We start from the raw sequence: 112,358 nt of genomic DNA, 5'->3' as shown, positions 1-112,358 counted from the left end.
GCTCACGGACGGTCAGCCCGTCCTGCTCCCAGAGCACCAGCAGCGTCAGGTACTGGGGATAGGTCAGGCCCAGGTCGTCGAGCAGGGGCCGGTAAGTCGCTGTCACGGCGCGCGATGCGGCGTAAAGGGCGAAACACAGCTGCTGGTCAAGGAGGAGGGGGTTGGTCGGCTTCATGGCCCAAACAATATGTGCACAATTCAATTGTGTACAATTGATTATTCCGATCGAAGCCATAGGCCGGGCCAACCAGAACGGGGCGGGGCGCCCTGCGGCTCAGTCCAGGACGCGCTTGCCGTAAGCGAAGTGATCGCGCCAGTAGGGCCCGTCAATATCGTCCAGCCGCACGGTGCCGCCGCTATTGGGCGCGTGCACGAAGCGACCCTTGCCGACGTAAACGCCGACATGGGTGATCGACGAGCCGGCAGCGAAGAACACCAGATCACCGCTGGCCAGGTCTGCCATGGTGCCTACCCGGCGACCGTCGACCTGCGACATCTCACGCGACGTGCGCGGGAGCTGGAGGCCGGCAGCCTGGCGATAGATGTAATCGACCAGACCGCTGCAATCGAAGCCGCCGTCTGGCGTATTGCCACCCCAGCGATAGGGCGTGCCCACCAGGGCAATGGCCCGGAACAGCACATCGTTGGCCGTGCCGGTGTTGGCGGCCGACGGCCCGCGTGCCGGGAGGCTGGCCAGCGACGAGCGCGAGTCCTTGTAGGTGGGCTGGGATTTGCGAGGCGCGCTGGAGCAGGCGCTCAGCAGGAGAATGACTAGGGCCAGCGCGGCATGACTGATGCGAAGCGCGGGCAGGGCGGAAGTGAACGCGTTTCCCTGGCGCATGAGACAACCCCGGCAGAAGACGGCGCGAGGTTATCAAATCAATCAGTTGGAGTGAAGTCTTAAGGCGTATGGCGAGCTTATTCGCCCGCGATGTTGCCCATGTGCACGGAAACCGTCTGCTCGTTCAGTACTTTGCCGTCCGAGTCCCTTGCCCGGAGCCGATAGGTGCCGGGAAACAGGAAGAGGTCGGTGCGCGCATTGCTGCCGATAAAGGCGTAGCGATCGGCCGCCACCGCGTCGTAGGGCTCTTTCAGATAAAAGGCTTCGACCACACAGGGCAGGGTCGAGGCGCACAAGGACGCGCTGATGGAGAGTGGGAAGCGCCTGCCACCAAGATCCAGCCAGTCCGGACGACTGGTCACCGCATTGATGACACGCGCCGCCGTCGCCTGACCGTCGAGGGTGTACCAGCTGGGTGCTTGCTTGATCGCTTCGATTGCGTGCTGGTCAGGCGGAAGAATGACGGAGATGTCGTGCAGCTTCGGCTCGGACGTCCATGGCGTACCGTCCTTGCGTTGCGTCAGGACCACCGGCCGCGTCGGCGCGAAGCGCGCCACGATCTGGTCATAGGCATAAAGCGACAAACGCGGATTCGCATCGCGAAACTGCGTCTGGTCGATCGAGAGCGGCTCGATGCCGGTGAGTTTCGCCAGCCTGGCTGCCATCGGTACGGCGTCGCCCAGGCGTCCCGTCGCCTTGTCGATATGGGCATAGCCGGCATGCACGAACAGACGTGCTTTCGGATCATTGGCGAACACGCGCTGATAGAGATTCTTCGCTTGCGCCGTCTCGCGGCCGTCGGTGGTATCGCTGTAGCCGTCGTACGGTACGACCTTGAAACCCAGCTTGACGGCCGTGCGCAGGATTTCTCCCATCAGGGGCTCGTGCACGTACTCGCTGCCGCTGTCCCAGCGCGGATAACCTCGCGTCATCAGGTCCGGGTCGCTGTCCGCCAGCGCTTCCACCGCAAAGTAGGTAAAGCCCTGTTCGCGAAGCTTGGGTAGCAGCGCCAGCGTCAGCTCACGCGTGTGGGCGTCGTGGTGCGCTTCATTGATCATGACGATCTGGCGGCCGTTGGCGGCCCTGGCGATCGTCTGCACGGCGTCTTCGGCGCTCCATTCGGACGGCTCGGGAATCGCGCCGAGATAGACCTTGCGGCCATCGATGGGGAACAGCGCAAGTGCTTCGGTATAGAGCCCGAGCTCGTTCTGCGTCGAAGCCAGCAGCTGCAATGCCACCATGCGATCGTCGACGGGAAGCTTGGGCGCCTGTTTGACCAGGAAGCGATAGCGCGCCAGATCATCCGTGTAGGGCTTGAGGTCGCGAAACAACGCTTGCATGGCGTCATCGCGGGCATACGCCGTCGTCGCGAATGCTGCCATCCCGGCCAGTGCGCAACAGATCAGAGCTTTGCTTCGTGCAGTCATGATCGTCCTTCCCCTGATGAAGCCTAGAAAGACACAAGCGCGAGGGAAACGCAAAATGCATTGCAACATGGTCAGTGTCCGGCCTCATCCGGGTGAATTGGCGGCACGGTGAAGTCGCGTCGCGTCCACACATGACCATCGGCACTCCAGGCTGTCAGCCGGTAGTCGCCGGGCCACAGATAAAGCGATGCGGTGATGTCCGGACGCAGGAAGGTGTAGCGATCGGCAGCGATCGCATCCTCACTCTCGTTCGAGAATCGCGCCTCGACGACGCAGGGAAGATGCCGGCCGCACAGATCGCTGGATATCGGCCGGGTGGATCGCTGGCCGCCCAGGTCGAGCCATCGCGGCCGTCGTTGATTGCCTGCCGGCGGGAGGATCACTTCGACGTCATGGCGAAGGGGGTCCGAACTCCACGCTGCGCCCGTGTCGCGGCGCACCAGCACGGAAGGTCGCTGTGGCGAGTAAGCCGATAGCAGATGGGTATACGCATCGTCGCCGGCGAGATCGCCAATGTCGCGCCATCGCGACTGATCGACGGTCAGCGGATCGATGCCGCTGAGTTGTTTGAGCACCACGGCCATCGGCTGAACCTGTCCGCCCAGGTTGCCCGCCGCTTTGTCGATATGCGCGTAACCGCCATGGACGAAGAGGCGGGCCCCGGGATTATCGCGCAGCACGCGGCGGTAGAGATTCCGGGCCTGCTCGGCTTCGCGGGCCGACAGTGACGGAGCCTCTGATTCGTAGGGCACCACGATGAAACCCAGTTGCAGCGCGCGGCGGATGATTTGCCCATACAGCGGTTCGTGGAGGTATTCGCTCCCGGTGCGGTTTACTGGATAGCCGCGCTGGGCGAGATCCGGATCGTCATCGGTCAGTGCTTCGGCGGCGAAGTGGGTGAAGCCTTCGGCACGCAGGCGCGGCAGGAGCTCAAGCGTCAGCTCGCGCGTATGAGCATCGTGATGGGCTTCATTGATGAGGACGAGGCGCCTGCCGTGTGCGAGCCTGGTGACGACGTCGGCGGCATCGGCCAGCTGCCACTGATCGGGTTGTGGCAGGTCGACGTGCGGCGCATTGCGATTGTTGAACGGGAAGTCGCGCAGCGCCTCGTTGTACAACCCCAGTTCGTTATCGAGCGCGGCATACAGTTGCAGGGCCGTGATGCGGTCTGTCGTCGAAAGCTGCGGCAGCAGTCCGACCAGGTACTGGTGGCGCTGCAGATCGTTCCGCATGCCATGCAGATCGCGAAAAAGGCCCAGGTCGTGGGCCGATTCGATCGATGGCGGATTCGCTGCTTCCTGCGCGATAACGACGGGCAAAAACGCGAGCGCAAGGACGGGCATCCACGCCCGAAGGCACGGCGCCAGGGAAGCCGCTGACTCGACTTTGGTCATAAAGCACGCCCTTGGGGAGAGGGAGAGCCTTCTGCACCGTTACAATAACGCCATGGATGCTTCGCGCAGTGATGTTCTGATTCTTGGCGGCGGTGTGATAGGCCTTGCCAGTGCCTATTACCTGCTGAAGTCCGGCGCGACCGTCAGGGTGCTGGAACAGGGTACGCCGGGTAGCGGCAGTTCGCACGGCAATTGCGGGACGATTACGCCCAGTCATGCCGCGCCCCTGGCCATGCCGGGCATGCTGGGGGTGGCGCTGCGGTCGATGTTCCGCGCGGATGCGCCGCTGTACCTGAACCCGCGACCTGATCTCGAGCGCCTGCGCTGGCTGCTGGGGTTCGCGCGTCGCTGCAACTGGCGCGACTTCGAGCATGCCGCCCGGGCCCGTTCAGCCATTCTGGAGCGTTCGCGGGGGTTGCTGGAGACACTCGTGCGAAGCGAAGGGCTGGACTGCGAGTTCGTTCAGCCGGGAGAGCTTTACGTCTACCGCACGGCCCGTCAGCTGGCATCCGACGAACGGCATCACGCCGCGGTGCTCGATCGCCTGGGCGTGGAAGTCCGGCGCATGCGTGGCGATGAGGTCGAGGCGGCCGAGCCGGCGCTCAAGCCGGGCGTGGCCGGCGGACTGTTCCACCCAGGTGATGCACAACTGCGCCCGGATCGCTACGTGACGGAGCTGGCGCGACGCGTGCGCGAAATGGGTGGCGTTATCGAAACGGGTGCGCGCATCGACCAGTTCGGCATGACGGACGGTCGCGTCTCGCATGTGCGCACCACGCGCGGGGTGTTCAAGGGTGAACGGGTGGTCATGGCCCTCGGGGCCTGGTCGCCCTTGCTCGGGAAGATGCTGGACCTGCGAATCCCGATGCAGCCGGGCAAGGGTTACTCATTGACGTATACGCGCCCAACCCTGGTTCCCAAACATGCCCTGGTGTTGCGCGAGGCCGCAGTGTGCGTCACCACCTGGGGAAGCGGCTATCGCCTTGGCAGCACGATGGAGTTTTCCGGTTACGCCGAAGGGCTCAACCGGACGCGCCTGGATGCGCTGCGCCGTGGTGCCGCCACGTCACTGCACGAGCCGGAAGGTCACGAATTGCTGGAAGAGTGGTGGGGCTGGCGTCCGATGAGCGTCGACGAAGTGCCCATCATCGGCCACAGCACGCGCTGGTCGAATCTCACGTTCGCCACGGCGCACGGCATGCTCGGCGTGAGCATGTCGGCGGCGACCGGTGAGCTGGTCGCATCGCTGGTGCTTGGAAAAACACCGTCCATCGATCCGGCGCCGTATGCGCCAGCGCGCTTCCAGCTTTGACGCGCGCTTCAAACCTACGTCGATACCTTGGCGGGCGTCGCTGGAGAATCTGCAATGTCGGAATCGTTTGACCTGATCGTGCTGGGTGCAGGCTCGGGTGGTCTTGCCACGGCCTTTCGCGCCGCGGCACATGGCGCACGCGTGGCGCTGCTGGAACCGGGCGCCCTCGGCGGAACCTGCGTCAATCTGGGGTGCGTCCCCAAGAAGTCGCTGTGGTTTGCCGCGCAGCTGGCGCAGGATCAGAGCCGCGCGCGGGCCTACGGGTTCAGCGGCACGTCGGGCGACTTCGACTGGGAACACTTTCGTTTGCGCCGACTGGCGTATATCGATGGCATCAAACAACGTTATGACGAGCGATTGCAGGAAGCAGGCGTCGTCCTGTTGCGCGAGGCGGGGCGTTTCGTGTCGCGCGACACCATTGCCACCACGAGCGGAGAAGAACTGCGGGCGCGGCAAATCGTCATCGCGACCGGCGCCCGACCGCAAAAGCTCGATATTCCAGGATTCGAACTGGGACTGATCTCCGACGACATGTTCGGGCTGCGCGAACAGCCCAGGCACATCGCCATCGTCGGCGCCGGCTATATCGCGGTGGAGTTCGCAAGTGTGCTGCGTGCCCTGGGCAGCGAAGTGACCATGTTTATCCGTGATCGCCTGCTGCGCCAGTTCGACAACGAAATGGTGGCGGCCATGTGCGAGCACATGGCGCGCTCCGGCATCCACATGGTGTACGGGGCAAAGGCCAAGGGCTTGCGGCGCGATGGCGACGCGTTGACCTTCGAGGATGAAATGCGTGGTGACTGGGGTCCGTTCGATGCCGTGCTCTGGGCGCTCGGGCGCGTCCCGCACAGTGATCGCCTGGACCTCGATGCGGCGGGAGTCATGCTCGACGACAAGGGTTACGTCATCACCGACAGCTGGCAGAACACCAATGTCCCCGGCATTGCCGCGTTGGGCGACGTGACCAGCCGTCGTGCGCTCACGCCTGTCGCCGTCGCTGCCGGCAGGCACCTGGCCGATCGCTGGTTCGGCGGCATGGCCGACGCGAGACTCGATTACGACGACATCGCCAGTGTCGTTTTCTCCGAACCGCCGCTGGCCGTGGTTGGCTTGTCGGAGGCCGACGCGAATACGCGGTTTCCCGGCCAGGTGCGTGTCTACCGCTCGCGCTTCACTCCCATGCAATGGTCGCTGGCGGGCGAGCAGGGGCGGAGCCTGATGAAGATCATCTGCGTCGGCGAGGACGAGCGCGTCGTCGGCATGCATGTGCTTGGGCCAGGCTCGGATGAAATGCTCCAGGGCTTTGCCGTGGCACTAAAGATGGGCATGCGCAAGCGTGACCTGGATGCCACCGTGGCGATCCATCCGAGCTCCGCCGAAGAGCTGGTATTGATGCGTTGAGTCGTACGCCTCGGTGCGGTCGTGCCGGGGCGGTTAAACTGGCGCCATGGACACCTACTTCCTGCACCAGGGCAGCGCGCCGCTGCTGATCAGCCTGCCGCACGACGGCAGTTGGCTTCCTGCCGAGCTCGCCGAACGGATGCATCCGTTCGCGCGACGCTCACCGGACACGGATTGGCACGTCAGTCGCCTGTACGGTTCGCTGGCGGGCAAGCTTGGCGCTAGCCTGATTCGTCCCAAGGCATCGCGTTACGTGATCGACCTCAATCGTCCCGCTGACGGTCACAAGCTCTATCCGGGCCAGCGCGAAACGGGACTCGTTTCCACCATCAGTTTTGCGGGCGAGCCGCTTTATCTCGAAGGCATGGAGCCGGATGAGGCAGAAGTTCAACAGCGCATAAACGACTACTGGAAGCCTTATCACCAGGCGTTGGCGCAGGAAGTTGCGAGGCTCAGGCGCGAGCATGGCCGCGTGGTCGTCTGGGAGGGGCATTCCATCCGAACCAGCGTGCCCATGTTGTTCGAGGGCGAACTGCCGGAACTCAATCTCGGCACGGCCGATGGCGCCAGTTGCGAGCCGTCCCTGGAGCAGCAGTTGCGCGCCGAATTGTCGGGCCAGAAGGACTACTCATTCGTTGTGAATGGCCGCTTCAAGGGGGGGTACATCACCCGCCATTTTGGCCAGCCAGGCGAAGGCGTGCAGGCGGTGCAACTGGAGCTGGCGCAGCACATCTACATGGACGAAGAAAGCTTCGCGTATGACGAAGCAAAGGCGCCGAAACTTCAGGAACAGATCGAGCGACTGCTGCGCATTTGCTTAGTTTGAGCGCAAGTATTTTCGCCGGATGGTCGTGGTCGGCGTTGTCAAGATGAACTCGGCGAAAACTTCATTTCGAGCGAAAAAAAAGCGTGTTTCATGCGGCAAGAAAACGTGCCATGTTGAAGCCGTCGCGCCGCCCGTGTCGCCGGGTTCCGGCCGGGTCCGCGGCGTATTCGATCAGTTCGAGGCTAATCACCATGCGTAAACTCGCCATCGCTTTCCTGCTCGTTGCAGGCGTGGCTCTTACGGGCTCCGCGTTTGCCCAGAATGCCGCCCCGGCTCCGGCCGCCGGCCATTCGTCCAGCCACCATGCCAAGTCGCACCACAAGTCGTCCTCCCACAAGAGTCACAAGAACACCGGGAAAGACGCCATGCCGGCGACCAAGACGCCGTAATCGCGGCCAAGAAAAAGCCCCGGCCACCTACCTGGCCGGGGCTTTTTTGCGTCCATCAAACGGCGATCAGCGAAGTGCCGCGACGCACTTCAGCTCGATGGCGATCGGCGTCGGCAATGCCGTGATGCCGAGGGTGGTGCGGCAGGCATCGACACCGGCGAAATGTTCGGCATACAGCTTGTTGTACGTGGCGAAATCGTGGCTCATGTCGGTGAGATACACCGTGACATCGACGAGGTCTTCCCATCGTGCGCCGCTGGCCTCAAGCACCGCGCGCACGTTGGCAAACACCTGGCGGCATTGCGCGGCGATGTCGTAGCCGGTGACCTTGCCGTCGGCGTCGTACACGTTGCCGGGAATCGAATTGTCAGTCGGTACGCGCGGGCCCACGCCCGACAGGAACAGGAGTTGTCCCACGCGCCGGGCATGCGGATAGGCGCCCACCGGTGTAGGCGCCGACGAGGTTCGAACCACGTCGGTCACAGCCACGGTTCCTTGGTGTCCACCAGACGCTGCAGAGACGCTTCATAGGCCGGTCGCAACTGATCGCGCGCGCTGACATGAAGGCCAAGGTCGTTGACGTGGCCGTCGAACAGGCTGTAGCACCACGCATGCACGGTCAGCTTCTGCCCGCGCTCCCAAGCATCCATCACCATGGTGGTGTGGCAGACGTTGACCACCTGCTCGATGGCGTTGAGTTCGCACAGGCGACTGTTGCGCAAGTTCATCATCTCCACGCCCGAGAGCATGTCGCGATGCTTGGTGGCCACGTCGGCCACATGGCGAAGCCAGTTGTCGACAAGGCCAAGTCGGCGATCATCGAGCACGGCCTGCACGCCGCCGCATCCGTAGTGACCCACGACCAGGATGTGCTCGACCTTGAGGATATCCACGGCGAACTGGATCGCGCTCAGGCAATTGAGATCGGTGTGGGACACCACGTTGGCGACGTTGCGCTGGACGAAGATCTCGCCTGGCGGAAGATCCACGATCTGCGTGGCGGGCACGCGGGAATCCGAGCAGCCGATCCACAGGAACTTCGGCGCCTGTTGCTGGGCGAGTCGTTCGAAGAAGCGGGGGTCGTCGGCGCGGACGCCGGCCGACCAGCGGCGGTTGCTGTCGAGGAGGTCTTGCAGGGGACTGGTCACGGCGTCTGTCTCAGTAGCGAATGCAGATGTTCTTGGGCTCGGTAAAGAAGCGCAGCGCTTCAACGCCGCCTTCACGACCGAGGCCGGATTGCTTGGTGCCGCCAAAGGGCGTACGCAGGTCGCGCAGCAGCCAGCAGTTGATCCAGACGATGCCGAAATCGAGCGCCGCGCCGAAGCGGTGAGCTCGGGAGAGGTCGGACGTCCAGACGGAAGCGGCCAATCCGTAGCCGGTGCCGTTGGCGATGTGCAGCGCTTCGGCTTCATTCTCAAAGGGGATCAGGGTGACCACCGGCCCGAAGATTTCCTGCTGGTTGGTCAGCGCTTCAGAGGGCAGTCCCTCGATCACCGTGGGTTCGACATACCAGCCACCGGACAGGCGGCCGGGCTGGGTGATGGCGTTGCCGCCGCAAAGGATGTTGCCGCCTTCCTCACGTGCCTGCGCGATGCAGCCCATCACCTTGTCAAAATGCGCACGTGAAACCAGCGCGCCCAGGTTCGTCGATGCATCGGACGGGTCGCCCACGCGCAGGGCGCGCACGCGCTCGAGGTAGCGTTCGCGAAATCGGTCGTAGATGTCGCGCTGGACCAGCAGGCGCGATCCGCACAAACAGATCTCGCCCTGGTTGGCGAAGCCCGAGCGCACGATGGTGTCCAGATTCGCATCGCTGAGGTCCGCGTCCGCGAACACCACGGCGGGGTTCTTTCCACCCAGTTCCAGCGAGACTTTCTTGAATTGCGGCGCCGCCGACATGGCGATCTGCGCACCCGTGCGCGTGCTGCCGGTAAAGGAGATGGCTTTGACCTGCGGATGCTCGACGATGGCCTGGCCGACACCTGGCCCGGTGCCATGCACGACATTGAGCACGCCGGCCGGGATGCCCGCCTCAATGCTCAGCTCCGCGAGCCGGGCCGCCGTGCAGGGGGTGATTTCCGAGGGCTTGGCGACCACCGTGTTACCCGCGGCCAACGCCGGCGCAATCTTCCAGGTGAACAGGTACAGCGGAAGGTTCCAGGGACTGATGCAACCGACCACGCCCAGCGGATGCCGCAGTGTGTAGTTGATCGCGCCGGCTTCCATGGCGTGCGATTCGCTGCTCCACGGCACGATGGCCGCGGCAAAATAGCGGAGATTGCTGACGGCGCGCGGAATATCCAGCGAGCGGGCCATGGCTACCGTCTTGCCGGAATCGCGTGACTCCAGGGCCGCCAGATCATCAAGCCCGGTCTCAATCAGGTCAGCCAGCTTATGCAGGAGCCGTGCGCGCTCTTCCGCCGGCGTGGCGGCCCAGCCGGGCGCGGCACGTTGCGCGGCGGCTACCGCGTCGTTGACGTCGTCGGAGGAGGAATCGGGACAGTGGGCAAACACTTCGCCCGTGGCCGGTTCAAATACGTCCAGCCAACGGTCCAGGCGAGGCGCCTGCAGGCGACCGTCGATGAGGTTGGCAAGGCGCAGGCTTGGCATCGGTGAAAGCTTAGCGGGAGTCATGGTGCATTGCACCGGACGGATGAGTATGGCCTGTCCGGCGCGCCGGCAGATCGTTGGCCTGAGCTACCTCAGCTGAGGGCCCGCGTCCTGCCACCGTCCACGGCAATGCTGACGCCATTGACGTAACCGGCCGCCGGCGTGCACAGGAACGTCGCCACCGCAGCGACTTCTTCTGGCTCGGCAAAGCGGCCCGCCGGCACGGAGGCAAGCATGCCGCGTGCGAGTTCGTCGACGCTCTTGCCCGTGGAGGCCGATTGCGTAGCGAGCAAGCCATCAAGGCGCCCGGTGCGGGTGTATCCGGGAAGCACGTTGTTGACGGTAATGCCGTTGGCGGCGACTTCGCCTGACAGGGTTTTTGCCCAGCCGGCCATGGCGGCGCGAACCGTGTTGGATACGCCGAGCCCCGGGATCGGCTCTTTCACCGATGTTGAAATGATGTTGACGATGCGGCCGAACTGCGCTTCGCGCATGCCAGGCAGCGTGGCCTGTACAAGCGCCTGCGCGGCAAGCACGTGCTGGCGGAACGCCGCTTCGAATGCCGCCGCTTCGGCGGTATGCGCCGCGCCACCCGGAGGGCCTCCGGTGTTGTTGATCAGGATATGCACGGGGCTGTGAATGACCACTTCCGCGGCGACGCCAAGCAGGCGGGACGTATCGAGCATGTCCACTGCGTGCCAGGCATGCGCCTGGCCTTCATGCACGCGGGGCAGGTTGTCGGCCACTTCACGAAGCGCTTCGCCGGAACGGGCGAGCAGGGTGACGTTGGCGCCCAGCTTTGCCAGTTCAACTGCCGTGGCGCGTCCAATGCCTTGCGATGCGCCGCCGACCAGGGCGTGACGTCCGGTGAGATCAAGCTGCATGCCTAAGCTCCGTTGGAAGATGACTTCAGTGTGCTTTCCACTGCAGGCCGATCGCGGCGAACCAGCACAGCCACGCCAGCCAGGGACAGTATCGCCATACCCGTCGCCAGCGGGTGATGGCGACGTCTTCCAGCGCAGGAAGGATCGGCGAACGGAGCGCGGCCTGCAGATTCACCCAGATGCGCAGCGGCGACAGCTTGATGCCGTCGCGCTCGGCAATGATTTTCCAGTGGTCGGCATGGCGCGTGCGCATCAGCGAGGCGATGCGCGCCTGGGCGAAAAAGTGCATCACGAAACTGATGACGCCAATGAACAGCAAGATGAGGTAAAGCGTGACCATGATGACTCCGGATGTGCAGCGCGATGCGCCGCGGCATCGTCAGGGCTGATGGGGTGCGTCGGTCGTGGCCGGTGCGCTCGATGACGATGCACCCGTCGGCGTCGTCGCGGGCACATCGCTCTTGGCTTGCGGCGTTTCCACGCCACTCCCCGGCCACAGCGGCACGGCCGGCAGGGCATCGCGCAACGTGTTCAGCACGCCATCGCCTTTCTGCGCCTTGGCACAGATGGCATTGTCCACCGCATCGGCATAGGTCTTGTTCATCAGTCCGATCCAGACCGTGCCATCGGGGCCGTGCGGAATGCGGAAATTGCCCGTCGACGCCATCTTTACCGGGGCTTCGGCGGAGAATGCCGCGGGCGATTGTTCCCAGTAGGTGCTCGATCCTTGCTGCTTGGCCGAGCTGTAAAGCACGACGTAGCGGGCCTCTTTGCTGGTGACCTTGATGCTGCCGAAGGCGCCGGTGGTTTCGCTGGTCCAGCCCATGTGTTCGCACAAGCCGACGTCGTCACTGCTGACCGGTTGGAACGCTTCGTCAAGCAGGGTAACGGTAGGGGCGAACAGATAACTGGCACGCAGCCAGCGCCCGTTCAATTCCGACTTCAGCGCAATGCGATAAGGCAGCTTGGCATCAGCAGGCAGGCGAAACGCCAGCGCGTAACTCTTGTCGCCGTTGATGTTGATGACCATGCTGCCCGGCCCCAGCAGGAACGCACGCGGCCGCCAGGGCAGCTGGTTCTGGAAGGAGAAGTCGGCGAACGTGGTGCAACACGGCGTGGCCTGTTGCAGCGTGGTCTTCGCCTGGTCAAGGGCGGTAGACGCTCCTTCCGGCGCACGAAGATTGGGTGGCACGAGGCTCTTCGCGCTGTGGCAGGCAGCCAGCAGCGCGACGAGGGTGGCGATCAGCAGGGCGAAGACCGATTGGCGCAGCAACATGTCTCTCTTCGTTAGTCGATCAGAACTCAGCGGTGCCCGCAGCGCGCGGGTAGGGGATGGCGTCGCGGATGTTCGACAAACCGCAGACGTAAACCAGCAGTCGTTCGAAGCCCAGGCCGAAGCCGGCGTGCGGCACCGAGCCGTAGCGGCGCAGGTCGCGATACCAGCCGTAGGTTTCGCCGTCGAGTCCGAACTTGGCCATGCGGCGATCCAGGTAGTCCAGGCGTTCCTCGCGCTGCGAACCGCCGATGATCTCGCCGATGCCCGGGGCCAGCACGTCCATGGCGGCGACGGTTTTCTCGTCGTCGTTCAGGCGCATGTAGAACGCCTTGATCTGCTCGGGGTAGTTCATCACGACGACCGGGCGACCGACATGCGTCTCGGCGAGATAGCGCTCGTGCTCGGTCTGCAGGTCCACGCCCCAGGCGACCGGGAACTCGAACTTGTGGCCGGAGTTCTTGAGGATGTCGATGGCGTCGGTGTAGTCGATGCGCTCGAAGGGCTCGCGGATGAAGGCTTCCAGGCGCGTAATGGCGTCGGGCTGCACACGCTCGGCGAAAAACGCCATGTCGTCCGCGCGCTCATCGAGGACGGCCTTGAAGATCGCCTTGAGGAAGGCTTCGGCGCAGTCGGCGTCGGCGGCCAGATCGGCGAAGGCGATTTCCGGCTCAACCATCCAGAACTCGGCCAGGTGGCGGGGCGTGTTGGAGTTTTCGGCGCGGAACGTGGGGCCGAAGGTGTAGACCTTGCTCATCGCCAGCGCGTAGGCCTCGACGTTGAGCTGGCCGGACACGGTCAGGAAGGCTTCGCGACCGAAAAAGTCCTTGCGGAAATCGATCTTGCCCTTGTCGTCGCGCGGCAGGTTCGCCAGGTCCAGCGTGGACAGGCGGAACATGTCACCGGCGCCCTCGGCATCCGATGTCGTGATGATGGGCGTGTTGATCCAGAAGAAGCCCTGCTCGGTGAGATGGCGATGGATGGCCATCATCATCGTGTGGCGCACGCGGGTGACCGCGCCGAACAGGTTGGTGCGCGGGCGCAGGTGCGCCACTTCGCGCAGGAACTCCATGGAGTGCTGCTTGGGCTGGATCGGGTAGGTTTCCGGATCGTCGACGAAGCCGGTGACCTGCACGGCGTCCGCCTGCAACTCAAACGACTGGCCCTTGCCCTGCGAGGGCACCAGAATGCCGCTGACGATGACGCCGGCGCCGGCCGTCAGGTGCTTTACTTCAGACTCGTAGTTGGCCAGCGTGGCCGGCACCACCGCCTGGATCGGATCGAAGCAGGAACCGTCGGTCACATTGACGAAGGAAAGCCCGGCCTTGGAATCGCGGCGGGTACGCACCCAGCCCTGCACCGTTACCTTGCTGCCGGCCTCGACCTGGCCGGAAAGGGCTTTCTTGACGCTGACCACCGTCATGGATTGAAACTCCTGCTGTTGCGCCGCATGTAGACGCGTGAATCTGGGCAAGACGCGGCGACTGACGACGCGTCGGGGCAAACTGGCATCATAATGTGGCCTAGCCCGAACCGCGACGGTTCAGGTAACGATCTGCGAACAATTCCTGTCATGACCATCACCATTACCCCATCCGCCCGCGAACGCATGCACCATTTCCTCGCCCATACGCCGAATGCGGCGGGTGTGCGCTTTGGTGTGAAACGGACCGGCTGCTCAGGCTTTGCCTACGTGGTGGACCTGGCCAGCGACCTTGCCGAGGGCGACCAGTCCCTGGATGTGGATGGTGTCCGCCTGATCGTCGACGCGAAAAGCCTGCCGTTGGTCGACGGGACGGTGATCGACTTTCAGCGCCAGGGCCTGAATGCGGCCTTCGTGTTCCACAACCCCAATGCAACCGGGGAGTGTGGCTGCGGAGAGAGCTTCACGGTTGGGTGAGGTCGGCCGCTGCGCGGCGTGTGAACGGGGTTTTCGGCGCCTTTGGCGCCTGTGAACAGTAAAGGGTCAGAGCGGGCTAGAAGCGGCGACTTATCAGTTACTTGGCGGTGTTGGGTGGGCTGGGCGTCGACGCGGGGCTCTTTCCGTTTTTCCTTTACTGTTAACCGTTTACCCCTCCCACCCCTTTACTCCCCCTCCACATCCCCCCTACAATTCCGCTTCTGTCCATGGCCCAACCGCCCGGACAGGACCTTGCCTCACCGTGCCGACGGGAGGCTGTCCGGCTCCAAAAAGAGCCGCATCCACAAGGAGTTACCACACGATGTCCCTGCGACATTACGAAGTTGTGTTCCTGGTCCACCCTGACCAGAGCGAGCAGGTCCCGGCCATGATCGAGCGCTACAAGTCGCTGATCGAAGCCGATGGCGGCAAGATTCACCGCCTGGAAGACTGGGGCCGTCGTCAGCTGGCTTACCCGATCGTTAACCTGGCCAAGGCTCACTACGTCCTGCTGAACATCGAAGTCAGCCAGAACGCGCTGAACGAGCTGGAGTCGGGCTTCCGCTTCAACGACGCCGTGCTGCGCCACCTGGTGATCAAGCGCGACGAAGCTGACACCGATCAGTCCTTCATCCTGAAGTCCAAGGAAAAGGATGACGCCAAGTCCTCGCGTCGCCGCGATGACGACAGCGAAGGTGATGACCGCCGCGGTAACCGCGACGACAACGATCGCGACAGCGACGACTGATCAGGAGCACACACATGTCCAAGTTCTTCCGCCGCCGCAAGTTCTGCCGCTTCACGGCCGAAAACGTCAAAGAGATCGACTACAAGGATCTCAACACGCTGCGTCAGTACATCACCGAGAACGGCAAGATCGTCCCGAGCCGCATCACCGGTACCAAGGCTCGTTACCAGCGTCAGCTGGCCACGGCCGTCAAGCGCGCCCGCTTCCTGGCGCTGCTGCCGTACACCGACAATCACGACGTCTGATCGACGCCGTGGCGGGAGTGGGGTGCTTCGGCGCACCACTCCCGTGCATCACTTTCGGACACCCGTCCACGGCTGCATCGGGCCACACCGGTGCTAACGAAAAGGAAAGACCATGGAACTGATTCTTCTTGAGAAAGTCCGCAACCTCGGCAACCTGGGCGACAAGGTCAAGGTGAAGCCGGGTTACGGCCGTAACTACCTGCTGCCGCAGGGCAAGGCCGTGCCGGTCAATGCCGCCAACCTCGAAGCTTTCGAGAAGCGCCGCGCCGAGTACCAGGCCAAGGCCGACAAGCAGCTGACCGACGCCCAGTCTCGCCACGGCAAGCTGGAAGGCGTGTCGGTGACGATCTCGGCCCACTCGAGCCCGGAAGGCAAGCTGTATGGCTCGGTCGGTCCGCGTGAGATCGCCGAAGCGCTGCAGGCTGCCGGTCATGACGTGCACAAGGGTGAAGTGATCCTGGGCGAAGGCCCGATCCGCCTCACCGGCGAGTACGACGTCGTGATCTCGCTGCACGCCGACGTGCAGGGTTCGGTCAAGGTGATCGTGGTCGGCGAGAAGTAATTCTCCTGCCGTACCGCGAAAAAGGGCGCCCTTGGGCGCCCTTTTTCGTTGGGGCCACTGATCATTCAGGCGCTTCATCGTCCTGCTGCCAGGTCATCCACGACGGGTGACACCCAAACTTATCCACAGCTTTTCCAGAGACTTGTTGTATCGCGGCGTGAGACCCCGCCGCGTATCCTGTAGGCGATGCCTTAAATCTGGTCAGCTCGCCCGCCTGGTCGCGAGGAGTTCCGATGTCCTTTGTCCCGTCCAAACGCAAATCCGGTAATCGGCCCGATGCCGATGTCGAGTCGCTGCGCGTCCCGCCGCATTCGCTCGACGCCGAGCAGGCTGTCCTCGGTGGCCTGATGCTGCTGCCCGATGCCCTGGACAAAGTCGCGGACAAACTCACCGAGCACGATTTCTATCGCAAGGACCACCGCCTGATCTGGCGCGCCATCACGGAGCTTTCCACCAAGGGGATGCCGTGCGACGCCGTGACCCTCGGTGACTGGTTCGAAGCCAATCAGTTGGCGGACATGGTCGGCGGCGCGGCTTATCTGATCGAGTTGGCCAATGCCACGCCAAGCGCGGCCAATATCGGTGCCTACGCGGACATCGTTCGCGAGAAGTCGGTCCTGCGCCAGCTGATCGACGCGGGTACCGAGATCACCGAAGACGGCTATCGTCCGGAGGGCAAATCCGTCCAGGAAGTGCTCGAGAGCGCGGAGCAGCGCGTCTTCAAGATCGCTGAGTCCGGCGCGCGCGGCAAAAAAGACACCGTGTCGATGCGCGAAGCGGTGAAGGATGCCTTCCGCATTCTCTCCGAGCGCTACGAAAACCGAGGTCAGCTCACCGGCATCTCCACCGGCTTCACGGACCTGGACGAACTGACGTCCGGCCTCCAGCCGTCCGATCTGATCATCGTCGCGGCGCGTCCTTCGATGGGCAAGACGGCGTTCTCGGTGAACATCGCGGAAGCTGCCGCCATGCGCGGCAAGAAGGCGGTGGCCATTTTCTCGATGGAAATGTCGGCCTCTCAGCTGGCGTTCCGTATGATTTCATCCGTGGGTCGCATTCATGCGCAGCACCTGCGCAATGGCGACCTGGCGGAAGAGGACTGGCCGCGCGTCACCAACGCCATTGCCTTGCTGTCGGAAGCCAAGATTTTCATCGATGACACGCCGGGCCTCTCGCCGGTGGAATTGCGTTCGCGCTCGCGCCGCATCCACCGCGAAAACGGTGGCCTGGGCTTGATCGTGATCGATTACCTGCAGCTGATGCAGGTCCCTGGCATGAAGGAAAACCGCGCCACGGAAATCTCCGAGATTTCGCGCTCGCTCAAGGGCCTCGCGAAGGAACTCCAGTGCCCCGTAATCGCTCTGTCGCAGCTCAACCGCTCGCTGGAGCAGCGTGCCGACAAGCGGCCGATGATGTCCGACTTGCGCGAATCAGGCGCCATCGAGCAGGACGCGGACGTGATCATGTTCATCTACCGCGACGACTACTACAACAAAGAGTCGCCCGACAAAGGCCTCGCCGAAATCATCATCGGCAAGCAGCGTAACGGCCCGACCGACACGGTGAAGCTCGCCTTCCTCGGTCACTACACCAAGTTCGAGAACTACGCTCCGGATTCGTTTGTAGGCGCGTTTGAGTAGCCCGGTGCGCCTGTCGGCGCGTCAGCGCGAGACAAAGGCGGTGCCTCGAATTTGCCACGCCTGGCGCATGCTCCGGGCGCGATCTGGGATTAACTTTGACGCGAATCCGGGCAGGGCCGCGGCAGGGCTGCTACGCTTTCGACCTGCAGCTATTGCTCCGGTTCGGCACTGACATCCCTGTCGTTCCGCCTATCTGAAGCACTCGAGCGCCCATGAGCCGCACTACTGTCGCCACCATTCATCTGGGCGCATTGCGCCACAACCTGGATCGCATCAAGCGGATGGCGGCACCGGCCAAGGTCATGGCGGTCGTCAAGGCGGATGCCTATGGGCATGGTCTGGAGCGCGTGGCGCGGGCGCTTGACGGCGCGGCTGACGCCTTTGCGGTTGCCGCGCAGGGTGATGGCCTGCGCTTGCGTGCCGCGGGTCACCGACAACGCATCGTCGTGCTGTCGGGACCGGATCGGGCCAGCGATATTCCGGAAATGCAGCGTCTCCAGCTCGATGCCGCCATACACCATGAATCCCAGCTGCCCTGGCTGGCCGAGGCATCGCCAACGCGCGGTCCCCTGCGCGTGTGGCTGAAAGTGGACAGCGGTATGCATCGGCTGGGCTTTGCCCCTGACCGTGTCGCGGAGATTCACGGGCAGCTCTCGCGTATGCCGGGTATCGATCCGGAAGTGGGTCTGTTGACGCATTTCTCCGAATCGGAAGAGTTCGACGGTTCCGAAACGGCGGCGCAGATCGCGCGATTCAACGAGGCCACAGAGGGCTTGAGCGGGCCGCGTGCATTGTCCAATTCTGCCGGTGTCCTGGGCTGGCCCGACGCCAAAGGTGATTGGGTGCGTACGGGCGGGCTGCTTTATGGACTATCCGTGGTGTCCGGTAAAACCGGGGCAGATTTCGGTTTCCGGCCGGCGATGACCCTCAGCACGCGCCTCATCGCCATCAACCGCGTCGCCCGCGGCGAGCGTATTGGCTACAACGGGACCTGGACCTGTCCGGAAGACATGTGCGTCGGCGTTGCGGCTGTCGGTTATGGCGACGGCTATCCGCGTAGCGCCGCGGCCGGTACTCCCGTGCTCGTCGGTGATCGCAGGGTGCCGATCATTGGTCGGGTTTCCATGGATCTGGTGACGCTTGATCTGCGTAACGCGCCCGACGCCCAGGTGGGTGATCGTGTGCTGCTTTGGGGGCCGGAGCTTCCCGTCGAGCATATTGCCGCACAGGCAGGGACGATTTCGTATGACCTGACGTGCGGCATGACCCGCCGCGTCCTGTTTGTCGAAGATGAGAGCTGAGCGCTGCCGTAAGCTCGCGCCTACCCGGCAAGTTGCCGTGGACCCGATTCCTTCGCGCGCGTCCCTCTCGCCTCCTGCGACAGCGCCCCGCTAAGCTGCGGTCTTTCTTTCCGGATATCACTCATGGCCAAAGCCAAGACTGCCTATGTCTGCACCGAGTGCGGTGCCGAGCACTCCAAGTGGCAGGGGCAGTGCATTGAGTGCGGGGTCTGGAACACATTGAGCGAGATCGTGCTGCAGCCGGCGGTGAAGTCGGTCGGCGCGGCGCGCAACAGCGGCTATGCCGGTGCGGCCGCAGGCGCGCCGAAGGTGACGCCGCTGACTGCTGTGGCGCAGACGGCTGAACTGCGCACGCTCACCGGCATTGGCGAGCTGGATCGTGTGCTTGGCGGTGGTCTTGTCGATGGATCGGTGGTCCTCATTGGCGGCGATCCGGGAATCGGCAAATCGACGCTGCTGTTGCAGATGCTCGGCACGATAGGTGCGCAACTGCCCAGCGTTTACGTGACCGGTGAAGAGTCCCTGGCCCAGGTGGCGGCGCGCGCGCAGCGCCTGGATCTCCCGCTGGCGCCGTTGCATGTGTTGGCCGAAACCTGCATCGAACGCATTCTTGAGCAAGCTGTCTCGACGCGTCCGCGCGTCCTGGTCATCGACTCCATTCAGACGATCTGGACCGAACTGCTGACGGCGGCGCCCGGCTCGGTCAGTCAGGTGCGTGAGGCGGCCGCCAAGCTCACGCGGTTTGCCAAGGAAACCGGCACCTCGGTATTCCTTGTCGGCCACGTGACCAAGGAAGGTGGCATCGCCGGTCCGCGCGTGCTCGAGCACATGGTCGATGCGGTGCTTTATTTTGAGGGCGAATCCGGTAGCCGGTTCCGCGTGCTGCGAGCGTTCAAGAATCGCTTTGGCGCGGTAAACGAGCTTGGCGTATTCGCCATGTCGGAGAAGGGGCTGCGCGAAGTCCCCAATCCTTCGGCGATCTTCCTGTCGGCGCATGCCGGGCCCACGTCAGGCAGCGCGGTGATGGTCACGCGCGAAGGAACGCGTCCGCTGTTGGTGGAGGTGCAGGCGTTGGTCGACCAGTCGTCGCTGGGTAATCCCCGTCGTGTGGCATTGGGCCTGGAGCAGAATCGCCTGGCCATGTTGCTGGCGGTGTTGCATCGCCATGGAGGCGTGGCAGCTTACGATCAGGACGTGTTCGTCAACGTTGTCGGTGGCATTCGTGTGCAGGAAACGGCAGCAGATTTGCCCGTGCTGCTGGCCGTGCTTTCGAGCCTGCGCGACCGGCCCTTGCCCGAGAAGACCATCGCCTTCGGTGAAGTGGGCCTGTCGGGCGAAATCCGCCCGGTGCCCAATGGCGAGGAACGCCTCAAAGAGGCGGCGCACCACGGCTTCCAGCGTGCCATCGTGCCCAGGGCCAATGCGCCGAAGAAGGGGCGGGTGGGCGACATGGAAGTGGTATCGGTGGAACGACTGTCGCAGGCGATCGACGCCTGTCGTTGAGCTGCTGGCGTTGCGCTGGCGTGAATTGGGCGCGTGCAGCCCGGTGCAGCCCTGCATTCGGCATCACGATGGCTGATCGTCATGTCGGCGAAGGTCGCGTTCAGCGCTGCGGATCTTCGTGGCGAGTCTGCTGATTCAAGCCGTCATGCCGACCTGGGCCGGCATCCGGTAGCGTCAGGCCAGGGCTTGAGCGTTGCCAGGCCTCCCTATTCGGGCGGCAGCGCTGCAAACGCCTGCAGTCCCTCTGCGCGCTCTGAGAGCGCAGCAAGCGTCGGAAATTGCTCAGGAGTGACCAGGTCCGGGCGAATCAGCTGCGTGAACCGCCATGCCACGGCCACCGTCACATCGGCCTGGCTCAGCACATCGCCAAGCAGCCATGGTGTCCACCCCTGGGCATCCCGTTCGAGCGCGGTGTAGGCCGCCATCAACTGGGACTCCACCCGGTGCACCCAGTTGGCGTCACGACGGGCTTCATCGCGCTTGCCTTCGTAGATGATCTGAACTGTCTTCTCGGCCGCGACCAGGCCCAGGCCAATCAGGCGCAATGCGCGCAGGCGTTCTGCTGGATCGGCCGGCATCAGGCTGGGGCCATCCCCGACGGTCTCGGCCCAGTCGATAATCATGGACGAATCAACCAGCAAGCCGCCGTCATCGCCGACGAGCGTCGGTGCCTTCACCAGGGGATTGATCGCTTTGAACTCGTCGTAGTTGCGGAACACGGACAGCGAGCGGTGTTCAAAGGGGATGCCACGCAGTCGCAAGGTGATGGCGGCGCGACGGACGAAGGGGGAGTCGAGCATGCCGATCAGTTGCATAACGTGGTTCTCCGTCAGGCAGTGCGATGAAGGATCAATTCAAGAACGGCCTTGGTGCCGAAGAATGCCAGCACCAGCAAGGCCATGCCGACCAGGGTGAGATTGACGGCGCTGCGGCCGCGCCAGCCATACCGCCAGCGGCCAAACAGCAGCGCGCCGAAAATCAGCCAGGCCACGATCGACAGCACGGTCTTGTGGACAAGGTGCTGGCCGAAGAGGTTGCCGATGAACAACGCACCGGTGACCAGGGTCAGGGTCAGCAGCACGAAGCCAGCCGCTATCAGCCGGAACAGCAGGGATTCGGTCAGCGTCAGCGGGGGCAGCGCGCGTAGCCACGGGCCAAACTGGCGGTGGCGAAGCGCGCGTTCCTGGACAGCCAGCAGGATGGCCAGCACCGCGGCAATCGACAGGACGCTGTAGGCGAGCAGGGCGACCGTCACGTGCAGCTTGATCTGCCAGCCCATCGGCAAGGGTGCCGTGGTCGGGGCCGCATAGCTGTCGATGCCCAGCAGCAGCGCCGCAAGCGGAAAGACGATGACACCGAGCGCCGCCACAGGGCGATTCAGGTTCACCAGCAGCGTGATCGCCGATACCACGCACGCGATCAGCGAGAGGGCCGCGAAAAAGTGCAGGTCCAGGGCGCCGCGATGCATGCCCAGCAGGATGCCGGCATGGATGAGCACCGCTGAGCCCGCCAGTGCCAGGGCCGAGCGGGCCAGGGGTTGCCCGCCGCCCAAAAGAGGCCGGGCGAGCCCACCCGCTGCGGCGAGGTAGAGAACGATGGCGAGGAAGGCGAAGAGATGAATGGCCATGACGGGCCAGTGTCGCATGGCCCCGCGACAAGGTGAATGCGGCACGGGCGCACTCCGTTATACTGGTCCACTTTCCCCCGGTCGTCTGTCGCCATGTTCGAGTCGCTCAGCCAACGCCTGTCCGCCACCGTCAACCGCCTGCGCGGTCGTGGCCGCCTGACGGAAGAAAACATCCGCGAGTCGCTGCGCGAAGTGCGCATTGCGCTGCTGGAGGCCGACGTCGCCTTGCCAGTGGTGCAAGCACTCATCGAGCGCGTGAAGGTGCGTGCGGTCGGCCAGGAAGTGCTCAAGAGCCTGAGCCCGGGTCAGGCCCTGGTGAAGGTCGTCAGTGACGAACTTACCGCCGTCATGGGCACGATCAACACCGAACTGAACCTGGCACAGCAGCCGCCGGCGGTGGTGCTGATGGCGGGTCTGCAGGGTGCCGGCAAGACCACCACGGTCGCCAAGCTCGCCCGTTTCCTGACCGAGCGCAAAAAGAAGAAAGTCATGGTGGTGAGCTGCGACGTGTATCGTCCGGCCGCTATCGAACAGCTCCGCACGCTTGCCGAGCAAGTGGGCGTGAAGTTCTTCCCGTCCGAAGCGGGCCAGAATCCGGTCGATATCGCCAAGAACGCCATAGCTGCCGCACGTCGCGAAGTGGTGGACGTGCTGTTGGTCGATACCGCCGGTCGACTGCACGTCGACGAAGCCATGATGGCCGAGATCAAGGCGCTGCACGCCGCGATCACCCCGGTCGAAACCCTGTTCGTGGTCGACTCGATGACCGGCCAGGACGCGGCCAACACCGCCAAGGCCTTCGCCGAGGCCCTGCCGTTGACTGGTGTGGTGCTGACCAAGACGGACGGTGACGCGCGCGGCGGTGCCGCGTTGTCGGTGCGTTACGTGACGGGTCGTCCGATCAAGTTTCTCGGCGCCGGTGAAAAAACCGATGCGCTGGAGCCGTTCCACCCGGATCGCGTTGCGCAGCGCATCCTTGGCATGGGCGACGTGTTGTCGCTGGTCGAGGAAGTCGAGCGCAAGGTCGATCAGGAAAAGGCCCAGAAGCTTGCCGAGAAGGTCATCAAGGGCAAGCGCTTCGACCTCAACGATATGCGCGACCAGCTCGAGCAGATGTCGAACATGGGTGGCCTGGCGGGCCTGATGGACAAGCTGCCTGGCGTCTCCAGCCTGCCTGAGAATGTGAAATCCAAGGTCAATGACGGTGAGATCAAGCGCATGGTCGCGATCATCGGTTCGATGACCAAGAAGGAGCGTCGCCATCCAGACCTCCTCAACGGCTCACGCCGTGCCCGCGTCGCCAAGGGTTCCGGTGTCCAGCCGGCCGACGTCAACCGCCTGCTCAAGCAGTACATGCAGATGGAAAAGATGATGTCGAAACTCGCCAAGGGTGGCTCGAAGGGCCTGTTGCGCCAGATGCGCGGGGCCATGAAGGGCATGGGTGGCATGGGCGGTTTGCCGCCCATGCGGTAAAGCCGCCAGCTTCGCTGGCTGTGAACGGTAAAGTCGCGGGCTGGCGCCCGCCGTGAACGGAAAGGGCGTTGTTTTCCCGCTTTTACCTGTTCGCAGGCGGCGCAGCCGCCGACATCCCCGTTCACGGCAGGCGCAGCCTGCGACTTCACTGAGTTAACAGGGCTTTACACCCGCCCCAACCCTCCTTACAATGCTGCGTTTACCGCGCCCGTGCTCGGGCGTGCTGCCGGGTCCTCCGGCAACTCTGGAGCTTTTACTTATGGTCAAGATTCGTCTTTCGCGCGGCGGCGCCAAGGGCCGTCCGTTCTACCACGTCGTCGTTACCGACCAGCGCAACAAGCGCGACGGTCGCAACATCGAGACCGTGGGTTTCTACAACCCGGTTGCTTCGGGCAAGGACAAGCGCCTTGAGCTGAACGTCGCTCGTGTCAACGAGTGGATCGGCAAGGGTGCCCAGCTGTCCGATAAGGCTGCTGCGCTCCTGAAGGAAGCCGGCAAGCTGCAGGCTGCTGCCTGAGTATGACGGCAGCCGGCCGGCGCGTCCTCGTCGGACGCATCGTCGGGCTGTACGGTGTGCAGGGCTGGATCAAGCTCGAATCCTGGACCGAGCCCCGCACACAGATCTTCAAGTACCAGCCCTGGCTGCTTACGTCGGCGCCGGGCGGGGAAACGGAGATCAAGGGAATCAAGGGTCGTCCGCAAGGCAAGGGGCTTATCGCTCAACTGCCAGGCATCGATGATCGTGAAGCGGCGGCAGCATTGATCGGGCAGGACATCTACGTCTCCCGTGAACTGCTGCCTCCTCCCGGAAAGGACGAGTATTACTGGGTCGACCTCGAGGGTCTCGAGGTTGTAACCACGGAGAACGTGGTGCTGGGGCGGGTGAGTCACCTGTTTGCCACTGGCGCCAACGATGTCGTGGTCGTAAGGGACGGCGAGCGTGAGCGGCTGGTCCCCTTCGTCCAGGGAACATATGTGCGGTCGGTGGACTTGTCCGGCGGTCGCATGGTGGTGGACTGGGACCCTGAATTCTGACGGCGCCCGCGCCGGAATGGGAGTTTTAGGGTCATGCGTTTCGACGTCGTTACGTTGTTCCCCGACTTCGTGCGCCAGTGTGCCGCTGTAGGTGTCGTGGGCCGCGCGCAGCAACGCGAGCTGCTGCAGGTGGAAACCTGGAATCCGCGCGATTACGCCACCGATAATTACCGTACCGTGGACGGCCGCACCTGTGGCGGTGGACCCGGGATGGTGATGCTGATCGAGCCTTTGCGTGCAGCCCTTAAGGCGGTACGTGAGGCGGCACCGGAACCGGTGCATGTGATTTACCTCAGTCCCCAAGGGGCGAGGTTGACGCAGAAGCGGGTGGAAGCACTGGCAAAGATGCCGCGCATTGCCCTTCTCTGTGGACGTTACGAAGGTGTGGACGAGCGTCTGTTGACGCACGAGGTCGACGAAGAACTGTCGATCGGCGATTATGTACTGTCTGGCGGAGAGCTGGGCGCTGCAGTGATCATCGACGCAGTCGGCCGCTTGCAGGACGGAGCGCTCAACGACGCGCAGTCGGCGCAGCAGGATTCGTTCTCGGACGGGTTGCTGGATTGTCCGCACTACGCGAAACCGGTGCAGCACGCACTGGGGGATGTACCGGAAGTGTTGCTTTCCGGCGATCACGCGGCCATTCGCCGCTGGCGCCTGAAGCAGGCTCTGGGACGAACCTGGTTGCGACGCCCGGATCTCTTGGTGCAACGCGAGTTGGATAAACAATCCCGCGCGTTGTTGGATGAATTCCGCCGCGAACATGCGCGGCAAAACGATGCGGCAGAGTAAAAGCCGCAGCAATTGATATCAGACAGGTGTTGCCATGAACAAGATCATCGAACAGTTCGAAGCCGAGCAGATCACCCGCCAGCTGCCGGAATTCGGCCCTGGTGACACCGTGGTGGTGAACGTGAAGGTGAAGGAAGGCAATCGCGAGCGCGTCCAGGCGTTCGAAGGCATTGTCATCGCCAAGCGCAGCCGTGGCCTGCACTCCGCCTTCACCGTGCGCAAGATTTCGCACGGCACCGGCGTGGAGCGCGTGTTCCAGGCTCACAGCCCGGCCATCGAGTCGGTGCTGGTGAAGCGTAAGGGTAAGGTCCGCGGCGCGAAGCTGTACTACCTGCGTGGCCTGGAAGGCAAGGCTGCCCGCATCAAGGAAGACGTCGCCGCCGCTGCCGCCGCCAAGGCTGCCAAGGCCGCTGCCGCCGAGTAATTCACCTGCGGATCGCTTATGCGGTCTGCTGGTTGAAACGCATAAGCCCATGGATGCGAAAGCGTCCGTGGGCTTTGTCGTATGTGGGATTTCACTCGCTTTGCGAGCTGTGAAGTCGCTCACTTCGTGAGCTGTAAACAGGTGAGAGCAGGGCGCACTGAGGTGACGGCGTGCGCTGAGGGTGCAAGCGAATCCTGGGTTCAGGCATAGCAAGGAAGTGCAAAACTCCCTTGAGTTGCTCTTCCCCTTCACAGGCCGCGCAGCCGACGACATTCACCCTTTACAGCGGGCGCAGTTCGCGACGTCCCCGCTCCAAAGTTGCCGAAAGTTGTTCACTTTGCGAGCTGTAAAGCCGCTCACTTCGTGAGCTGCAAACGGGGAAGAGCGGGGGCATGGGGTGATCGTGCGCGCTGAGGGTGAAAGCGCATCTTGAGTTCGGGCCACGGCCCAAGATGGGATTCGAGCTAGAGAGTCAAAAACTTACCTTGCTCGCTCTTCCCCATCACAGGCGGCGCAGCCGCCGACATTCACCCTTTACAGCGGGCGCAGCCCGCGACGCCCCGCTCCAAGTCGCGCGAATGCGCTCTTACCCTTTACAAGGCGGCGCAGCCGCCGACCATCACCGTTCAGAGCGAGCGTAGCCCGCGCCCACCACGCCCACCCGCCCCATCAAGGCGAAATGAGGAGCCGCTGCGGTTCCTGCAGGAAGTTGCCCTGCACGAAGTCCACGCCGCAAGCGAACAGCAGGGAAGTGCTGGCCGCATCCTCCACCCATTCGGCGATGGTCAGCCGCTTGATCTCGCGGGCCTCGCGGCACAGATCGGCCACCTTGCGCTGGCTTTCCGGCTGCTGGGGCAGATTCGACATGTAGCTGCGGTCGATCTTCAGGTAGTCGGCATCGATGTGATTGAGCAACTGGAACGAGTTGAGGCCCGAACCGAACTGCTCGAGCGCGAACTGTCCGCCCAGTTGCTTCCAGCTGCGCACGAACTCCTGAGCCGGGCGCAGTGACGTCACGACCTTGCTCTCCGTCATCTCGAGCACGATCTTGCCGTGGCGCAGATTGGCCTGACGCAGGCGATTGCCCAGCCATGGCAGCAACTGGTCATCCTGCAGCGAGCTGGCCGTGAGCTTGACGAAGAAAGTTGTCGGCTGGCCGAACTTCTCGCGAGCGATCAGTGCCTGGATCGTCTGGTTAAGCACCCAGCGGTCGATCGCGGGCGTGAGGTTGTACTTTTCGGCGATCGGCAGGAAGAAACCAGGCAGCACTTCTCCCTGTGGGCCATTCAGGCGCAGGAGGATTTCCGAGAATTCACCTTCGGCGTCCTGCAGGCTGATGATGTGCTGGTGGTACAGCACGAACTCGTCCTGGGTGAGCGCCTGTTGGAGCAGGGCCAGCCAATAGCGCTCGCGTTCGGCATCGGCCTTTTCGCGGGCGAACGGGTCGTGCAGCTCGCTGCGGTTGCCACCGAGACTCTGCGCGTTGCGCAGTGCCTGGCTGGCCTGGTCGAGCAACAACTCCGTGTTCGCGTTCTTCTCGCCAAGCAGGCTGCCGCCGATGCTGGCGGTGATGGTGAGCGAGCGCGTGCCGACGTCGAAAATGTCCTTGGCAATGCTGTTTTGCAGCTGGGTGATCCACTCGCGGATGCCTTCATCGTTGCGCGAATGCAGCACCACGCCGACCGTGTGCTCGGCCAGCAAGCCGGCCGTATCTTCGAGCCCCAGCAGCGCATTGATGCGACTGGCAAAGGCGGCCAGCAACTCGTCGGCCTTGCCAAGACCGATGCCGGCGACGATGTTCTGCCAGCTGTCCGGCTCGATCAGCAACAGCGACTGGCCCTTGGTGCCTTCCGTTGCGGCGGCCACGGCCTGGTCGATGCCTTCGAGCATGCGGGCGCGGTTGAACAGTCCCGTCACCGGATCACGCTGCAGCTGTTCCAGCACCGCATGGTCGACTTGCTGGCGGCGGAAAATGATCTGGAGGCAAGGTTCGCCTTCGAACGTGGCGTGGCTGAATTCGGCCGTCGCCTTGAAAGCGGTCGCGTCGGCACGACGGGCCTGCAGCTCCATGCGATTGCTGGCTTTCTCGCCCCGCGATAGCGCCTTGAGGGTCGCCTTGAACGCGTCCGCGTCGGTCGAGCCGATCATGTCGAGCACCGGCAGGCCCATCAGGTCGTCGAATTCGGCGTAGCCGAACGTCTCGAGGTAGGCCTGGTTGGCGCGGACGTGCATGCCTTCGTGCACGTAGGCGATGGCGTCGTTGGAGGAGTCCAGCAGGGTATCGCAGCGGCGCTCCGACTCCTTGAGCGCGGTTTCGAGGCGGCGCATCTGGCGGCGGGCGTTCAGCGCGTCGAACTCGCGCTGCACCACGGCCATCAGCTGCTTTGGATGCGGGCGCAGGGCGATACTGCGCGCACCCTTTGAAAACAGGTCGGCGACCGCCGCGTTGTCGATCTGGGAAACCAGGGCAATCAGGGAAAGATCGCGGCCATTGCCGTCGAGCAGGCGGACCACCTCGGCCATCGGAAGCGTGTCGAGCGAAGGGTCGTACAGAACGACGTCCGGACCCAGCTCATCCAGGGCCGCTTGCACCTGATCGGCGCTCGTGGCGCGCGCAGGACGAACGGCAATGCCGTTGTTGCGCAGCAGGCTGATGATTTGTTCCGCGTCTTCGACCGACTTTTCGATGAAAAGAATCTTGATGACCAGGTCTGTCTTCATTGGCACGTAGCGCTGTCCGTGATTCGCCCGATCGGGCAGTGCCGGGTGGAGGCCCCCGCGTCCGACACCGTGAACGGGTTGTAAACGATTCCGATGACAACTGCCAGCGGAAAAATCCCGGGGGATGCTCTGATTCACGCTTCGGCCGTGGCGACGGCTCCCCCAGCCTCGCCATCCTAACCCTGGATACGGTCGTCCTTAATTACACCGGGCGCTTGGATGTGTCCCCTGCGACTTCGCGCACCAGCCTGGGTACGAGGAAGCCCGGCAGCGTGGCCCGGAGATCCTCGATCAGACCCAGGGCGCGTGCGTCGTCCACCTCGAAATGCGCTGACCCCTGCACCCGGTCGAGCTGGTGCAGGTAGTAGGGCAGCACGCCCATGGAAAACAGGCGCTCGGACAAGGCGTGCAAGGTGGCCGCATCGTCGTTGACGCCCCGCAGGAGCACCGACTGATTGAGGACGGTCGCGCCGGCCTCGCGCAGGCGCGCACAGGCGGCTGCGACGTCATCGTCCAGTTCCTGCGCATGGTTGGCGTGGAGCACGACCACCTTCTGGAGCGGAACCGAGGCGAACCACGCGTGGAATGCGTCGTCGATGCGCTCTGGCAGCACCACCGGCAAGCGCGTGTGGATTCGCAAGCGAATGACATGCGGAAGCCGGGTCAGGCCCGCCGTCAGTTCCTCGAGTTTGGTCGTGGACAGGGCCAGCGGGTCTCCCCCGGAGAGGATCAGCTCCCGAATCGACGGGTCCTCGGCGACGTGCTCCAGCGCTTTGCGCCACTGGCCGGCGGCCGCCATCTCGTCCCCGTACGGGAAATGGCGACGGAAGCAGTAGCGGCAGTTGATGGCGCAGCTCCCACTGGCAACCAGCAGGGCGCGCCCGTCGTACTTATGCAGAACGCCCTGGGCGGCGCGTGCATTCATGTCGCCCACCGGGTCCATGACGTAGCCGGGAGGGGCATCCAGCTCCGCCAACTGGGGCAGGACCTGAAGCAGCAGCGGATCGGCAGGATTGCCCGGTTCCATGCGCGCCACGAACCCGCGCGGGACGCGCAGGGCGAATCCCGCGTCATCCGCTGGCAGGCGGTCGCCCAGGTGCCCAAGGCCGAGGAGGCCGAGCAGTTCATGGGCATCGGTGACCGATTCACGCCAAAGCTGGCGCCAATCCGGGGTGGCGGCCGGTGTAATGCGGGCGCCGGTGCTTGCGGTTATCATATTGGGTCTTGAGTCGGGCTCCTGGCCCGTAACAAGCCTATTCTAGCTGCCCTCAGGCGGCACCACATCTGGAGCACAAACCGAATGGCCACTGCCGGTCTCAACGACGTCAAGAAGGGCATGAAGATCCTTCACAACAATGACCCGTGGGTCATCACCGACGCCGAATTCATCAAGCCCGGCAAGGGTCAGGCGTTCACCCGCATCTTCATCCGCAACCTGAAGACGGGCCGCACCACCGAGCAGACCATGAAGTCCAGCGACTCCTACGAAGTCGCCGACGTCGTCGACACCGACATGCAGTACCTCTACTCCGACGGCGAGTTCTGGCACTTCATGCACCAGGAAAGCTTCGAGCAGCACCAGGCCTCGAAGACGGGTGTGGGCGACGCCGCCAAGTGGCTCAAGGGCGAGGAAGAGTGCGTGGTCACGCTGTTCAACGGCGAAGTCATCTCCGTGCAGCCACCGAATTTCGTGGAACTGAAGATCACCGAAACCGATCCGGGCCTGCGTGGCGACACGTCGGGCGGCGGCGGCAAGCCGGCCACCCTGGAAACGGGCGCCGTGGTGCGTGTGCCGCTGTTCGTGACCACGGACGAAGTGATCAAGGTGGACACCCGTACCGGCGAATACGTGAGTCGCGTAGGAAAGTGACGTAGCAACCCGCGCCTTTGGCGCGGCTTCTTGCTACGTCATCCCCGCGCAGGCGGGACAAGCCCGCAGGGCGCAGAACGACCGAAGGTCGGCCCCAAAGGGGCGAGCGCAGCGAGTAATCCAGTGAGGTACGGCGTGCGAGGCACTCAGACCGTTAGTTGCCTTTACATCGCCGCGATAACTCGCCGGACATCATCAAGGCTTCACCGCCAGTTGAACCAAAGACCCATCAAGGTCGACGCAAATCGCCCGGCAAGTTGAAGACGCCAGGCACTCATGGGGCGGCCACCGCAAGGTGATCCGCCCCATGTCGTATTCACACCAGAAGAAGCGAGCCGAAGGATGAGCCAGACCACTCCCCAGTCGATCGATCTCCTTATCGAAGCGCATTGGGTCGTTCCCGTCGAGCCGCACGGCGTTGTGCTGGAGCAGCATGCCGTGGCCGTGCAGGCCGACAAGATCGTGGCGATCCTGCCCATCGCCGAAGCCCGCGGCGCCTATGCACCGCGCGAGCGCGTCGAGCTGGGCGACCATGTGCTGATCCCTGGCCTGGTCAACAGCCACACGCACAACCCGATGACCCTGCTGCGCGGGCTGGCCGATGACCTGCCGTTGATGGTCTGGCTGCAGGATCACATTTGGCCTGCCGAAGCGAAGGTCATGGGTCCGGAATTCGTGCGCGACGGCGTCGAACTGGCCGTGGCCGAAATGCTCCGCGGTGGCACCACTTGCGCCAACGAGAATTACTTCTTCCCCGACATCATCGGTGCCACTTACCGTCGCCTCGGTTTTCGGGCGGTCGTCGGCTTGCCCGTGATCGATTTCCCCACGGCCTGGGCCAAGAGTGCGGACGAATATTTCGAGCGCGCCATCGAAGTGCACGACAGCTTCCTCGGCGATGCGCTGATCACCACCACCTTCGCACCGCACGCGCCTTACACCGTGTCGGATGAGAGCTTCGAACGCATCCGCGTGCTGTCCGACCAGCTCGATATCCCGGTGCATCTGCATACGCACGAAACCGCGCACGAAGTGGAAGACGAAAAGAAAAAGTCCGGCCTGCGCCCGTTCCAGCGGCTGCAGAAGCTTGGCCTGGTCAATGATCGCCTGATCGCCGTGCACATGACCCAGATGACGGATGGCGAAATCGCCGCCTGCGCTGAGGCGGGTGTATCCGTCGTGCATTGCCCCGAATCGAATCTCAAGCTGGCGTCCGGCTTCTGCCCGGCGGAAAAGTTGCGCAAGGCGGGCGTGAACGTCGCGATCGGCACGGACGGCTGCGCCTCGAACAACGACCTCGACATGTTTGGCGAGATGCGCACCGCGGCCATGCTGGCCAAGGCCGTCGCCGGCGATGCGGCCGCCTTCGACGCGGCTTACGCACTTCGTGCGGCGACGCTCAATGGCGCGCGTGCCGTGGGTCTCGAAGACCGCATCGGTTCCATCGAAGTGGGCAAGCAGGCCGATCTCGCCGCCGTGCGTTTGTCGGAGCTCGAAACGCAGCCGCTCTATCACGTCGCGTCGCAGCTTGTTTATGCCACCGGCCGTCAGCAAGTCACTGACGTGTGGATTGCCGGGCGTCGCAAGCTGGCCTCGCGCGTGCTGGTGGATATGGATGTCGATGCCATCCTTGGCCGCACGCACGCCTGGCGCGAGCGCATCGCGGCCCACGCCTGAGGATTGACGACATGCAGCGATTCCTGGTCATGGCGATCCGACGTCCCGATTGCGATCCGGACGTCGTGCAGCCTCACAAGGATTACCTCGAAGGCCTGCGCGCCGGTGGCACGCTTGAGCTGAGCGGGCCGTTCGTGGGGCAGGGTGGCGGTGCCTATCTGCTTCGCGCGGCATCGCTGCAGGAAGCCGTCGACATCGTCCACGCCGACCCCGCGTACACCAGTGGCGGCTGGGATCTCACCGTTTACGAATGGCAGGCGCGTTAACATACGCACCATGGCAAGCCCGCTCATCGAGGATCGCATCATGCAGGCCGCAAGCAACGTCAGCCCCGAAGAAATCGCCCGTTTCGGCAAACTTGCCGCGCGTTGGTGGGACCCTGATGGTGAATCGCGTCCGCTGCACGACCTCAATCCCGTGCGCGCCGGCTACGTAGCGGACCGTGTGCAGCTTCGAGGCGCCCGGGTGGCCGACGTCGGCTGTGGTGGCGGCCTCCTGAGCGAGGCGCTGGCGCGCGCGGGTGCACAGGTAACGGGCATCGATCTGGGCGAAAAGGTCATCGACGTTGCGCGCCTGCATCTGCACGAGTCGAACCTCGAGGTCGACTATCGCGTGCAGTCGTCGGCGGAACTTGCCGCCGGTGAACCGGAAAGCTTCGATGCGGTGTGTTGCATGGAACTGATCGAGCACGTGCCGGATCCCGAGGCGCTGGTCGCCGATCTGGCCGCGATGGTCAAGCCGGGCGGCATGGTCTTCATGTCGACCATCAACCGCACGCCTGCGGCATTCGGCGCGGCCATTCTCGGCGCGGAATACATCACGCGCATGTTGCCGCGCGGCACGCACCATTATTCGCAGTTCCTCAAGCCTTCCGAGCTGGGTCGCCTGTTGCGTCACGCCGGCCTCGAGCTCGAGGATGTCCGTGGCCTCGGTTACAACCCGATTTCGCGCAAGGCGTGGCTGAGCCGTTTCACCGCGGTGAACTATGTGCTCAGCGCACGCAAGCCGGCATGAAGACGATGCCAACGGACGTCCAGGGCGTCCTGTTCGACCTCGACGGTACCTTGCTCGACAGCGCCATCGACCTGCACGCCGCCCTGGTGGCGCTGTGCGCCGAGGAAGGTGAGCCGCCGCCCGCTTTCGAGCCGGTGCGCGAGGTCGTGTCGCGCGGTTCGCGGGCTATTCTGGAACGCGGTTTTCCGAACCGTGATGCCGACCAGCGACTGGCTCTGGTCCCGCGTTACCTCGAGATCTACCAGCGTGACATCGCCAACCACACGCGGCCCTTCGAGGGCATCGACGAGTTGCTCGCGCTGATTGAATCGCAGGGCATCAAGTGGGGCATCGTCACCAACAAGCCTGGCTTTCTGACGGATCAACTGGTGACCTATCTCGGTTGGGCGGTGCGTGCCGCCGCGGTTGTCTCCGGCGATACGCTGCCGGTGAAAAAGCCGGATCCGGCGCCTGTGCATCTGGCATGCGAACAGGCAGGCCTCGATCCGTCGAAATGTCTGTTCGTGGGTGACGATCGCCGCGACGTCCTGGCCGGTGCTGCTGCCGGGATGTACACGGTCGCCGTTGCATGGGGCTACCTCGATGGTGGCAATCCGCACGAGTGGCAGGCGGACTGCGTGATCGACGCTCCCTCACAGCTGACCCGCCTGTTGCGTCGCGAGCAGGCAACCGCATGAGTGCCGCGCAGGACCAGGCGGGGCCGCTGCAGAGTTACATCGACAAATGGCTTGCGGTGCAGCCGCGGCAGCGCGTCGCCCTGGCTTTCGTCGATGCGTCGCAGCTTCCGGGGCACATCGCGCTCGCCGCCTGGGAGCAGGAGCTGCTGTCCGCGGCCTACGGCATACGCGAGCCGCATGTGGCGGCCGTCAAGCTCAACTGGTGGGCGGAAGAGCTGGCCGGCGCAGCTGCCAGTGGTGGCCGGCATCCCCTGACCCAGGTGCTGTTCGATGATGAACGCGCCCATGCGATTCCGACCCAGCAGTGGCTGGCGCCGGTCCTTGCCGCCATGGCGCAGATCGAAGAAGGCACGGCCGCCGACTTCGCCTCGCAAGTGACCGCCGGCTCGCAGTTGCATGGCGCGCTGGCGGACCTGGAAACGGCGTGGTGGTACGGCGCCTCTGCGTCGTCAGAGCGCAGCGCCCGCATTGCCACGCTTTCCCACGTCCTGTTTTCACTGCTGCATCTTGAAGACGATGCCGAGCGCGATCGCCTGCCGCTACCCATGTCGCGCATGGCGCGATTCGGGCTCAGCCGACAGGACCTCCGCCAACCGGGAACGGCGCGTGACCAGGCGATCCGGGCCCAGCTCGTCGACCTGGCGCAGGCCTGGAAAGCCGTCGACAGCCTGCCGGGGCCGCTCAGCGTGTTCCGTGCACTGGAGTCGAAGGGCGGCCAGGCTGCCGTACGGAGCGCATTGGGCTCTGACCAGCCGTTGAAGGCACTCACGCTCGGACAGGTGCGTACCGGCCCGGCGGTCGCGTGGCAGGCCTGGCGGGCCGCCAGACAATGGAAGAAGCAGGGCGGCTGAACCGCCAAGACGCATTGTTTCCCTGGTGCGACTATTGCGGGGCAGGGACTTGCCCCAACATGGGAGGAGTCACGGCGATTTTTCGCCTGCAAGTCATAGGATTGGATCATGTACACGCAGGAAAACACGGCACGTCTGCTGCCTGATGTCGCTGTCCACGCCCAACCGCACCTCGCGGGCGCGCTGGACTGGGTTGGCATGGACGGGATCGAAGTGCCGGTTCGTTTCGATGGCGGCGACGGTGAGGTCGTTCGCGCGAGTGCGCGGGTTGGCGCCTTCGTCAATCTGAACCGGCCTGACAAGCGCGGCATCCATATGTCGCGCCTGTACTTGCAGGTGGAAGAGGCGCTCAGCTCGCAGACGCTCAGTGCGCAGTCTCTGCATGACCTGCTGCGCGGTTTTCTGGGCTCCCACAAGGACCTGTCCGACCGCGCCTGCCTCAGCATCCGTTTCGAGCACCTGGTACGCCGCCCGGCCCTGCGCAGCGCCAACAGCGGATGGCGCGCCTACCCGGTATGCATCGAGGCGAGCCTCACGGGCGACGAGTTCCTGCTGGAGTTCGGCACCGAGGTCATTTACTCGTCCACCTGTCCGGCCTCGGCGGCCCTGTCTCGCCAGTTGATCCAGGACCAGTTCGGCAAGGATTTCGCGCCCGGTGAGCCGCTCGATCACGCGGCCGTGCTGGCCTGGCTGGGCTCGGAGCGCGGCATTGTGGCCACGCCGCATGCACAGCGCAGCGTGGCTCGCCTGCGCGTGCGCATGAACACGGGCGCGCCGTTCAACCTGATCCATCTGATCGACAGCGTCGAACACGCGCTCGGTACGCCAGTGCAGACCGCCGTCAAGCGCGAGGACGAGCAGGCGTTTGCGCTGGCCAATGGCGGCAACCTGATGTTCTGCGAAGACGCTGCGCGCCGGATCCAGAAGGCCCTCGACGCCGACGCCGCACTGGCTGACTTCCACGTTCGCGTGGAGCATCAGGAAAGCCTGCATCCGCACGATGCCGTGGCCTACGCCAGCAAGGGTGTGGAAGGCGGCTTCGGCAGCGAAAAGCGCTGAAGGGCGACGACCCGTGCATAAGGAAAGAGCGCGCCAAGGGGCGCGCTTTTTCGTTCAGGGGCCCGGTGGTGCGATGCCCGGCAACAGCAAGGGATCCAGGCGGACCCCGAACCAGTTGAAGCCCCAGTGGACGTGCGGTCCCGTCGCGCGGCCGGTCATGCCGGCCGCGCCGATCACCTGGCCCTGTCGCACCTGCTGGCCGACTTTCACGTCCAGCCGTGACAGATGCAGGAAATTGGAGCTTAGGCCGTAGCCGTGGTCGAGCAGCACGGTGCCGCCGGTGAGGTAAAGATCCGGCTGCGCAAAGGTCACGACGCCACCAGCGGGCGCTTTCACCGGCGTGCCGGTCGGAACGGCGATATCCATGCCCGAATGAGGTGCCTTGGGGTCGCCGTTGTAGATGCGCTGGTTGCCGAAGCGCCCGCTGATCCGTCCCTGCACCGGCCAGATGAAGCCGTGCGTGAAATCTTCACGGTCGTCGTCACGATCGCGCGCGGCGGTGACTTCGGCCTGTTCGCGGGCGATCCGTGCGGCGATCTCCGGCGGCGGATTAACCGTTTTAGATGGCACGCCGTTGACGCGCTCGATCGGCCAGTCACGTGGCAGCACTGGAATTCGGATCGTTTCGCGACGACCGTTCGCATGCGTGAGGTTCACCACCAGCGGGCCCTTTTCATCCCGGCCGGCACCGAACACCACCATCCCGTCGCTGCCGACACGCACCTCCTTGCCGCCGACGTTCACGCGCGTGACGTCAGGCAAAGTGGCCATGACCAGGCCGCCTTGCGAAAGCTCCGTCGGCAAGCGGGATGGCGTTGCAGCGTGAGCCCCTGTGCCCGCGAGCAGCGCCAGCGCACCGAACCACCATGCCTTCATCGATCGAAGGCCAGTCGCTTGCCGCGCACGGCCTCGTTGACGGAGCTGCCATCCCACACGCGTTCGCCGTTGACGAAGGTCATGGCGATCGAACTGTTGAAGGTGGTGCCCTCGAACGGCGACCAGCCGCACTTGGACAGCACTTCCTCGCGTCGCACCGTATGCGGCTTGTTCGGATCGACCAGAACGAGGTCGGCCGCATACCCTTCGCGCAGGTAACCGCGGTCCTGGACGTCGAACAACGTCGCCGGGGCATGCGTCACCGCTTCCACCACGCGCTCCAGGCTCAGCTTGCCTTCGAAGACGCGCTGGAGGGCGGCCTGCAGCGCGAACTGGACCAGCGGCAGGCCCGATGGCGCCTTGTCGTACTTCTGCGCCTTTTCCTCCAGCAGATGCGGAGCGTGGTCCGTTGCCAGCACGTCGAGTCGGCCTTCGGCCAGGGCACGTGTAATCGCTTCCCGATCGGCGGCCGTCTTGATCGCCGGGTTGCACTTGATAAGGAAGCCCAGGCGCTCGTAGTCATGATCGTCGAAATGCAGGAAATGCACGCAGGTTTCGGCCGTGATGCGCTTGCCCTTGATCGGGCCCGGCTGGAACAGCGCAAGCTCGTCCGCCGTGGAGATGTGCAGCACGTGCAGGCGGCTGTTGTATTTCTGGGCCAGGCTGATGGCCAGACGGGTCGACTTGATGCAGGCCTCGCGCGAGCGGATCAGCGGGTGCTCCCAGGCGGGGATGTCCTCGCCGTATTTTTCGCGCGCCTTGGCGTGCAGCGCGTCAATCATCGGGGTGTCTTCGCAATGCGTGATGATCGGCGTGGGGGCGTCGCGGAAAATGCCGTCGAGCACGTCGGGATTGTCGACCAGCATGTTGCCGGTCGAGGCGCCCATGAAAATCTTGATGCCCGGCGCGGCCTTGGGGTCGAGGGCGCGAATCGCTTCGAGGTTGTCGTTGCTTGCACCCAGATAGAACCCGTAGTTAACGGCCGACACTTCGGCGGCGCGCGCATACTTCGCTTCGAGTGATTCGCGGTCCAGCGCGGGTGGACGGGTGTTGGGCATCTCCATGTAGCTGGTGATGCCGCCGGCGGCGCAGGCGCGGGATTCGTGCCAGATATCGGCCTTCTGGGTCAGGCCCGGTTCGCGGAAGTGCACCTGGTCGTCGATCATCCCGGGCAGCAGCCAGAGCCCGCTGGCGTCGATCACCTGTTCGCCGGGTTTGGCGTCCAGTTCGCCGGCGATGGCGTCAATGCGCCCCTGGCGAACGCGCAGGTCGGCGTGAAAGCGTCGGCCCTCGTTGACGATTTCGGCGTTCTTGATCAACCAGTCAGTGGACATGGGGGTTTCCATGGGTTCGGCATCGGCGGAAAGTAAACTGCTCGGGTACGGGGTCCTCGCCGCCTTCGCACAGGGGCTGGCAGCGAAGGATGCGCCAACCTGACAGCAGGGTGCCGCGAAGGGGGCCGAAGCGGGCGACCGCAATCCGTGCATAATCGGAGCAGCTGGGGTAGAAACGACAACGTGGACCCAGCAAGGGGCTGAGCCAGCGCTTGTAAAGTCCGATCAGGAAAAGTAAGAGTCGGGTCACGACGGTAGGCGCTGCCAGATCAACATTCGGCACAGGTTTGCAAGTATTCCAGATACAAGGTTGCCGGTGTAAGGCGCATGGGCTATAACACCCGGCCGCCAAGGCCAAAATGGTGAAGGGATATGGCGAAAACGACGCGTAGTGCGACAACTGCCAAGGCGCCTAAAGGAAAGACGGCGACCAAGGCAAAAGATGTCAAGTCCAGCAAGTCGAAAGTAGCCGCGAAGGCGGCGGGTGCATCGCGCAGCAAGGCACCAGCGAAAAAGGCGCCGGTGAAAGCTGCGCCCGCGAAGAAACCCGTCGCGAAAAAAGTTGCCGCCAAGCCCGTCGCCAAGAAGCCTGTAGCCAAGAAAGTCGCCAAACCGGCCGCCAAGAGCGCCCCGGTGGCAAAGAAAGTCGTTGCGAAACCGGCGCCGAAGAAATCGGCACCGGTCAGCAAGCCGGCAGCCACGAAGGTTGCCCCCAAGAAGCCGGCAGTAGCAGCGCCCAAGAAGGCAGCCGCTCCCGCCAAAACAACCCAGAAGGTCGTTGCCAAGCCGGTCCAGGCGGCCAAGGTAGCCCCGGTCAAAGCACCGGAGCCCAAGGTCACCAAGGCACCGGCGGCATCGTCTAGTAGCAAGACAACGAAGGCAGCCCCCGAGCCCGTGAAGGCGAAGCCGGCTGCTGCAGTCGCCGTGGCGCCCCCGCGCGTGGCTACCGCCACCGCCCGCCATACCCCATCCAAGAAACAGAAGACCCCGCAGTCCTCGATGAATAGTTCTACAGCCGTACTCGACAATGGCATTACGAAGGAAGACGGGCGTTACGCCCTGCCTTCGACGACCTCCATCGATCTCCCGAAGGGCTATCGCCCGTCGGCCGACGAGGAGTACATGAACCCGCGCCAGCTCGCTTTTTTCCGCAACAAGTTGCGCGATTGGCGTGACCAGCTGGTGGAAGAGTCGCGCCAGACCATGGAAAACCTCCGCGACGAGGTCCGTGACGTGGGCGACGAAGCCGAGCGCGCTACCCGTGAGACCGAAAACTCACTGGAACTGCGCACCCGCGACCGTTACCGAAAGCTGATCTCCAAGATCGACAAGGCCCTGCGCCGCATCGAGGAAGGTCGCTACGGTTACTGCGAAGAGACCGACGAGGAAATCGGAGTGGAGCGCCTTGAAGCCCGCCCGATCGCCACCTTGTCGCTCGACGCGCAGGAGCGTCGTGAGCATCTGCAGAAGCAGATGGGCGATTAAGTTTCGTCTGGCGGTGCGCTGAACACGAAAAGCCCCGCCTTCGCGGGGCTTTTCGTTCTGTGAGGCCGGGCGCTTCGCGCCCTGTTAACGGGGAACAGTAAACGGGAAAGCATAAGAGCGAGATCGAGCCGCTTACGCTCAGCTTTTACCGTTCACCGTTCACCGTTCACAGGCGGCGCCAGCCGCCGACCTACCTCACCCAGCCGCCGCGGCGTACGCCTTGAGCTTGGCCAGCATCGCGGCCAGGCCGTTCGATCGCGTGGGCGACAGATGCTTGGCCAGGCCGATCGCTTCGATGAAGCGTGGCTGCGTCGCCAGGATGTCCTTGGCGGAACGGTCCGAATAGACGCGCAGGACCAGAGCGATCAGGCCTGAGACGATGGCCGAGTCGCTGATGGCCTGGAAATGCATGCGTGTGGCGTCGCCGCTGGGGACGAGCCAGACCATCGACTGGCAGCCGTGGACGCGGAAGTCCTCGGTTTTCAGGTCTTCGGGAAAGGCCGGCAGCTGTTTGCCCAGGTCGATCAGGTACTGGTAGCGATCGGTCCAGTCACCAAAGAACGCGAATTCGTCGACGATGTCCTGTTGCGCCTGCTCGGCGCTGGGCGATGCGGAAATATTCATTCGGACATTATCGCGCGAATGCGTCCGCCTCTGCCGCATGGCAGCAGAGGCGAATGCCTTCAAAACCTGAGACTCAGGCTTTGACCACGCTCCAGCGCGTGCCTTGGGCACCGTCTTCGATCGCGACGCCGAGCGCTGTCAGTTCGTCGCGAATGGCGTCGGCGCGCTTGAAGTCGCGATTCGCGCGCGCCTGCCGGCGTTCTTCGAGCAGGGCTTCGACCTGGTTGGCGTCGATCTCGGTACCCGCTGCGTGCTTGAACCAGGCTTCGGGGTCTTGCTGTAGCAAGCCGAGCAGGGCGCCGCCACCCAGCAGGGCGGTCTTGGCTTCGCTGCGGGATTCCGGCGTGGCCGCCTGACGCGCGGCGTCCGCCAGCTGGGACAGCTCGGCCAGCGCCTGCGGCGTATTCAGGTCGTCCGAAAGTGCTGTCTCAATCGTTGCAGGCACCGGCAGCTCACCCGGCGCCACGGGCACGTCCGCCAGGTCGCGCAGCACGCGATACCAGCCGTCGAGCGTGCTCACCGACTGGGTGATGGCGGCGTCCGACCAGTCCAGCGGCTGGCGATAATGGCCGCGCAGCAGGACAAGCCGCAGGGCTTCCGGCGGATGTTGCTGGAGCAGGGCGTGCACGTGCAGCACGTTGCCCAGCGACTTGGACATCTTGCGGCCGTCGAAGGTCAGCATGCCGTTGTGCAGCCACCAGCGGGCAAAGGTCTTGCCGCCGTGGGCGCACGTGGACTGGGCAATCTCGTTTTCGTGGTGCGGGAACTGCAAGTCCACGCCGCCCGCGTGAATATCGATGGTTTCGCCCAGGTGCGCCTCGCACATGGCCGAGCACTCGATGTGCCAGCCGGGGCGACCGATGCCCCAGGGGCTATCCCAGCCGGGCAGGTCGGGCGTCGAAGGCTTCCACAGGACAAAATCACCAGGATTCTTCTTGTAGGGGGCGACCTCGACGCGCGCTCCGGCGATCAGATCTTCGGTGTCGCGGCCGGACAGGGCACCGTAGTCGGCAAAGGTCGACACCTCGAACAACACATGACCCTCGGCCTCGTAGGCGTGCCCACTGGCGATCAGGCTCTCGATCATGGCAATGATCGGGGCGATGTGGGCGGTGGCCTTGGGCTCGATATCCGGCGGCGCAATGCCCAGGCCGGCCATGTCCTGGCGGTAGGCTTCGGTGAAACGGTCGGTGATGACGCTGATATCGCAGCCACGTTCCTTGGCGGCGGCGTTGATCTTGTCGTCAACGTCGGTGATGTTGCGGGCATAAACCACGTTCGGGTAATGCCGGCGAAGTAGTCGGGCCAGAACGTCGAAGACCACCGGGCCGCGGGCATTGCCGATATGCACGTAGCTGTAGACCGTGGGGCCGCAGACGTACATGGTGACCCGCTCGGGATCGGCCGGGCTGAAGGGCTCTGCGCGGCGAGTCAGGCTGTTGTAAAGCGAAATCGGCATCGACGGGTTCCGTTCCGGTGGGGCAGGCGGCACAGGCGCCCGGGCCAGCCCGGCATCATAACAAGGAGAACAGGGCGGCTAGACTCAGATTTCGCAGGAGTTGGCCAAGGGATGCTGAATCCGTCGTTCGGAAGAGGCCGATTCTAAGGTGCGATTCAGACTGTTTTTGTTGGAATTCACATAATGCGCACAGAAGCGCCCGAAGCCCCTGCCCGGAGGGTCGTAATGACCAAATGGTTTGTTTCCGCGCTGGTGCTATGTCTCATGGTTACCAGCGTCGCTGCGCAGGATGCGCGTTACCCGAACGATGACAACACCCACTATGGCTGGGCGGACGTCTTGCGCGTGGATCCGGTGTATGGCGTCGCCCGCACCGAAGTGCCGCGCCAGGAGTGCTACGACCAGCAGGTCGTGCGCCGCGACCCGGGTACGGGCAGCGCGGCCGGCACCATCCTGGGCGCCGTGGTCGGCGGCGTCCTCGGCAATACAGTGGGCAAGGGCGACGGTCGTCGCGCCGCCACGGTGGCCGGCGCCGTGGCCGGCGGTGCCGTGGGCAACAGCGTCTCCCGCAATGGCGGTGGCGACTACGAAACCACCGAAACCCATTGCCGCCAGGTCAGTGCAGTGAGCGAGCAAAGGCGTATCATGGGCTACGACGTCGAATACCGTTACCGCGGTGAGGTCTACGTTTCGCGGCTGAACTACGATCCCGGAGAGCGCCTGCGCGTCCGGGTGAGCGTGTCCCCGGCCGATTGAGCCGGACGAGTCGTAGGGGAGTCCACCGCCGCCGCCTTCGGGCGGCGGCTTCTTTTGTGGGGCCGGGCGATGGCGCGCCCTGTGAGGCCGCCCGCTGCGCGGGCTGTGAAGCCGCGCCTTCGGCGCTGTAAACGGTAAACGGTAAACGGAAAAAGCGATGCGGACGGTCGCCCGAGCTTGCTCTTCCCCGTTCACCGTTCACAGCCCGCGCAGCGGGCGGCCTCACAGGGCGCGCCAGCGCCCGCCCCCACCCTGTTGCGCTGCAACTAAAATGGCGGCATGATGGGCGCTCACCTACGGAAGTCTCATGTCCTCAGCCGTCTATACCGCCAACGTCCTGACCAGCGCCCGCATGGCAGCTGGGATGACGTCGCGTGCTCGCCGACCGCTGATCCGACATTCGGCCGGGTAGGCTGTCGCACGCATTTCACATGCATGTACGACAAAAGAAACCCGGCCCTCGAGCCGGGTTTTTTTGTTTCTGGATTTTGCGGTTCCCGTGGTACCGGCCTTGGCCGGGGTTGTCCTTAAGGTTCTGGTTGCGAACGGATCGACGTGAGCTGGCAGGGCTGATTTTTCGAACTGAACAATTAAAGGCATCACGTCATGACGCTTCGCCATTTCCTTACCACCCAGGATTACAGCCGACCGGAGATCGACGCTCTCCTGGAGCAGGCTGCCCAGTTCAAGCGCTCCCCGCGTGGCCAGCAGATGGCCGGCAAGTCGGTGGCGCTGCTGTTCTTCAATCCTTCGATGCGTACGCGCACCAGCTTCGAGCTGGGCGCCTTCCACCTCGGCGCGCACGCCATCGTGCTGTCGCCCGGCAAGGACGCGTGGCCGATCGAGTTTGACGTCGGCACGGTGATGGATGGCGATACCGAAGAGCACATCGCGGAAGTGGCGCGCGTGCTGAGCCGGTACGTCGACCTGATCGCCGTGCGCGCGTTCCCGAAGTTCCAGGACTGGTCGGTCGATCGCGAAGACAAGGTCATCAAGGCCTTCGCCCAGTACGCGACGGTGCCCGTGATCAACATGGAAACCATCACCCATCCCTGCCAGGAACTCGCCCACGCGCTGGCGCTGAAGGAACACCTGGGCAACCTGCAGAACAAGAAGTACGTCCTCACCTGGACCTACCATCCCAAGCCGCTCAATACCGCGGTGGCCAACTCCGCGCTGCTGATCGCCACCAAGATGGGCATGGATGTGACCTTGCTGTGCCCGACGCCCGATTACGTGCTCGACGAACGCTACATGGCCTACGGCTACGAAAACGCCAAGGCCAATGGTGGCTCGCTCAAGATCAGCCATGACATCGAAGAGGCCTATAGCGGCGCCGATGTCGTCTACGCGAAGAGCTGGGGGGCACTTCCGTTCTTTGGTCGCTGGGAGCAGGAAAAGCCGATCCGCGACGCCAACAAGCACTTCATCGTGGATGAAGCCAAGATGGCACTGACCAACAACGGCCTCTTCAGCCACTGCCTGCCGTTGCGTCGCAACGTGAAGGCCACCGATGCCGTGATGGATTCGCCGGCCTGCATCGCCGTCGACGAAGCCGAGAACCGCCTGCACGTGCAGAAGGCCGTCATGGTCTCGCTGCTCGGCCAGCGCTGACCGAATCCCTCCATGTATACGCCCCGCCACTTCCAGGAATCCCGTGAGGCTGCGCTGGCCGCGCTGATTCGCGCCCATCCATTGGCGACGGTGGTGCTGTCGGGTGCCAATGGCCTGTCGGCAAACCACGTGCCGCTGGAGCTTGCCGGGGAGAGCGCGCTGCACGGACATGTAGCGCGCGCCAACGAACTTGTTGCAGCCGATGGTGCGCAAGTGCTGGTGATCTTCCAGGGAGCGGACGGTTACATCAGTCCCAACTGGTACCCCAGCAAGCAGCTTACGCACCGTGAAGTGCCGACCTGGAATTATTCGGTCGTGCATGTGCATGGCCGGCTGCGAGTGATCGATGACAGAGACTGGCTGCTGGCGCTGCTCCATCGCCTGACGAATCGCCACGAGGCTTCCGAACCCGCGCCGTGGAGCGTCAGCGATGCGCCTGCCGACCATGTTGAGAAGCTTCTCAAGGCCATAGTCGGCATCGAAATCGTCATCGATCGCATCGAAGGCAAGTTCAAGCTGAGCCAGAACCATCCGGCCGCCAACCAGGCGGGTGCGGTGGATGGCCTGCGGCGCCGTGCCCAGGGCCAGGATCTTGATCTGGCCATCCAGATGTCCAAAACCAGGGATGATGCCGATGGCGCATGAGCAGCATCACTACGCCGTGGAAGTGACCTGGACCGGCAACACCGGCGAAGGCACGCGCACCTACGCCGGCTACTCGCGCGATCACGAGATTCGTGTGTCGGGACGTCCGATGATTCCCGGCTCGTCCGACCCGGCGTTTCGGGGTAATCCCGAACGCCACAACCCCGAAGACATGCTTGTCGCCTCGCTGTCGACCTGCCACATGCTCTGGTATCTGCATCTGGCCTCCGTGGCAGGCGTCGTGGTGACGGCCTACCTGGATGAAGCCACCGGCACCATGGCCGTGGACGATCATGGCGGCCGCTTTACCGAAGTGGTGCTGCACCCGCAAGTAACGATTGCCGCCGGCAGCGATCCGGCCAAGGCGGAGGCGGCACATGAGGCTGCCCACCACGCTTGTTTCATCGCCAATTCCGTGAATTTCCCGGTGCGCTGCGAACCGCGCATCGTGGTTGCCTCTCTCTGACATTTTTCGACCCAGGATCCTGCAAGCCATGAGCAAAGACATCGTTCTCGCCTTCTCCGGCGGCCTCGACACCAGCTTCTGCGTTCCCTACCTCAAGGAACGCGGCTGGAACGTGCACACCGTGTTTGCCGACACCGGCGGCGTGGATGCCGAGGAGCGTGCGTATATCGAGCAGCGCGCGCAGGAACTGGGCGTGGCCAGCCACGTCACCGTCGATGGTGGTCCGGCGATCTGGGAAGGCTTCGTCAAGCCGTTCGTGTGGGCGGGCGAGGGCTATCAGGGCCAGTACCCGCTGCTGGTGTCCGATCGCTACCTGATCGTCGACGCCGCCATCAAGCGTTGCGCCGAACTGGGCACCAAGGCCATCGCACACGGCTGCACCGGCATGGGCAATGATCAGGTGCGTTTCGACCTCGCCGTGAAAGCGCTGGGCGACTATCAGATCGTCGCGCCGATCCGCGAAATCCAGAAGGAACACACCCAGACCCGCGCCTACGAACAGGCGTATCTGGAAGAGCGCGGTTTTGACGTTCGCGCCAAGCAGAAGAGCTACACCATCAACGAAAACCTGCTGGGCGTAACGCTTTCGGGCGGCGAAATCGATCATTGGAAGGCGCCGGGCGAAGGCGCGCGCGGTTGGTGCAAGCCGCGTTCCGAATGGCCGTCCGAAAGCCTGCAGGTCACGTTGGGCTTCAAGAACGGCGAAGCCGTCACGCTCAATGGCGAGGCCCTGCCGGGCGCGAAGATCCTGGCGAAGCTCAATGAGCTCTTCGCCCCGTACGGCGTCGGTCGCGGCATGTACACGGGCGACACCACCATCGGCCTGAAGGGTCGCATCGTGTATGAAGCACCGGGCCTGATCTCGCTCCTCACCGCGCATCGTGCGCTGGAAGAGGCCGTGCTCAGCAAGCAGCAGAACCGCTTCAAGCCGGACGTGGCGCGCAAGTGGGTGGAAGTCGTGTACGAAGGCTTCTATCACGACCCGATCAAGACCGACCTGGAGGCCTACCTCGTCTCCAGCCAAAGCTGCGTCAACGGCGAAGTCGTGCTGGAAACCAGCGGCGCGCAGGTGACAGCGGTGGAAGTGCGTTCGCCGCACATCCTCAATGCCAAGGGTGCGACCTACGCCCAGTCGGCCGACTGGGGCGTGGAAGAAGCCGAAGGCTTCATCAAGCTGTTCGGCATGAGCAGCACGCTGTGGGCGGAAATCAACCGCAGCGGCAAGGCCTGACCATGACGGCGACGGATACCTTGCGCATCAGCACGGACCAGGGCGAGCTCGATCTCGCCCTGGTCCACGATTTTCTGAGTAACGGCTCGACCTGGGCGCGTGGCATCTCACTGGATCGCGTGCGCAAGTCCGTCGCCCATTCGCTTTGCTTCGGTGGCTTCGTCGGTCACCAACAGGTGGCGTTCGCGCGTGTCATCAGCGATTACGCAACGTTTGCCAATCTGGTCGATGTGTTCGTCCTGCCCGCCTGGCGCGGGCGGGGTTTCAGCAAGCAGCTCGTGCAGACGGTGATCGAACATCCCGACCTGCAGGGCCTGCGCCGCTTCACCCTGGCTACGTTCGACGCACACAGTTTGTATGCACAGTACGGATTCACCCCTCCTGCGAAACCGGAGACGCTGATGGAAATCTACAAGCCGGACATCTACGCCAACACACTTCGACGATGACCCCCTGATCAACGCCAACTAAAGACGGACCTATGAGCGCACTACTCGACGACACTCTCAAGCATCTGCGGGCCCTGGTCAGCTACGACACGCGCAACCCGCCGCGCGAGATCGGCACCGATGGCATTTTCGATTACCTGCGCGCGAACCTCCCGGGTTTCGACGTGAAGGTGACCGATTTCGGCGCCGGCGCGGTGAATCTCTATGCCGTGCGTGGCACGCCGAAATACCTGTTCAACGTGCATCTGGACACCGTGCCGGATTCCCCGCACTGGACAGCCGACCCGCATGTGATGCGTCTGGAGAGCGATCGCGCCATCGGTCTGGGCGTGTGCGACATCAAGGGCGCTGCCGCCGCGCTGGTGGCCGTCGCCAATGCCACCACGGGCGACATGGCGCTGCTGCTGTCGACCGATGAAGAAGCCAATGACGCGCGCTGCATCGCGGGCTTCCTGAAGGACAAGCCGGCATACGAAGCGATCATCGTCGCCGAGCCGACCAAGGGTGAAGCCGTGCTGGCGCACCGTGGCATCCATTCGGTGCAGATGCGTTTCACCGGCAAGGCCGGTCATGCGTCAGGCGAGCAGAAGCCGTCCGACAGCGCCGTGCATCAGGCGATGCGCTGGGGCACCGCTGCGCTCGACTATGTCGCCGCGCAGTCGCACGAGCGCTTTGGCGGCCTCACGGGCTTGCGCTTCAACATCGGCAAGGTCGAAGGCGGCATCAAGGCCAACGTCATTGCACCGACGGCAGACGTGCGATTCGGCTTCCGTCCGCTGCCGACCATGAATCCGGATGAGCTGCTGGAAACCTTCCGCACGCTCGTCGAACCCCATCCGGTGGAGTTCGGTGAAACCTTCCGCGGCGATTCGCTGCCGGCAGGGGACACTGCGACCGCCGAAACCCGTCGTCTGGCCGCCCGTGACCTGGCCGACGAACTCAACATTCCGGTCGGCAACGCCGTGAACTTCTGGACCGAAGCGGCCCTGTTCTCGGCAGCCGGTTACATCTCCTTCGTCTATGGCCCTGGCGACATCGCCCAGGCACACGCCGCCGACGAGTGGGTGTTGCTGGACCAACTCGACCATTACGCCCAAACCATCTACCGGATTATCGATCGTGGAAGCGCATAAGGGAGCCATGAGCACCGACTCCAAAACCCGCAAGACCATTGTCCGCCTGCTTTCGAGCATGGGCAGCGCCAAGGAGATCCAGCAGTATCTCAAGCGCTTCTCGCAGCTCGATGCCAAGCGCTTCGCCGTGGTCAAAGTCGGCGGCGCCGTGCTGCGCGACGATCTCCCTGCGCTGACTTCATCGCTGACGTTCCTGCAGCAGGTCGGCCTCACGCCGATCGTGCTGCACGGTGCGGGCCCGCAGCTGGACGAAGAACTGTCCGCCGCCGGCATCGAGAAGCAGACCGTCAACGGCCTGCGCGTTACCTCGCCGAAAGCGCTGGCCATCGTGCGCAAGGTGTTTCAGGAGCAGAACCTGCGCCTGGTCGAAGCCCTGCAAACGATGGACACGCGAGCCACGTCGGTGCCGTCGGGCGTGTTCACCTCGACCTACCTGGACCAGGACGTCTACGGTCTGGTTGGCAAGGTGAGCAGCATCAATCTTGCACCGATCGAAGCGAGCCTCCGTGCAGGCTCCATTCCGGTCATCGCCAGCCTGGGCGAAACGGAAGAAGGGCAGATCCTCAACATCAATGCCGACTTCGCCGCCAACGAACTCGTGCGCATGCTGCAGCCGTACAAGATCGTGTTCCTTACCGGCACGGGCGGCTTGCTCGACGACAAGGGCAAGGTGATCGATTCGATCAACCTGAGCACCGAGTACGAACACCTGATGGCGCAGCCGTGGATCAACGGTGGAATGCGCGTGAAGATCGAGCAGATCGCCGATCTGTTGTCCGGCCTGCCGCTGACGTCGTCCGTGTCGATCACGCGACCGTCGGAACTGGCCAAGGAACTGTTTACGCACAAAGGCTCGGGCACGCTGGTGCGCCGGGGCGAAAAGGTCCTGCGCTACGACGACTGGGATGGCATCGACCTGGATCGCATGCGCACGCTGATCGAATCCAGCTTCGGTCGCGCATTGCTGCCCGATTACTTCTCGCGCACCAAGCCTTATCGCATTTACGTGAGCGAGAACTATCGCGCGGCGATGATCCTCACGCAGGAAGAAGGCCTGGCATATCTCGACAAATTCGCCGTGCTTGACGACGCCCAGGGCGAAGGCCTGGGGCGCGCCGTGTGGCAGGTGATGCGCGAGGAAAATCCGCAGCTGTTCTGGCGTTCGCGTCGCGGCAATGCCGTCAATCCGTTCTACGATGCCGAATGCGATGGTGCCCTGAAGCAGCCGCGCTGGAAGGTCTACTGGTACGGCATCGACGACTTCAAGACGATCGAATGGTGCGTCGCGCACTGCGGTACGCGTTTGCCGACGCTGGTGGACTGAAAGCCACCTCACTTTTCACTTTTGCCAGTTCACATCCATGTCCACTGAAAAGAAATCCATCGGCATCGTCGGCGCTCGCGGTCACACGGGCGCCGAACTGATTCGCCTGATCGCCCGCCATCCGGCGCTCGAGCTCGTCTTCGTGTCCTCGCGCGAACTGGACGGACAACGCGTGGCCGACCATATGGAAGGCTTCGCCGGCGAACTTCGCTACGCCAGTCTCGACCCCGCCGCCGTGGCCGCCCAGAAGGCCGATGTGGTGATCCTTGCCTTGCCCAATGGCAAAGCGGCTGAGTACGTCGCGGAGATCGACAAGGTCTCGCCACAGACCCTGGTGCTCGACTTGTCGGCCGACTATCGCTTTGACAGCCAGTGGTACTACGGATTGCCTGAACTGACCCGCGACAAGTGGCGTGGCGAGAAGCGCATCAGCAATCCGGGCTGCTACGCGACGGCAGTCCAGCTTTCCATCGCACCGCTGAAGGACCTGCTGGCGGCGCCGCCGGTAAGCTTTGGCGTGTCGGGCTATTCCGGTGCGGGTACCACGCCATCGGACAAGAACAACCCCGAAAAGCTGCGCGACAACCTGATGCCGTACCAGCTGACGGGCCATATGCATGAGAAGGAGGCCAGCCGCCACCTGGGCGTGCCGGTGGAGTTCATGCCGCACGTGGCGCCGCATTTCCGTGGCCTCACCGTCACCACCAATCTTTACCTGGCCCGCCAGGTCAAGCGCGAAGACATCCTGGCGCGTTTCCACCACGCCTATGATGGAGAAAAGCTGGTGAAGGTGCTGGACGATGCGCCGTGGGTCAGCCAGATCGCCCACAAGCACCACGCGGAGGTCGGCGGCTTCACCGTTTCGGCGGACGGCAAGCGCGTGGTCATTGTCGCGACGCTGGACAACCTGCTGAAGGGCGCCGCAACCCAGGCCATCCAGAATATCAACCGTGCATTGGGCTTCGATGAGTTCACGGCGATTCCGCTGGATGCCTGACGCGTCGTTCCGATTTTCCTTCACCTTCCCCTGACGGCTCCCCCATGACGCAACCTCTCTGGCAAAAATCCGACGTCAAGATCGACGCCCGCATCATGACGTTCCTGGCTGGCGACGACGTCATCCTGGATCGCGAGTTCTTCTTGCACGACATCACCGCCAGCAAGGCGCACGTTGAAGGCCTGGCGAACATTGGCGTGGTGAGTGCCGACGAAGCCGATGCGCTGAAGCGCGAACTTGATGTGCTGGCCGACGACTTCCGCGCGGGCGCGTTTGTGCTCGATGATCGCTTCGAGGACGGTCATTCGGCCATCGAAGCACGCCTGACCGAACGACTCGGCGATGCGGGTCGTCGCGTGCACACCGGCCGCAGCCGCAACGACCAGATCCTGGTCGCCACGCGCCTGTGGTTGAAGGAGCAGCTGGGCGAACTGGAAGCCCTTTGCCGCGCCATTGCGCAGGTGTGCCTGGACCGTGCGGCGCAACCGGCCGTGCCGCTGCCCGGCTACACGCACCTCCAGCGCGCCGTCGTGTCCTCGACGGGCATGTGGTTCGCCGGTTTCGCGGAAGCATTTATCGACAACACGTTGCGTGCGCAGCAGACGGCGTCGCTGATCGACGCCAATCCGCTGGGTACTGCCGCCGGTTACGGCGTGAACCTGCCGCTGGACCGCGGTCATACGACGAAGGCACTCGGCTTCGAGCGCATGCAGGTGTCGCCAATCTACGCGCAGCTGTCGCGCGGCAAGTTCGAGATGGCGGTGCTCGAAGCGATTGGTGCGGCGATGCTGGATCTGCGTCGCCTTGCCTGGGACCTGTCGCTGTTCACTACCGCCGAATTCAATTTCGTCTCCTTGCCCAGCGAGTACACCACCGGCAGTTCAATCATGCCGAACAAACGCAATCCCGACGTGGTGGAATTGCTTCGCGCCAGCTATGCCAGCGTGGCGGCGGCACGTACGGAGATTGAGCAATTGCTGTCACTGCCGTCGGGTTATCAGCGCGACCTGCAGTTCTCCAAGGGCTCGTTGTTCCATGGTTGCCGCCATGGCCTGGCCGCGCTCGCGCTGGTGCCGGATCTGCTCGCGCGCATGGCCTGGAATGAAGGCGCGATGCGTGCGGCAATCGAGCCGGCCATGTATGCCACCGACGTGGCCATCGAACAGGCCGCGGCAGGCGTGCCGTTCCGCGACGCTTACCGTGCCGCCGCCGAGACGGCCAAGTCCGCCGGTGAAGGTCGCTCGCCGGAAGGCAGCCTGGAGGCACGCGTATCGCCGGGTTCGGGTCATGACCTGTGTCTGGATGTACTGCATCAGCGCCTGGCGTCACTGGATCGTTGACCGTCAACGGGTGACGTGGGCACGCCAAAGTTGCGTGTCTGCGTCGCTTCGCCACGCGTCGTGGCCGTGCAGCAGTCGCCAGTTGTCCGCGATCAGCACATCGCCGTCCTCCCAGCCATGAACGAAGTGGTACACGGGAAGGCGCAGGATGCCGTGGAGCAGGCGTCGGATCGGGCTGGCGGCTTCGTCGTCGGCGCCGTGTAGCCAGGGTTCGCGCGGTAACCCATCGAGCCCGGGCGGGAGCCATTTATAGCGAACGACGGGCGCGCCATCGCGCGGATCGGTCACCAGCAACGGCCACGATGCCACTCCGTCGTGTACGCCGTGGTCGCGCGATTCGCTGATCGACACACCCAGCCAGCGATGAAAGGTCGCTTCGTCCAGTTGCAGCGCGATGGCCGAAGCATCGACGAATCGCGTGCAGCAGCGCGGTGTCGTCGCCGTCTCCTGACAAGCGAAGAGCACAAATTCGGGCGCAGACGGATGGTCGTCGCCCGCCCAGTCCAGCGCGCGATGTCGCGTGAGAGGGGTGACATGCTGGATCGAAATCTGTTGGCTGCTGGTTTCGCCAAGCCACTGCGCCGTGAAGCTTGCCAGCGATGGAGGCTCACCCAGTCCATGTCGAAAGCCACGTAGGACGACGACGCGATAGCGACGGACCCAGGCGCGCGAAAGATGCGTGGGGATATCGAAGATCGACGATCGCGCCTGACCGGGCGTCACGATGAGACCGAAGGGACGGCGCTCCGCGAGCTGGACGGTGAGGCTTCCCCGGAAGCCCGGGGCAGGCGGATCATCGGCGTGTCCCGACTCAGGTTCCGGGACCGCGTCCGTCGAAGCGATGGGCGGCATGGCGATTCGTGTCGGCGTGGATGATCCGCACGTTAGCCATGCCATCCTGATGCTTGCATTGGGGCGACGCGAAGCCTCGCTGAAGGCCAGCTCAGCGTTTGTGCCAGTCCTGCACGGCTTCGACGAACGTCAGGCAATCCTGGAAGCGGTTGTAGAGCGGGGCCGGCGATATGCGGATGACGTCCGGCTCGCGCCAGTCGCCCACGATGCCGCGATCCATCAGGTACTGGAAGAGGTCCCGGCCGCGCTCGCGACCGCCGAGCACACGAATCGAGAGTTGCGAGCCGCGACGCGACGGTTCGCGTGGCGTAATGACTTCGAGCACGTCGGCCAGTTCGGTGTGCACCAGCCATTCCAGATAACCGGTCAGGCGCAGGGATTTCTCGCGCAGCTGATGCATGCCGGCGCGTCGGAAGATCTTGAGCGAAGCGCGCAGCGGGGCGAGCGCCAGGATGGGCGGGTTCGACAGCTGCCAGCCGTCGGCGCCGGCCGTGGGCACGAAGTGCGGTCCCATCTGGAAGCGCGTCGTCTTGTCATGACCCCACCAACCGGCGAAGCGGGGCAGGTGCGACTGCGCGTGGCGTTCGTGCACAAACGCACCGGCGACCGCGCCGGGGCCGGCATTGAGATACTTGTAGCTGCACCACACCGCGAAATCGGGGCCGTGGTCGTGCAGTTGCAGGGGAAGGTTGCCCACGCCGTGCGCAAGGTCGAAGCCGATCATGCAGCCCTGGCGATGGGCGAGCGCGGTGATCGCTTCGAGATCGAAGACCTGGCCCGTGCGGTACTGCACGCCGGGTAGCATGACGAGCGCGATGCGTTCGCCTTGCTCGGTCAACACCTTTTCGATCGCCTGCATCGAGATCGTGCCATTGGGCTCGTCCGGTTCGAGCTCGATCAGCGAAAGCGACGGACTGAATCCGTGGTAGCGGATCTGGGATTCCACGGCATAGCGATCGGTGGGGAACGAACCCGCTTCGATGAGGATCGCGTGGCGATCAGGTGTCGGGCGGTAGAAGCTCACCATCATCAGGTGCAGGTTCACGCCCAGTGAGTTCATGGCCACCACTTCGGATGGCAGCGCGCCGACCACGTGCGCCAGATCGTCGCGAACGTATTCGTGGTAATCCATCCACGGCAGGCGACCTTTGAAATGTCCCTCGACTGCCAGCGCTGCCCAGTCGTCGAGCTCCGCCACGATGGCATCGCGCACGGCGCGCGGTTGCAGCCCCAGCGAATTGCCGCAGAAATAAGTCGACTCGCGCCCCTCGTGCGGCGGAATCAGGAACTCGTCGCGGAAAGCACGCAGCGGGTCAGCCGCATCCTGGGCCTTGGCCCATTCGGCAGTGGCTTGATAGGCGATGGACATGGGTGCAGGGTGTTGTGGAGAGGCACCTAGGATAGAGCGTTATGCCGGCCGCTGCGCACTTGTGAATCCGGCGGCTGCGCCGCCTGTAAAAGGTGAATGGTGAATGGGAAGCGCTAGGCAAAGGGTCACCGCGGGGCCCCGCTCATTCCCATTGACCATTCACAGCGACGCGCAGCGAGCGGATTCACAGGCGGCGTCAGCCGCCGGCCTTACTTCAGCTGCGCGGCAATGTCGTCGCAACCCTTGTCGAATGCCGCCTTCCATGCCGCACCGGACTGGCTCTGCGCGGGGCGCACGCAGCGCAGCTGGATGGCCCGGCCTTCCTTGAACCAGTAGCGCTCGATGTAGGCGAACTGGGTGCCGTTTTCCTGGGCGGAATAGGCGAAGTTGTTGGGGCCGATGTTGCCGCCGGCCTGGTAGCCGGTCAGGGCCTTGGCCTTGTTGGTGGCCAGGTTCATGTACTGCTGGAACTCGCCGACGTCCGCCACCTGCTTGACCGTCACGGTGACGCGGGCGAGGGCGGTGGTGCCGGTGGGCGAGCTGTCGGGGACCTGGAACACGCGCACTTCCGGATCGCCCTGGGTTTCCATGATGCCCACCCAGGGATCGGGCGTGTGGAAGCGGACGCTGCCGCCGGCCATGTCGATGTCGGTTGCCGTGGCGGCGCCTGCGAGCAGCAGGGCGCTGACCGCGAAGGTGGTGCGCAAGAAGCTCATGCGGGGTCCTGTGCTCAGTCGGATGCGAAACGGTAATGGGGCAAGCCTAGCCATTCCAGTGCGGTGCCGTGGAAAAGCCGGGCCCGCGCCGAATCGTCCAGTCCCAGGGCCTCGATGCCGCTACCCGGGTGTTGCTCGCCTAAGGGAAAAGGATAGTCCGTGCCGAGCATCACGCGCTCGACGCCCGTCACATCCAGGAGATAACGCAGGGCGTGCGGATCATGCACGCAGGAGTCGAAATACATCCGGTGGAGGTACTCGCGCGGGTTGCGCGGATTGTCTGTCGCCACGAGGTCGGGGCGCATGCGGAAGCCGTGTTCGATGCGCCCGATGCTCCACGGGAAGGCGCCGCCCCCGTGCGCCAGCATGACGCGAAGATGGAGCAGGCGTTCAAGCACGCCGCCGAAAACCAGGCAACAGGCTGCGCGGGATTGTTCGGCAGGCATGCCGACCAGCCAGGGCAGCCAGTACTTGGGCATGCTCGCCGCGCCCATCATGTCCCAGGGATGCACCAGGATCGCCGCGCCAAGATCGGCCGCCGCCTCGAAGAAGGGGAACAGCTCGGGTGCGTCCAGGTTCCAGTCGTTGCAGTGCGAGCCGATCTGCACGCCCTGCAGGCCTAGTTCGTCTATGCAGCGCTCCATTTCGCGGATGGCGAGTTCGGGCGACTGCAGGGGCACGGTGCCAATGCCGGCGTAATGGCGCGGATAGTCACGGCACAGGCCGGCCGCGTGATCATTGAGGTGGCGGTGTAGTTCCAGGGCCTGGTAGCCCGGCGCCCAGTACGAAAACATGACCGGGACGGTAGAGATGACCTGCACGTCGACGCCAAAGCGCGCGTAGTCATCGATGCGCAGTTGGGGGTCGAAGGCGGAATCCCAGACCTCGCGAAAGAACTTGCCGTCCTTGTAGATCCGGTGGCGTCCGTCGTTGTGGGACATCACCGGAAAGGCTTCGTTGCCGTATTTGGCCGCAAGATTCGGCCAATCACGGGGCAGGATGTGCGCGTGCGAATCGATCTTGAGCATATCCGGCGAGTGTAGGGCCTGAGCGTTCGGGTGACTTGTCGCGGCGCGGCAAGCGGTCGCAGCCCGGCTTTCACGCAGCTGAACGGAACCGCGCCTATACTTGTGGTGCGTCGCGCCACCGCTGCGACGGATACAGGGGGAACCGGGGTGTCGACAGTCAGGGCCATTCAGTGCAGGTCGCTCGCCGCTAACGCGGTTGTGCCGACGGTGGCTCGTGGTTCCGCGTCGCGCTCCCGCGTCATCCTGGCTCGGTGCTTCGAGACATCCTGCTGAGCCAGTGAGTGAGCGCATGGATGACCTCGTCGAAGTGACCCAGCTACTGCACCACGCCAAGGCCGGCGATGCCCAGGCCATGGACGATGCGCTGCGCGAGATGTACGTCGCGCTCCACGGCGTGGCCATGGATCAGCTGCGGCAGAATCGCAGCGAACGCACGCTCAGTGCCACGGCCCTGGTCAACGAGGCGTACCTGAAGGTTTTCGGCACGCAGCAGGCGCCGGAGCTCGAAAGTCGCGGACACCTGATCGGCGTCGTGGCCCGTGCGATGCGCCAGGTGTTGATTGATGCCGCGCGCCGCCGAAAGGCAGCCAAGCGCCCGCAAGCGGACGATCGCCTCAATCTGACGGATATCGCCGCCTCGCTTGCTGGCGACGTGGAGCCGGACGCGCTCGACGACGCGCTCGATCGCCTGGGGCAGCTGGACCCCCGCCAGGCGCGCATCGTAGAGATGCGCTTCTTTGTCGGGCTCAGCGCGGAGCAGATCGCCTCCGCCCTGGATATCTCGCCGTCCACCGTGCAGCGCGAATGGCGTGTCGCGCGTGCATGGCTGCAGCGCGAGCTCATCGAATAATCAGCCAGCCGTTTTTGCCGTGGTGCTGCGCGCCACGATGTGCGCGAGCGTGTTGACGTTATCGACCAGACGATCGGTGACGCGTGTCAGCAAGCCTGCCGTCTGCTTGTCGTCGGCCATGGAAAGCAGTGTCGCGAGACTGCGCTGAAGGCTGCGCAGGTCAGGTGTTTCGGCAGGCGCACCATCTTCGCGCAGGCTGGTGGCCACGGCGTGCAGGTTGTCCGCAACATGGCTCACGAAGGTGTTGAGTTCGGACGGCTCGGGCATCGGCTCGTGATCTTCGATCAGGGCCTCCAGCGTCATCGCCGTGCGTGCCAGGCGGTTGCCGTTGGCGAAGAGGGTGTTGGCCAGATCCAGCAGGTGCAGCGGCGTGGCCGGTTCGCTGCGCATGCGGTCGATGGAGGCCTGCGCGTTGGTACGCGCTGTTCGCGCTGCGGTCCGCGCGTCGCGTCGGTCATGCTGGCGATCGGGCGTGGTCAGTACCTGCAGGTAGTTGGCGTAGGCGTCGATCATGTCGGCCAGGCCGGCACGCGCGCGTCCGCGCTCCCAGGTCGGCCACATCACGTATGCCAGCAGGGCCAGCCCGCTGCCCATGGCCGTGTTGATCACGCGATCCATCACCGCATCGCTGGAATTGACGCCCTCGAAGGACAGCAGGATCACCACCGTGCCGGTCAGTGCCGCCACGGCGATGCCGTAGTGCGCGCTGGCGAGGTAACGGAAGGCCATGCACAGCACGGCCATCAGGGCGAGGTGCGCCCAGGGTTCGTGGGGACTGACATGCAGCAGGGCGGTGGTAAGGATCAGGCCGAGGATCGTGCCCACCACGCGCAGGAAGCCAAAGTTGAACGTGGCGGCGAAGTCGGGACGCAGCACGATCGCGGCTGTCATCGGCAGCCAGTAGCCATGCGGCAGGTTGAGCTTGCGCGCGATGAACAGGGCGACACTGAGGCAGATGGCGCTGCGGACGGCGTGGCGAAAGGCCACCGAGCTCGGCGTGAGATTGGCAAGAAGCGTCGCGCGTGCCGAATCGCCGCGCAGCGAGGCGGGCAACGGTGTTTCCGCCGCGGAGGCGCGCAGTTCACCGCGACTGCCGGCCCAGTTCGCATTACGCACCGCGGCGGCAAGCTGGCCGGAGAGCGCGTGGATGTGCGTGCCGAGTACATCGCCCTGGCTGCCGCTGCCAAGCAAGGCGCTCTCGCTCGCCTGCAAGGTTTGCAGGGCTCGCGACGCCTGTTGTGGTGATTCACCTGCTTCGAGCGCATCGGCAATGGCCGTCAGCACGCGCGCCGCGTCGCCGCGGAACATCGCATGCACGGTCGGGTTGGTGCGAAGCTCCGCCATCGCCGTGAGTTCAAGTCGGATGCGTTCGGCCAGTTCGAGCAACACCACGAAGGCCTCCATGGCGCGGCCATGCGCATGGTGGCGGCCGAGCAGGGTGTGCTGGAGCGTGGTCATGGCATCGGTCAGGGCCGGCACGTCGGCATCGTCGTGCGCCTGTTGCCGCGCGAGCGTGGCGAGGCCGCGATACACCTGAGCCAGGGCGTGGCGCTCGGGGCGATAACGCTGGAGCGGCCACGCCGCGACTGAGAACAGGGTGAGCAGCAAACCGCCGGAGAAGATCAGGGCAGCCCCGCTGAGCGCGCCGATCCAGTGCGTGGGTGATGCGGCGGTCACCACCAGCAGAATCATGCTGGTCATGCCCACGCGGGCGATGTCGGTGCCGAAAACCACCAGCAAACCGCCAAAGAACCCGAAGGCCGCCGTGGCAAACAACATCGGGATCAGCTGGTCGCCGATCATGAAGCCCAGCAGTGACGCCACCGCCGCGGCCAGCGAGGCGAGAAGCAGCTGCCAGATGCGTTGCCGGTAGGGTCCCGGCTGGTCCGAGAACATCGTGTCCAGCGCGCCAGCCGCGATGCCCAGCCCGACGGCGGGATGCCCCGTCGCCACGCCGATGCCCAGCGGCAGGATCACCGCCGCCGTATTGCGCAGGACCACGCGAGGGGGAACGTCGGGTCGCTTCGTGGTGAGCAGGCTTTCAATAACCGTGGCGCGAAGCGAATAGCCGCCGGAAGACATGGGATACGTTCACTCCTAAACGATCCGTAGATGATGCACGAGAAATGCTGAAGATCGGTGCAAGGAAACGCGATTGGCCCGGCGGGTTGGTTCCGGGTCTTCCCGCTGGCCGGTGAATCCCATCGACGCCACGGTCCCTTCCGTCAACTTTTCGACGTTGCCGAAGGTTTTCTCGTCCCGACAATCGCTTAGAGTAGGCGCCGCCGAGCCGAACCCCTGGACGGGGCGGGGAGGCTGATCTGACTCGACCAGGGCTCTTCATGAAGACTGATCCATCCAACCTCATCGAGGTCTCGCTGTCGCTGTTTCGCAGCAAGGGATATCGACGCACGTCCATGGCCGACATCGGGCGGGCCACCGGCCTGCTGAAGGGAAGCATCTACCACCACTTTCCGAACAAGGAGCGCCTGCTGATCGAGGTGATCCAGCACGTCATCGGCCTGTTCGAAGATGGCGTCTTCACCGAGGCCCGTCGTCCGGACCTCACCGAAAAGCAGCGCCTGGACGGCATGATCGACGCCGTCGAGAGCTATTACATCCAGCACCGCGTCTGCGCCCTGGTGCACCTGTGGCCGGATGCCCTCCAGGAAAGTGCCGAGGCCCGGGAGCTGATCCAGAAGTTCTTCCGGGACTGGCGCGATCTCGTGAGCGACCTCCTCAAGCCCAAGTACGGTCAGGCCGAGGCCCACCGACTGGCCACTGACGCCCTGGCCCGGATCGAGGGGGCCGTGATCTGGCTGCAGATCGTGGGCGAGGAACAGGCCCTGAAGCAGTGCAGCGAGGAGATTCGTAAGCTGTTGTAGTCAAAGGGATGCTTTACACGCCAACGGGCGTCTGGTAAAAAACCAAACGTTTGGTTTTGCTTGGACGCCATCAAACGCAGGGGACTCACCAATGCCTTCACTCATGGCTGATCTCGATCACCCCCGTAAAAAGGCGATTGCCGCCATGCGGGCCACCGTTCCCCAGGATCTGTGGGAACGCAACGCGGCATTCGTCGAAAGCCTGCGGAGCCTCATTGAAACGCATCCGGTGACGCGCCACCCGGGCATTGCACTGCTCAACAGCGGAACGCTGGGCGCCGAGGCCATGCGTACGATCCATCTGGAATATCGCCATGCGATCGTGCAGATCTTCACCGACGCCTTGCTCGCGGCTCAGCTGCAGTCGCGTCAACTTGAGCCTCGCCTGCGACCGGGTTCGAAACTGGCGGCGCGCTTCCTGATCACGCTCAACGACCTGGACGAATTCGGCTTCAGGCCAGGCCTGGACGCGGACGGTTACTACCGCGGCAATCCGGCTTACGCACACTATCCGCTGTTCGAGAACGTGCTGGACGATTACGGCGTGAGCATGGACGAGCGCACGGGTTACATCCCCAGCCGCATCTCGCATGTCGTGCGCGAATACCTCGAGCAAAGCTATGGCAATTACCTGGACGTGACCGTGCTGCTCGCCGCGGCGGAAGAAGAGGTGATCCTCTTCAGTCCGGCACTGCGCGAAGCCACGCGCGCCCTGGGCATCGACGTCAACGACGGTTACTACTTCGTCCACGGCGTCAGTGAAGACGACACGGCCGAAGCCTTCGATGATGACCACGAAAATGACTTGTGGCTGATCCTCACGCAGGCGCTGACTCCCGATCAGTACCAGCGCGTGCAGATGCTGTGCATGCGCTATTGCGACCTGTGGGAGCAGTTCTGGACGGCGCAGGTCGAGCACGCGCAGGGGCGCGCTCCCCTTGTACGCCAGGGCATGGGGCTGGCCGAGGCTGTCTGACGAGATGGAAGGAAGGCGCATGGATGGCGTCTTCCCTCAGCGCAAGGAGCGCGCTGGGCACACGGATGTGTCGCCAGCTGATCAGCGCGCCGGGCGAGATCAGCATCCGGAGCGGGCTCATCGCATGATGCAACGAGCCCGCCCCAACTTCCCGGCACGAATGTGAAGTTCTTGGTCATGGCGACCGGTCCGCTTGATCAGGCCCTCAACGATCAGGCCCACGTTGCTTGCTCAACGTGACGCCCCGCCGGTCTTCATGATGTTGGGGATATCCCCATGAGCACGGCCCGCACCGCGGGCCTCTTTTTTGGGCACGCCACCGGCAAAAAAAATGGCCCGCCAGGCGGGCCATTCCGTTCGATGTGCTGCCGCGTCAGGCGCGGCCGGCAAACTCGCCGGTCAGCGTGTTGACCCACACCTTTTCGTCGTTGGTGATGTACTCGGGGACCTGGATTTCCACGCCCGTGTTGAGCTTGGCCGGCTTGGTGCGCTTGGTGGCGCTGGCACCCTTCAGCTCCGGTGCCGTGTCGACCACGGTCAGCACCACGCTGGTCGGCACCTGCAGGCCCACGGGCGCATCGTCGATCAGCTGCACGTAGTAACCCTCGACGCCTTCGACGATGTAGCCGGCATTGTCGCCGACCAGTTCCGGCGGCAGCAGGTACTGCGTGTAGTCCTCGGCATCCATGAAGACGAACGAGCCGTCGTCCATGTACGAGAAGTTCGCCGCGCGGCGAACCAGGTCCATCTCTTTCAGATCGTCGTCGGCACGCATGCTCAGGTCGAACTTGCGGCCACCCGGGATCGAGTACATGGTGAAGCGGAACGTGACATTGCCGCCACGCGCGGTCGGCGAGCTGCGCTCGATGTCGCGCACCTGGTAGACGTTGCCTTCGTGTTCGACCACGTTGCCTTTCTTGACGTCGGAAGCTTTCATTTTGGTGAATGGTCAATTGTGAGTAGTGAATTGGGCGGTTAACGGTAAACGGAGAACGGAAAGAGCGATGCGCGCCTTCTCCGTTTACTGTTTACCGTTCTCCGTTTTACTTCGGCTGCAGGCGCACCGCGCCGTCCAGTCGGATCGTCTCGCCGTTGATGTAACGGTTGCCCAGGATGAAGGCGACCGTCGAAGCGAACTCGTCGGGCTTGCCCAGGCGGGACGGGAAGGGGATCGACGCGGACAGGGATTCCTGCACCTGCGGCGGCATGCCGTCAACCATCGGCGTCCAGAAGATGCCCGGGGCGATCGTCGCCACGCGGATGCCGAAGCGCGAAAGCTCGCGTGCCATCGGCAGGGTCATGCCGACCACGCCACCCTTCGACGCCGAGTAGGCAGCCTGGCCGATCTGGCCTTCGAAAGCGGCCACGCTGGCCGTGTTGATGATCACGCCGCGCTCGCCGTCTTCGCCGGCTTCGTTGTTCTGCATCAGGGCCGCGCTGGCCTTCGACACGTTGAAGCTGCCGACCAGGTTCACCATCACCGTCGTCGCGAACGTGTTCAGCGGCATCGGGCCGTCCTTGCCGAGCATGCGACCGGCGCCAAGGATGCCGGCACAGTTCACCACCACGTTCAGGCCGCCCATGGCGTCGCGTGCGGACGTGACGTTGGCGCTGACGCCTTCCTCGGAGGTGACGTCGGTGCGGAAGAATCGGGCGCCGTTGCCGAGTCCGGCGGCGGCTTCCTGGCCCTTCTCCTCATTGACGTCGAACAGCGCCACCTGGCCGCCGTTGGCCACGATGTGCTGCGCCACGGCATGTCCGAGCCCGGATGCGCCGCCGGTGATGATGGCCTTGACTTGGTTGAGCTGCATGGGAGGGGCCTTTGTGAATGCGAAAGGAGCTAATGGTAGCGTGAGAGCAGGGGCCGCGTGGAGGGTCGCGGCGCCGGAAAGGGGCGTCTAAGCTGTTGTTTCCAGTCGCGCAAGCCACGCCGGGTCTTGCTTGAGCCGCTCGAACGGCACCACCGGGCGCGGGGGATTCTCCGGCGCCTGCAGCTCTTTCTGCCAAACACCCACGTCCCACCACTGCCCCAGCTTGTAGCCGGATTTCTTCCACACGCCAGCCGGCTCGAAGCCCATGGCTTCATGCATGGCCACGCTCTGTTCGCCGGGCATCGTGATGACCCCGACTGCCTGGTTGATGCACTGGGCAACCAGGGTATCGAGCAGAAAGCCATAAAGGCGCCGCGCGATGCCGCGACGCTGGGCGTCGGGGTGGACATAAATGGATGTCTCGGCGATCCAGTCGTAGGCGGCGCGCTCGCGGAACCGGCTGGCATAGGCATAGGCCAATAACTGGCCCTCAGCTTCCCACACCAGCCACGGGTAGTGCTGCAAGCGCGTGAGTATGCGCTGGCTCATCGCGTTGACGCCGGGCAGTTCGGTTTCGAACGTGGCGACGCCACTTTCGATATGTGGCGCGTAGATGGCGTGGATGGCCGCGGCGTCGTCGGCGTGGGCGATGCGGATCATGCGAGGGATTTTTCCATGCAGATGCTCTGCGGATTGGCGCGATGGTCGCCGAAGGGTGGGATGCGGTGATATCCCGCGCGTTCGTAGAGTTCGATGGCTTCCGTCTGCGCCGTGCCCGTTTCCAGGCGCACCAGGCGGCCGCCATGGTCGTGTACGTGTTTCTCCAGCGCTTCGAGCAACTGCTTGCCCAGGCCCAGGCCGCGACAGGCTGGCAACACGTACATGCGCTTTACCTCGACGTAGTCGTCATGGGTAACACACGTCCCGCATGCCACCGGCACGTCGTCCACGCGTGCGGTCAGGAATGCCACGTTGGGCTGTCTGAGCGCGTCGAGCGACACAGGCTGGATATTGCCGGTGGGATACAGGTTCGCCAGATAGCCGTCCAATTGCTCGAGCAGTGGCGCCACGTCCGGTGCGCAAGGATCATCGACGGCGAAATGAAGGGCAGGCGGCATCACATGTACTTCCAGTTGCGGGGCTTGCCTTCGGCCAGCCACTCCAGTGTCGTGGCGATGCGTTTGTCGCGCGTGGCCGTCGTCCTGGCTTCGTTGATCCAGTCGACGTATTCGCGTTGTGCACTGGGGCTGAAGGCGTCGTAGATCTTACGCGCCGCGGCGTGCTTGCGCTGGGCAAACATGGCGGCCAGATCGTCCGGGATCGTGGGTGCAGGCCTGGTGGAAGCCTTGGGGCGTTTCTGCCGGACCCCGTCGTCGACCAGCTTGCTGGCGCGTTTGACCAGCGCCGTGAATGCCTTTTGGGCGGGAAGGTCGCGCAAGGAAGTGATGCGACCGAGCTGCCCCATCGCGCCTTCACCTTCCTTGCCGTCGCCAAACAGCTCCTTGTGCAGCCAGAAGTTCATGGCGCAATGCTGCTTGAACGCCGCCATGCCGCACATCATCGCGCCCTTGTAGCCGAAATGCGGCATGCCCCATTTAATGCCTTCCTCCACGTCGGGGCAGGCAGCGTGCACGGTGGCGCGGATGTGCTCAAGGATGGGGCGGGCGAACTCGGCCGATTGGGCGATGTACGCATCCACGCGGGGATCGTTGGCCATGCCTGGTCCTCAAAGTTCGCGAATGAAGAAACGGTCGCAGCTGAAATGTCCGGTGCCGCCCATCGGCGCGCGGATCTGCTCGAAGCCGCTGCGTCGATACAGTGACTGCGCTGCGTCCATGCCGGTCAGCGTCTCCAGATAGCACTGCGTGAAGCCATGCGTGCGTGCCGCGTCAAGGCACGCGGTCATCATGGCCGTTCCGGCGCCGATGCCGCGCGCTTCCGGCAGAAAGTACATCTTGCGCAACTCACACACCTTGGGATCGGCATTCTCCAGGGGCGCGACGCCGCCTCCGCCGATCACCATGCCATCGCGTTCAACGACGAAGTACGCGCTGCGCGGCCGCGCGTACGACTCGAACATCGTGTCCACCTCGGCATCGTGAATGGCAAAGCCGGGGCCGTCGGCACCGAACTCGGGCATGACGCGCCGGATAATGGCGGCAACCGCCGGGTTGTCGCGCGCTTCGATGGGGCGAATGCGGAAGTCGGTGCTCATGGCGTTTGCGGCGTGCGATAGACCACGCCATCCTTCATGACGAAAACGGGGTGCTGCAAGTCGTCGATATGCTGGCTGGGATCGCCGGCGAACGCTGCGATATCCGCCCGCAAGCCCGTGGCGATGCGACCGAAACTGTCTTGCTTGCGCAGGATTTTCGCGGCCACGTCGGTGGCCGCATGCAGGGCCTGCGCCGGCGTCATCCCCGCATTCACCATCGCGGCCGGTTCGCGCCAGTTGGTGCCGTGCGTGAACACGCCCACGTCGCTCCCGTTGCCAATGATGACCCCGACTTTCATGGCGGTGCGGAACGCGCGATCGGCTTCACGCATGCGCGCGGTGGGCTCGCTCTTGCCGGGAACGTAATGCTCGAAATACTCCGCCGTCGACGAGACGGCCGTCAGCGTCGGCTCATACGCGACGCCCTTTTGCTTCATCAGGCGGAAGGTGGATTCACTGGCGCCGTAGCCATGCTCGATGGTGTCCACGCCGGCCTCGACCGCGAGCTTCACGCCTTCATCGCTCGATGCGTGGGCGGCGACCGGTCGCCCGGAAAGATGCGCGGTGTCGACAATGGCCTTCATTTCCGCGAGCGAAAGCGTAGGCGCGGTTCCACCATCGGGACCGACACGGTAGTCCGCATAGAGCTTGATCCAGTCGGCACCGTGTCCGGCCTGTTCGCGCACGGCGCGCATGGCTTCGTCAGTGCCACTGATTTCCTGTGCGCCGCCAGGGAGATCCACATCGGGGCGAAAACCGCGCGGGCCAGGTCCATAGCTGTCGCTGGCGACGATGGCGCGCGTGGCGATGAAAAGCCGTGGGCCTGGAATCATGCCCTCGTCGATAGCGCGCTTGACCGATACGTCGGCGTAGCCGGCGCCCTCGGTACCCAGGTCACGCAAGGTGGTGAAGCCGGACAGCAGCGTGTCCTTTGCATGCTTGGCGGCTTCAAGCGTGCGGTAATCCTGGGGCTCCTTCAGCACCTGGTCGTTCCACAGCGTCTCGTTGTACGGATGAAGGAACACGTGCGAGTGCAGGTCAATGAGGCCGGGGGTCAGGGTGGCTCCCGGCAGTTCAATGCGCTGTGCACCGGCCGGCGCACTGACCGACGCCGCCGGGCCGACCGCGGCGATGGCGCCGTCGTGCACCAGCACGACCCAGCCGGCATGCGCCGCCTGGCCATCGGCGGCCCAGACGCGATCGGGAACCAGCAGGACGTCGCCCTTGCTGGCTGGCGCCGCGTGGGCGTTAAAGCCGGCCAGGATGGCCAGCAAGGCGGTGACGCGAAGCTTCTTGCGCATGGTCGTCATGCTTTCCCCGGGAGCAAGCCCCGATCATAACGAGCGCCACGCGTGCCGTGCCATGCATGCCTTCTGGCACGTGACGAGGGTTCAGACCATGCCGGTGAGGTAGTAGGCCGCGATCACCACGAACACGGCGGCCGTCTTGATCAGCGTAATGGCGAAAATGTCGCGGTAGGACTGCCGGTGCGTGAGCCCGGTGACGGCCAGAAGAGTGATGACCGCGCCGTTGTGCGGCAGGGTGTCCATCCCGCCGGAGGCCATCGCCGCGACGCGATGGAGCACGTCCATCGGTATGCCGGCTGCCTGGGCGTTGTGCACGAACGTCTCGGCCATGGCCGCGAGCGCAATGCTCATGCCGCCCGAGGCCGAACCGGTGATGCCGGCCAGTGCGGTGACCGACACGGCCTGATTCACCAGCGGGTTGGGAATGTGGTGCAGGGCATCGGCAATCACGCGGAAACCGGGGAGCGCGGCAATCACGGCGCCAAACCCATACTCCGAAGCCGTGTTCATGGATGCCAGCAAGGCACCCGCGACAGCCGCCTTGCTGCCGTCGGCGAATCGCTGGAACACCACGCGCCAGGCGAACGCGAGCACGCAAAGAATGCCCAGCAGCAGCGCACCTTCCACGGCCCATACCGCTGCCAGTTTCGACACTTCCTGGACCACCGGCTTCGCATCGCCGATGACGGCCGGCACAAACGCCTGCGTCTCGCCGTACCAGCGGGGCAATGCGTCGGCAAGCAGCTTGTTGGCCACGCCCACAAGCACCAGCGGAAGCAAGGCGATCAAAGGATGCGCCAGTCGCTCGTCTTCGAAAGGCGCCGGCTCGTTGACCAGGTCCGTGCCGTATCCCTCGCCTGCGGCCGCCGCCGCGCGACGACGCCACTCCAGATAGGCCAGACCGACAAGAAGGATGAAGCCCGCGCCCAGGGTGCCCAGCCAGGGCGCGGCCCAGGCTGTCGTTCCGAAAAACGACGTAGGAATGATGTTCTGGATCTGCGGCGTGCCCGGCAGGGAATCCATCGTGAAGGTAAAGGCGCCCAGCGCGATGGTGCCGGGAATCAATCGCTTCGGGATGCCGGCCTGGCGGAAAAGCTCCGCCGCGAAGGGATAGACGGCGAAGACCACGACGAACAGCGACACACCGCCGTAGGTGAGTAGCGCGCAGACCAGCACGATCGACAGCATCGCGCGACTGCGCCCGACCAGGCCAATGGTGGCCGCGACGATCGACTTGGAGAATCCCGAGATTTCAATCAGCTTCCCGAACACCGCGCCCAGCATGAATACCGGGAAGTAGAGTTTGAGAAACCCCACCATCTTGTCCATGAACAAGCCGGTGAACATCGGGGCGACCAGTGACGGATCGGTCAGCAACACCGCGCCCAGGGCGGCGATCGGCGCGAACAGGATGACGCTGTAGCCGCGGTAGGCCGCATACATCAGGAAGCAAAGCGCGGCCAGCACAATCACAAACGCCATGGGGACACTACCTCGCTGCGCACCTGAAACACGATAGGTGGCGAGTATCCGGATGTGCCGTCAGTCACGGCACTGTACGAAGGTACAAGTGCCCGGTTCGCGGCCTCTGCCTAAAGTCGGCAGCATCGGCATCCTGGGTGAGGGTGCTCCTTACCGTTGGGGGAATCATGAAGCGCACGCGTTTGAGTCTGGCGATTGGCATGGTGGCGGGTCTGGCCTGCGTTCCGCTGTATGCACAGGAAGCGCCGCAGTCGGGCGATAACAACGCGGCGCCGACCGCCGCGAAGAAGACCGAGGCCAAGCAGCTCGAGGAGATCACCGTCAGCGCGCGTCGCCGCGATGAAAACATGGAGAAGGTACCGGTCGCCATCACCGCCTTCAGTGGCGAAGACCTGCGCGACCTCCAGGCGTTCAACATCGACGGCCTGCAGGGCGCGGTACCCAACCTCAACATCGTGCAGGGTCGCGGCTCGTCGTCGGCGGTGAACATCTTCATCCGTGGCGTCGGTCAGCCCGACGCGCTGCAGACTTTTGATCCCGGCGTCGGCATGTACGTCGATGACGTGTACTACTCGCGCATTCAGGGTGCGCTGATCAGCCTGTTCGACGTGGACCGCGTCGAAGTGCTGCGCGGCCCGCAGGGCACGCTCTACGGCAAGAACTCCACGGGCGGTGCGGTGAAGGTGGTGACCCGCAATCCGACGGAGCAGACGGAAGGCAGTGCGGAAGTCACGGCGGGTAACTATGGCCGCCGCGAAGGCAAGTTTTACCTGAGCGGTGGACTCGGTGGCGCATGGTCGGCATCCATCGCCGGTGCCGCCACCAAGACGGATGGCTATGTCACCGATCCGTCGAACGGTCACAAGTACAACGATGAAGACACCAAGTCGGTGCGCGGCAAGCTGCGCTTTCATCCGTCGGATAACTTCGACGCCGTGCTCGCGCTCGATTACACCCGGCAGGACACGGGCCTGACCCTGGGCCAGCCGGTCTCGCCGCTCAAGCGCACCGACCTGGTTCTGGGTTCGGTGACGTTGCTGCAGCCGAATCTCGACGAGAAGTACAACTTCCAGTCGCGCACCTCGTTCGACCCCGACAAGGGCCAGAAGCTCAAGCACGAAGGTGCCGCCCTCAACATGACCTGGAAGATGGATGATCGCTGGTCGCTCAAGAGCATCAGCGCTTACCGCAAGCTCAACAGCGAGTCGTACATCGACATCGATGCGTCCCAGTACCAGCTTGGCGACGTGCAGGTGAACTTCCACCAGAAGCAGGCCAGCCAGGAACTGCAGCTGCAGTACGACAACGGCAGCAACCTGCAGGCGGTGTATGGCCTGTTCTACATGCGTGAACAGGTGCCGTCACACCAGGAAGCCTACGCCGATGACCTGTTCGCCATCGCCGGCAATCGCATCAATTTCCTGCGCACCATCGATGACGACCTGACCACCACCAGCTGGGCCGGTTTCGCCCACGTGAACTGGCAGTTCGTGCCGAGCTGGACGCTCGCCGCCGGTCTGCGTTACAGCAGCGACGACAAGGATTACTACCGCACCACCAGCACCTTCTGGGGCGTGCCGTTCACCGCGCTCAACGGTACCGTCGCGCTCGACAAGAGCAAGACCTGGACCGCCTGGACGCCGACCATCAGCCTGCAGAAGCAAGTCGATCCGCAGACCATGGTCTACCTCTCGGCCAGTCGCGGTTACAAGGCCGGTGGTTTCAACGGTCGCGCCAATGACGTCAACGAAGCGAAGAACCCCGAGTACAACCCGGAATATGTGTGGACCTACGAGCTGGGCCTGAAGTGGCGCTCGGAGGACAACCGCCTGCAGGCCAACGTGGCTGCGTTCCACAGTGACTACAAGGATTTCCAGGCACGCGTGTCCGAGATCCAGAATCCGGGGTCGATCACGCCGACTTTTGCCTTCCCGGTCATCAACGCCGCCAAGCTCAAGATGGACGGCGTGGAATTCGAAGGTGCCGCCGTGCTCGGTGAAGGCCTGCGCCTGCAGGCCCAGGTCGGTTACCTGAAGGCGCGTTACGCCAAGTTCGATGACCATCGCCTGGATCCGACCGATCCGCAGTACAACCCGAACCTCCACAAGCACGTGCCGTTCTCGCCCAAGTGGACCAGCCGACTGGCCGCGTCGCAGAGCTTCAACCTGCCCGACGCCGGCACCATCACGGTGGGTGCGGATTGGTCGTATCGCGGCGAGACCTGGCTCAGCGTCGACAACTACAGCGCGCTCAGCCAGAAGGCGTACAGCCTGGTCGGCCTGTTCGGCATCTACGATTCGATGGACGGCCACTGGCAGTTCCGCGCGGGCGTGCGCAACCTGACCGACAAGGTGTACAAGACCGACGGACAGGAGTTCTCCAGCGTGGGCAACATTCGCACGGCGTACTACGGCATGCCGCGCAACTGGTACGTCAGCGCGCGCTATAACTTCTGATCCCCAGCGCCGGGCCGCGGTGGCCCGGCGCCATTTTTTTGGATTAGGGAAGACACATCATGAAGCTCCGTTGGATCATCGTACTGGCCGGCCTGGCCATGGCCTGGGCCGCCTCGGCGGAAGAGGCCGGCAAGCTGCCGGCGCTGACGATCAAGGCGGATCGTGTCGCCGTGACGGGACTCTCGTCGGGTGCCTACATGGCAACCCAGGCGCACATGGCCTATCCGGACATATTCGGTGGCGTGGCGATGGTTGCCGGCGGCCCTTACGGCTGCGCGGGCGGCAAGCTGGAAACCGCGCTGACCGCGTGCATGAAGGGCACGCCTGCACCGGATGTCGCAGCGCTGGTGGCGTCGGCCACCCAGCGTGCGAAGGCAGGTGACATTGGGTCATTGAGTGCTTTGGCGCACAGCCGCGTCTATCTCCTCCACGGCAAGGACGATGCCCTGGTCGCGCCGGCCGTGGCCGAGGCGGGTGCAAAGTTCTACGAGCAACTGCGCGACAGCGATCCAGCGTTGAAGGGCATGCAGGTGCATGACGACGGCGCACGCCCTTTCGCGCACAACCTGCCGATCGCGGCCACCGGTGATGACTGCGACAAGTCAGTGGCGCCGTACCTCGGCCATTGCGGTTTCGATGCCGCTGGCGAAATCTTCGCCCGGCTGTTCGGCAAGCCGCCGCATGCCGCGACCGAGGCCAAGGGTGAACTGCGCAAGTTCAACCAGAACACCTATCGTCCGGATGGCGCCGATGCGTTCCTCGCCGACGAAGGCTACGTCTATGTGCCGAAGGCCTGCCTCGCCGGCAAGCCCTGCGGCCTGGTGGTGGCCTTCCATGGCTGCAAGCAGAACGCCACGGCCGTCGGCGAGTCGTTCGTCAAGGATGCCGGCTTCAATCGCTGGGCCGACGCGTATGACGTAGCCGTCCTGTATCCTCAGACCCGCGCCAGCATGGCGCCTTTGAATCCGCAGGCATGTTGGGATTGGTGGGGATACTCGGGCACGAACTACGACAGCCGCCAGGGCGTGCAGCTGCGCTGGCTGGTGCGCGCGATGGAGGCGTTGGGACTGCCGCCACGTTCGTGAGTCGCCGTTGCGAAGCTTCGGTCACGCGATGGGAAAGAGGCCGCGCTGAGTTTTGCCGGCTCTTTCCCGCGCACTGTTCACGGTTAGCCGTTCACCGCGCTCCATGCTGACCGCCACGACCATTGCCGCCGCCGCCCTTGTCTGGCTCGGCCTGCTCTTCGGCGTCGCCATCCTAGGCGAACGCAAACCCGCTCTGCTCGAAAAGCGCTGGGCCATCGTCTACGCCCTGTCGCTCGCCATCCACTGCACCTCCTGGACCTTCTACGGCACGGTAACCCAGGCCAGCCGCTCCGGCTGGTGGCTGCCCCCGACCTTCGTCGGCGCGATCTTGATGTACTTCCTCGGCATCGGCGTACTGCGGCGCCTGGTGCAGCTTGCGCGCGACTACAACGCCGGCTCGATTGCCGACCTGATCGCCGTGCGCCTGGGTCGCCATTCCGGCCTCGCGGCGCTCGTCACGATCGTCATGCTGGTTGGCATCGTTCCATACATCGCACTGCAGCTCAAAGCCGTGGCCATGAGCTTTGCGATGCTGAGCGTGGGGCAGGTGACCGAGTCGGCACCGTGGGAAGACAGCGCCCTCTATGTCGCCTTGCTGATGGCTTTGTTCGCCATGCTGTTCGGTACGCGCCGCGCCTCCGCGATGGCCCACAACCGCGGCCTCGTCCTGGCGATGGCATTCGAGTCGCTGTTCAAGCTGGCGGCCATGCTCGCTTTGGGTTCGCTGCTGTTTGCGCCCTTGCCTGAAGGGGCTCGCATCGCCGCCGACGTGCCGCGTGACAGCTCCGGGTTCCCGGCCATGATCCTGCTCGGTGCGCTGGCGATGTTTACCTTGCCGCACCAGTTCCACGCAGGCGTGGTCGAGTGTCGCGACAGTTCGCACCTGCGCACCGCGCGCTGGCTGTTTCCGCTTTACATGCTGCTCATCTCGCTGCCAATCCTGCCGCTGGCTCGACTGGGCGACGCGTGGCTTGGGCCCAGCGGGGTGCCGTCCGATCTTTACGTGCTGGCCTTGCCGATGGCGCGCGGTCAGCACGGGCTGGCGCTGATGGCCTTCCTTGGTGGCCTCAGTGCGGCGACCAGCATGGTCGTCGTAGCGACGCTCGCGCTGAGCCTGATGGTCGTCAATCACTTCATCGCGCCCCTGCGCGTACGCGCGGGATGGGCGCGTGAAGAAGGGGGCGACCTGCGCGGCGAAGTGATCAATCAGCGTCGCGTCGCCATCGTGATGGTGATCTTGCTCGCCTGGGCCTATAGCCGTGTTCTGGCGCGCAACGATGTTCTTGCCGACATTGGCGCGATCTCATTCTCGGCGCTTGCCGGCCTCGCACCTGCCTTGCTGGCGGCGGTATACCGTCCGCAGTGGGGTGCGCGGGCCGTCGCTGCGGGACTCGCTGCCGGCACGCTGGTTTGGCTGTACGTCCTGTTGCCTGCGCTGATGCCGCACGGGCCGACGTGGCTGCACGACGGTCCCCTCGGGTGGCGCTGGCTCTCGCCCGATGGTTTCGCGGGGTTGGAGGACTGGAGTCGCCTCGGCCGTGCCGTGGTTGTCAGTCTTGCCGTGAACATCGTGACCATGATGGCCATCGCCAATTCGCGCATCGCGCAGGCGAGCCGGCCGGCGGACATCGGCGGGATCGGCGTTGCGGAACTTCGCGCCCTTGCATCGCGCTTCTTGCCCGCCGATCGCGTCAACTATCTTTTTGCCGATGCGCCGACGCAGGGCCTGGCCGGTGCCACGCGCGTGGCGGAAGTCGAGCACGATCTCGCTGCCGTGATCGGTGCGGCATCCGCTCGCTTGTTGCTCGAAGTCGTGCGCCAGCAGCGCCGGGAAGAAATCGACACGGTCGCGGCCATCGTCGGTGAGGCGGCGCAGGATCTGCGCTTCAACCAACGGGTACTCGAAGCGGCGCTCGAAAACATGAGCCAGGGCATTTGCGTGGTCGATGCCGAATTGCGACTGGTGGCGTGGAATGCTCGCTATGCAAGTTTGTTTGGCTATCCGGCGGCGATGTTGCAGGTAGGTCGTCCGGTGGCTGACCTCACGCGATACAACATCGATCGCGGCATGATCGGCGATGGTGAGGTCGAGGATCGCGTGCAGCGTCGTCTGACGCATATGCGCGCGGGCACGCGCCACCTTTCCGAGCGCCGCTTCCCCGATGGAACGGTGGTGGAAATTCGCGGCAATCCTATGCCGGGCGGCGGCTTCGTGGCGACATTTACCGACGTCACGGCGTTCCGGCGCGCGGAGGATGCGCTCAGGCGTTCGAACGAGACGCTGGAGCAACGTGTCGACGAACGCACGCGGGCGTTGGTGATCGCCACGGAAGATGCCCAGCACGCCAATGCCGCGAAGAGCCGTTTCCTCGCCGCCGTCAGTCATGACCTGATGCAACCGCTCCACGCCGCGCAGTTGTTTGCCCATGCGCTGGCCGAACGGACCGGCGGCAGCGATACGGCGCGCCACCTCAATGGCGCGCTGTCGGCGACCGAAGGCTTGCTGGCCGGCTTGCTCGACATGGCGCGACTGGATGGTGGTCGCCTGCACCCGCAACCGCGTGACTTCGCGCTGGCCGATGTGCTGGATCCGCTGGCTGCCGAATTTGGAGCGCTGGCCATGGAGCGGGGTATCCGTTTCCGCGTGGTCCGCAGTCACCGCTGGGCGCATTCCGATCCGCAGTTGCTTCGACGGGTGTTGCAGAATTTTCTCTCCAATGCGCTGCGTTATGCCGAGCACGGCAGCGTGCTCCTCGGCGTGCGACGCGAGGGAGATCGTTGCCTTTTGCAGGTATGGGATACCGGCCCGGGCATTGCGGCCGAAGAGCGCCAGTGGATCTTCGACGAGTTCCGACGCGGGAGCACCGCGGGCGGGCAGGGGTTGGGGCTGGGGTTGTCGATCGCCCAACGCATGGCTGCCTTGTTGGGGCATGAGTTGGCGCTGCGTTCGTGGCCCGGCAAGGGCAGCGTGTTCGAGATCGCCGTGCCTCTGGTCGATGCGCGTGCCGTTGCACCGGCGGTCGCCGAGTCGCCCCAAAGCGTGCCTGCAGGCCGTGCCCTCGTGCTGGACAACGAGCCGGCGGCGCTGGCTGCGCTTACGGCTTTGCTCTCGGGGTGGGGATGGCAGGTTCATGCCGCCCGCACCGCCGATCAGGCACGCGCGGTGCCATGGGTGCCGGACCTGCATATTTTCGATTACCACCTTGATGCCGGGCAGAACGGCGTTGACGTACTGGGATCACTGGGCGATGAAGCGCGAGGCGTGCCGACGGTCATCCTCACGGCCGATCGCGATGGCGAGCTGAGGCTGCGTTTGCAGGAGCGTGGGCTCGGCGTGCTCTACAAACCCCTTAAACCCCTGGCATTGCGGCAGGTGCTCCAGCGCGTGGCCGTCGCCCAGCGGGCCGGTTAATCCAGCGCCGGTTCGGCGAGCGCGAGCGATCTCAGCAACACGCTCGCCTGCGTGCGATTTCGCACGCCGAGTTTCTCGAAGATCGCGGTGACGTGCGCCTTGACCGTGCGCTCCTGGATCGTCAGGCGGTCGGCGATCTGCTTGTTGAGCAAACCTTCGGCGAGCAGGGCCAGTACGCGGTACTGCTGTTCCGTCAGGCGTGCCAGTCGCGAAGCGAGATCCGCGTCGGCCGCATCGGCGGGCAGGGCGGCGACGGCGCGGGCGAGTTCGGGCGGAAGCCAGGTGCCGCAATCGAGCACGGTTCGCACGGCCTGGCCTATGTCCGCCGTGCTGGCACTTTTGGCGATGAAACCGGCGGCACCATGATCGAGCACGCGGCGGACCACGCGGGGTTCGTCGTGTGCTGATACCACCAGCACCGCGACAGACGGGAACTGTCCGCGCAATGCCGCGAGGCCGGAAAGCCCCTGTGCTCCGGGCATGTTGAGGTCGAGAAGGACCAGTTCGATGTCGGGTTCGGCACCGAGCGTGGCAAGCACTCCCGGCAGGTCGGCTGCCTCATGCACGCAGCATTCGCCCAGGCTTTCGCGCACCGCCTGTTGAAGGGCTGCGCGATAGAGTGGGTGGTCGTCGGCGATGAGCAGATGGGTCATACCGCCGACGTTAGCGGCATGCGGCGATGGCGTCGAGGCCCGGAGGGGGCACGCGCACAAATCGGTTCGCCTGCCTGCCGTCGCAGGCAAGCGAACCCGGGTGCCTTACATCGACGGCGGTGTGGCGATGCCGATGCGGTGCGAGTACTCGCGATTGAGGCGCGTGAAGTTTTTCCAGAAGCCGCTCGGTTCGCGTTCGTTGAGATGCGCCTCCAGCACATCCAGGTGGGAATGCCAGCCACCGGACACGCTGAGCACGGCCTTCGTATCCGGCAGGCGCGAGTGCGTGAGTTTCAGCAGCACCTCATCGCCTTGTGGTGTCAGCTCATAGCGCACCTCGGAAGCTTCGCCCTCGCCGCTACACATCTGCCAGGTGTAGGCCAGCAGGTAAGGTTCGTCATACGCCGTGACCTGGCCTTCCATGCGATGTTCCTTGCCGCCGTCTTCATAGCCTGCCGGCGGCGTGGTGTCGTCCTTGGTCAGTTCGTTGTTGCGCCAGACATGGACGACCTTTCCGCCAACGTGCTCCTCGATGACTCCGGACGCCAGCCACAGGCGGCGCTTCTCCGATTCGATCAGGTAACTCCACACGCGCTCGATCGGGCCGGGCAAGAGTCGTTCGAATTGCACGGTCGCGGGTGCGATGACAACGCCATACTCGTTCATGGGAAACCTCCAGTGCTTGGCAACTAGGTGGGGGACATTCAGCGCTTGGGTGCGCCTGGTTTTTTCCGCGGGGTGCGGGCCGTGGGGACGGACTTGTCAGCTTTCCTGTCGGCCTCGAGCAAGGCCTGCAGGTGATCGAGGCGGTCATTCCAGAAGCGCTGGTAGTGCCGCATCCATTCCATGCCGTCATGCAGCGGGCGGGCGTCAAGCCGGCAAACGTGGATGCGTCCCTGTACTTCGCGCTCAATGAGCCCGGCACGTTCGAGCATCTTGATGTGCTTGGACGCGGCGGCGAGCGACATGTCGTAGGGCTCTGCCAGTTCACCGACGCTGCGCGGTCCGTCCGCAAGTTGCGCGAGCATGTCGCGACGCGTGGGATCGGCCAAAGCCTGGAAGACGTTGTCGAGCTGTTGTGTCTGATATTCAACCATGGGGTTGAACGTACGCCGGTCGAAAATGATTGTCAACCATTTCGTTGAATATATTTTGCCCGGTGGACCTTCGTACGATGGCGGCCAGAGCCGGCGTTGCTAAGGTGATGCGATGACATCCCTCCCGCGCCTGCTTGCCCTGCCGCTGCTTACCTTGTTGGTGGCCTGTGCCGCCCAGCCGAAAACGGACCATCCGATGAGCGAGCTCGACTTCATCCAGGGCGACGTACGCGTCACCGAACATCGCCAGGGCGACGATCTGTTGAGTGCTGGCCTGGGTCAGGCCGGTCTGGCCGGATTGCTTACGCCATTTGCAAACCCGCTTGATCCGACGGCGGCGGAAGTACGCCGACGAGCCATCCAGTCGAGTTGGAAGGGGATTGCTGACCTGGGGCCGCTTGGTGGCTTCGGCAGCATCTACGGCGGCGTGCCTCCGGTGCCTGGGCGTGAGTATCAGTCGTTCGCGCGGATTCACGGCGCGCACGCGCCACATCGGGTGCTCGTGCAGGTGCCTGATCAGTTCGATCGCAAGCATCGTTGCCTCGTCGTCACCGCATCGTCCGGTTCGCGCGGCATTTACGGCGCCATCGCGCTGGCGGGTGCCTGGGGGTTGCCGCGCGGCTGTGCCGTGGCCTACACCGACAAGGGCACGGGAGCGGGCTACTTCGACTTTGCCGACGACACTGGCGTCGCGCTCGATGGTCGTCGCGCGCAGCGAGGGAGCTTGCCGCTCGAGTTCGAGCCGGCTCCTGCATCGCGAGCGAGCGGCATCGCGATCAAACATCTGCACTCAGGTGATAACCCCGAAGCTGACTGGGGCCGGCATGTGTTGCAGGCAGCGCGCTTCGGCCTCGCCATGCTCGATCGCGCGTTCCCGGACCAGGCGCCCTTTACCGCGCAGAACACGCGCATCATCGCCACCGGCCTTTCCAATGGCGGCGGCGCTGTGCTCCAGGCGGCGGGTCTCGATGACGACCACCTGCTGTCGGGCGTCATCGCACTCGAGCCTAACGTCCATGTGCGAGGGCAGGGGCGCGCGCTTTACGACTACGCGACCGAGGCATCGATCTGGCTGCCGTGCGCGCTGATGGACGCACGATTCGCGCAGTCGCCGATGGCCCGGGGTGCCGGTGGCATGCCGATGCCGGCATGGCCGATCCGTTGCGCGAGCCTGCGCGCACAAGGTCTCGTCAGCGGCGATTCGCTCACCGCGCAAGCAGCGCAGTCTTATGAGCACTTGCGTGCGCAGGGCTGGAGCGAGAACGCCATGGCCGTGGCCGCCACGTCGACCGCCTTCGACCTGTGGCGCGCGATCACGGCGGGTTACGCGTCGGCGTACCTGCGTCGTGCGGCGGACAACATGCCTTGCGGCTTTCGCTACGCCACGCTCGGCCCGGGCGGTCTGCCGGGCATCTCTGATCCGGCCACGCGTGCCACCTGGTGGTCGGACGGCTCGGGCATTCCGCCGGGCAACGGCATCGGGTTGTACGGCGGCATGGATGCATCTGCGGATCCGACCTTGTCGGGCGTGCGTTGCCTGCGTGCCTTGTGGGACGGCAGCGATGCCACGGCGCAGGCGTTGCGCGCGGGCGTCGATGCGACGGCCGCCAGGCTTCCGCGCAAGGATTTGCCGCTATGGGTGCTGCATGGTGAGGACGACGGGTTGTTGCCGGTGGTGTTCACCTCCATGCCGTATGTCGACTGGCTGCGCGCCTCGGGGCGTCGTCCGATCTACTGGCGCGTCCCGTACGCGCAGCATTTCGACGCCTTCCTGCCGCTGCCCGGCTTCGGCGATCGCCATGTGCCCATGCTGCCCTACGGCTATGCCGCGCTGGACCGGTTGTGGTCGCACCTGTTCGAGGCCGGCGCCTGGCAGGACGACTGGCCGACTCCGGCCGCCCGGCCGCGTGGCGCGGGCAGCCTGGACCGGGCGGCGCTTGGCCTCCCGTGAACCTCGACGTGGGGTGGGGTATCCTTCCCGCCCCCTGGCCGACCCCCGCGTCGGTCATTCGTTAGCCAAGGATCACCGATGACCATCAACGTCACTTTCACCACCAATCGCGGTCCCATCCATCTGCGCCTGCACGAAGACAAGGCCCCGGTGACCGTGGCCAGCTTCGTGAATCTCGCCCGCCGCGGTTACTACGACGGCCTGAGCTTCCATCGCGTGATCGCCGATTTCATGGTCCAGGGCGGCTGCCCGGAAGGCAGCGGTCGCGGTGGCCCGGGCTACCGCTTCGAAGACGAGTTCCATCCCTCGCTGCGCCACGACAAGCCTGGCGTGCTGTCGATGGCCAACGCCGGTCCGCGTACCAACGGCAGCCAGTTCTTCATCACCCATGGCCCGACGCCGTGGCTGGACGGCAAGCACAGTGTGTTCGGCGAAGTGCTGGGCGCCGAAGACCAGGCCGTGGTTGATGCCATCCGCCAGGGCGACGTGATCGAGAAGGTCACGGTGGAAGGCGACGTCGACGCGCTGCTCGCCGCGCAGGCCGATCGCGTGAAGGAATGGAACGCGGTGCTCGACGATCGCGGCTGATCCGCTTCCGATCCCCGGCCGCACAAAAAGCCACCGTCATCGCGACGGTGGCTTTTTACTTTTCACGGGAGTGTCACGTAGCCCGTCACCGTGTGTGCCTAGAATCGAACTCTGCCGGAACGCGCGGGCGCGCGTTCCATGCATGGCATTGGCGTTGTCGTTCAAGGAGAACCTCCATGTCGTTTCTCAATGATTTGCTCGGTGGCGGACAAGGCCAGGGCGGCGGTTCGCTGCTGGATGTCGCCGGTTCGCTGATCCAGAAGGCGGGCGGAGTGCAGGGCCTGATCGCCATGTTGCAGCAGCATGGCCTCGGCGACGCGGTGCAGTCGTGGGTTGGCACGGGCGCCAACCAGCCGGTGTCGGGCGGGCAGCTGGGGCAGGCGCTGCAAAATGGCGGGCTGGGTAATGTGCTGGCCGAAGCGGCCGGCAAGCTGGGCGTCGATCAAGGCGACTTGCTGGGCCAGTTGTCGCAGGTGCTGCCGCATGCGGTCGACCACCTCACGCCGAACGGGCAGGTGCCGGAGCAGGGGGCAGGTGGGTTTGATCTTGGTGCGCTGACGAGCCTGGCCGGCCAGCTATTTGGCGGGAAATCGGCCTGAGTGATGACCCCGGCGTCGGCCGCCATCCCTGGGGATGACGGCCGACAAGGGCCCTCAGCTCGCCATTTTCTTGCGGAAGACCTGGTTGTAGATCAGCAGGAGCAGCACCGCCCCGCCGACCGAACCCAGGAAATGCACGAAACCCGTCTCGCCCCAGAGGCCGAGCTTTTCACCGACGAACGTCGAAATCACCGACCCCACGATGCCGAGGATGGCGGTGATGATGAATCCGCCCGGGTCCTTGCCCGGCATCAGCGCCTTGGCCAGCAAGCCCACGACCAGGCCGACGATGAACACCCAAAGCCAGTGCATTGTCGTAATCCCCTTCGATTGTCTCTGGGCCCCCTGAAGGCCCTTTGCCCCAACCCCTGCGCCCCCGACGCCCCCTGAGGGAGCCGTCGCGCCGCCAAGCGTTGCCAAGCGTCCGTGTAGCGGATGTACACGAGCCGGGCGACAGCGCCATCCGACCAAGGTGGGCGTTCCGGCATGGGGGATGGCGCGCCGCCGCATGCTAAAATTGGGAGGTTTACTACCTCCGTCCCCCTGCTCCAGAGGAAGTCATGCCCCAGCTCGCCCAGCGTGTCGGCCGTGCCAAGCCCAGCGCGATCATGCTCATCGCCGAAAAAGCCAAGCAGCTCAAGGCTGCCGGTCGCGACATCATCAGTTTTTCCATTGGCGTCCCCAATTTCCTGCCCGGCGAACATGTCTACGCCGCCGCCCGTGACGCGCTGTCGCGCGACTCCGGCCAGTACGGCAGCAACCGCGGTTCGGACGACCTGCTCGACGCCTTCCTCAAGCACATCGAGGCGCTGGGTTTCGCCGGCTACGGCAAGATGAATCTTTCCATTGGCATCGGTGCCAAACAGGTGCTGTACAACCTGGCCGAGGCCCTGCTGAACGAAGGCGACGAGATCTGTTTCGCCGCGCCGTACTGGACGACCTACCACGACATCGTCGACATCGTCGGTGCGAAGGCCAACGTCCTGCACTGCGGCCCGCAGCAGAACTACAAGCTGACGCCCGCACAGCTCGAAACCGCGTTGCAGCGCAAGCCGAAGGTGTTCCTGTTCAACAATCCGTCCAACCCCACCGGCATGGTCTACACGCGCGAGGAAATCGCGGCGCTGGCCGATGTGCTGGTGAAGTATCCGGATACCTGGATCGTTACCGACGATATCTACAACTCGATGGTGTTCGACAGCATCGGCTATCACAACTTCGTGTTCGCGCGTCCGGAACTGCGCGATCGCCTGGTGTTCGTCGATTCGGTCTCCAAGACCTACGGCATGCCCGGCTGGCGCGTGGGCCTGATCGCCGGCCCCGAGTCGGTCGCCAAGGCGGTAACCACACTTAACTCGAACCACATCACCAGCGTGCCGGAAGTGATCACCGCCGCTGCCGTGGCCGCATTCGCCGGACCGCAGGACATCCCGCAGGCCAAATGCGCGGAATTCGCGCACAAGCGCGATGTGGTGGTCGAAGCCCTTGCCGCGATTCCGGGCGTCGTGTGCCCGCGCCCGCAGGGTGCGTTCTACGCGTTCCCCGATATCAGCGTGGCCTTTGGCAAACAGCACAACGGCGTCACGATCCACAATGACGTGGATTTCTGCGCGGCGCTGCTCGAAGCCACCGGCGTGGCCTGCGTGCCGGGTTCGGCCTTTGGTGAGCCGCGCGCCATGCGCATTTCCTATACCTGTCCCACGGCACAGTTGGAGCCCGGCCTCAAGCGCATCCAGGCCTTCTTTGCCGAACTGACCTGATCCATCGCAAAGGTGGGTCGTTTGACCCACCCAAACATATTCGGTGGGTTCGTCCCACCTTAGTCTGAAGGAGTGGAAGAGATGAAAGCCCCCGTTCGCGTTGCCGTTACCGGCGCAGCCGGCCAGATCGGTTATGCCCTGTTGTTCCGCATTGCCGCCGGCGACATGCTTGGCCCGGATCAGCCGGTCATCCTGCACCTGCTCGAAATCACCCCCGCGCTGCCGTCGCTGCAGGGCGTGGTGATGGAGCTCAATGACTGCGCGTTCCCGACGCTCGCCGGTGTCGTCGCCACCGACGACGTCAACGTGGCTTTCAAGGACGTCGACTACGCGCTGCTCGTCGGCGCCCGTCCGCGCGGCCCGGGCATGGAGCGCAAGGATCTGCTCGAAGCCAACGGCGCCATCTTTGGCCCGCAGGGCAAGGCGCTGAACGATCACGCCAAGCGTGACGTCAAGGTGCTCGTGGTCGGCAACCCGGCCAACACCAACGCGCTGATCGCCCAGCAGAACGCTCCGGACCTCGATCCGAAGTGCTTCACCGCCATGGTGCGCCTGGACCACAACCGCGCGCTGTCGCAGCTGGCCGAGAAGACCGGCAAGCACAGCACCGCGATCAAGAAGATGACCATCTGGGGCAACCACAGCTCCACGCAGTACCCGGACCTGCACCACGCCACCGTGGACGGCAAGGCCGCGCTGTCGCTGGTCGACCAGGCCTGGTACGAGAGCGACTTCATCCCGACCGTGCAGCAGCGCGGCGCCGCCATCATCAAGGCGCGCGGTGCCTCGTCGGCCGCTTCGGCTGCCTCGGCCGCCATCGACCACATGCGCACCTGGGCGCTGGGCACGGAAGAGGGTGACTGGGCTTCGATGGGCATCCCGTCCGATGGTTCGTACGGCATCGCCCCGGGCGTGATCTACGGCTACCCGGTGACCTGCAAGAACGGCAAGTACGAGATCGTGCAGGGCCTGGACGTCAATGACTTCTCGCGCGCCCGCATGGACGCCACCGAGAAGGAACTGCGCGAAGAGCGCGCCGGCGTCGAGCACCTGTTCGCCAAGAAGTAAGTCGCTGCGCTTCGGCGTCGCACACGAAGAAGGCGGCCTCCGGGTCGCCTTTTTTGTGTCGCGGGCCGCGAGGTAGCGGGCGCGGCATCTCGCGCCTGGTGAGCCTGATAACTTCGCATGCCGGTTTCGACCAAGGTCTACTCACGTGCTGCGCTGCGTCTGGTTCAGTCTGTGAAGACTGGTGACGAAGTGGTGATCGCATGGGATACGAGGCTTTCTATCGGCGTTCGGTCGACGAGCCGGAATCGTTCTGGGCCGAACAGGCGCGGCTGATTCACTGGCAGACGCCGCCGCAACAGATCCTCGACTATTCGAATCCCCCTTTTCGCCGCTGGTTCGTCGGCGGCACAACGAACCTTTGCTACAACGCCGTCGACCGTCACCTGGAGGCACGTGCGGATCAGCTGGCGCTGGTGGCGATCTCCACGGAATCCGGCGTAACGCGTGAGCTCACATATCGCGATCTGTATCGCGAAGTGAACACGTTCGCCGCCGTGCTCGTCGCGCTGGGCGTGGAGAAGGGCGATCGCGTGGTGATTTACATGCCGAACATCGCCGAGGCGGTGTTTGCCATGCTCGCCTGCGCGCGCATCGGCGCGATTCACTCGGTTGTGTTCGGCGGATTCGCGGCGCATAACCTGGCGCTGCGCATGGATGACGCCAAGCCCAAGGTGCTGATCGCCGCCGATGCCGGCATGCGTGGGGGCAAGGTCATTCCCTACAAGCCACTGGTCGATGCGGCACTGGAAGAGTCGCAGCACGCGCCGCCGCACGTGCTGCTTGTCGATCGTGGCCTCGATCCGCAAATGACGCGCATGTCAGGTCGCGATATCGACTACACGGTTTTGCGCGAACAGCATGCCGGGGCGGAAGTACCTGTCGCATGGCTTGAATCCAACGAGCCGAGCTATCTGCTCTACACCTCCGGCACCACGGGCAAGCCCAAGGGCATCCAGCGCGACGTCGGTGGCTACGCGGTGGCCATGGCCATGTCGATCCGCTATGTGTTCGACATTGCACCAGGCCAGGTGATGTTTTCGACCTCGGACGTTGGCTGGGCCGTGGGGCACTCCTACAACGTCTATGGTCCGCTGATCGGTGGCGCCACCTCGTTGCTTTACGAAGGCTTGCCCACGCGCCCCGATCCGGGCATCTGGTGGCAGCTGTGCGAGCGCTATGGCGTGCGCACCATGTTCTCTTCGCCGACGGGCATCCGCGTACTCAAGAAGCAGGATCCGTCATGGCTGAAAAAGTACGACCTGTCGACGTTGAAGTGGTTGTTCCTCGCGGGCGAGCCACTCGATGAGCCGACGGCGCACTGGATTACCGATGGCCTGGGCGTGCCGGTCATCGACAACTACTGGCAGACCGAAACCGGCTGGCCGGCCATCACGCTGATGCCGGGTCTTGAACTGAAGCCGGTGAAGTTTGGCTCGCCGGGTTTGCCTGCGCCAGGCTACAAGATGAAGGTCATCGACGAGGCCTCCGGCGAAGAAGCGACGCCAGGCCAGAAAGGTGTGCTCGTCTTCGAGCCGCCGCTGCCACCGGGGTGCCTGAGCACCGTGTGGGGCGATGACCAGCGCTATCTGAGCAGCTATTTCAGCCACTTCAAGCCTTTGCTCTATAGCTCGCTCGACTGGGCTATCCGCGACGAGAACGGGTACACGACGATCCTTGGTCGCACCGACGATGTCATCAATGTCGCCGGCCATCGCCTGGGCACGCGCGAAATCGAGGAGTCCGTTTCGACGCATCCTGCCGTCGCCGAAGCGGCGGTGATTGGCGTGGCCGATGAATTGAAGGGGCAAGTGCCCGTGGTCTTCGCGACGCTGAAACAGGATGTGGGTGGTCTTCAGGCCGGTGATGCGGCGCAGGCCATGCAACAGCGCGTCGTCGATCAGCTCGGCGGCGTCGCCAAGCCATCGCGCGTCTATGTGGTCAACGCCTTGCCCAAGACCCGCTCGGGAAAGCTGCTCAGGCGTTCGCTTCAGGCGCTGGCGGAGCATCGCGATCCGGGTGATCTGTCGACGCTGGACGATCCCGGTGCACTGGAAGAAATACGCAAGGCGCTCGAACGCGGGCCTGACAAAAGTTGAGCCGCCAAAAAAGTGGGGGACGTGACCCTGTTGGCTTAGGTCACATCCCCCGGCTCCGCTTCACGCAGTGCTCTGTCGATCCTTTTCAGGATCCAATGTTTTGTTGTCGCGTGGCTTACGCTGCCTCGGTTTCCTTGATGTCGACCGGCATGCGGATCAGGTGATCGAAGGCGCTCAGCGAGGCCTTGGCACCTTCGCCCATGGCGATGACGATCTGCTTGTACGGCACGGTCGTCACATCGCCAGCGCCGAATACGCCGGGGATCGAGGTTTCACCGCGGGCATCGACTTCGATTTCGCCGCGCGGAGACAGCTTGATCGTGCCCTTGAGCCACTCGGTGTTCGGCAGCAGGCCAATCTGCACGAAGACGCCTTCGAGGTCGACCTGGTGGCTGTCGCCGGTGGCCCGGTCGTTGTACTTCAGGCCACTAACCTTGTCGCTGCCCACCACTTCGGTCGTCTGTGCGTTTACGATGATGCGCACGTTCGGCAAGCTGCGCAGCTTGCGCTGTAGGACTTCATCCGCACGCAGTTTGCTGTCGAACTCCAGCAGCGTGACGTGGCCGACGATACCGGCCAGGTCGATCGCCGCTTCGACACCGGAGTTGCCACCGCCGATCACCGCCACGCGCTTGCCCTTGAACAACGGGCCATCACAATGCGGGCAGTAAGTAACGCCCTTGTTGCGGAACTCCTGTTCGCCCGGCACGTTCATGTTGCGCCAGCGCGCACCGGTGGAAATGATCACGGTCTTGGACTTCAGTGACGCACCGTTAGCGAGGCGCACTTCGAACAAGCCGTTGGGATCTTCCGGGGCGATGAGCTTTTCGGCGCGCTGCAGATTCATCACGTCCACGTCGTATTCGTGCACGTGCTGTTCGAGCGAAGCCGCCAGCTGCGGACCTTCGGTGTAAGGCACCGAGATGAAGTTCTCGATGGACATGGTGTCGAGCACCTGACCGCCGAAGCGCTCGGCCGCGACGCCGGTGCGGATGCCCTTGCGGGCCGCGTAGATGGCTGCCGCCGCGCCGGCCGGACCACCGCCCACAACGAGGACGTCAAACGGGGCCTTGGTCTTGATGCGCTCGGCTTCACGCGCTGCCGCACCGCTGTCGATGCGCGCGGCGATCTGTTCGATCGTCATGCGGCCCTGGTCGAAATGCTCGCCGTTGAGGAACACGGTCGGCACCGACATGACCTGGCGCTCGTTGACCTCGTCCTGGAACAGCGCGCCGTCGATGGCGACATGCTTGATGTTCGGGTTGATCACGCTCATCAGGTTCAGCGCCTGGACGGTGTCCGGGCAGCTGTGGCACGAGAGCGACATGAAGGTTTCGAAGCGGTACTCGCCTTCGATGTTACGCACCTGCTCGATCACTTCGTCGCTTACCTTGGGCGGGTGACCGCCCACCTGCAGCAGCGCCAGGACGAGCGAGGTGAATTCATGCCCCAGCGGGATGCCGGCAAAGCTCACGCCCACATCGGTGCCGATGCGGTTGATCGCGAAGGACGGCTTGCGTGCGTCGTTGCCGTTGGTGCGCAGCGTGATCTTGTCCGACAGGGACTCGATGTCCTGCAGCAGGCCAAGCAATTCCTGCGACTTGGGGCTTGCGTCGACAGAGGCCACCAGCTCGATCGGGTGCGTGACCTTTTCGAGGTAGGCCTGCAATTGGGTCTTCAGATCGGCATCCAACATGGTGAGCTCCGTCGTTGATCGGGGGTGCGTGTCCCTGGCGCCGGCCGGGTTTGACCCATGCCAGTCGAAAGGAACACCGCGTTATTCGGGGAAAAGGACCCGGCGTGGTGCCGGGTCCAGGGCGGCCCAGGAAGCGGGCCGCAAGTGCACGGGAAAGCGGTGCTTAGATCTTGCCAACCAGCGAGAGCGACGGCTTGAGCGTGGCTTCGCCTTCCTTCCACTTGGCCGGGCACACTTCACCCGGGTGGGAGGCGACGTACTGGGCAGCCTTGACCTTGCGCAGCAGTTCGCTGGCGTCGCGGCCAATGCCGTTGTCATGGATTTCGCACAGTTTGATCTGGCCTTCCGGATTGATCACGAAGGTGCCGCGCAGGGCCAGGCCTTCTTCTTCGATCATCACGTCGAAGTTGCGGGTGATCGTGCCGGTCGGGTCGGCCAGCATCGTGTACTGGACCTTGCCGATCGCGTCGGAGGTGTCATGCCATGCCTTGTGCGAGAAGTGGGTGTCGGTCGAGACCGAGTAGATCTCCACGCCCAGCTTCTGGAATTCGGCGTAATGGTTGGCCAGGTCTTCAAGCTCCGTCGGGCAGACGAAGGTGAAGTCGGCGGGGTAGAACACGATCACAGACCACTTGCCCTTCAGGGACTGATCCGTCACTTCGATGAACTCGCCGTTCTTGTAAGCCTGGGCCTTGAAGGGTTTGATCTGGGTGTTAATCAACGACATCGCTGTTTTCCCGTGTGGTGGTGATTGGAAACGACAAGATAGCGTGCGGCTATCGATTGGTCTAATTGATTGTTGGCATGATGGTCATTGATCCCATCAATCAATGAGACGGGGAGTTTTCGCGCTCAGGATCAAGTTCTGGGCGTCGGGGGCGTCCCGCAAGGTGGCAGGATGTCGCTGGGATCATGTCGGAAGTGCTATCGGCCCGTGGATGGGGCCGATCACACGTTCAGCGTTTCATCTGCGCATCGACCACGGTGGCCGTCACCATGTCGCTGCCCACGTTCACCGTGGTGCGCAGCATGTCCAGGATGCGATCCACGCCCAGCACGATGCCGATGCCTTCCGGCGGCACGCCAAAGGTGGCCAGCAGGCCGGCGATCAAGGGCAGCGAACCGCCGGGGATGCCGGCGACGGCAACCGCACTGAGCACCGACAGGAGCATCAGCACGCACTGCTGGCCCAGGTTGAGGTCGACGCCAAACGCCTGCGCGACGAACAGCACCACGCATCCTTCGAACAGGGCGGTGCCGCTCATGTTCATGGTGGCGCCGATGGGCAGCACGAAACCGGCGGTGCTGGGCGAAAGCTTCAGTTCGTCCCTGGCGATCGCCAGTGAGGCGGGCAGGGAGGCGCTGCTGGAACTGGTCGAGAAGGCCGTCACCAGCAGCGGGCGAATCTGGCGGAAATAGGCCAGCGGCGAACGCCCGGCCAGGAAGCGCAGCCAGATGGACATGGTGCCGAAGAGGTGGATGCCCAGCGCCACGGCGCAGCCGAGTACGAAGACAGCGAGGGTGAGGAGGATATCCACGCCGACTTTCACGATGACGCTGTAGATCATGGCGGGTACGGCGATCGGTGCCAGTCGCAGCGCGAAGCCGACGATACCGGTCATCACTTCGCTGATGAGGTCGAGGCCGGACTGGAGCTTCTTCCGCTTTTCCTCACTCAGCTGCAGCCCGGCCGCACCCACGAAGATCGCGAACAGGATGAGCGGCAGGACGTCACCCAGCGCTGCACGGCTGTTGCCGACAAAGGCACCGAAGAGATTGCGGGGCATGAACATCTCCACGATCGTGGCAAAGCTCATGCTGGGCTGCTCATGCTGGCGTTCCACGGCCAGCGCCGCGCCGCCGCCATATTCCTGCATCAGTTGCGCCTTGGAGGCTGGATCCAGGTGATGGCCGGGCTGCAGCAGGTTCATCATCACCAGGCCAATCACGACGGCGATGGCCATGTTGGCGAAGAAAAGGAAGAAGGTGCGGCCGGCCAGTGGACCGAGCCTTTCAAGATTGCCCAGCTGCACGACGCCGGATGCCAGCGAGGCGAAGACGAGCGGAATGACCACGAAGAACAGCATGCGCAAAAAGATCTGCCCCAGCGGGTCGAAGACCGCCGTGGATACGGCCTGCATGGCTTTGAGCGTGGCGGGGTGGAACTGGCCGATCGCCAGGGTGATCACGGCAGCGATCACGCCCAGCGCCAGGCCCCAGAGGATGCGGCTTGCGAGACGGGGAGGTGTGTTCATTTCCCGAATGTACGGGTCAGTTCACGCGTGGCGCAAGAAGTTACGATTGCTGCTATGCAGCAACGGCAAGCCTGCCTTCGCGCGCTAAAATCGCCTTTTTACGCGGAGGCTCCATGACCCAGATCGTAACTCCCGGCGCGCGTTTCCGCGCAGCAGTGGCTGAAGAAAAGCCCCTCCAGGTCATGGGCGCCATCACCGCTTACGCCGGCCTCATGGCCAAGCGCGTGGGCTACAAGGCGCTTTATCTCTCCGGCGGTGGCGTGGCAGCCAACTCCCTGGGCATGCCCGACCTCGGCATTTCGACCATGGAAGACGTCCTGACCGACGCGCGCCGCATCGTCGACGCGACCCAGATGCCGCTCCTGGTGGATATCGACACCGGTTGGGGCGGCGCCTTCAATATCGCGCGCACGATCCGCTCGTTCATCAATGTCGGCGTGGCGGCAGTGCACATGGAAGACCAGGTGGGCCAGAAGCGTTGTGGCCATCGTCCCGGCAAGGAAGTGGTGCCGAAGGACGAGATGGTCGATCGCGTGAAGGCCGCTGTGGATGCCCGCACCGATGCCGGCTTTGTGATCATGGCGCGTACGGACGCCGCTGCCGCCGAAGGCATCGACTCGGCCATCGAACGCGCCGTGGCCTACGTCGAGGCCGGTGCCGATATGATTTTCCCGGAAGCCATGAAGACGCTCGACGATTACCGACGCTTCAAGGCGGCCGTGAAGGTGCCGATTCTGGCTAATCTGACCGAATTCGGTTCGACGCCGTTTTTCACGACGGAAGATCTGGCTGGCGCCAACGTGGACATCGCGCTGTACTGCTGCGGCGCCTATCGCGCGATGAACAAGGCCGCGCTGAACTTTTACGAGACGGTGCGCCGCGAAGGCACCCAGAAAAACATCATCGACACGCTGCAGACGCGCGAACAGCTGTATGACTTCCTCGGCTACCACGCCTACGAGGACAAGCTGGATGAGCTGTTCACCGGCAAAAAGGCCTGATGGTTGGTTCCACACGCCGCGCGGTGCTGGTGCGCGCGCGGTCCGTTGCATGCATGTGAGGAGAAGTATCCGATGAGCGAGCAAGTTCTTCCCAAGGCCAAGAAGTCCGTCGCGCTGTCCGGCGTGGCTGCGGGCAATACCGCGCTGTGCACGGTCGGCCGCAGTGGCAACGATCTGCATTATCGCGGTTATGACATCCACGATCTCGCCGCCAAGGGCTGCTTCGAAGAAGTGGCTTACCTGCTGGTCCACGGCGTCCTGCCGAACTGGGCCGAACTGAATGCCTATCGCGCCAAGCTCAAGCGCCTGCGTGGCCTGCCTGCGCCGGTGAAGGGTGCGCTGGAACTGCTGCCCGCCGCCACGCATCCGATGGACGTCATGCGCACCGGCTGCTCGGTGCTCGGCACCGTGTTGCCGGAAAAGGAAGACCACAACCTCACCGGGGCACGTGACATCGCCGATCGCCTGATGGCGAGCTTCGGTTCGATGCTGCTGTACTGGTACCACTTCAGCCACAACGGCAAGCGCATCGAGACGGAGACCGACGATGACTCGATCGCCGCGCACTTCCTGCACCTGCTGCACGGCAAGAAGGCCAGCGAGCTGCACGCGCATGCCCTGGACAAGTCGCTGATCCTGTACGCCGAGCATGAGTTCAACGCATCGACGTTCACGGCGCGCGTCATTGCCGGCACGGGTTCGGACATCTATTCGGCCATCACCGGCGCCATTGGCGCGCTGCGTGGCCCCAAGCACGGCGGCGCGAACGAAGTGGCGATGGACATCATCTCCCGCTATCGCAATGCCGATGACGCCGAGGCCGATATCCGCGCCCGCGTTGAGCGCAAGGAAATCGTCATCGGTTTCGGCCACCCGGTCTACACCGTGTCCGATCCGCGCAACGAAATCATCAAGGAAGTCTCGCGCAAGCTCTGCACCGAGGGTGGCAACCCGACGCTGTTCGACGTCTCCGAGCGCATCGAGAAGACCATGTGGGAACTGAAGAAAATGTTCCCCAACCTCGACTGGTTCTCGGCCAGCGCGTATCACATGATGGGCGTGCCGACGGCCATGTTCACGCCGCTGTTCGTCATTTCGCGTACCTCCGGCTGGAGTGCGCACGTGATCGAGCAGCGCGAAGACGGAAAGATCATCCGTCCGAGCGCGAACTACACCGGCCCGGAAGACCTGGCCTACGTGCCGATCGAAAAGCGCTGATCCGGTCGCCGGTCACGCAAGAGAAAGGAGCCTCCCGGGGCTCCTTTTTTTTCGGGCGGGCCCCGAAATGAGGGTCTTCTCGTTCCGCATGATCCTGACGCTTTCGTTACGGTTCAGGACCCTGTACGAGATTGTTAGTAATTCACCCGCACAGGTGTAACAGCCTTGATACAGGGCTGTTCGCGACGACCGGCTCAAGCGCTTGAGGTCGCGATCGATTGGTACAGCAGGGACGTTCAGTCGATTTTTGCGTCATCGTCACGCGCGGATGCAGGTGTTGCTGTTGCATCCCTGATACACCCGGCCCATCTGGGTCCTGAACCAAGCCGCGAGCGCGTCCACGCAATGTGGTTCAACGCGCTGATTTTCCACGTGCTTCAAATGTTTTTTTTCTTTCATACGCGCTGGCACGCGTATTGCGACGGTTAGTCGCTACACCCGTAAGACCAAACAGGGGGTCCACTCGCATCGTTTCAGGAGAAAGACTATGCGTAAGACTCTGCTCGTAACGGCGATTGCCTTGAGTTTTGGCCTGGCATCGGTCGCCTATGCAGATAACGACCACAACGGCAACTCGAACTTCAACAACAACTCGAGCACACACAGCAACTCCAGCACGCATACCAATTCGAGCACGCATACCTTCACGGATGCCTTCAACATGGGCGATGCAAGTTCCGGTGGTCTGGGTAGTGCAGCGGCGAATAATGGCGGCACGGCGACTTCGAACGTGTCCGACTCCTTCAATACCAGCAATGCAGTCGCCAACAGCACCCTGAACGGTGCAGTGAGCGACGTTTATGTCCATGACATCGGCAACGTCGCCAAGAACTGGGGCGGCGCGAACGGTGGCGACGGCGGCAACGGTGCCAAGGGCATCGGCGGTCGCGGAACCGGCGGTGATGGCGGCCGTGGTGGTTCAGGCGGTGATAGCGACTCCCGCAGCGGTCACGCTGGCGGTTCGGGCGCGGATAGCGGCTATGTCGGCGCGCTAAGCGGCGCGAGCGGCGGCAGCTCCGATGGCGACAACGGCAATACCCGCAATCGTCAACGTGGTTCGGGCAGCGGCACGGCGACCGGCGGAGCCGGCAGCTGGGCAGGCGGCGCGGGCACCAGTGGTGCGTCGACCGCCAGCAGTGGCGCAGCGACCTCGACCGGTGGCACCAGCGGTGCAGCTGACGGCACCGGCGGCGCCGGTGGCGCAGGCGGCGCAGGCTCCGGTGGCATGGGTGGCGCGGGCACGGGCGGCAACGGTGGCAACGGCGCAGCCGGTGGCACTGCCTACGCCGATGCCGGCACATTCAACATGTCCAACACGATGGACAGCGCGGCAGCCGGTGCGGCTGGCGTAGCGATCATCGCGCAGAACAGCGGCGCAGCATCGCTGATTCAGCAGGGCGTGAATGTCCAGGCCAACCTGAACCTCGGTCATTGATCGATAGCAACCCGGCACGGTGGAGCCTCGCGCTCCACCGTGCCCTTCATTCTCCGCAACGCGCCTGTCGTAGAGGCAGGCGCTCGGGGTGTGAAGCGGCCAGGGACAACGGAGAGAACGCCATGCGATCCGCGAAGTGGGTGCTCGGATTGACCGTATGCTGCGTACTGCCGGTGGCGGCGTGGGCAGCGGATAACCAGAGCCACGCCGGCAACAGCGGCAATGCCAGTTCCATTCCTCCCGTGTTTCTCGCCTACGGTCCGGACGCACCCGCTGCGTACGCCGCAGGCACCAAGGTCGAGGGCAGTCCGCACGTCGAAGGACTCGGACAAAGCACCGCCGACGATCAGCTCGCCGACATGAGCGGCGGCACCAATGTCAAACAGAACACCACGTTGAACGGGACCGTCACGGGCAACACGGCTTCGCGCGTCGTTTCCGGTTCGAACGCCATTAGCGGCGAATCCTTCAGCGGCGCCTCCGGCTTGCCGACGGTGATTCAGAACACCGGAAGCAACGTGCTGATCCAGAACGCCACCGTCGTCAACGTGCAGTTCACGCCATGAAGAAAGCAGCTGCGCTGCTCGTTGCAATGGCAATGCTGCTGCCCGTGGCGGCAGCAGCTACCACGCCGGTCGGCGTGGTGGGCGCGCAAGGCGACACGTACACCCTGCATCTGACGAGCCTCAAGGAGGCTCGTTTCAGGAATACCATTCGACAGAAATACGACTTCAGCTGCGGCTCCGCGGCTGTGGCGACGCTACTGACCTACCAGTACGGCTATCCGGTCAACGAGCAGACCGCGTTCGAGCAGATGTACGCAAGCGGTGACAAGGAGAAGATCCACAAGGAAGGTTTCTCCCTGCTTGATATCAAGCGATTCCTCGCTGCCAATGGCTTCCAGGCCGATGGGTTCAAGGTGCCGCTGCAAAAACTCGAAGACGAAAACCTGCCTGCCATCGTGCTGATCGATATCAAGGGCTATCACCATTTCGTGGTGATCAAGGGCGTGCGCGACGGGCGCGTGCTCGTCGGGGATCCGGCGCTGGGAACGCGTGCGATCGCCATGGACAAGTTCATGAGCGTCTGGAAAAACGGCCTCGTGTTCGTGATCCACAACCGCCGCAATATCGCCGTGTTCAACAGTCCGCAGGACTGGCGCGTGTCACCCAATGCGCCACTCAGCAGCGGCATTGATCGCGGCAGCCTCTACAACATGACCATGCCCAAACGTGGGCCGGGCGACATTTGAGGGAACGTGACCATGAAGCCCATGACGCGCGTTGTCTGTATCGGCGTAGTGTTCTGCATCGGCGGTGCGTGGGCGCATGGATCCAGTGCTCAGGACCAGCCTCCCGCCGCGGATAAGCCGCTCGCCGCCGCGCCCGTGGCAGACCAGACCCTGGCTGCGGCGGCGCCGCAGGCCGACGTCGAAGGCTTCGGCTCGCCCGTGGCGACCGATCAGCTGGACAAGACGCGCGGTGGCTTCGATCTCCCCAGTGGCCTGGCCGTCTCGTTTGGCATTGATCGCGCGGTGTACGTCAACGGCAACCTCGTGACGCAAACCAGTTTCAACATTCCCGATATCGCGCACATGACGGGCGCGCAAGCCGCCGCGCTGGCGGCAGCCAATTCGACGACCGTCGTGCAAATCGGGCAGGGCAATTCGGTTGACCCGTCCATTCTCAACCAGGGCATGGGAGCGACGGTGATCCAGAACACGCTCAATGGTCAGCACATCCAGAACATGACCACGATCAATACGTCGGTCAATTCGCTAAACGCTTTTCGCACCCTCAACCAATTCCAGGGCCTGCAATCGGCCTTGCAGACTATCGGCCACTGACCCATGCATGCGGCCGCGCACGACGCTGGATTTTCGATCCGCCCTCCAGGAAGGGTGCGCACCAGGCGCACTCCCGACGTCGAACCCGAAGCATGAGGAAGCATGATGCGCAACTCAACGTGGCGGTACTTATGTTCGACCGGGTGCGCCGGACTGGTGCTGCTGGGCGGTCCGGTGGCGGGGCAGGTGGCGGGCGCGCAGGATGCCGCGCAAAGTGCGCAGGCCACGCCTTCGAGCAGCACGCCGGCTCATCCGGCGACGCTTAGCCCGGATCTGCGCAAGCAAATGGAGTCGCAGGGCGAGCGCATCGATGCGATGCGCAGCCAGATCCAGGCACAGATGCAGCAGCTTGAGGACATGAAGAAAGCGCTGGCGCAACAGGAGCAAGACTATCGCTCGTTGCGCAAGGCCGTCGGTCTGGATGTACTCGACAAGCAGCGCGCCGGCAACGTCTCGGCAGGCGGCGCCAACGCATCGGCCATGCCCATGCCGGCGGGCGACGCCGTCGCGGCTGCGGCCCCTGCGCCACAGGATGCGAACAAGCCGGTGGGACAGGCGCCGCCTACCGACAATCGACCGCCGGAAGTGGCGCCGATCTTCGACCAGCCCGGCGTGCTGACGCCCAAGGGCAAGTTCATCCTCGAGCCCTCCTACCAGATGGGCTATTCATCGCTCGATCGCGTCGCGTTGATCGGTTACACGGTCATCCCGGCGATCCTGATCGGCCTGATCGACGCGCGGCAGGTGAAGACCACGGTGCAGACGGCAACGGTCGCCGCGCGCTATGGCATCACCAATCGCCTGGAGATCGAAGTGCGCGTGCCTTACCTGTGGGTGCACACCGATACGATCAGCCGTGAAATCTTTACCGGTTCGGCGACCGACCGGGTGTTCACCACCAGTGGCCATGACATCGGCGACATCGAGGCGACGGCACGCTACCAGCTCAATGACGGTGGTCCGGACAAGGCGTATTACATCGGCTGGCTGCGCTTCAAGTCGCGCACGGGACGCGACCCGTTTGAAGTCACGACCGACTGCGTGCAGCGTTGTGTCGAGAACGCCACGGGCACCGGCTTGCCACTGGAATCGCCGACCGGTACGGGTTTCTACTCGCTGCAACCGGGCGTGACCTGGTTGTATCCCTCCGACCCGGTCGTCTTCTTTGGCAACGTCAGTTATCTCTACAACTTTTCGCGCAGCAACGTGACCCGGAATCTGGTGCTCTCGGGCAAGGAAAACCTTGGTGAAGTGAAGCCTGGCAATATCGTCGACGTCAGCGTCGGCATGGGCCTGGCCCTCAACGAGAAGGCGTCGATCAGCATCGGTTACGACCAGAGCTGGATCGGTGCGGTCAAGCAGAACGGGAAAACGGCGCCCGGCGCGACGCGGCTCTTGCAAGGTACGTTGCTTCTGGGTGGTTCCTGGCGTTTCAACGAAAAACGCACGCTCAACTTCACGTTGGGCGTGGGCGTGACGCGGGATACGCCGGATGCGACAGTCACGGTGCGCGTACCCATGATGTATTGAGGGGGCTCGCGTTGCTCGCGGTGGGGCCGGCCTGCTGGCGCAGGCCTGTGAAGCCGGCCGCTGGCGCGGCCTGTAAACGGTGAACGGAGAAGAGCGCTCTGCGCCCTGGCTCTTACCTGTTCACTGTTTACAGGCGCGCAGCGCCGGCTTCACAACGAGCGCAGCGAGTGGCCTTACAAGCCTTCTGCCTTCATGGCAGCCTTCACGCCTTCGTCTTCGCGCATGCGAGCGGAGAAGCGCTCCAGCTCGTCAAAGCCCGACAGGTCCACGCCCTTGCCCTTGGCCCAGCGCAGGACGACGAACAGGTAGGGATCGGCGATCGAGCGCTTGCCGGTGATCCAGTCACCACCCTTCAGCTGCTCGTTCACGCGACCGAACATGTCGCGCAAACGCGCACGGGCGTTGTCGATCAGCTCGGCGTGCTGCGATTCGTCGGCGATGAAACGCGCGGGACCGAAGATCGGTTTGAACGCCGGATGGATGTCCGAGTTGAGGAACCCCAGCCAGCGCATGACATCGGCACGGCTGCGCATGTCGGTACCGGCGAGCTCGGCCTGCGGGTACTTTTCGGCGAGGTAGCCGAGGATGGCGACGTTCTCGGTCAGGACCCAGCCGTCGTCTTCCACCAGCGCAGGCACGACGCCCAGCGGGTTGATCTTCAGGTACTCGGTCTTCAGCTGGTCGCGCGGCACCGCATGCGCTTCGTAGGGGGCGCCCGTCCATTCGAGGACAATGTGGTCGGCAAGCGAGCAGGCGCCCGGCAGGTAGTAGAGCTTCATCGTGGGGAGGTTCTCTTGGTGAAAGCGGCCCGCAGTGTACCGGCCGCTGGCATGCCTGGCGCGTGAGTCGCGTGCCAGGCATGCCGCGCCTTCAGGCCGTGGCGGCTTCCCGACGACGCTGTACCAGCCAGCCGCCACCGCAGATCGCTATCACGAGCACTACGTCCAGCACGTAGCGGGCCCAGCCATGCGCGTCGAACCAGGCCACCAGCAGGTGGTCGTGGGCGATCATGCGCGCCGCCGTCCAGGCGATGGCGCCGGCACCGATGTAGACGATGACAGGGAAGCGCTCGATGAGACGCAGGATCAAGGTCGAACCCCAGACCACCAGCGGCACGCTGATCGCCAGGCCAAGGATCACCAGCACCATGCTGCCGTGCGAGGCGCCGGCGATGGCCAGCACGTTGTCCAGTCCCATCAGGGCGTCAGCCACCACGATGGTGCGCAGCGCCGACCAGAAGTTGCTGGCGGCATCGACATTGGGGTCTTCGGAATGGGGCTTGAGCAGCTTCCAGGCGATCGGCAGGAGCAGCAGGCCGCCGGCCAGCATCAGGCCCGGGAGCTTGAGCAGGTAGACGACCACGGCGGTCATGGCGACGCGCACGGCGACGGCGCCGAAGGTGCCCCAGAAGACGGCTTTCTTTTGCAGGTGGCCGGGCAGGTTGCGCGCGGCCAGCGCGATCACGATCGCGTTGTCGCCGGCCAGCACGAGATCCAGCAGCACAATGGCTGCCAGGCCGGAGAAGAATTCGGGGGTGAAGAAATCCATGCATCAATCCTTGCGCGCAAAAAAGACAATGCAGCAACCACGGACGCACGCAGGCCCGTCGTTACCGCAAAAGTCTCGTCCGCGGAAGAACCGCTGCAGTGACCGGAGCGGTGCTCCGCTCGTGATGACGACCACTGCATAGACACCGCTGAAACCAGTGTCCGGAACTACTCCCTTTTGGGATCAGTATCCGACTATTGTCGATGTCGGCCTGCATACCAGTCAAGCGGGTAACACTTAAGGAAAAGGTCGGGTCCGGCTACAATGGCTGGCCAGGGCGTTCGCTGTCGCTCGCTCCAACTGTCGGTTTTAGAACGGATTAACCGTCGGTCGACGAGCGGGTAGCGCGCCAACGTCCACCCGATGCGGTGACCGCCGTTTCGAACAGACCAGCACTCGAGGGATTCTCCCGTCCATGAATACCGTCTACCGCCAATCGCTTCCCGGCACGTCGCTGGAATTTTTCAATGCACGTGCCGCCGTGGACGCGATCCAGCCGGGCGCCTATGACTCGCTGCCGTACACCTCGCGAGTGCTTGCCGAGAACCTGGTGCGCCGCTGCGACCCTGCGATCCTCACCGATTCGCTCAAGCAGATCATCGATCGCAAGCGCGAGCGTGACTTCCCGTGGTTCCCGGCGCGCGTGGTGTGCCACGACATCCTCGGCCAGACGGCGCTGGTCGACCTGGCCGGCCTGCGCGATGCGATTGCCGAGCGCGGTGGCGATCCGGCCAAGGTGAATCCGGTGGTGCCAGTGCAGCTGATCGTCGACCACTCGCTGGCAGTGGAGTGCGGTGGTTTCGATCCGAATGCGTTCACGAAGAACCGCGCGATCGAGGATCGCCGCAACGAAGATCGCTTCCACTTCATCAACTGGACCAAGAAGGCGTTCGAGAACGTCGATGTCATTCCCCCGGGCAACGGCATCATGCACCAGATCAATCTGGAGAAGATGTCGCCGGTGATCCAGGTGCAGGATGGCGTTGCCTATCCCGATACCTGCGTGGGCACCGACAGTCACACGCCGCACGTGGATGCGCTGGGTGTGATTGCCATCGGCGTTGGTGGCCTGGAGGCCGAGAACGTGATGCTCGGTCGCGCTTCGTGGATGCGCCTGCCCGACATCATCGGCGTCGAGCTCACCGGCAAGCGCCAGCCCGGCATCACGGCAACTGATATCGTGCTTGCGCTCACCGAATTCCTGCGCAAGGAAAAAGTTGTCGGTGCGTACCTCGAATTCCGCGGCGAGGGTGCCGCCAGCCTCACGCTGGGTGATCGCGCCACCATTTCCAACATGGCGCCCGAATACGGTGCCACCGCTGCGATGTTCTTCATCGATGGTCAGACCACCGATTACCTGCGCCTGACCGGTCGCAGCGATGAGCAGGTCAAGCTGGTGGAAACCTACGCCAAGGCTGCCGGTCTCTGGGCCGACACGCTGGCTGACGCACAGTACGAGCGCACGCTGACGTTTGATCTTTCGTCAGTGGTTCGCAACATGGCCGGCCCGTCCAATCCGCACAAGCGCCTGCCGACGTCGGATCTCGCGGCGCGCGGTATTGCGGGACAGTGGAAAGAACAGCCGGGGCAGATGCCCGACGGCGCGGTGATCATCGCGGCCATCACCAGCTGCACCAACACCAGCAATCCGCGCAATGTGATTGCCGCTGCCTTGCTGGCGCGCAATGCCAATGCGCGCGGCCTGACCCGCAAACCCTGGGTCAAAAGTTCGCTGGCACCCGGCTCCAAGGCCGTGGAGTTGTATCTGAAGGAAGCGAACCTGCTGCCGGATCTGGAAAAGCTCGGCTTCGGCATCGTGGCCTTTGCATGCACCACCTGCAATGGCATGTCCGGCGCGCTCGATCCGAAGATCCAGCAGGAAATCATCGACCGCGATCTTTATGCGACCGCCGTGCTGTCGGGCAATCGCAACTTCGACGGTCGCATCCATCCCTATGCGAAGCAGGCTTTCCTGGCGTCGCCGCCGCTGGTTGTCGCGTATGCGATTGCCGGCACGATTCGATTCGATATCGAGAAGGACGTGCTTGGCATCGACGCCAACGGTCAGCCGGTCACCCTCAAGGACATCTGGCCGAGCGACGAGGAGATCGATGCGATCGTGTCGTCGAGCGTGAAGCCCGAACAGTTCCGCAAAGTCTACGATCCGATGTTCGCGCGCACGGGCCACACCGGTACCACCGCAGCGCCGCTGTACGACTGGCGCCCGCAGAGCACCTACATTCGCCGCCCGCCGTACTGGGAAGGCGCGCTCGCGGGTGAGCGCACGCTCAAGGGCATGCGTCCGCTGGCCGTGCTTGGCGACAACATCACCACCGATCATCTGTCGCCGTCGAACGCGATTCTCCTCGACAGCGCGGCCGGCGAATATCTCGCGAAGATGGGCCTGCCCGAAGAGGACTTCAATTCGTACGCGACGCATCGCGGTGACCACCTGACCGCGCAGCGCGCCACGTTCGCCAATCCGACGCTCATCAATGAAATGGCGGTGGTCGACGGTGAAGTGAAGAAGGGTTCGCTGGCGCGCGTCGAGCCGGAAGGTCAGGTGATGCGCATGTGGGAAGCCATTGAAACCTACATGGACCGCAAGCAGCCGTTGATCGTGATCGCCGGCGCCGACTACGGCCAGGGTTCGTCGCGTGACTGGGCCGCGAAGGGCGTTCGCCTGGCAGGCGTCGAAGCGATCGCGGCCGAAGGCTTCGAGCGCATCCATCGCACGAACCTGATCGGCATGGGTGTGTTGCCGCTGGAGTTCCTGCCCGGCACGAATCGCAAGACCCTGGGCATCGATGGCACGGAAACTTTCGATGTCGCCGGTGAGCGCACGCCGCGTGCCGAGCTCACGCTGGTCATCCATCGCAAGAACGGAGATCGCGTGGAGGTGCCGGTGACCTGCCGCCTGGATACGGCCGAGGAAGTGTCGATCTATGAGGCCGGTGGCGTCCTGCAGCGTTTTGCGCAGGATTTCATCGAGGCATCGCAGGCAGCCTGATCATAGGGTGATCCGCAAGGTGATGCCGGCGCATCACCTTGCGACGAGCGGCTTTCCCAGTCGCGACCCGCGCCCACTTGTCATTACCGGATACGCAAAAACATGGCTCACCTTCCGCAGCTTCGCATCCCCGCCTCCTACCTTCGCGGCGGCACCAGCAAGGGCGTGTTCTTCCGTTTGCAGGATTTGCCCGAAGCGGCGCAGGTGCCCGGCGCGGCTCGCGATGCGCTGCTCATGCGCGTGATTGGCAGCCCCGATCCGTATGGCAAGCAGATCGATGGCATGGGCGGGGCGACGTCCAGCACCAGCAAGACGGTGATCGTGTCGCGCAGTGCTCGTGCGGATCATGATGTCGACTACCTGTTCGGTCAGGTGGCCATCGACAAGGCCTTTGTCGACTGGAGCGGCAACTGCGGCAATCTTTCGGCAGCGGTCGGTTCGTTCGCCATTGCCGGTGGCCTCGTGGATGCCGCGCGCATACCGCGCGATGGCATGGCGGTCGTACGCATCTGGCAGGCCAACATTGGCAAGACCATCATCGCGCACGTGCCCATGACCGATGGCGCGGTGCAGGAAACCGGTGACTTCGAACTGGACGGCGTGACGTTCCCGGCCGCCGAAGTCCAGCTTGAATTCATGGACCCTGCCGCCGAAGAAGACGGCGCCGGCGGGGCGATGTTCCCGACCGGGCATCTCGTGGACGATCTGGACGTTCCGGGCGTGGGTACGCTCAAGGCCACCATGATCAATGCGGGCATTCCCACGATCTTCGTCGAAGCTTCCGCCATCGGCTACACCGGCGCGGAGCTGCAGGATGCCATCAACGGCGACGCCAGGGCGCTGGCCATGTTCGAGACGATTCGCGCGCACGGTGCGCTGCGCATGGGGCTGATCACTTCACTCGACCAGATCGCCACGCGCCAGCACACGCCGAAGGTGGCCTTTGTCGCGGGTCCGGCCGATTACGTGGCTTCGAGCGGCAAGCCGGTGAAGGCCGGTGACGTCGACCTGCTCGTGCGCGCCATGTCCATGGGCAAGCTGCATCACGCCATGATGGGTACGGCGGCGGTGGCGATTGGAACGGCGGCGGCCATTCCGGGGACGCTGGTCAATCTCGCTGCCGGCGGCGGTGAGCGCCATGCCGTGCGCTTCGGTCATCCGTCGGGAACGCTGCGGGTGGGTGCCGAAGCCGCGCTGGTGGATGGCGTCTGGACGGTGACCAAGGCGGTCATGAGTCGCAGCGCGCGCGTGCTGATGGAAGGATGGGTGCGCGTACCTTCGGCGTAATGCCGCCTCGCGTTCACTGACTCTTTCCTGCCATGGCGACATGGTTAGGTGATCGGCATCGGCGGGCTCCTGCAGGGGCCTGACGTGATGACGGTTTCCTTGGCTTCCAGGAGATGAGCCTCATGAGCGCGCCCGACATCCGTTCCGCCCGGCGTCCCGATCCCGACCAGCCCATGGTCGATATCGCCGACTACGTCGTTGACTACCGGATCGACTCGCGCGAAGCCTACGACACCGCGCGCTACATGCTGCTCGATTCCCTGGGCACAGCCATGCTGGCGATGTCATTTCCTGAGTGCGTGAAGCATCTGGGGCCGCTTGTGCCGGGCGCTGAACTGCCGGGTGGGGCGCGCGTGCCGGGCACCTCTCATGAGCTGGACCCGGCCCAGGCGGCCTTTGCGATGGGCACCCAGATTCGCTGGCTGGACTTCAATGACACCTGGCTGGCGGCCGAGTGGGGGCATCCATCCGATAACCTGGGCGCCATTCTTGCCGTTGCCGACTACCTCAGTCGGAAGGCCGCGCGGGAGGGTGGCGCCCCGCTGACCGTCCGCGATGTCCTGACCTGGGCCATCAAGGCCCACGAGATCCAGGGCTGCTACGCCCTTCTCAACAGCTTCAATCGCGTCGGGCAGGATCACGTCATCCTGGTGCGCCTGGCCTCCGCGGCGGTCGCCACGGCGATGCTGGGCGGCGACAAGGCCCAGATCATCACGGCCATCTCCCACAGCTGGATCGACAACGGCAGCCTGCGCACGTACCGCCATGCGCCCAACACCGGTCCGCGCAAGAGCTGGGCCGCTGGCGATGCCTGTCGCCGGGCCGTTCTGCATGCCATCAACGCCGTTTACCGGGGCGTCGTGGGCTATCCGTCAGCGCTGACGGCCCGGACCTGGGGCTATTACGACGTTGCCTTCAAGGGCAAGCCGTTCGAGTTCGAACGCCCCTTTGGCAGCTACGTCATGGAAAACATCCTGTTCAAGATCAGCTACCCGGCCGAGTTTCATGCCCAGACGGCGGTGGAATGCGCCATGCAGCTGCATCCCAGGGTCGCCGACCGGATCGACCAGATCGAGCGGGTGGTGATCGAGACACAGGAAGCTGGCGTGAGGATCATCGACAAGACCGGCCCCCTGGCGAACTACGCCGATCGCGATCACTGCCTCCAGTACATGGTGGCCGTGCCGCTGATTTTTGGACGCCTGACTGCGGGGGATTACAACGATGACGTCGCCGCCGATCCACGGATTGACCCGTTGCGCGAGAAAATGGTCGTCAGTGAGAACCCCCAGTTCACCAAGGACTACTTCGACCCGGGCAAGCGGTACATCGGGAACGCGGTCCAGGTCTTCTTTCGGGACGGCAGCAGCACCGAAAGGGTCGCCGTGGACTTCCCCATCGGCCACCGGAGGCGCCGGGAGGAGGGCATACCGGTCCTCATGAGGAAATTCGAGGCGGCCCTGAGAGGGCACTTGCCGGCCCACCAGGTCACGGCGATCCTCGCGGCAACCGCGGATCCGGGCGGGCTCGACAGCATGCCCGTTCAGGAGTTCCTGGCTCTCTTCACGTTGTAAAGACGGCGTGACGTGAAAATGAACAGGCGTTCGGAGCGGCTCGGCAATTGTTCAATTTTTGCTAAACTCTCCGCGCCCGTTTCGGGTGGTTATGCTTCATCGGCCTGTAGTTGTTGGCCCGGACTCTTGACGGGGTCGGCTGATTGGATGCTCCCGTCTGGGGTGGAACGGACGCGAAAACCAATAAACGAGGAGACACCTGATGAAACGTAAGGGCTTGTACTTCCTTATCGCGCTGGCCCTGGGTGGCGTAGGTGCCGCTCATGCGCAGGACAGCACCGAAAGCGCGACGACGACCACATCCACTACCAGCTACGACGATCGTTGGTACATCGCTCCGACGGTGGGTGGCTATTACAACGATACCGATCGCAACACGAACAGCCGTCAGGTGTACTACGGCCTCGGCGTAGGTCGTTTCTTCGCACCGAATTTCTCGCTCGACTTCTTCATCGATCGCACGAAGCGCGACATCGATAAGGCGATCGGTGGCGGCAACTGGTCCAACAACAACTACGGTGTGACCGGTCGCTTCTATTGGGGCGCATGGGACGCATGGCGTCCGTACCTGCTCGCTGGCGTGATGGGCAGCTATCACTCCAACCGCGCTGACAATGGTTGGGCGCCTGCCGCGGAACTGGGCTTTGGTGTGTCCAAGACCATCACCGACAGTTCGGACATCCGCATCGAAGGCGGCTACCGCTACGACTGGGACGACAAGACGCAGCCGGAGAAGAATGGCTACGGCGACTGGTTCCTGGGCTTCAGCGTGGTGTCGCGCTTCGGCGAACCGCCGCAGGCTGCCGTGGCACCGCCGCCGCCGGCTGCGCCGGATTGCTCCAAGCTCGACAGCGATGGCGATGGCGTCAACGATTGCGACGACAAGTGCCCGAACACGCCGGCCGGCACGATCGTCGGTCCGGACGGTTGCCCGCAGAAGGTGGTCATCGACCTGCGTGGTGTGAACTTCAAGTTCGATCGTCCGAAGAAGGGCGAGAAGGACATCAAGAAGTCGCTGGCCGAACCGAGTGCCGATTCCATCGCCGTGCTCGATCAGGCGATCGATACGCTGCAGCGCTATCCGGAGGTCAAGGTTACGGTGGCTGGCTATACCGACTCGGTCGGTACGGATCAGTACAACCAGGGCCTGTCCGAGCGTCGTGCGAAGATCGTGTACGACTACCTCACCGCGCACGGCATCGATCAGAGTCGTCTGCTTGGCCCGGTGGGTCATGGCGAGAACGATCCGATCGATACCAACGATACGGATGCCGGTCGCGCACGCAATCGTCGTACCGAGCTGCAGGTTCAGCAGTAATTTTCAGCTTCACCGTTTTAGGAAAAAGCCCGGCGCAAGTCGGGCTTTTTCTTTTGCGTGTCTAAGGCTTATGTAATTTGATCCGTAAGAATTGGTGATTATTCATTGACCAATTCGCTGAACGGCCGTGCACTGAAATTCAGTAATTGCAGCGCGCCTGCGACAAACCGGCGTGCGGACTACTTAACAGTTTTGCTACACTTCTTTGGCTTGGTTGTTAGGAACTCCAAGCAAGGGACATTGAAAGTCCTTGTCTGTCGAACAGATGTTCTGACGCGCGATTTCCGTCTGGGGTGGAACGGACGCGAAAACCAATAATGAGGAGACACCTGATGAATCGTAAGGGCTTGTATTTTGTGATCGCCCTGGCCCTGGGCGGTGTAGGTGCCGTTCACGCGCAGGACACTGCCGGCACCACGACGACTGGTTATGACGGCCGCTGGTACATCGCGCCGACCGTCGGCGGTTACTACAACGACACGGACCGCAACACCAACAGCCGCCAGGTTTACTACGGCCTGGGCGTTGGTAAGTTCATCTCCGAGAATGCCTCGATCGACCTCTTCATCGACCGCACCAAGCGTGACGTCGATTCGAAGGTTGGCGGCGGCAACTGGTCGAACAACAACTACGGCGTGACGGCTCGCTTCTACTTCGGCGGCTGGGACGCATGGCGTCCGTACCTGCTCGCCGGTGTGATGGGTTCGTACCACCACAACCCGGCCGACAGCGGCTGGGCCCCGGCTGCCCAGCTGGGCGGCGGTGTGTCCAAGACCATCACCGACAGCTCCGACATCCGTATCGAAGCCGGCTACCGTTATGACTGGGACGACAAGACCCAGCCGACCAAGAACGGCTACGGCGACTGGTTCCTGGGCTTCAGCGTCGTCTCGCGCTTCGGCGAAGCCGCTGCCGCTCCGGCTGCCGTGGTCCCGCCGCCGGCCGCTCCGGACTGCACCAAGCTCGACAGCGATAACGACGGCGTCAACGACTGCGACGACAAGTGCCCGAACACCCCGGCTGGCACGATCGTCGGTCCGGACGGCTGCGCGCAGAAGGTCGTCATCGACCTGCGCGGCGTGAACTTCAAGTTCGATCGTCCGAAGAAGGGCGAGAAGGACATCAAGAAGGCACTGGCCGAGCCGAGCGCTGACTCCATCGCCATCCTGGATCAGGCCATCGACACCCTGAACCGCTACCCGCAGGTCAATGTGACCGTTGCTGGCTACACCGACTCGGTCGGTAAGGACGCCTACAACCAGTCGCTGTCCGAGCGTCGCGCACAGATCGTGTACGACTACCTGACCGCCCACGGCGTGTCGGCTGCTCGTCTGCAGGGCCCGATCGGTCACGGCAAGAACGACCCGATCGACAGCAACGACACGGACGCCGGTCGCGCTCGCAACCGTCGCACCGAGCTGCAGGTTCAGCAGTAATCAGCCGCAAGGCTGTACGGAAAAGCCCGGCGCAAGCCGGGCTTTTCTTTTTTGCGAAGGGCCATCGCGTTATCGTGCCCGGCAGACCACACCCGACACCTCGTGAAGCCACCGATCCGACCAGCGACATCACGCAGCAAACAGGCGCACACGCCGCGCCATGGTCTCGCGCGCGTGCTGAGCAAGCTTGGCGTGTGTTCGCGCAGCCAGGCGGAAAAGGCCGTGCGGGAAGGGCGTGTCAGCGTGGACGGGCGTGTCGTGCTCGATCCCGAGCGCAGCGCAGATGCCGATCGGCAACGCATCCTGCTCGACGGCAAACCCGTGCAGGCGGCTCGTCGCGTCTATATCGCGCTCAACAAGCCGCGTGGCACGGTTGTAAGCGCCGCCGACGAGCGTGGCCGCGATACGGTGTATGACCTGCTGAAGGATGCGGGTTTGCCGTGGCTGGGCCCGGTGGGGCGTCTGGACAAGGCCAGCGAAGGCCTGCTCCTGCTCACCAACGACACCGTCTGGGCCGCCGGCCTCACCGAGCCCGAGTACCACGTCGACAAGACCTATCACGTGCAGATCGATGCGATTCCCGACGAGGCCATGCTGGCGCGGCTGACCGAGGGCGTGGTCGATGAGGGCGAGCGACTGGTCGCCCGGGCCGTCAATGTGCTGCGGACCGGTGAAAAGAACGCCTGGCTCCATATCGTGCTCGACGAAGGACGCAATCGCCACATTCGGCGACTGCTCGGCGCGCATGACATCGGCGTGCTGCGGCTCATCCGCGTCGCCATCGGTTCGCTCCCGCTGGGCGAACTGGCGAAAGGGCAATGGCGGCACCTGAGCGACGCCGAAGTCGCGATGCTGTCGGCTCGAAAGCCGAAGAACTAGTCAGCAACCAGCCAGTCCAGGTGCCATGTGGCCGGGCGGTCGCGGGAAAGCAGCTGCGCCATGGCCAGCATCGAATCGCGCAGTACCTCGTCGAACTTCCATGGCGCGTTGAGGATCACCATGCCGGTGCCATTGAGGCGCAGCGGAGAATCGTCCGGTGACACCAGCACCTCGGCACGCAGCACGCGTTTGGCACCGCTGCGCTGAGTCCAGCGCAGGAACGGCTGCACCTGGCTGCGCAGCTTGATCGGATACCACACGGCATACATGCCCGTCGGCCAGCGCAGCAGAGCCGCCTTGAGTGCCTGCTCGATCTGTCGATATTCCGCTTCCTGCGCTTCGTAGGGTGGATCGATCAGCACCAGGCCGCGCTTTTCGCGTGGCGGCAAAAGCGCCTTGAGCGCCTCGTAACCATTGCGCTCGTGTACGTGCACGCGACGGTCCTGTCGAAACAGTTCGCGCAGGCGCAGTGCCTCTTCCGGATGCAGTTCGCACAGCTGCGCGCTGTCGCCTTCGCGCAGCGCCCTGGCCGCCTGAAGGGGTGAGCCGGGATAAAGATGCAGCGAGCCATCGTTGCCTGGCAGCGTCAGGATGCTGTCCAGCCAGCGCCGCAGCAGCGGCGGCAGCGGCGCGGTGCGTGCGGGCGTGTCGTGCAGGTCCGGGAAGAGCAGGCGGGCAATGCCATCCTTGTATTCGCCGGTCTTGCCCGCCTCGGGGCTGTTCAGCGCATAGCAGCCGCTACCGGCGTGCGTTTCCACGAAACAGAACGGCGTGGGCTTGGCCTTGAGCGACTCGATCAGCGCAAGCAACACCGCGTGCTTGAGGACATCGGCGAAATTGCCGGCATGATAGGCATGGCGATAGTTCATGGCGGCTCTCGGGTGGGGCAGCGCATTGTAGCGGCCTGGACGTCCACGTCGGGAAACGGAATGCGCCCGCAGTCCGCTTGAAGCCATGTCCAGAGTTGAGTCGCACCCTGGCCTCTGGCTAAGCTCCGGTCATGGTCCGCTCCCTTTTTCCCCGTCTTCGTCGAAGCCTGCTGCTCTTGCTGCTGGCCATCGGTGCGTGGACGGCGATGACCGGATCGGCATGGGCCATGGTCGATTGCTGCGGTCCCACACAGGCGATGGCAGGCATGGCCGATATGCCATCACATGGCGATCACGCTGACCACGGCGATCGCGCCGGGCATGCCGGTGTCGATGCCTGCCCGTGTGCGCATGCGTGCGCTGCCATGCCGCGCATGGACGTGTCATTCATGCCGACACCCATGCAGGGTGGCGCGTCCTTCGTTCCCTCCGCGTTGGAGGCGCCGCAACCACCCGGCTCTCCGCCTTTAAGGCCACCTTTGGCCTGATCGAACACAACGTCACCGCTCACGCATGAGTGAGCCCTTGGTGTGCGCAGTCATCCGTCCGGACGTCAGCCTTGACGCTCCCATCCGCTGCGCGACGTTCGAGGCCTGCACCCGCAGGCCACATAGTGTTGGAGCAAGACATGAAGCAAGCAGATCCGCGTGGCATCCATTTGCCGCGTCGTCGATTCGTCCAGGGACTGGCGCTGGGCGGCGTAGCCGCCGGGCTGGGCCTTTGGCGCGGCAATGCCTTCGCGCAGGCGCTCACGGCGCCACGTCGCGAACTGAGTGGCAACCATTTTGAGCTGGAGATCGGTGAGCTGCCGGTCGATTTCACCGGACGCAAGCGCATCGCGACCGTTGTCAATGGCCAGCTGCCGGCACCGCTGCTGCGCTGGCGCCAGGGTGAAACCGTGACCTTGCGCGTGCGCAATCGCATGGCGGTTACCAGCTCGATCCACTGGCATGGCATCATCCTGCCGGCCGATATGGACGGTGTGCCGGGCCTGAGTTTCGAAGGCATTCCGCCGGGCGGCGAATTCACCTATCGCTTCTCCGTGAATCAGGCGGGCACGTACTGGTATCACAGCCATTCGCGCTTCCAGGAGCAGACGGGCCTTTACGGACCGATCGTCGTCGAGCCACGTGCAGGCGAGCGTCATCCGACGCAGCGCGACTACACCATCCTGCTCAGCGACTGGACCGATACCGATCCGGAGCGCATCTACGCCAACCTCAAGAAGCAGGGCGACTACTACAACATCGGCAAACAGACGGCCGGCGATTTCTTCCGTGAGGTAGGTCAGCAAGGCCTGTCACGCGCGCTCGCCGAGCGCCGCATGTGGCAGCAAATGCGCATGGACGCCACCGATCTGGCGGACGTCTCGGCCATGACCTACACCTACCTCGCCAACGGTCATGCGCCGGCCGGCAGCTGGACGGGTCTGTTCAATGCGGGCGAGAAAGTGCGCCTGCGCTTCATCAATGGTTCGTCGATGACCTTCTTCGACGTGCGCATTCCCGGCTTGAAGATGACGGTGGTTGCGGCTGATGGTCAGCCGGTGGAGCCGGTCACGGTCGACGAATTCCGCATCGCCACGGCTGAGACCTACGACGTCATTGTCGAGCCCAGCGCCGATCGCGCCTGGACCATCTTTGCGCAAAGCATGGATCGCACCGGTTATGCCCGCGCCACGCTGGCACCGCGCGAAGGCATGACGGCAGACGTGCCCGCACTCGATCCGCGTCCCTTGCTCAGCATGGGCGACATGATGGGCAGCATGGGGCATGGTGGGCACGACATGGGTGGCATGGACCATGCGGCGATGGGGCATGAGATGCCGACGCTGAAAACCAGCGTCGAAGTCGACATGCGCGTACCGATGCCGCGGACCAACCTCGACGATCCCGGCGTCGGCCTGCGCCACACCGGGCGCCGCGCGCTCACCTACGCGGACCTGCATGCCGTCGATGCACCCATCTCGCCACGCGTGGATCGCGAACTCACGCTGCGTCTCACCGGCAACATGGAGCGCTACCTCTGGTCGTTCGACGGCACGCGCTTTTCCAACGCTGAGCCGCTGCGCCTGAAGTACGGTGAACACGTGCGCATCACGCTGGTCAACGACACGATGATGACGCACCCCATCCACCTGCATGGCATGTGGAGTGAGCTGGAGAATCCGCAAGGCGAGTTCCAGGTGCGCAAGCACACCGTCGTGGTGCAACCGGCGCAGCAGGTCAGCTATCGCGTCAGTGCCGATGCGCTGGGACGCTGGGCCTACCACTGCCATCTGCTCTATCACATGGAAGCGGGCATGTTCCGCGAAGTGGTGGTGGCATGAAGCGGCTTCTCATCAGCAGCCTGTGCCTGGCGCTCGCATCACCGCTGGCAATGGCGCAGGACATGGATCACATGCATCACCATGGCGAGGCGGCAACAACGGATAAGCCCGCGAAGCACGACGAGCACGCAGGTCACCAGGCCGCGCAGAAATCCGACGAGCACGCACATCACCAGGTCCTGCCGAAGACCGACGAACATGCCGGTCACGACGTGTCGACGATGTCGAGCGCGTTGCCGCCGAATGATCACGTGCCACCGCCCGCGCCGGCCACCGAGCTGGCACCGATGTCGCCAGAACACATGGCGGACATGATGCAGATGCACGACCTCGCCACGCGCGGGATGTTGTTCTTTGATCGCCTGGAGCGCACGCGCAGCACGCGAGGTGACTACGCCACGTCATGGGAAGCGCAGGGCTGGTATGGCGGCGACATTGATCGCGTCTGGTTGCGCACCGAGGGCGAGCGATCGACCGGCGGCACGCACGATGCACGCGTCGAGGTGCTGTGGAGCCATGCGGTCAGCACGTTCTGGGACGTGCAGGCCGGCGTGCGCCATGACTTCGGCCAGGGACCATCGCGTGACTGGCTGGCTGTGGGTGTGCAGGGGCTGGCGCCGTACTGGTTCGAAACGCAGGCGACGTTTTACGCTGGCGATGGTGGCCGTACCGCCTTGCGGCTTGAGGCCAGTTACGACCTTCGCTTCACCCAGCGGCTGATCCTTGCGCCGGAACTGGAGGCGAACTTCTACGGAAAGGACGATCCGCTGCGCGGCGTTCGTTCGGGCTTGTCGGACGTCGAGGCGGGCCTGCGTCTGCGGTATGAATTCAGCCGCCGGTTCGCACCTTATGTTGGCGTGAACTGGACGCGTCGCTTTGCCGATGCCACGACACGTGGCGGTGAGCCGGCCCATGAAACCACTTGGTTGCTTGGCCTGAGGATGTGGTTCTGAGTGAAGACGGCGGGCACCGGAAAAGTGCCCGCCGTTGGTTGATCAATACGCCACGGTGATGCGCTTGTTGAGCTCATCGTGCTTCTCGACGCGGTCGAGCAGGGCAGCGGCGTAATCGGGGACGGTGATGCGGCTGTCGCCGTTGCCGTCGGTCAGCAGCTTGTCGCCGCCGACGCGGTAGGTGCCGGAACGTTCGCCATCCTCGATCAGCGCAGCCGGACTGACATACGTCCACTCCACCGTCGAATGGCTGGCGCGGAACACGTCGAGCGCCTTGCCCTGGCCCTCGGCCTCAGGCTTCCACGCTGCCGGGAAGTTCGGGTCGTCCATCACGCGGATGCCTGGCGCCGCCTCCAGCGATCCGGCGCCGCCGACCCAGATCAGGCGCTTCACGCCTGCCTTGGGCAGGTTGTCCAGCAGCACCGCGGCGTTCTTCGCCATGGAGTCCTGGTCGCCATCGCGACGTGCCGACAGGCTGGCCACCACGGCATCGACGCCGCGCACCGCCTCCAGCCACGTCTCAGGCTTGCCCGCGTCGCCCGTGACGACCGTGAGCTTGCTGTCTTTCTGGGAGAGTCTCGCCGGGTCGCGCACCACAGCGACGACGCCGTAACCGCGCGAAAGGGCTTCTTCGAGGATGCCCTGGCCGATATGGCCGGTGGCACCGAACAGGGCGATCTTCATGGTGGAGTTTCCTGCTTGGGGAGGGGTATGGGCGGCATTGTGCGCTGCGTGATTGATCGGATAAACGCGACTTCACGCAAATCAATGTAAAGTCAAACTAAACAATGGGCGAGGCGCCACGGCATGGAGCGGGACATCAATCTCAACAGGCTTGCCGTCTTCGTGGCGTTGGTGCAGGCCGGTTCGTTCACGGCCGCCGCCGAGCAGTTGGGCATGACCAAGGCGATGGTGAGTCAGCACGTGGCGCGCCTTGAACAGGAGCTTGGCGTGACCCTGCTGGTGCGCAGTACGCGTCGCATGTCGCTCACGGAAGCAGGCGCCGCGTTCCATGCGGACTGCGTTCGCATCCTCGCCGAGACGGAAGCGGCCATCGAGCGCGTCAGCGAGAATCGCGATGCGCCGCGCGGCACCTTGCGGCTGACCGCATCGCTGGATTACGGCACCGCGGTGGTGGCGCCCGCGCTTGCCAGTTACATGCTCACGTACCCGCAGGTGCAGGTGGATCTGGTGCTGAGCGACCATCTCAGTGATCTGATCGCCGAGCGCTTCGATCTGGCCATTCGTGGCGGTTCCCTTCGCGATTCCACGCTGCGTGCGACGCGCCTTTCCGGCTTTCGCCAGCTCGTCGTGGCGTCACCGTCGTATGTGGCGCGCGCAGGTACGCCGAAAAGGCCCGAGGATCTGGCGACGTTCGCCTGGGTGGCGATGTCGGCATTGTCGTCGCCACTGACCTGGACGTTCACGCACGCAAAGGGAGGACGCACCACGGTGCGCGTCCGTGCCGTGGCACAGGCCAACAACGCCTCGGCCGTGCGTGCACTCGTACTCGCCTCGGCGGGCGCCGCGATTCTCCCGGACTACCTTGTCGAAGACGATGTGCGCGCAGGGCGACTGAAGGTCTTGTTGCCGACGTATCGCTTGCCGGAAGGCGGCATCCACGCGGTCTACCCGGGGCAGCGGCCGCCGGCCAAAGTGCGTGCCTTCATCGATCACCTGGCGGCGAGTATCGCCGCCGGCTGAGGCGTCAGTCGACGACGCTGTGGCTCTCGGAGGTGCCGAGCAGTTCGGTTTGTTGCGGTTCGCCGCGGCGGCGCGTCAACAACGGCTGCATGAACACCGACGAAAGAATGATCACCACACCGATGTAGAACTGCCAGTCGAGTTCGCGTTGCTCGCCGAGCAATATCATCGCCAGCACGATGGCGTAGACCGGCTCCAGGTTCGTCACCATCTGCGTGCCGAAGGCGCTCATATGGCGAAGCGCGACCAGGGCGAGCGCGAAGGGAAGCAGCGTGCAGCCGAAGGCGAGCAGCAAGAGCAGCATCGAGTCGTGCGCATTCGGGATGACGAACGCCGGCCCGGTGTGTGGAAGCAGCGGAGCCAGCAGGGTGAGGAACACCGCACCCGTGCCCAGCTCGATGCAGGTCACCGTCAGCGGATCGCCATGCTCGACCAGTCGCTTGTTCAGTGATCCGAACAACGCCACCAGCAAGGCCGACAGCGTGCCGACCAGAATGCCCAGCCGCATGTCGGACGGTACGCCGCCCACGACCATGGCCACGCCCGGCACGACGGCCACGCCAATCAAAAGCTCACGCGGATCGAACTTGCGCTTGGCGATCCACGGTTCCACCAGCGCAAGAAACACGGGCCCCAGGGCGATGCACGTGGCGCCCACGGACGCATTGGCCAGCTTGATGGCACCGTAGAATGTCAGCCAGTGCAGCGACACCAGCGCGCCAATCCCCGCATACGCCCAGCGCAGGCGAGCTGGCATGGCCCGCAGGCCACGCCACACTTTGGGCACGAACAGCAGCGCCACGGTGACCAGCAGCATGCGCCACCACACGAGGGGCAACGCGGGCAGGGTGATCAGCTTGCCCAGGATGGCCGTGAAGCCCCACAGCAGGACGCAGAAATGGATCTGGAGGCGGGCCTTGTTGACGGCTTGCATGGCGGGCAGGGCAGTGGGCGACCCGCCATTCTAGTGTCGAACGGCTCCCGGCGTACGGACGTCTGAACGTC

The 112,358-nt window shown here is 64.0% G+C and carries 107 protein-coding genes (1 of these 107 running past the window's edge); 62 read left to right on the top strand and 45 right to left on the bottom strand.

The genetic code is table 11. The features are described from left to right. From EYV96_RS07160 to EYV96_RS07145, 4 genes are all read right to left on the bottom strand, one after another. A protein-coding gene (locus tag EYV96_RS07160) for a MarR family winged helix-turn-helix transcriptional regulator (RefSeq protein WP_131150756.1) crosses the window boundary here: on the bottom strand, positions 1–175 show its beginning. It extends 272 nt beyond the left edge of the window; only the first 175 of its 447 coding nucleotides appear in the window; its start codon is at positions 173–175; its stop codon lies beyond the left edge, outside the window. Positions 176–274: 99 nt separating this feature from the next. Then, entirely contained in the window at positions 275–841 is a 567-nt protein-coding gene (locus EYV96_RS07155; RefSeq protein ID WP_131150755.1) for a C40 family peptidase, read from the bottom strand. Between the two features lie 77 nt (positions 842–918). Further along, entirely contained in the window at positions 919–2,268 is a 1,350-nt protein-coding gene (locus EYV96_RS07150) for a hypothetical protein (RefSeq protein ID WP_131150754.1), read from the bottom strand. Between the two features lie 71 nt (positions 2,269–2,339). Then, a complete protein-coding gene (locus EYV96_RS07145) occupies positions 2,340–3,662 on the bottom strand; it encodes a hypothetical protein (RefSeq protein ID WP_131150753.1) in 1,323 nt (440 codons plus the stop codon). A 52-nt stretch (positions 3,663–3,714) separates the two neighbouring features. Between EYV96_RS07145 and EYV96_RS07140 the strand changes: the two genes are divergently transcribed. The 4 genes from EYV96_RS07140 to EYV96_RS07125 all read left to right on the top strand — a co-directional run bounded on the left by EYV96_RS07140 (position 3,715) and on the right by EYV96_RS07125 (position 7,590). Beyond that, the gene (locus tag EYV96_RS07140; RefSeq protein ID WP_131150752.1) at positions 3,715–4,974 is read left to right on the top strand and encodes an NAD(P)/FAD-dependent oxidoreductase; all 1,260 of its coding nucleotides are present in this window, start codon (positions 3,715–3,717) and stop codon (positions 4,972–4,974) included. 54 nt (positions 4,975–5,028) lie between these two features. Next, entirely contained in the window at positions 5,029–6,375 is a 1,347-nt protein-coding gene (gene gorA / locus EYV96_RS07135) for a glutathione-disulfide reductase (protein ID WP_131150751.1), read from the top strand. Between the two features lie 46 nt (positions 6,376–6,421). Continuing rightward, positions 6,422–7,201 carry an N-formylglutamate deformylase gene (hutG, locus tag EYV96_RS07130; protein ID WP_131150750.1) on the top strand — a complete coding sequence of 260 codons (780 nt, stop codon included), beginning with the start codon at positions 6,422–6,424 and terminating at the stop codon, positions 7,199–7,201. A gap of 191 nt (positions 7,202–7,392) precedes the next feature. Continuing rightward, positions 7,393–7,590, top strand: coding sequence for a hypothetical protein (locus EYV96_RS07125; RefSeq protein ID WP_131150749.1), 198 nt, complete (start codon positions 7,393–7,395; stop codon positions 7,588–7,590). Positions 7,591–7,656: 66 nt separating this feature from the next. Here the strand turns inward: EYV96_RS07125 and EYV96_RS07120 are convergent, their stop codons facing one another. The 7 genes from EYV96_RS07120 to asnS form a co-directional block, all read right to left on the bottom strand. Beyond that, a complete protein-coding gene (locus tag EYV96_RS07120; RefSeq protein WP_131150748.1) occupies positions 7,657–8,073 on the bottom strand; it encodes a RidA family protein in 417 nt (138 codons plus the stop codon). Beyond that, positions 8,070–8,738, bottom strand: a complete 669-nt coding sequence (can, locus tag EYV96_RS07115; RefSeq protein ID WP_131150747.1) for a carbonate dehydratase — start codon at positions 8,736–8,738, stop codon at positions 8,070–8,072. The genes EYV96_RS07120 and can overlap by 4 nt, the downstream gene beginning before the upstream one ends. 10 nt (positions 8,739–8,748) lie before the next feature. Further along, complete coding sequence (locus EYV96_RS07110) at positions 8,749–10,200, bottom strand: aldehyde dehydrogenase (protein ID WP_131151530.1); 1,452 nt, start codon at positions 10,198–10,200, stop codon at positions 8,749–8,751. A gap of 92 nt (positions 10,201–10,292) precedes the next feature. Further along, positions 10,293–11,084 (bottom strand): SDR family oxidoreductase, encoded by a 792-nt coding sequence (locus tag EYV96_RS07105; protein WP_131150746.1) that lies wholly within the window; start codon positions 11,082–11,084, stop codon positions 10,293–10,295. Positions 11,085–11,109: 25 nt separating this feature from the next. Beyond that, positions 11,110–11,424, bottom strand: coding sequence for a hypothetical protein (locus tag EYV96_RS07100; RefSeq protein ID WP_131150745.1), 315 nt, complete (start codon positions 11,422–11,424; stop codon positions 11,110–11,112). 39 nt (positions 11,425–11,463) lie between these two features. Then, a complete protein-coding gene (locus EYV96_RS07095; protein ID WP_131150744.1) occupies positions 11,464–12,360 on the bottom strand; it encodes a MalM family protein in 897 nt (298 codons plus the stop codon). A 19-nt stretch (positions 12,361–12,379) separates the two neighbouring features. Beyond that, positions 12,380–13,780, bottom strand: a complete 1,401-nt coding sequence (asnS, locus tag EYV96_RS07090; RefSeq protein ID WP_131150743.1) for an asparagine--tRNA ligase — start codon at positions 13,778–13,780, stop codon at positions 12,380–12,382. Between the two features lie 150 nt (positions 13,781–13,930). Between asnS and EYV96_RS07085 the strand changes: the two genes are divergently transcribed. From EYV96_RS07085 to radA, 7 genes are all read left to right on the top strand, one after another. Beyond that, complete coding sequence (locus EYV96_RS07085) at positions 13,931–14,257, top strand: HesB/IscA family protein (protein ID WP_131150742.1); 327 nt, start codon at positions 13,931–13,933, stop codon at positions 14,255–14,257. Positions 14,258–14,579: 322 nt separating this feature from the next. Continuing rightward, a complete protein-coding gene (gene rpsF, locus EYV96_RS07080; protein WP_131150741.1) occupies positions 14,580–15,005 on the top strand; it encodes a 30S ribosomal protein S6 in 426 nt (141 codons plus the stop codon). Between the two features lie 14 nt (positions 15,006–15,019). Further along, the gene (rpsR, locus tag EYV96_RS07075) at positions 15,020–15,250 is read left to right on the top strand and encodes a 30S ribosomal protein S18 (RefSeq protein WP_131150740.1); all 231 of its coding nucleotides are present in this window, start codon (positions 15,020–15,022) and stop codon (positions 15,248–15,250) included. Between the two features lie 112 nt (positions 15,251–15,362). Continuing rightward, on the top strand, positions 15,363–15,812 hold the full coding sequence (gene rplI / locus EYV96_RS07070; protein WP_131150739.1) for a 50S ribosomal protein L9: 450 nt from the start codon (positions 15,363–15,365) through the stop codon (positions 15,810–15,812). A 233-nt stretch (positions 15,813–16,045) separates the two neighbouring features. Further along, positions 16,046–17,452: a replicative DNA helicase gene (locus EYV96_RS07065; protein ID WP_131150738.1), complete on the top strand. Its 1,407-nt coding sequence runs from the start codon at positions 16,046–16,048 to the stop codon at positions 17,450–17,452. Positions 17,453–17,664: 212 nt separating this feature from the next. After that, entirely contained in the window at positions 17,665–18,753 is a 1,089-nt protein-coding gene (gene alr / locus EYV96_RS07060) for an alanine racemase (protein ID WP_131150737.1), read from the top strand. Between the two features lie 123 nt (positions 18,754–18,876). Continuing rightward, on the top strand, positions 18,877–20,256 hold the full coding sequence (gene radA / locus EYV96_RS07055; RefSeq protein ID WP_131150736.1) for a DNA repair protein RadA: 1,380 nt from the start codon (positions 18,877–18,879) through the stop codon (positions 20,254–20,256). Positions 20,257–20,462: 206 nt separating this feature from the next. Here the strand turns inward: radA and EYV96_RS07050 are convergent, their stop codons facing one another. Continuing rightward, the gene (locus tag EYV96_RS07050) at positions 20,463–21,071 is read right to left on the bottom strand and encodes a glutathione S-transferase family protein (RefSeq protein ID WP_131150735.1); all 609 of its coding nucleotides are present in this window, start codon (positions 21,069–21,071) and stop codon (positions 20,463–20,465) included. Between the two features lie 14 nt (positions 21,072–21,085). Continuing rightward, entirely contained in the window at positions 21,086–21,883 is a 798-nt protein-coding gene (locus tag EYV96_RS07045; RefSeq protein ID WP_131150734.1) for a cytochrome C assembly family protein, read from the bottom strand. Between the two features lie 93 nt (positions 21,884–21,976). Here EYV96_RS07045 and ffh point away from each other — a divergent pair, with 93 nt between their 5' ends. From ffh to rplS, 5 genes are all read left to right on the top strand, one after another. Continuing rightward, complete coding sequence (gene ffh, locus EYV96_RS07040; protein ID WP_131150733.1) at positions 21,977–23,356, top strand: signal recognition particle protein; 1,380 nt, start codon at positions 21,977–21,979, stop codon at positions 23,354–23,356. A gap of 259 nt (positions 23,357–23,615) precedes the next feature. Continuing rightward, positions 23,616–23,873 (top strand): 30S ribosomal protein S16, encoded by a 258-nt coding sequence (gene rpsP, locus EYV96_RS07035; RefSeq protein ID WP_131150732.1) that lies wholly within the window; start codon positions 23,616–23,618, stop codon positions 23,871–23,873. Positions 23,874–23,875: 2 nt separating this feature from the next. Next, positions 23,876–24,391, top strand: a complete 516-nt coding sequence (gene rimM, locus EYV96_RS07030) for a ribosome maturation factor RimM (RefSeq protein ID WP_131150731.1) — start codon at positions 23,876–23,878, stop codon at positions 24,389–24,391. 33 nt (positions 24,392–24,424) lie between these two features. Further along, positions 24,425–25,183 (top strand): tRNA (guanosine(37)-N1)-methyltransferase TrmD, encoded by a 759-nt coding sequence (trmD, locus tag EYV96_RS07025; protein ID WP_131150730.1) that lies wholly within the window; start codon positions 24,425–24,427, stop codon positions 25,181–25,183. Between the two features lie 34 nt (positions 25,184–25,217). Then, positions 25,218–25,607 (top strand): 50S ribosomal protein L19, encoded by a 390-nt coding sequence (rplS, locus tag EYV96_RS07020; protein ID WP_131150729.1) that lies wholly within the window; start codon positions 25,218–25,220, stop codon positions 25,605–25,607. A 669-nt stretch (positions 25,608–26,276) separates the two neighbouring features. On the opposite strand, the gene EYV96_RS07015 is transcribed toward rplS, so the two are convergent. Continuing rightward, positions 26,277–28,328 (bottom strand): EAL domain-containing response regulator, encoded by a 2,052-nt coding sequence (locus EYV96_RS07015; protein WP_131151529.1) that lies wholly within the window; start codon positions 28,326–28,328, stop codon positions 26,277–26,279. A gap of 202 nt (positions 28,329–28,530) precedes the next feature. Next, complete coding sequence (gene epmB, locus EYV96_RS07010; protein WP_131150728.1) at positions 28,531–29,544, bottom strand: EF-P beta-lysylation protein EpmB; 1,014 nt, start codon at positions 29,542–29,544, stop codon at positions 28,531–28,533. An 84-nt stretch (positions 29,545–29,628) separates the two neighbouring features. Between epmB and efp the strand changes: the two genes are divergently transcribed. The 7 genes from efp (at position 29,629) to folE2 (ending at position 35,476) form a co-directional block, all read left to right on the top strand. Next, positions 29,629–30,198 carry an elongation factor P gene (gene efp, locus EYV96_RS07005; protein ID WP_131150727.1) on the top strand — a complete coding sequence of 190 codons (570 nt, stop codon included), beginning with the start codon at positions 29,629–29,631 and terminating at the stop codon, positions 30,196–30,198. A gap of 342 nt (positions 30,199–30,540) precedes the next feature. Continuing rightward, entirely contained in the window at positions 30,541–31,875 is a 1,335-nt protein-coding gene (locus EYV96_RS07000) for a TRZ/ATZ family hydrolase (RefSeq protein WP_131150726.1), read from the top strand. A gap of 11 nt (positions 31,876–31,886) precedes the next feature. Continuing rightward, a complete protein-coding gene (locus tag EYV96_RS06995; protein WP_131150725.1) occupies positions 31,887–32,141 on the top strand; it encodes a YciI family protein in 255 nt (84 codons plus the stop codon). Between the two features lie 10 nt (positions 32,142–32,151). After that, on the top strand, positions 32,152–32,889 hold the full coding sequence (gene ubiG, locus EYV96_RS06990; RefSeq protein ID WP_240732361.1) for a bifunctional 2-polyprenyl-6-hydroxyphenol methylase/3-demethylubiquinol 3-O-methyltransferase UbiG: 738 nt from the start codon (positions 32,152–32,154) through the stop codon (positions 32,887–32,889). Next, positions 32,886–33,566, top strand: a complete 681-nt coding sequence (gph, locus tag EYV96_RS06985; RefSeq protein WP_131150724.1) for a phosphoglycolate phosphatase — start codon at positions 32,886–32,888, stop codon at positions 33,564–33,566. The genes ubiG and gph overlap by 4 nt, the downstream gene beginning before the upstream one ends. After that, positions 33,563–34,417: a squalene/phytoene synthase family protein gene (locus tag EYV96_RS06980; RefSeq protein ID WP_131150723.1), complete on the top strand. Its 855-nt coding sequence runs from the start codon at positions 33,563–33,565 to the stop codon at positions 34,415–34,417. Before gph ends, EYV96_RS06980 begins: the two co-directional genes overlap by 4 nt. A 108-nt stretch (positions 34,418–34,525) precedes the next feature. After that, complete coding sequence (gene folE2, locus EYV96_RS06975) at positions 34,526–35,476, top strand: GTP cyclohydrolase FolE2 (protein WP_131150722.1); 951 nt, start codon at positions 34,526–34,528, stop codon at positions 35,474–35,476. Between the two features lie 54 nt (positions 35,477–35,530). Here folE2 and EYV96_RS06970 read toward each other — a convergent pair whose 3' ends face one another. The 3 genes from EYV96_RS06970 to yidD are packed head-to-tail and all read right to left on the bottom strand — an operon-like array spanning position 35,531 to position 37,954. After that, positions 35,531–36,352 carry a M23 family metallopeptidase gene (locus EYV96_RS06970; protein ID WP_131150721.1) on the bottom strand — a complete coding sequence of 274 codons (822 nt, stop codon included), beginning with the start codon at positions 36,350–36,352 and terminating at the stop codon, positions 35,531–35,533. Continuing rightward, the gene (locus EYV96_RS06965; RefSeq protein WP_131150720.1) at positions 36,349–37,686 is read right to left on the bottom strand and encodes a dihydroorotase; all 1,338 of its coding nucleotides are present in this window, start codon (positions 37,684–37,686) and stop codon (positions 36,349–36,351) included. The genes EYV96_RS06970 and EYV96_RS06965 overlap by 4 nt, the downstream gene beginning before the upstream one ends. Then, on the bottom strand, positions 37,676–37,954 hold the full coding sequence (gene yidD, locus EYV96_RS06960) for a membrane protein insertion efficiency factor YidD (RefSeq protein ID WP_240732429.1): 279 nt from the start codon (positions 37,952–37,954) through the stop codon (positions 37,676–37,678). The genes EYV96_RS06965 and yidD overlap by 11 nt, the downstream gene beginning before the upstream one ends. A 104-nt stretch (positions 37,955–38,058) precedes the next feature. On the opposite strand from yidD, the gene dksA reads away from it, so the two are divergent. Further along, positions 38,059–39,171, top strand: coding sequence for an RNA polymerase-binding protein DksA (dksA, locus tag EYV96_RS18755; protein WP_165488618.1), 1,113 nt, complete (start codon positions 38,059–38,061; stop codon positions 39,169–39,171). 195 nt (positions 39,172–39,366) lie between these two features. Here dksA and EYV96_RS06950 read toward each other — a convergent pair whose 3' ends face one another. After that, entirely contained in the window at positions 39,367–39,795 is a 429-nt protein-coding gene (locus EYV96_RS06950; protein ID WP_131150718.1) for a SufE family protein, read from the bottom strand. 73 nt (positions 39,796–39,868) lie between these two features. Next, positions 39,869–41,254 carry a cysteine--tRNA ligase gene (cysS, locus tag EYV96_RS06945; protein WP_131150717.1) on the bottom strand — a complete coding sequence of 462 codons (1,386 nt, stop codon included), beginning with the start codon at positions 41,252–41,254 and terminating at the stop codon, positions 39,869–39,871. 225 nt (positions 41,255–41,479) lie between these two features. Between cysS and EYV96_RS06940 the strand changes: the two genes are divergently transcribed. From EYV96_RS06940 to argH, 10 genes are all read left to right on the top strand, one after another. Next, positions 41,480–42,010: a glycine zipper 2TM domain-containing protein gene (locus EYV96_RS06940; RefSeq protein WP_131150716.1), complete on the top strand. Its 531-nt coding sequence runs from the start codon at positions 41,480–41,482 to the stop codon at positions 42,008–42,010. Positions 42,011–42,616: 606 nt separating this feature from the next. Continuing rightward, a complete protein-coding gene (locus tag EYV96_RS06935) occupies positions 42,617–43,624 on the top strand; it encodes an N-acetylornithine carbamoyltransferase (RefSeq protein ID WP_131150715.1) in 1,008 nt (335 codons plus the stop codon). Positions 43,625–43,636: 12 nt separating this feature from the next. Beyond that, entirely contained in the window at positions 43,637–44,269 is a 633-nt protein-coding gene (locus EYV96_RS06930; RefSeq protein ID WP_131150714.1) for an FMN-binding negative transcriptional regulator, read from the top strand. Further along, complete coding sequence (locus EYV96_RS06925; protein ID WP_131150713.1) at positions 44,259–44,735, top strand: OsmC family protein; 477 nt, start codon at positions 44,259–44,261, stop codon at positions 44,733–44,735. Before EYV96_RS06930 ends, EYV96_RS06925 begins: the two co-directional genes overlap by 11 nt. A 28-nt stretch (positions 44,736–44,763) precedes the next feature. Then, positions 44,764–45,966, top strand: coding sequence for an argininosuccinate synthase (locus EYV96_RS06920; protein WP_131150712.1), 1,203 nt, complete (start codon positions 44,764–44,766; stop codon positions 45,964–45,966). A gap of 2 nt (positions 45,967–45,968) precedes the next feature. Continuing rightward, entirely contained in the window at positions 45,969–46,415 is a 447-nt protein-coding gene (locus EYV96_RS06915) for a GNAT family N-acetyltransferase (protein ID WP_131150711.1), read from the top strand. 32 nt (positions 46,416–46,447) lie between these two features. Beyond that, positions 46,448–47,548, top strand: a complete 1,101-nt coding sequence (locus EYV96_RS06910; protein ID WP_131150710.1) for an acetylornithine deacetylase — start codon at positions 46,448–46,450, stop codon at positions 47,546–47,548. Between the two features lie 7 nt (positions 47,549–47,555). Further along, the gene (locus EYV96_RS06905; protein WP_131150709.1) at positions 47,556–48,872 is read left to right on the top strand and encodes an acetylglutamate kinase; all 1,317 of its coding nucleotides are present in this window, start codon (positions 47,556–47,558) and stop codon (positions 48,870–48,872) included. A gap of 37 nt (positions 48,873–48,909) precedes the next feature. Next, a complete protein-coding gene (gene argC / locus EYV96_RS06900) occupies positions 48,910–49,869 on the top strand; it encodes an N-acetyl-gamma-glutamyl-phosphate reductase (protein ID WP_131150708.1) in 960 nt (319 codons plus the stop codon). 44 nt (positions 49,870–49,913) lie between these two features. Continuing rightward, a complete protein-coding gene (gene argH, locus EYV96_RS06895; protein ID WP_131150707.1) occupies positions 49,914–51,209 on the top strand; it encodes an argininosuccinate lyase in 1,296 nt (431 codons plus the stop codon). A 3-nt stretch (positions 51,210–51,212) separates the two neighbouring features. On the opposite strand, the gene EYV96_RS06890 is transcribed toward argH, so the two are convergent. The 4 genes from EYV96_RS06890 to EYV96_RS06875 form a co-directional block, all read right to left on the bottom strand. Then, the gene (locus tag EYV96_RS06890) at positions 51,213–52,061 is read right to left on the bottom strand and encodes a TauD/TfdA family dioxygenase (protein WP_165488617.1); all 849 of its coding nucleotides are present in this window, start codon (positions 52,059–52,061) and stop codon (positions 51,213–51,215) included. Positions 52,062–52,152: 91 nt separating this feature from the next. Then, positions 52,153–53,430 (bottom strand): kynureninase, encoded by a 1,278-nt coding sequence (gene kynU, locus EYV96_RS06885; protein WP_131150705.1) that lies wholly within the window; start codon positions 53,428–53,430, stop codon positions 52,153–52,155. Positions 53,431–53,639: 209 nt separating this feature from the next. Continuing rightward, the gene (locus tag EYV96_RS06880) at positions 53,640–54,146 is read right to left on the bottom strand and encodes a hypothetical protein (RefSeq protein ID WP_131150704.1); all 507 of its coding nucleotides are present in this window, start codon (positions 54,144–54,146) and stop codon (positions 53,640–53,642) included. Between the two features lie 14 nt (positions 54,147–54,160). Next, positions 54,161–55,174: an amidohydrolase family protein gene (locus EYV96_RS06875; protein WP_131150703.1), complete on the bottom strand. Its 1,014-nt coding sequence runs from the start codon at positions 55,172–55,174 to the stop codon at positions 54,161–54,163. A gap of 289 nt (positions 55,175–55,463) precedes the next feature. On the opposite strand from EYV96_RS06875, the gene EYV96_RS06870 reads away from it, so the two are divergent. After that, complete coding sequence (locus tag EYV96_RS06870; RefSeq protein WP_131150702.1) at positions 55,464–56,024, top strand: ECF-type sigma factor; 561 nt, start codon at positions 55,464–55,466, stop codon at positions 56,022–56,024. Here the strand turns inward: EYV96_RS06870 and EYV96_RS06865 are convergent, their stop codons facing one another. Then, positions 56,025–58,106 (bottom strand): FUSC family protein, encoded by a 2,082-nt coding sequence (locus EYV96_RS06865; RefSeq protein ID WP_131150701.1) that lies wholly within the window; start codon positions 58,104–58,106, stop codon positions 56,025–56,027. Positions 58,107–58,366: 260 nt separating this feature from the next. Here EYV96_RS06865 and EYV96_RS06860 point away from each other — a divergent pair, with 260 nt between their 5' ends. After that, positions 58,367–58,909: a TetR/AcrR family transcriptional regulator gene (locus EYV96_RS06860; protein WP_131150700.1), complete on the top strand. Its 543-nt coding sequence runs from the start codon at positions 58,367–58,369 to the stop codon at positions 58,907–58,909. 145 nt (positions 58,910–59,054) lie between these two features. Beyond that, positions 59,055–59,885 carry a hypothetical protein gene (locus tag EYV96_RS06855; RefSeq protein WP_205746104.1) on the top strand — a complete coding sequence of 277 codons (831 nt, stop codon included), beginning with the start codon at positions 59,055–59,057 and terminating at the stop codon, positions 59,883–59,885. A 373-nt stretch (positions 59,886–60,258) separates the two neighbouring features. Here EYV96_RS06855 and efpL read toward each other — a convergent pair whose 3' ends face one another. From efpL to EYV96_RS06815, 8 genes are all read right to left on the bottom strand, one after another. Next, a complete protein-coding gene (gene efpL / locus EYV96_RS06850; protein ID WP_131150698.1) occupies positions 60,259–60,822 on the bottom strand; it encodes an elongation factor P-like protein EfpL in 564 nt (187 codons plus the stop codon). Between the two features lie 106 nt (positions 60,823–60,928). After that, on the bottom strand, positions 60,929–61,696 hold the full coding sequence (locus EYV96_RS06845) for an SDR family NAD(P)-dependent oxidoreductase (RefSeq protein ID WP_131150697.1): 768 nt from the start codon (positions 61,694–61,696) through the stop codon (positions 60,929–60,931). Positions 61,697–61,783: 87 nt separating this feature from the next. Continuing rightward, positions 61,784–62,356 carry a GNAT family N-acetyltransferase gene (locus EYV96_RS06840; protein WP_131150696.1) on the bottom strand — a complete coding sequence of 191 codons (573 nt, stop codon included), beginning with the start codon at positions 62,354–62,356 and terminating at the stop codon, positions 61,784–61,786. Next, on the bottom strand, positions 62,353–62,814 hold the full coding sequence (locus EYV96_RS06835; protein ID WP_131150695.1) for a GNAT family N-acetyltransferase: 462 nt from the start codon (positions 62,812–62,814) through the stop codon (positions 62,353–62,355). The genes EYV96_RS06840 and EYV96_RS06835 overlap by 4 nt, the downstream gene beginning before the upstream one ends. Then, positions 62,814–63,413 carry a YdeI/OmpD-associated family protein gene (locus EYV96_RS06830; RefSeq protein WP_131150694.1) on the bottom strand — a complete coding sequence of 200 codons (600 nt, stop codon included), beginning with the start codon at positions 63,411–63,413 and terminating at the stop codon, positions 62,814–62,816. The genes EYV96_RS06835 and EYV96_RS06830 overlap by 1 nt, the downstream gene beginning before the upstream one ends. Before the next feature lie 9 nt (positions 63,414–63,422). Then, positions 63,423–63,911, bottom strand: coding sequence for a GNAT family N-acetyltransferase (locus EYV96_RS06825; RefSeq protein ID WP_131150693.1), 489 nt, complete (start codon positions 63,909–63,911; stop codon positions 63,423–63,425). Further along, positions 63,908–65,212 carry a metal-dependent hydrolase family protein gene (locus tag EYV96_RS06820; RefSeq protein ID WP_131150692.1) on the bottom strand — a complete coding sequence of 435 codons (1,305 nt, stop codon included), beginning with the start codon at positions 65,210–65,212 and terminating at the stop codon, positions 63,908–63,910. Before EYV96_RS06820 ends, EYV96_RS06825 begins: the two co-directional genes overlap by 4 nt. Positions 65,213–65,302: 90 nt before the next feature. Continuing rightward, the gene (locus tag EYV96_RS06815; protein ID WP_131150691.1) at positions 65,303–66,700 is read right to left on the bottom strand and encodes a GntP family permease; all 1,398 of its coding nucleotides are present in this window, start codon (positions 66,698–66,700) and stop codon (positions 65,303–65,305) included. A 167-nt stretch (positions 66,701–66,867) separates the two neighbouring features. Between EYV96_RS06815 and EYV96_RS06810 the strand changes: the two genes are divergently transcribed. The 3 genes from EYV96_RS06810 to EYV96_RS06800 all read left to right on the top strand — a co-directional run bounded on the left by EYV96_RS06810 (position 66,868) and on the right by EYV96_RS06800 (position 73,653). Continuing rightward, on the top strand, positions 66,868–69,156 hold the full coding sequence (locus tag EYV96_RS06810; protein ID WP_131150690.1) for a TonB-dependent receptor: 2,289 nt from the start codon (positions 66,868–66,870) through the stop codon (positions 69,154–69,156). A 59-nt stretch (positions 69,157–69,215) separates the two neighbouring features. Then, complete coding sequence (locus EYV96_RS06805; RefSeq protein WP_131150689.1) at positions 69,216–70,241, top strand: extracellular catalytic domain type 2 short-chain-length polyhydroxyalkanoate depolymerase; 1,026 nt, start codon at positions 69,216–69,218, stop codon at positions 70,239–70,241. A gap of 103 nt (positions 70,242–70,344) precedes the next feature. Beyond that, complete coding sequence (locus EYV96_RS06800) at positions 70,345–73,653, top strand: PAS-domain containing protein (protein WP_131150688.1); 3,309 nt, start codon at positions 70,345–70,347, stop codon at positions 73,651–73,653. Here the strand turns inward: EYV96_RS06800 and EYV96_RS06795 are convergent. The 3 genes from EYV96_RS06795 to EYV96_RS06785 all read right to left on the bottom strand — a co-directional run bounded on the left by EYV96_RS06795 (position 73,650) and on the right by EYV96_RS06785 (position 75,439). Continuing rightward, positions 73,650–74,306 carry a response regulator transcription factor gene (locus tag EYV96_RS06795; RefSeq protein ID WP_131150687.1) on the bottom strand — a complete coding sequence of 219 codons (657 nt, stop codon included), beginning with the start codon at positions 74,304–74,306 and terminating at the stop codon, positions 73,650–73,652. The two genes, EYV96_RS06800 and EYV96_RS06795, sit on opposite strands and share 4 nt — an antisense overlap. A 105-nt stretch (positions 74,307–74,411) precedes the next feature. Continuing rightward, positions 74,412–74,972 carry an SRPBCC family protein gene (locus EYV96_RS06790; RefSeq protein ID WP_131150686.1) on the bottom strand — a complete coding sequence of 187 codons (561 nt, stop codon included), beginning with the start codon at positions 74,970–74,972 and terminating at the stop codon, positions 74,412–74,414. A gap of 38 nt (positions 74,973–75,010) precedes the next feature. Continuing rightward, positions 75,011–75,439 carry an ArsR/SmtB family transcription factor gene (locus EYV96_RS06785; RefSeq protein ID WP_240732360.1) on the bottom strand — a complete coding sequence of 143 codons (429 nt, stop codon included), beginning with the start codon at positions 75,437–75,439 and terminating at the stop codon, positions 75,011–75,013. A gap of 76 nt (positions 75,440–75,515) precedes the next feature. On the opposite strand from EYV96_RS06785, the gene EYV96_RS06780 reads away from it, so the two are divergent. The 3 genes from EYV96_RS06780 (at position 75,516) to EYV96_RS06770 (ending at position 78,541) form a co-directional block, all read left to right on the top strand. After that, the gene (locus EYV96_RS06780; protein ID WP_131150685.1) at positions 75,516–77,354 is read left to right on the top strand and encodes a 3-hydroxybutyrate oligomer hydrolase family protein; all 1,839 of its coding nucleotides are present in this window, start codon (positions 75,516–75,518) and stop codon (positions 77,352–77,354) included. A 78-nt stretch (positions 77,355–77,432) separates the two neighbouring features. Further along, on the top strand, positions 77,433–77,942 hold the full coding sequence (locus tag EYV96_RS06775; protein WP_131150684.1) for a peptidylprolyl isomerase: 510 nt from the start codon (positions 77,433–77,435) through the stop codon (positions 77,940–77,942). Between the two features lie 176 nt (positions 77,943–78,118). Then, on the top strand, positions 78,119–78,541 hold the full coding sequence (locus EYV96_RS06770) for a YidB family protein (protein WP_131150683.1): 423 nt from the start codon (positions 78,119–78,121) through the stop codon (positions 78,539–78,541). Positions 78,542–78,595: 54 nt separating this feature from the next. On the opposite strand, the gene EYV96_RS06765 is transcribed toward EYV96_RS06770, so the two are convergent. After that, positions 78,596–78,853 (bottom strand): GlsB/YeaQ/YmgE family stress response membrane protein, encoded by a 258-nt coding sequence (locus tag EYV96_RS06765; RefSeq protein WP_131150682.1) that lies wholly within the window; start codon positions 78,851–78,853, stop codon positions 78,596–78,598. A gap of 248 nt (positions 78,854–79,101) precedes the next feature. Here EYV96_RS06765 and EYV96_RS06760 point away from each other — a divergent pair, with 248 nt between their 5' ends. The 3 genes from EYV96_RS06760 (at position 79,102) to prpE (ending at position 83,465) form a co-directional block, all read left to right on the top strand. Beyond that, complete coding sequence (locus tag EYV96_RS06760) at positions 79,102–80,301, top strand: aminotransferase class I/II-fold pyridoxal phosphate-dependent enzyme (RefSeq protein ID WP_131150681.1); 1,200 nt, start codon at positions 79,102–79,104, stop codon at positions 80,299–80,301. 81 nt (positions 80,302–80,382) lie between these two features. After that, positions 80,383–81,369 (top strand): malate dehydrogenase, encoded by a 987-nt coding sequence (locus tag EYV96_RS06755; protein ID WP_131150680.1) that lies wholly within the window; start codon positions 80,383–80,385, stop codon positions 81,367–81,369. A gap of 200 nt (positions 81,370–81,569) precedes the next feature. Beyond that, a complete protein-coding gene (gene prpE / locus EYV96_RS06750) occupies positions 81,570–83,465 on the top strand; it encodes a propionate--CoA ligase (protein ID WP_131150679.1) in 1,896 nt (631 codons plus the stop codon). A gap of 115 nt (positions 83,466–83,580) precedes the next feature. Here the strand turns inward: prpE and ahpF are convergent, their stop codons facing one another. The 3 genes from ahpF to EYV96_RS06735 form a co-directional block, all read right to left on the bottom strand. After that, entirely contained in the window at positions 83,581–85,161 is a 1,581-nt protein-coding gene (gene ahpF, locus EYV96_RS06745) for an alkyl hydroperoxide reductase subunit F (protein WP_131150678.1), read from the bottom strand. Between the two features lie 163 nt (positions 85,162–85,324). Beyond that, positions 85,325–85,888: an alkyl hydroperoxide reductase subunit C gene (gene ahpC, locus EYV96_RS06740; RefSeq protein WP_131150677.1), complete on the bottom strand. Its 564-nt coding sequence runs from the start codon at positions 85,886–85,888 to the stop codon at positions 85,325–85,327. A 229-nt stretch (positions 85,889–86,117) separates the two neighbouring features. Then, positions 86,118–87,416: a dicarboxylate/amino acid:cation symporter gene (locus EYV96_RS06735; protein ID WP_131150676.1), complete on the bottom strand. Its 1,299-nt coding sequence runs from the start codon at positions 87,414–87,416 to the stop codon at positions 86,118–86,120. A 113-nt stretch (positions 87,417–87,529) separates the two neighbouring features. Between EYV96_RS06735 and prpB the strand changes: the two genes are divergently transcribed. The 7 genes from prpB to EYV96_RS06700 all read left to right on the top strand — a co-directional run bounded on the left by prpB (position 87,530) and on the right by EYV96_RS06700 (position 94,446). Continuing rightward, positions 87,530–88,417 (top strand): methylisocitrate lyase, encoded by an 888-nt coding sequence (gene prpB / locus EYV96_RS06730; RefSeq protein ID WP_131150675.1) that lies wholly within the window; start codon positions 87,530–87,532, stop codon positions 88,415–88,417. A gap of 72 nt (positions 88,418–88,489) precedes the next feature. Continuing rightward, the gene (gene prpC, locus EYV96_RS06725; RefSeq protein ID WP_131150674.1) at positions 88,490–89,635 is read left to right on the top strand and encodes a bifunctional 2-methylcitrate synthase/citrate synthase; all 1,146 of its coding nucleotides are present in this window, start codon (positions 88,490–88,492) and stop codon (positions 89,633–89,635) included. Between the two features lie 487 nt (positions 89,636–90,122). Further along, a complete protein-coding gene (locus tag EYV96_RS06720; RefSeq protein WP_131150673.1) occupies positions 90,123–91,070 on the top strand; it encodes a hypothetical protein in 948 nt (315 codons plus the stop codon). A gap of 122 nt (positions 91,071–91,192) precedes the next feature. Further along, positions 91,193–91,636 (top strand): hypothetical protein, encoded by a 444-nt coding sequence (locus EYV96_RS18925; RefSeq protein ID WP_240732359.1) that lies wholly within the window; start codon positions 91,193–91,195, stop codon positions 91,634–91,636. Further along, positions 91,633–92,322 (top strand): C39 family peptidase, encoded by a 690-nt coding sequence (locus EYV96_RS06710; RefSeq protein WP_131150672.1) that lies wholly within the window; start codon positions 91,633–91,635, stop codon positions 92,320–92,322. Before EYV96_RS18925 ends, EYV96_RS06710 begins: the two co-directional genes overlap by 4 nt. A gap of 12 nt (positions 92,323–92,334) precedes the next feature. Continuing rightward, positions 92,335–92,916, top strand: coding sequence for a hypothetical protein (locus EYV96_RS06705; protein ID WP_131150671.1), 582 nt, complete (start codon positions 92,335–92,337; stop codon positions 92,914–92,916). A 102-nt stretch (positions 92,917–93,018) separates the two neighbouring features. Then, positions 93,019–94,446: an acetate kinase gene (locus EYV96_RS06700; RefSeq protein WP_240732358.1), complete on the top strand. Its 1,428-nt coding sequence runs from the start codon at positions 93,019–93,021 to the stop codon at positions 94,444–94,446. Positions 94,447–94,619: 173 nt separating this feature from the next. Here EYV96_RS06700 and EYV96_RS06695 read toward each other — a convergent pair whose 3' ends face one another. Both EYV96_RS06695 and EYV96_RS06690 read right to left on the bottom strand, forming a co-directional pair. Continuing rightward, the gene (locus EYV96_RS06695) at positions 94,620–95,225 is read right to left on the bottom strand and encodes a glutathione S-transferase N-terminal domain-containing protein (protein WP_131150670.1); all 606 of its coding nucleotides are present in this window, start codon (positions 95,223–95,225) and stop codon (positions 94,620–94,622) included. A 91-nt stretch (positions 95,226–95,316) separates the two neighbouring features. Next, the gene (locus EYV96_RS06690) at positions 95,317–95,994 is read right to left on the bottom strand and encodes a TerC family protein (protein WP_131150669.1); all 678 of its coding nucleotides are present in this window, start codon (positions 95,992–95,994) and stop codon (positions 95,317–95,319) included. 415 nt (positions 95,995–96,409) lie between these two features. Here EYV96_RS06690 and acnD point away from each other — a divergent pair, with 415 nt between their 5' ends. The 6 genes from acnD to EYV96_RS06660 all read left to right on the top strand — a co-directional run bounded on the left by acnD (position 96,410) and on the right by EYV96_RS06660 (position 105,498). Further along, a complete protein-coding gene (acnD, locus tag EYV96_RS06685; protein WP_131150668.1) occupies positions 96,410–99,004 on the top strand; it encodes a Fe/S-dependent 2-methylisocitrate dehydratase AcnD in 2,595 nt (864 codons plus the stop codon). A gap of 102 nt (positions 99,005–99,106) precedes the next feature. Continuing rightward, positions 99,107–100,291 carry a 2-methylaconitate cis-trans isomerase PrpF gene (gene prpF, locus EYV96_RS06680; RefSeq protein WP_131150667.1) on the top strand — a complete coding sequence of 395 codons (1,185 nt, stop codon included), beginning with the start codon at positions 99,107–99,109 and terminating at the stop codon, positions 100,289–100,291. Positions 100,292–100,413: 122 nt separating this feature from the next. Beyond that, a complete protein-coding gene (locus EYV96_RS06675) occupies positions 100,414–101,865 on the top strand; it encodes a bifunctional 2-methylcitrate dehydratase/aconitate hydratase (RefSeq protein WP_131150666.1) in 1,452 nt (483 codons plus the stop codon). A gap of 202 nt (positions 101,866–102,067) precedes the next feature. Continuing rightward, positions 102,068–103,183: an OmpA family protein gene (locus EYV96_RS06670; protein WP_131150665.1), complete on the top strand. Its 1,116-nt coding sequence runs from the start codon at positions 102,068–102,070 to the stop codon at positions 103,181–103,183. A 332-nt stretch (positions 103,184–103,515) separates the two neighbouring features. Then, positions 103,516–104,619, top strand: coding sequence for an OmpA family protein (locus EYV96_RS06665; RefSeq protein ID WP_131150664.1), 1,104 nt, complete (start codon positions 103,516–103,518; stop codon positions 104,617–104,619). Between the two features lie 102 nt (positions 104,620–104,721). Next, positions 104,722–105,498 (top strand): pseudouridine synthase, encoded by a 777-nt coding sequence (locus EYV96_RS06660; protein ID WP_131150663.1) that lies wholly within the window; start codon positions 104,722–104,724, stop codon positions 105,496–105,498. Here the strand turns inward: EYV96_RS06660 and EYV96_RS06655 are convergent. Beyond that, positions 105,495–106,367 (bottom strand): 23S rRNA (adenine(2030)-N(6))-methyltransferase RlmJ, encoded by an 873-nt coding sequence (locus tag EYV96_RS06655; RefSeq protein WP_131150662.1) that lies wholly within the window; start codon positions 106,365–106,367, stop codon positions 105,495–105,497. The genes EYV96_RS06660 and EYV96_RS06655 overlap by 4 nt on opposite strands. A 628-nt stretch (positions 106,368–106,995) precedes the next feature. On the opposite strand from EYV96_RS06655, the gene EYV96_RS06650 reads away from it, so the two are divergent. Both EYV96_RS06650 and EYV96_RS06645 read left to right on the top strand, forming a co-directional pair. Beyond that, positions 106,996–108,696 (top strand): copper resistance system multicopper oxidase, encoded by a 1,701-nt coding sequence (locus tag EYV96_RS06650; RefSeq protein ID WP_131150661.1) that lies wholly within the window; start codon positions 106,996–106,998, stop codon positions 108,694–108,696. Further along, positions 108,693–109,649: a copper resistance protein B gene (locus EYV96_RS06645; protein WP_131150660.1), complete on the top strand. Its 957-nt coding sequence runs from the start codon at positions 108,693–108,695 to the stop codon at positions 109,647–109,649. Before EYV96_RS06650 ends, EYV96_RS06645 begins: the two co-directional genes overlap by 4 nt. Before the next feature lie 42 nt (positions 109,650–109,691). Here EYV96_RS06645 and EYV96_RS06640 read toward each other — a convergent pair whose 3' ends face one another. Continuing rightward, positions 109,692–110,333, bottom strand: a complete 642-nt coding sequence (locus EYV96_RS06640) for an NAD(P)-dependent oxidoreductase (protein WP_131150659.1) — start codon at positions 110,331–110,333, stop codon at positions 109,692–109,694. Between the two features lie 123 nt (positions 110,334–110,456). Between EYV96_RS06640 and EYV96_RS06635 the strand changes: the two genes are divergently transcribed. After that, positions 110,457–111,353, top strand: a complete 897-nt coding sequence (locus EYV96_RS06635) for a LysR family transcriptional regulator (protein ID WP_131150658.1) — start codon at positions 110,457–110,459, stop codon at positions 111,351–111,353. A gap of 4 nt (positions 111,354–111,357) precedes the next feature. Here EYV96_RS06635 and EYV96_RS06630 read toward each other — a convergent pair whose 3' ends face one another. Next, on the bottom strand, positions 111,358–112,287 hold the full coding sequence (locus EYV96_RS06630; protein ID WP_131150657.1) for a DMT family transporter: 930 nt from the start codon (positions 112,285–112,287) through the stop codon (positions 111,358–111,360). Positions 112,288–112,358 lie beyond the last annotated feature (71 nt).

Source organism: Dyella terrae (assembly GCF_004322705.1).
GTDB classification, from domain to species: Bacteria; Pseudomonadota; Gammaproteobacteria; order Xanthomonadales; family Rhodanobacteraceae; genus Dyella_D; species Dyella_D terrae.
This window is presented reverse-complemented; position numbering and strand designations above follow the sequence as displayed.

What these genes read in the sequence shown, in the direction of transcription:
- EYV96_RS06950 (WP_131150718.1), bottom strand. Translation starts at nt 39,795, where the DNA reads ATGAATATTTCCGCATCGCCCAGCGCCGAGCAGGCGCAACAGGACATC.
- EYV96_RS06755 (WP_131150680.1), top strand. Translation starts at nt 80,383, where the DNA reads ATGAAAGCCCCCGTTCGCGTTGCCGTTACCGGCGCAGCCGGCCAGATC.
- EYV96_RS06880 (WP_131150704.1), bottom strand. Translation starts at nt 54,146, where the DNA reads ATGAGCTTCTTGCGCACCACCTTCGCGGTCAGCGCCCTGCTGCTCGCA.
- radA (WP_131150736.1), top strand. Translation starts at nt 18,877, where the DNA reads ATGGCCAAAGCCAAGACTGCCTATGTCTGCACCGAGTGCGGTGCCGAG.
- rplI (WP_131150739.1), top strand. Translation starts at nt 15,363, where the DNA reads ATGGAACTGATTCTTCTTGAGAAAGTCCGCAACCTCGGCAACCTGGGC.
- EYV96_RS07150 (WP_131150754.1), bottom strand. Translation starts at nt 2,268, where the DNA reads ATGACTGCACGAAGCAAAGCTCTGATCTGTTGCGCACTGGCCGGGATG.
- EYV96_RS06835 (WP_131150695.1), bottom strand. Translation starts at nt 62,814, where the DNA reads ATGCCGCCTGCCCTTCATTTCGCCGTCGATGATCCTTGCGCACCGGAC.
- epmB (WP_131150728.1), bottom strand. Translation starts at nt 29,544, where the DNA reads ATGATAACCGCAAGCACCGGCGCCCGCATTACACCGGCCGCCACCCCG.
- gorA (WP_131150751.1), top strand. Translation starts at nt 5,029, where the DNA reads ATGTCGGAATCGTTTGACCTGATCGTGCTGGGTGCAGGCTCGGGTGGT.
- rpsF (WP_131150741.1), top strand. Translation starts at nt 14,580, where the DNA reads ATGTCCCTGCGACATTACGAAGTTGTGTTCCTGGTCCACCCTGACCAG.
- cysS (WP_131150717.1), bottom strand. Translation starts at nt 41,254, where the DNA reads ATGCCGATTTCGCTTTACAACAGCCTGACTCGCCGCGCAGAGCCCTTC.
- EYV96_RS06995 (WP_131150725.1), top strand. Translation starts at nt 31,887, where the DNA reads ATGCAGCGATTCCTGGTCATGGCGATCCGACGTCCCGATTGCGATCCG.
- EYV96_RS06635 (WP_131150658.1), top strand. Translation starts at nt 110,457, where the DNA reads ATGGAGCGGGACATCAATCTCAACAGGCTTGCCGTCTTCGTGGCGTTG.
- EYV96_RS07000 (WP_131150726.1), top strand. Translation starts at nt 30,541, where the DNA reads ATGAGCCAGACCACTCCCCAGTCGATCGATCTCCTTATCGAAGCGCAT.
- alr (WP_131150737.1), top strand. Translation starts at nt 17,665, where the DNA reads ATGAGCCGCACTACTGTCGCCACCATTCATCTGGGCGCATTGCGCCAC.
- EYV96_RS06765 (WP_131150682.1), bottom strand. Translation starts at nt 78,853, where the DNA reads ATGCACTGGCTTTGGGTGTTCATCGTCGGCCTGGTCGTGGGCTTGCTG.
- trmD (WP_131150730.1), top strand. Translation starts at nt 24,425, where the DNA reads ATGCGTTTCGACGTCGTTACGTTGTTCCCCGACTTCGTGCGCCAGTGT.
- EYV96_RS06800 (WP_131150688.1), top strand. Translation starts at nt 70,345, where the DNA reads ATGCTGACCGCCACGACCATTGCCGCCGCCGCCCTTGTCTGGCTCGGC.
- EYV96_RS18925 (WP_240732359.1), top strand. Translation starts at nt 91,193, where the DNA reads ATGCGATCCGCGAAGTGGGTGCTCGGATTGACCGTATGCTGCGTACTG.
- EYV96_RS06760 (WP_131150681.1), top strand. Translation starts at nt 79,102, where the DNA reads ATGCCCCAGCTCGCCCAGCGTGTCGGCCGTGCCAAGCCCAGCGCGATC.
- prpB (WP_131150675.1), top strand. Translation starts at nt 87,530, where the DNA reads ATGACCCAGATCGTAACTCCCGGCGCGCGTTTCCGCGCAGCAGTGGCT.
- EYV96_RS06825 (WP_131150693.1), bottom strand. Translation starts at nt 63,911, where the DNA reads ATGAGCACCGACTTCCGCATTCGCCCCATCGAAGCGCGCGACAACCCG.
- EYV96_RS06820 (WP_131150692.1), bottom strand. Translation starts at nt 65,212, where the DNA reads ATGCGCAAGAAGCTTCGCGTCACCGCCTTGCTGGCCATCCTGGCCGGC.
- ubiG (WP_240732361.1), top strand. Translation starts at nt 32,152, where the DNA reads ATGGCAAGCCCGCTCATCGAGGATCGCATCATGCAGGCCGCAAGCAAC.
- EYV96_RS07155 (WP_131150755.1), bottom strand. Translation starts at nt 841, where the DNA reads ATGCGCCAGGGAAACGCGTTCACTTCCGCCCTGCCCGCGCTTCGCATC.
- EYV96_RS06700 (WP_240732358.1), top strand. Translation starts at nt 93,019, where the DNA reads ATGATGCGCAACTCAACGTGGCGGTACTTATGTTCGACCGGGTGCGCC.
- EYV96_RS06905 (WP_131150709.1), top strand. Translation starts at nt 47,556, where the DNA reads ATGAGCACCGACTCCAAAACCCGCAAGACCATTGTCCGCCTGCTTTCG.
- EYV96_RS07045 (WP_131150734.1), bottom strand. Translation starts at nt 21,883, where the DNA reads ATGGCCATTCATCTCTTCGCCTTCCTCGCCATCGTTCTCTACCTCGCC.
- EYV96_RS07140 (WP_131150752.1), top strand. Translation starts at nt 3,715, where the DNA reads ATGGATGCTTCGCGCAGTGATGTTCTGATTCTTGGCGGCGGTGTGATA.
- EYV96_RS06810 (WP_131150690.1), top strand. Translation starts at nt 66,868, where the DNA reads ATGAAGCGCACGCGTTTGAGTCTGGCGATTGGCATGGTGGCGGGTCTG.
- EYV96_RS06670 (WP_131150665.1), top strand. Translation starts at nt 102,068, where the DNA reads ATGAAACGTAAGGGCTTGTACTTCCTTATCGCGCTGGCCCTGGGTGGC.
- EYV96_RS06775 (WP_131150684.1), top strand. Translation starts at nt 77,433, where the DNA reads ATGACCATCAACGTCACTTTCACCACCAATCGCGGTCCCATCCATCTG.
- rplS (WP_131150729.1), top strand. Translation starts at nt 25,218, where the DNA reads ATGAACAAGATCATCGAACAGTTCGAAGCCGAGCAGATCACCCGCCAG.
- EYV96_RS06865 (WP_131150701.1), bottom strand. Translation starts at nt 58,106, where the DNA reads ATGTCTTCCGGCGGCTATTCGCTTCGCGCCACGGTTATTGAAAGCCTG.
- EYV96_RS06675 (WP_131150666.1), top strand. Translation starts at nt 100,414, where the DNA reads ATGAGCGCGCCCGACATCCGTTCCGCCCGGCGTCCCGATCCCGACCAG.
- folE2 (WP_131150722.1), top strand. Translation starts at nt 34,526, where the DNA reads ATGTACACGCAGGAAAACACGGCACGTCTGCTGCCTGATGTCGCTGTC.
- EYV96_RS06690 (WP_131150669.1), bottom strand. Translation starts at nt 95,994, where the DNA reads ATGGATTTCTTCACCCCCGAATTCTTCTCCGGCCTGGCAGCCATTGTG.
- EYV96_RS06930 (WP_131150714.1), top strand. Translation starts at nt 43,637, where the DNA reads ATGTATACGCCCCGCCACTTCCAGGAATCCCGTGAGGCTGCGCTGGCC.
- rpsP (WP_131150732.1), top strand. Translation starts at nt 23,616, where the DNA reads ATGGTCAAGATTCGTCTTTCGCGCGGCGGCGCCAAGGGCCGTCCGTTC.
- EYV96_RS06860 (WP_131150700.1), top strand. Translation starts at nt 58,367, where the DNA reads ATGAAGACTGATCCATCCAACCTCATCGAGGTCTCGCTGTCGCTGTTT.
- EYV96_RS07110 (WP_131151530.1), bottom strand. Translation starts at nt 10,200, where the DNA reads ATGCCAAGCCTGCGCCTTGCCAACCTCATCGACGGTCGCCTGCAGGCG.
- EYV96_RS07125 (WP_131150749.1), top strand. Translation starts at nt 7,393, where the DNA reads ATGCGTAAACTCGCCATCGCTTTCCTGCTCGTTGCAGGCGTGGCTCTT.
- argH (WP_131150707.1), top strand. Translation starts at nt 49,914, where the DNA reads ATGACGCAACCTCTCTGGCAAAAATCCGACGTCAAGATCGACGCCCGC.
- EYV96_RS07100 (WP_131150745.1), bottom strand. Translation starts at nt 11,424, where the DNA reads ATGGTCACGCTTTACCTCATCTTGCTGTTCATTGGCGTCATCAGTTTC.
- efp (WP_131150727.1), top strand. Translation starts at nt 29,629, where the DNA reads ATGGCCACTGCCGGTCTCAACGACGTCAAGAAGGGCATGAAGATCCTT.
- EYV96_RS06920 (WP_131150712.1), top strand. Translation starts at nt 44,764, where the DNA reads ATGAGCAAAGACATCGTTCTCGCCTTCTCCGGCGGCCTCGACACCAGC.
- argC (WP_131150708.1), top strand. Translation starts at nt 48,910, where the DNA reads ATGTCCACTGAAAAGAAATCCATCGGCATCGTCGGCGCTCGCGGTCAC.
- EYV96_RS06980 (WP_131150723.1), top strand. Translation starts at nt 33,563, where the DNA reads ATGAGTGCCGCGCAGGACCAGGCGGGGCCGCTGCAGAGTTACATCGAC.
- EYV96_RS06840 (WP_131150696.1), bottom strand. Translation starts at nt 62,356, where the DNA reads ATGATCCGCATCGCCCACGCCGACGACGCCGCGGCCATCCACGCCATC.
- EYV96_RS06780 (WP_131150685.1), top strand. Translation starts at nt 75,516, where the DNA reads ATGACATCCCTCCCGCGCCTGCTTGCCCTGCCGCTGCTTACCTTGTTG.
- EYV96_RS06705 (WP_131150671.1), top strand. Translation starts at nt 92,335, where the DNA reads ATGAAGCCCATGACGCGCGTTGTCTGTATCGGCGTAGTGTTCTGCATC.
- EYV96_RS06910 (WP_131150710.1), top strand. Translation starts at nt 46,448, where the DNA reads ATGAGCGCACTACTCGACGACACTCTCAAGCATCTGCGGGCCCTGGTC.
- EYV96_RS06830 (WP_131150694.1), bottom strand. Translation starts at nt 63,413, where the DNA reads ATGGCCAACGATCCCCGCGTGGATGCGTACATCGCCCAATCGGCCGAG.
- EYV96_RS06630 (WP_131150657.1), bottom strand. Translation starts at nt 112,287, where the DNA reads ATGCAAGCCGTCAACAAGGCCCGCCTCCAGATCCATTTCTGCGTCCTG.
- ahpF (WP_131150678.1), bottom strand. Translation starts at nt 85,161, where the DNA reads ATGTTGGATGCCGATCTGAAGACCCAATTGCAGGCCTACCTCGAAAAG.
- EYV96_RS07145 (WP_131150753.1), bottom strand. Translation starts at nt 3,662, where the DNA reads ATGACCAAAGTCGAGTCAGCGGCTTCCCTGGCGCCGTGCCTTCGGGCG.
- EYV96_RS07105 (WP_131150746.1), bottom strand. Translation starts at nt 11,084, where the DNA reads ATGCAGCTTGATCTCACCGGACGTCACGCCCTGGTCGGCGGCGCATCG.
- EYV96_RS07050 (WP_131150735.1), bottom strand. Translation starts at nt 21,071, where the DNA reads ATGCAACTGATCGGCATGCTCGACTCCCCCTTCGTCCGTCGCGCCGCC.
- prpC (WP_131150674.1), top strand. Translation starts at nt 88,490, where the DNA reads ATGAGCGAGCAAGTTCTTCCCAAGGCCAAGAAGTCCGTCGCGCTGTCC.
- EYV96_RS06650 (WP_131150661.1), top strand. Translation starts at nt 106,996, where the DNA reads ATGAAGCAAGCAGATCCGCGTGGCATCCATTTGCCGCGTCGTCGATTC.
- EYV96_RS06935 (WP_131150715.1), top strand. Translation starts at nt 42,617, where the DNA reads ATGACGCTTCGCCATTTCCTTACCACCCAGGATTACAGCCGACCGGAG.
- EYV96_RS06890 (WP_165488617.1), bottom strand. Translation starts at nt 52,061, where the DNA reads ATGCCGCCCATCGCTTCGACGGACGCGGTCCCGGAACCTGAGTCGGGA.
- EYV96_RS06710 (WP_131150672.1), top strand. Translation starts at nt 91,633, where the DNA reads ATGAAGAAAGCAGCTGCGCTGCTCGTTGCAATGGCAATGCTGCTGCCC.
- EYV96_RS06735 (WP_131150676.1), bottom strand. Translation starts at nt 87,416, where the DNA reads ATGAACACACCTCCCCGTCTCGCAAGCCGCATCCTCTGGGGCCTGGCG.
- ahpC (WP_131150677.1), bottom strand. Translation starts at nt 85,888, where the DNA reads ATGTCGTTGATTAACACCCAGATCAAACCCTTCAAGGCCCAGGCTTAC.
- EYV96_RS06795 (WP_131150687.1), bottom strand. Translation starts at nt 74,306, where the DNA reads ATGACCCATCTGCTCATCGCCGACGACCACCCACTCTATCGCGCAGCC.
- hutG (WP_131150750.1), top strand. Translation starts at nt 6,422, where the DNA reads ATGGACACCTACTTCCTGCACCAGGGCAGCGCGCCGCTGCTGATCAGC.
- acnD (WP_131150668.1), top strand. Translation starts at nt 96,410, where the DNA reads ATGAATACCGTCTACCGCCAATCGCTTCCCGGCACGTCGCTGGAATTT.
- EYV96_RS06875 (WP_131150703.1), bottom strand. Translation starts at nt 55,174, where the DNA reads ATGCTCAAGATCGATTCGCACGCGCACATCCTGCCCCGTGATTGGCCG.
- EYV96_RS07085 (WP_131150742.1), top strand. Translation starts at nt 13,931, where the DNA reads ATGACCATCACCATTACCCCATCCGCCCGCGAACGCATGCACCATTTC.
- EYV96_RS06655 (WP_131150662.1), bottom strand. Translation starts at nt 106,367, where the DNA reads ATGAACTATCGCCATGCCTATCATGCCGGCAATTTCGCCGATGTCCTC.
- EYV96_RS06915 (WP_131150711.1), top strand. Translation starts at nt 45,969, where the DNA reads ATGACGGCGACGGATACCTTGCGCATCAGCACGGACCAGGGCGAGCTC.
- EYV96_RS06665 (WP_131150664.1), top strand. Translation starts at nt 103,516, where the DNA reads ATGAATCGTAAGGGCTTGTATTTTGTGATCGCCCTGGCCCTGGGCGGT.
- gph (WP_131150724.1), top strand. Translation starts at nt 32,886, where the DNA reads ATGAAGACGATGCCAACGGACGTCCAGGGCGTCCTGTTCGACCTCGAC.
- prpF (WP_131150667.1), top strand. Translation starts at nt 99,107, where the DNA reads ATGGCTCACCTTCCGCAGCTTCGCATCCCCGCCTCCTACCTTCGCGGC.
- EYV96_RS06970 (WP_131150721.1), bottom strand. Translation starts at nt 36,352, where the DNA reads ATGAAGGCATGGTGGTTCGGTGCGCTGGCGCTGCTCGCGGGCACAGGG.
- EYV96_RS06645 (WP_131150660.1), top strand. Translation starts at nt 108,693, where the DNA reads ATGAAGCGGCTTCTCATCAGCAGCCTGTGCCTGGCGCTCGCATCACCG.
- kynU (WP_131150705.1), bottom strand. Translation starts at nt 53,430, where the DNA reads ATGTCCATCGCCTATCAAGCCACTGCCGAATGGGCCAAGGCCCAGGAT.
- EYV96_RS06855 (WP_205746104.1), top strand. Translation starts at nt 59,055, where the DNA reads ATGCGGGCCACCGTTCCCCAGGATCTGTGGGAACGCAACGCGGCATTC.
- EYV96_RS06720 (WP_131150673.1), top strand. Translation starts at nt 90,123, where the DNA reads ATGCGTAAGACTCTGCTCGTAACGGCGATTGCCTTGAGTTTTGGCCTG.
- EYV96_RS06815 (WP_131150691.1), bottom strand. Translation starts at nt 66,700, where the DNA reads ATGGCGTTTGTGATTGTGCTGGCCGCGCTTTGCTTCCTGATGTATGCG.
- dksA (WP_165488618.1), top strand. Translation starts at nt 38,059, where the DNA reads ATGGCGAAAACGACGCGTAGTGCGACAACTGCCAAGGCGCCTAAAGGA.
- EYV96_RS07095 (WP_131150744.1), bottom strand. Translation starts at nt 12,360, where the DNA reads ATGTTGCTGCGCCAATCGGTCTTCGCCCTGCTGATCGCCACCCTCGTC.
- EYV96_RS07015 (WP_131151529.1), bottom strand. Translation starts at nt 28,328, where the DNA reads ATGAAGACAGACCTGGTCATCAAGATTCTTTTCATCGAAAAGTCGGTC.
- EYV96_RS06790 (WP_131150686.1), bottom strand. Translation starts at nt 74,972, where the DNA reads ATGAACGAGTATGGCGTTGTCATCGCACCCGCGACCGTGCAATTCGAA.
- prpE (WP_131150679.1), top strand. Translation starts at nt 81,570, where the DNA reads ATGGGATACGAGGCTTTCTATCGGCGTTCGGTCGACGAGCCGGAATCG.
- EYV96_RS06925 (WP_131150713.1), top strand. Translation starts at nt 44,259, where the DNA reads ATGGCGCATGAGCAGCATCACTACGCCGTGGAAGTGACCTGGACCGGC.
- EYV96_RS06695 (WP_131150670.1), bottom strand. Translation starts at nt 95,225, where the DNA reads ATGAAGCTCTACTACCTGCCGGGCGCCTGCTCGCTTGCCGACCACATT.
- efpL (WP_131150698.1), bottom strand. Translation starts at nt 60,822, where the DNA reads ATGAAAGCTTCCGACGTCAAGAAAGGCAACGTGGTCGAACACGAAGGC.
- EYV96_RS06940 (WP_131150716.1), top strand. Translation starts at nt 41,480, where the DNA reads ATGACCAAATGGTTTGTTTCCGCGCTGGTGCTATGTCTCATGGTTACC.
- EYV96_RS07065 (WP_131150738.1), top strand. Translation starts at nt 16,046, where the DNA reads ATGTCCTTTGTCCCGTCCAAACGCAAATCCGGTAATCGGCCCGATGCC.
- EYV96_RS06640 (WP_131150659.1), bottom strand. Translation starts at nt 110,333, where the DNA reads ATGAAGATCGCCCTGTTCGGTGCCACCGGCCATATCGGCCAGGGCATC.
- EYV96_RS06965 (WP_131150720.1), bottom strand. Translation starts at nt 37,686, where the DNA reads ATGTCCACTGACTGGTTGATCAAGAACGCCGAAATCGTCAACGAGGGC.
- EYV96_RS06805 (WP_131150689.1), top strand. Translation starts at nt 69,216, where the DNA reads ATGAAGCTCCGTTGGATCATCGTACTGGCCGGCCTGGCCATGGCCTGG.
- EYV96_RS06845 (WP_131150697.1), bottom strand. Translation starts at nt 61,696, where the DNA reads ATGCAGCTCAACCAAGTCAAGGCCATCATCACCGGCGGCGCATCCGGG.
- EYV96_RS06870 (WP_131150702.1), top strand. Translation starts at nt 55,464, where the DNA reads ATGGATGACCTCGTCGAAGTGACCCAGCTACTGCACCACGCCAAGGCC.
- asnS (WP_131150743.1), bottom strand. Translation starts at nt 13,780, where the DNA reads ATGACGGTGGTCAGCGTCAAGAAAGCCCTTTCCGGCCAGGTCGAGGCC.
- ffh (WP_131150733.1), top strand. Translation starts at nt 21,977, where the DNA reads ATGTTCGAGTCGCTCAGCCAACGCCTGTCCGCCACCGTCAACCGCCTG.
- rimM (WP_131150731.1), top strand. Translation starts at nt 23,876, where the DNA reads ATGACGGCAGCCGGCCGGCGCGTCCTCGTCGGACGCATCGTCGGGCTG.
- EYV96_RS06770 (WP_131150683.1), top strand. Translation starts at nt 78,119, where the DNA reads ATGTCGTTTCTCAATGATTTGCTCGGTGGCGGACAAGGCCAGGGCGGC.
- rpsR (WP_131150740.1), top strand. Translation starts at nt 15,020, where the DNA reads ATGTCCAAGTTCTTCCGCCGCCGCAAGTTCTGCCGCTTCACGGCCGAA.